Origin of the sequence: Streptomyces sp. NPDC006516 (genome assembly GCF_040611875.1) — a bacterium.
Taxonomy (GTDB): Bacteria; Actinomycetota; Actinomycetes; order Streptomycetales; family Streptomycetaceae; genus Streptomyces.
Map to the genome: position 1 here is coordinate 629,547 of NZ_JBEXPD010000001.1, position 112,009 is coordinate 741,555.

Consider the following 112,009-nt stretch of genomic DNA (forward strand, 5'->3'; position numbering starts at 1 on the left):
CCGTGCGGTGTGTTCGTCCAGTGACCGGTAGGACCAGGAGAAGACGGTGCGCACGTCTGTGGTGGTGTCGAAGCCGGTGAACGCCTCCAGGCCGCCGTGGGTGTGCCGCAGGTCGTCGACCACGGTGCGGAGGGGGAGCGAGGGATCGAGTTCCGCGCGGGCGGCGACCACCGCCATGGCCAGGGGGAGCCGTCCGCACAGGCGGATGATGTCGGTCGTGGCGGTGGGCTCGGCGGCGAGCCGTTCGGCTCCGAGACGTCGTTCGAGGGCCTCGTGTGCCTCGGCCGGGGAGGGCAGGGCGAGTCGCAGCGGCTTGGCACCGTCGGTGGTGATCAGGCCGGGAAGCTGGTTACGGCTGGTGATCAGGGTGAGGCAGCCCGCGCCCGCGGGAAGCAGCGGGCGCACCTGCTCCTCGTCGCGGGCGTTGTCCAGGACGAGGAGGGTCTGCCGGTCGGCGAGGAGGCTGCGGAAGAGTGTGCTTCGGTCGGCAGTGCCTTCGGGGATGCGCGGCGCGGGAACACCGAGGGCGGTGAGGAAGCCGTGCAAGGCGTTGCCGGGGTCGACGGCGGGTGCGTGCGGGTGGAACCCGCACAGGTTGACGAAGAGCTGTCCGTCGGGGAACGAGGAGGCGATGCGGTGCGCGTGGTGCACGGCGAAGGTGGTCTTGCCGACTCCGGGAGCACCGCTGATGACCACGGCGGGGGCAGTGGTCGGCCCGGGGCGGCCCGGTGCGCCGCTGACGGCGGACAGCCACGCCCCCTCAGCCTCCCGGCCCGCGAACACCGGCAGACTGCGCGGCAGTTGCGCAGGGCGTGCCAGGGGCGGGCGCACGGTTCTCCCACCGTCCGAAGCCGTCGCGCCACGCGTGTCGGACCCTGCTTCCGCGTCGTCGGGTGGGCCGGCGGCCGGCACGGTCGAAGGGGCGGTCTCACCCCCGGCCGGCGCCCCGGTGGTCCCGATCGACGTGGTGGTCCCGTTCGGGAGGCGACCGTGCTCGGCCACCGTGTCGTTCGGCTGGTCGGCCGGATGCAGGGGCGGCAGGTCGTGGTGGAGGATGCCCTGGTGCAGGGCGCGTAGGAGCGGGCCCGGTTCGAGACCGAGCTCGTCGGCGAGATGCCGGCGTACGTCGGTGTAGCGCTGAAGCGCCTCGGGGTGCCGACCGGCGAGGTACAGAGCCCGCAGCAGCAGGGCCCAGCCGGTCTCCCGCAAGGGATGCCGCGCCGTCATCTCCTGGGCCTCGTTGAGAGCTTCGGTGATCCGGCCTTGCAGGAGGAGACCGGTGGTGCGGATCTCATGCGTGGTCTGCCGCAGCTCTTCCAGGCGGGCTGTCTCCTGCGCGGCGAACAGGTGGTGTGCCGCGTCGGCGAACGCCGTGCCGCGCCACATGTCCAGGGCCTTCCGGGTCTCCTCCACGACGCGGTCGGGCCGGCCTCGGTCCATGAAACGCTGCGCCTGGGCAACGGCGCGCTCGAAGCGCACGGTGTCCCGGTTCTCGGGCGGCACCCGCAGGGCATAGCCCAGGGGCTCGGTGATCAGCATCTCGAAGGCGCCCTGCCGGCGGAGATGCCGGGGTTCCAGGATCGCGCGTACCTTGCTGATGTGGGCGTGCAGGGAGCCCAGCGCTGCGTCCGCTGCCCGCCCCGGCTGCTGGGGCCACAGTTCCTCGCACAGGGTCTGCGGAGAGACCGCCCGGCCGTCGGCGATCAGCAGGCGTATCAGCAGCAGCCGCTGTCTGCGCCGACCCGGGTCGAGGACCGTCCCCGCCCGCCGTACCTCCAGCGGACCCAGCAGTCCGAAGTCGAGGTCTTGCCCCACAGCTGTCACCGTACCCACCAGAACCTCACTCACCGGCGTCACCTCTGGGGCACATACCTGACCAGGGCCCGGATGATGGGCGCCCTGCTCGCGCGGTGACGGAAGACGGCCTCGACCCCACCGCACGCCTGCGGGACTGTTGTGGCGGTGGCACCGAGGACAGGAGCGACGAGGACCCCGTTGTCCGCTTCCCGCATATCGGACAGGACATTAGCAGGACGTCATGCGGCGGCAGGGTGCGTCACCTGCGCGATGCGCCCTCCCGCGACCTGTCATGCGGTGGAGGGCCGGCGGGCGGGGGTGGAGGTGGCGGCGCGGGGCAAGAGCACCGTGGTCGCCGCGGCCTCGCGAGGGACATGTGAACAGATGTCGTGACCTGCAACGATGCGTGAACCGGCGTGGCCTTCATTCCGTTGAGTGGTCGAACGGTCGTCATCCGGAGTGGAGAAGAACATGGGCATCGTCGAGGGATCGAGCACCGACCGGTTCGAGCCGGTTCGAGCGGCGCTGGCAGAGAATCTGGAGACCGGCGAGGAGCTGGGGGCGTCGATCGCCGTCGATGTGGACGGGGTCATGGAAGTCGATCTGTGGGGTGGTCACGCGGACGAAGCGCGGACCCAGCCGTGGCACCGGGACACGTTGGTCAGCATGTGGTCGACCACGAAGACCCTCACCAATCTCGCGGCCCTCGTCCTCGTCGACCGGGGCGCACTGGACCTCCACCGCCCGGTCGCGCACTACTGGCCCGAGTTCGCCGCCCAGGGCAAGGAGCACATCGAGGTGCGGCACGTCCTGGCCCACACCTCGGGACTTTCCGGCTGGCAGCAGCCCTTCACCGTGGACGACCTGTACGACGGGCCCACCGCGAGTGCCCGGCTGGCCGCGCAGGCGCCCTGGTGGGAGCCGGGCTCCGCTTCGGGCTACCACGTGCAGACCCAAGGACAGCTGGTCGGCGAGCTGGTCCGGCGGGTCAGCGGCCGGAGCCTGAGGGAGTTCGTCGACACCGAGATCGCCGAGCCGGCACAAGCCGATGTCCAGATCGGCGCGCGCCGGGCCGACTGGCCGCGTATCGCAGGCCTGGTGGCCCCCGCCCAGCTCTCCGGCATACCCGCCGGCCTCGATCCCGACGGGATCTTCACCAAGACGCTGATCGGGAGTCCCGCACGTGACGAGCACGTCGACACCCCGCAGTGGCGAGCCGCCGAACTCGGAGCCGTGAACGGACACGGAAACGCACGGGGCATGGCCCGTGCCCTGTCCGTCATCTCCCGGCGCGGCCAGGTGAACGGCGTCCGGCTTCTCTCCGCGGAGACGGTGGACAAGGTGTTCGACGTACAGGCCGACGGAGTCGACCTGTTCCTGGGCGTCCCCGTCCGCTGGGGCGTCGGCTACGCGCTCGCAGACCCGAGGACGATGCCGGACATGCCCACCGGAAGGATCTGCTTCTGGGTCGGCCGGGGCGGTTCCATCGTCATGATGGACCTCGACCGGCGGGTCACGTTCGCGTACATGATGAACCGGGTGGGCGACGGGATCCTGGGCTCGGAGCGCACCCACAGCTACGTCAGGCGTGTCTACGAAGTCCTCGCATCCACCGGCTGAGGCGCACTCGGCCCCCTGTGGACGGACAGCCCGTCATCGGGTGAACCGGTCCGGTCCTCCCCTCGTAGAACAGGACGAAAGACGCCCCGCTCCCGGTGGGCGGACGAGGGGCGATGCTTCAGGGCCCCATCGGTCCGCAGCCCGGCACCGGCTCTCCGCGCCGCTGTCGCCTTCCCACCGGCGGTCCGGGCCGCGCCGATCACCTGGCGCGGACGGACGCAGGTCAACTCAGTCACCGGCGGAGCGATTCGGTGCCTCCTTTCCCGAACGCACCGGTTCGCTTCGCCCGCACGGTCCGTTCGAGGGCCATCCATATCAACCGACCCAAGAGGGACTCCACGATGCGCATCACCCGCCTGGCCCGCCCGAGCCGCAGATCCACGCTGCTCGGTGTCACCGCGGCCGTAGGACTGTCCGTCGCCGCCGTCACCCTGCCCGGTACAGCCGGGGCGGCGCCCCACCACCCCGTACGTCCGACGATCGTGCTGGAGCACGGAGCGTTCGCCGACGCCGCGAGCTGGGACGGTGTCGTCCCCAGGCTGCAGCGTGCGGGCTACCCGGTGGTGTCCGCCGCCAACCCGTTGCGTGGTCCGGCGACCGACGCCGCGTACCTGCGCAGCGTCATCGACCACATCGACGGGCCCGTGGTCCTGGTCGGTCACTCCTACGGCGGTACCGTCATCAGCCAGGCCGCCGCAGGCCTCGAGGGCAAGGTGAAGGCGCTGGTCTACATCGCCGCGTTCCTGCCCGACACGGGCGAGAGCTCGCTCGGACTGACGGACAAGTTCCCCGGCAGCACCCTCGGCCAGGCCATCGAGTCCGTCAACTACACACTGCCCGACGGTAGTCAGGGCGCCGACATCTACATCGAGCAGGACAAGTTCCGCAACCAGTTCGCCGCGGACGTGCCGTCGGACAGGACCCGGCTCATGGCGGCCGGGCAGCGTCCGATCGCCGCCGCCGCACTGGAGGAGAAGTCCACACAGGCCGCCTGGAAGACGATCCCCTCCTGGTCGCTGATCACCACGGAGGACCGCAACATCCCCGTGGCCGCCCAGCGCTACATGTCGACCCGTGCCAAGGCCCGTACGACGACCGTCGACGCGTCGCACGCGGTGTCCGTGTCCCGCCCCGAGGCCGTCGCCCGCATCGTCGAGCAGGCGGCCCGCACGGTCCGATGACCGGCGGCTCCGCCCTGTCCCTCGTCACACCTCACCGCACAGCCGTGCCCGGCCGGGCACTACCCCATCAGTCGCACGCACACCGGAAGGCAGCAACCACCATGGCGTTCATCACCGTCGGTCAGGAAAACTCCACCCCGATCGAGCTGTACTACGAGGACCACGGCACCGGTCAGCCGGTCGTCCTGATCCATGGCTACCCCCTCGACGGTCACTCCTGGGAGAAGCAGTCCGCCGCGCTCCTGTCTGCCGGCTACCGCGTGATCACGTACGACCGGCGCGGATTCGGCCGGTCCAGCCGGCCCACCACCGGCTACGACTACGACACCTTCGCCGCCGACCTGAACACGGTCCTGGAGACCCTCGATCTCGACGACGCCGTCCTGGTCGGGTTCTCCATGGGCACCGGCGAGGTCGGCCGTTACCTGGGCACCTACGGCTCCGCCCGGATCGCCAAGGCCGCCTTCCTCGCCTCTCTGGAACCCTTCCTCCTCAAGACCGACGACAACCCCGGCGGCGTCGACGGAACCATCTTCGACGACATCGAAAGCGCGGTCACCGCCGACCGCTACGCCTACTTCAGCGCCTTCTACCAGGACTTCTACAACCTCGACGAGAACCTCGGCACCCGGATCAGCGAGGAAGCCGTCCGCAACAGCTGGAACGTCGCCGCCGGCGCCTCCTGGTACGCCTCGCTGGCCTGCGTGGCCACCTGGACCACCGACTTCCGCGCCGACCTGCCCAAGATCGACGTTCCGGCGCTGATCCTGCACGGGACCGCCGACCGCATCCTGCCCATCGAGGCCACCGGAGAACTCTTCCACCAGGCGCTCCCGCAGGCCGACTACGTCGTCATCGACGGCGCACCCCACGGCCTTCTGTGGACCCACGCCCAGGAAGTCACCGACGCCCTCCTCGCGTTCCTCGCCAAGTGACCGGCGGCCGACGCCTCACCTGCCGCGAGGCGGCACGCGGCCGGTCACGCAGGGGACGGGAAGCCGAGCCGTACCCCCACTGCGGCACGGCAGGGCCGTGAACCGCGCCCCACATGCCGCCGATCCGGCGACAGTGGTCGACGCGCACCGGAGCGGCAGCAGAACCGGCCTGCTCAGGAAAGGCGTTGCCCAGCAGGACGCTCCGATACGAGACGCCCGCCCACATGGTCGGCGGGCGTCTCGCCGGCGGGGCACCGGCCGCGTTCGGGGGGCCGACCTGGGGCACCCGGACACACCGGGTACTCGCCCGTGAGCGCGGCGGGCGCAGGTACCTGCCGGTGGATGCCTACCGCGCCCGACGCCGCAGGGGCCCGGTAGCACTTGACCTTGCAGTCGCTGCAAGGCCGAGGATGGCGGCATGTTGTCGATCAGCGATTTCAGCGAGATGTGCAACCTGCCGGCACAGACACTCCGGTACTACCACTCCGAAGGCCTGCTCGTCCCGGCCGGTGTCGACGAGCGGACCGGCTACCGCTCCTACACGTTCGAGCAGGTCGAACGGGCCATGCTGATCACTGTCCTGCGCGGCACTGGTATGGGCGTGACCCTCGTCCGTCGGGCTCTCGACCGACCGGACGAGACCCTGCCCCTTCTGCGGCAGCACGTGGAGGAGGTGCGACGGCAGCGTCAGGCCCAGGACGAGGCCATCAGCGACGCACACGGGTTCCTCGCCTCGCCTCCCGAGCCGGTCCTGCGCCACGTTGACGAGATGACCGTGGCGTCGAAGTTCGTGCCGGGCCCTCCCTCCGGGCGCGACCGGTACGACTGGAATGCGGCCGACACCGCGGTCGCTGCCGCTGTTCAGGACGTGGTGAGCACCGTGGAGTCGTGCGGAGCCGTGGGGGCGGGGACGCCTTGGCGAACCCTGGCCGCCGGGACACCGGAGCAGAAGAGCCGATACCTCGCCGGCGAGGGGCCGCACTGGCTGGTCAAGGTCCCCGTCACGGCGGACGAACAAGCGCTGGCGGCTCTGCCTGCCGGTATCGAGGTGGAGGTGATCGAGTCCACGGACGAACTGTCCGTCTTCACTCCGGGCAAGACCTCGATGGCCAAGCACAGTGCTGCGCTCTCGCGTCTCCTCATGCACCCCCTCGACGCCGCCTACCTCGACACCTCCCGCATGCGCCAGCTGCTGCACGGCAACGGGGTCGAAACCGCCCTGGCCATCTGTGAGTTCCGCGAGCCGGGTGCCGGCGAATGAAGACGGGGCGGGCCCCGGCCCCACTGCGGCGGCTGCCCGACCGGCTTCCGGGCGCGGTCGCTACCATCCCGTGTGACCGAAACAGCCGAACAACGTGTACCCCGCACGCGCATACTCGCCGACCTGACGCCGCTGCGTGCCTCGCCCGACTACCGGCGGCTCTGGTTCGGGAACACGGTGTCATGGGTCGGTCAGGGCATGACGGCGCTGGCCGTGTCGCTCCAGGTCTACGACATCACCCGGTCCGCCTTCTCCGTCGGGCTGATCGGCCTCTGTTCCCTCGTGCCGCTCGTGCTCCTCGGGCTGTACAGCGGAGCGGTCGCCGACACCGTCGACCGGCGCAGGCTGGGCCTCTTCAGCGCGACCGGCTCGTTCCTGCTCTCCGTGGTGCTGGCCGCCGTGGCCTTCGCCGGGGTCGAGAACGTGGCGCTGCTCTACGTCGTCGTCGCCCTCCAGGCCGTGTGCTTCGCGCTCAACTCGCCGGCCCGGAGTTCGATGATCGCCCGGCTGCTGCCTGCCGAACAGCTGCCCGCCGCGAACGCGCTCAACGCCATGACGTCCACCACGGGCGGCCTGGCCGGGCCCATGCTCGGAGGGCTGATCGTCGGGTGGTGGGGCTACAAGGCGGCGTACACCGTCGACGCCGTCACCTTCACCGCCTCGCTGTACGCGATGTGGCGGCTCCCTTCGATGCTGCCGGGCCGGGGAGAGGGGGAGAAGGCCGCCAAGAGGGCTTCCGTCCTGGACGGGCTGCGCTTCCTGGGCACCAGGCCCAATCTGCGGATGACGTTCATCAGCGACCTGAGCGCCATGGTGCTGGCCCACCCGCGCGCGCTGTTCCCCGTGGTCGCCGTGGTCTGGTTCGGCGGCGACGCCAGGACCACCGGCCTGCTGGTCGCCGCCCCGGCGCTGGGCGCGCTGCTCGGCAGCGTGTTCTCCGGGTGGCTCGGCCGGATCCACCGGCACGGGCTCGCGGTGCTGGTCGCCGTCGCCTGCTGGGGCGGCGCCATCGCCGTGTTCGGGCTCACCCGGCAGCTGTGGCTCGGCCTGGTCATGCTCGCGCTCGCCGGGTGCGCGGACTCCGTGTCGATGGTCTTCCGCAACACCATGCTCCAGGCGGCGGTGCCCGACGAGATGCGAGGCCGGCTCCAGGGGGTGTTCATCGTCGTCGTGGCGGGCGGCCCCCGGCTCGGCGATCTGGTGGCCGGATCCGTCGCCGACCTCACGTCCCCCACCGTGGCGGTCACCGGGGGCGGGCTCGCCTGCGTCCTGGTGGTGTGTCTGCTCGGACTGCGGGGGCGCGGCTTCACACGCTACGACGCGCGCGATCCGCAGCCGTAGGCGACGAGGGTCAGGGCTGCTCGGTGAACTCCGGCATCCCGCCGCCGGTCGTGTGGACGTCGATCAGCGAGAACACCGCGCCCTGCGGGTCCCGCAGATAGGCGAACCGTCCGAAGGGGATGGTCAAGGGGCCGAAACCGAGGGTCCCTCCGAGCGACTTGGCCACCGCCTCAACGGGGCCCGGGGTGGGCGAACCTGCCTCACCGGGGCCCGGCGTGTCCGACGACCGAGCGCGCCACGCCGAGGTCCACGAGGTCCTGGGGGCGCAGCCGCAGCTGGCCTGCGGTGGCCCGCACCTCCTCGGGGCCGCGCTTGAGGATCGCCGCCGCCAGTTCCGGTGCGATCACCGAGAAGTAACTGTCCGCCGTCACATGGGTGTTGCCCGGAGCCGCGAGGGCCAGTGCCCCGCCCGAGCCGCCCTCGCCGATCACCAGGGTGGTCACCGGGACCCCGGCCGCCGCGACCGCGGCGAACACCTCGGCGATGGCCGCGCCCGCCCCCTCCCGCTCCGCCTCCGCGTCGTTGGCCGCGCCGGGGGTGTCGACCAGTGTCAGTACGGGGATGCCGAGCCGGCCGGCGAGCCGGATGACGCGGGCCGCCGTGCGGTAGCCGGCCGGCCGGGTCGCGGTGCCGCACTGGGCGGCGTACGCCACCGGCCGGCCGTCCCGCATCCCCATCCCGCAGAGCATCCCGGGGTCCGTACCGCCGCAGCGGTCACCGTGCAGCGGCAGCCGGTACGCGAAGTAGGCGTCCAGATAGGCGCCGGCCCGGGGCCGTGCGGGGGAACGGGCCTGTTCCACCGCGTCCCAGCCGGTGGCGGGCAGCTCCGCGTCCGACAGGGCTTCGGGCACCGGCGCGGCGGCAGCGGGGCCGGTGACCGTCAGCACGCTCAGCCAGCGTCCCAGCGTCCGCGGCAGCTCGTCCGGCGGCACGACCGCGTCGACCTGCCCGGCCGCCCACTGCCCCTCGGCGGTGTAGGCGTACGGATCGGCGTCGGGCGGCCGCACGCGGGAGCCCGCGAACCCGATCTGCGCCCCGGGCAGGGCGAGCACCACATCGGCACCGGCACCGAGGGTGGCCCAGCCGCCCCCGGTCGTCGGGTCCCGCACCACCGCGATCTGCGGCAGCCCGGCCGCCCTCAGCAGCGCGGACGCGCGGGCCACCCGCTGGAGCTGTATCAGCGCGATCATGCCCTCCTGCATCCGGCTGCCCCCGGTGGCGATGAGCGAGACGAGCGGCAGCCGCCGCTCACGTGCCAGGGCGTAGGCGGCTTCCAGCCGGTCCCCGGTGTGTCCGCCCAGCGAACCGCCCAGGAAGCCGAACTCGAAGGAGACCAGCACGCACTCCCGGTCCCCGACGACGGCCGTCCCGTACAGGACGGACTCCTCCTCGCCGGTACGCGCCGAGGCGCGCGCCCTCGACTCCGCGTAACCGCTCCAGCCGAGCGGCCCGTCCGGGGGAGCCGGACGCGCGGCGGGGCGGTGTTCCGTGAAGCTCCCGGTGACGGCGGCGACGGCCTCCCGCGCCGACATGCGGCCGTCGCCGTGGACCTCAGCCACCGAGCGACCTCTTCATGATCTTGCCCAGCTCGTTGCGGGGCAGCGCGTCGAGGTGACGCACCACGCGTGGGCGCTTGTGCGGGGCCAGCTGCTCCGCCACATGGTCCGCCAGCTCCCGCTCGGAGGGCGGTGACGCGGGATCGGCGGGCACGACCCAGGCGACGATCCGTTCACCGAGGTCCGCGTCGGGTTCGCCCGTGACGGCGGCCTCACGCACGCCGGGATGCTCCAGCAGCGCGTTCTCGATCTCACCCGCGCCGATCTTGTAGCCACCGCTCTTGATCAGGTCGGTGGCCTTGCGCCCGACGATCCGGACGTAACCGTCGGGATCGATCGTGGCCATGTCGCCCGTACGGAAGAAGCCGTCCTCGGTGAAGGCGGCGGCCGTGGCGTCCGGCCGGTTCAGATAGCCGGTGAAGAGGTTCGGGCCGCGGACCTGGATCTCGCCGATCGACGCGGTGTCCTGGAGCACGCTGCCGTCCTCCTCCACGAGCCTCAGCTCCACGCCGGACAGCGGGGGCCCGACCGTCCCGGCGCGCGGGGCGCCGTCGGCCCGTACGCCCGTGTTCATCAGCGTCTCCGTCATCCCGTACCGCTCGATGACCCGGCGGCCGGTGGCCCTCGCGATCCGCTCGTGGTCGTGGACCGGCAGCGCCGCCGAGCCGGAGACCAGGAGCCGGGCACCGGCCAGCGCCTTCGTGAGGCTCCCGGAGGTGGCCGGATCGTCCAGCGCGCCCGCCAGCCGGTGGTACATCGTCGGCACACCGAACAGCATCGTCCCGCCGGACAGCAGCTCCCGGGCCACCCCTTCGACGGAGAACCTCCCGAGATGACGCACGGAGCCGCCCCTGCGCAGCGGGCCCAGGACGCCCAGGATCAGCCCGTGCACATGGAACAGCGGCAGGGCGTGGACGAGGACGTCGTCACCGGTCCACCCCCAGGCGTCCTCCAGCGCGTCCAGTGAAGCGGCGACCGCCCGGCGGGGGAGGACCGCGCCCTTCGGCGGTCCCGTGGTGCCGGAGGTGTAGACGACCAGGGCGGGGGACTCGCCGGAGGGCTCGGCGAAGTCGGATTGCGGGGCCCGGCCCGTGGTGGCCGTGGAGACGTCGAGCCGCTCCAGGCCGTCGAGCGCGGACGGCAGGGCGTCACCCGCCCCGGCCAGCACCACCGAGGGCGCGCTGTCGGCCACGATGTGCGCGAGTTCGCGCCCGCCGGTCCTCGGGTTGAGGGGTACGGCAGGCACCCCCGCCCGCAGCGCCGCCACGACGGCGACGACCGTCTCGGGGGTGGACGTCGCCCAGACGGCGACCCGTCCCGCTCCCGCGATCCGGGCCGCGACCGAGGCGGACGCCTCGTCCAGCTGGGCATAGGTCAGGACGTGTTCGCCGAACCGGACGGCCTCCGGGGAGTCCGTCCGGCGCGACGCTCCGCTCAGCGCGGGCAGAAGAGAGGTCACCCCGTGAACCCTAGGCCGTGACCCCGCGCCCGGTCAGCCGTCCTGCCGGACGTTCCGCATCCGGCCGTAGGCGTATACGCAGCCCGCCAGCGCCAGGTCGGAGAGCAGCATGAAGCCGATCGAGTACGAATTCTTCGCGCTGTAGATCGCGCCCATCACCAGAGGCGGTACGAAGCCGCCGAGCCCGCCCATCGCGCCGACGATGCCGGTCACACTGCCCACCTTGGCCTGCGGCGTCACCTGGGACACCAGCGCGAAGACACTGCCGCTCGCGGTGCCCAGTCCGGCCGCCATGCAGAGCAGCGCGACCGTGCCGAGCGGGTACAGCGGCGGGTCGAAGGCCTGGACGATGGCCATCAGCGCGGCCAGCAGCAGCGCCCCGGCCGTGACCAGGGCGGGGTGGATCCGGTCCGAGAGCCACCCGCCGATCGGCCGGAAGATGACCGTGACCAGTGCGAATCCCGCCGCCTTGGTGCCCGCCTCGGTCGGTGACATCTCGTACCAGGTCTTCAGATACGTCGGCAGGTACACCCCGAACGCCACGATGCCGCCGAAGCCGATCGCGTACAGCGCGGAGAGTTCCCAGGTGACCCGCAGCCGGCCCGCCTCGCCCAGCCGGCGGCCCAGCGATTGCGCGGGCACCTTGCGGTCCGGATGGTCGCTGATCAGGACCGCCGCGAGCAAGGAGTACACCAGGAGCGCCCCGGCGACGATCCAGAACGGCAGGTTCTCGCTGTGCTCGGCGATGCGCGGCGTGAAGTAGCCGGACAGCGCGACGCCGCCCATGCCCATCCCGAAGACCCCGAGCGCGAGACCGCGCTTCGCGGGCGGGAACCACGAATTGACCAGGGGGATGCCGATCGCGAACGTCGTACCGCCGAGGCCGAGCAGGAAGCCGACGGCGAGCATCGCCCCGTAGGAGTCCCTCGCCGGGATGAGCAGCAGCACCGGGACGATCGTGAGCGCCGAGACGACGGGGAACATCAGCTTCGCACCGTACTTGTCGGTCAGCGCGCCCGCCGGGATGCGGCCGAGGGACCCCACCAGCACGGGCACCGCGACCAGGAGGGACTGCTGGAAGGAGCTCAGGTCCAGCCGCTCCTTGAAGTCCCCCGAGAGCGGGCTGATGAGGTTCCAGGCCCAGAAGGTGAGCGTGAACCCGATCGTGGCCATGATCAGATTCCGGTAGGCGGCGGACTGGTTCCGGTGCGGGGCGGGTGTCTGCTCGGCGGTTGCTTCCACACCGCAAGTCAAGGCTCGACAGCTTCACGGGGCACGGCGGACTGGGCCATCCGGGGAAGTCCTCGCACGGCAGACGCCCCATGGCCGCAGCCCCTCTCCACGGCTCTCGCCGACGCCGCTCACCCGCCGTTTCCGGCCCCGGGCTGCGACAATCGCGGTATGGACCGGCTGGACAGAGAGATCCTCGGCATCCTCCAGGAGGACGCCCGGATCTCGTACCGCGATCTGGGTGTGCGCGTGGGACTCAGCGCCAACGCCGCGGGCGACCGCGTACGCCGCATGCGCCGTGACGGGGTGATCCGTGGCTTCACGGTCATCATCGACCCGGCAGCCGACACCCGCTCGGGTCTGGTCGTCTTCATCGACGTGTCCCTGCGCCTCGACACGACGAACGAGCAGTTCGAGCGCGCGGTGCTCACCCTGCCCGGCATCACCGAGGTGGTGCACGTGACCGGCGCCCACGACTACCTCGTACGGGCCACCGCCGCAGACCCCGCCTCGCTGGACGCGCTGCTGCGCCGGCTGAAGAAGGACGCGGGCGTCGCGCACTCCACCACCCGGATCGCGCTCAGAGCGGCGCCTGCCAGATGACCGTCGGCGACCGGACGCCGTCCTCGGCGCGCCCGTCGTCCGCCACCACCAGCCGCACCGCCGCGCGCCCGTCGGGCAGCCGCGCGGTCGCGTCCACCTCCACCTCGACCGCCGACACGCCGGTCCTGCGCTGCACGGTGGCCAGCGCCCCGCGCAGGGCGTCGAGCAGCTGCCCGTCGACCGGCTCGGTGACCAGGGCGTCCACCGCTCCCGCGAAGTGCACCGACGGCGGGAAACCGAGCGCCGCCGCCGCGCCTCCCGTCTCACGCAGCACCCTGCCGCGGAAGGTCGCGGGCACCTCGGCAGGCGGCTGCTGGAGCGCGAAGATCGCCGTCCTGACCTCCTGGATCGTGGAGTCCAGCTCGTCGACCGCCTTCGCCAGCAAGTCGGCGGTGCCGGTGTCCCCTGCGAGGTCCTTGCGGCGGGTCGACTCCAGCATCATCTCCGTCGCGAACAGCCGCTGGACCACCAGGTCGTGCAGATCGCGGGCGATGCGGTCGCGGTCCTCGTAGACGGCGAGCTGTTCCCGGTAGTGCCGCGCGTCGGCCATCACCAGCGCCAGTGAGGCCTGGGAGGCGAACTGCGAGGCCAGCTGCCGGTCCATCTCCGTGTACGGCTCACCGCCGCGCCCCCTGGGCAGGGCGAGCGTGCCGATGAGCCGCCCTCCGCTCTGAAGCGGCAGCATCATGCTGGGGCCGAAGCGGGAGCGCACCGGGGTCGTCATCCGGGGGTCGGTCGCGGAGTCCTCGATGAACACCTCCTCGCCGCCCAGCAACTGCACGAGGACGGGGGACCCCGGTTCGATGGCGGTGCCGATCAGGCCCGCGGGATCCTCGAGGGTGGAGGCGGCGACGATCTCCATCCCGCCGTCGGCGGTCGGCTGGAGGATCACCCCGGCCACGGCACCGGCCAGCACCCGCGCCCGCTCGGCGACGGTCATCAGGGCGTCCGTCGTGCCCGCCCCCGTCAGCAGCGCCCTGGTGACGGCCGCGGCACCCTCGATCCAGTGCTCCCGCTGCCGCGCCGCCTCGTACAGGTGCGCGCCGCCGATCGCGGCGGCGGCCTGGGACGCGAGGAGCCGCAGCAGCGCCAGATCCGTGTCGTCGAAGCTGCCGGCCTCCGGCGCGGTCAGGCAGAGACTGCCGAGCACCTCGGTGTGCACCCGTACGGGCGCTCCGATGAAGGAGCGCGGCCGGAGCGGCCCGGACGGCCGGGCGCCGGGATGCGGGCGGGCCGCCAGGTCGTCGACGCGCACCGCCTGCGCGTCGTCCACCAGGGCGCCCAGGATTCCCGTACGCCCGTGCAGGAGCGGGGCCGCGTCATGGTGTTCCGCCTCGCTCATGCCGGAGGTGAACAGGTCGGTGACGTGTCGGTCCCCGCTGTCCAGGAGGGCCAGGGCGCCGTGGTGCGCCCCGGCCAGCGCCGTCGCGGTGTCCACGATGTGCTGGAGGGTGGTCCGCAGGTCGGGCCCCGTTCCGGGCACCTGTGAGCCGTGGCCCTCAGCCGGCGAGCGGGGCGAGGACCAGCGGCTGGACCGTGCCGTCCAGCATCGCGCCGAGCCCCAGCACCGCGCACACGTCCGGACGCTCGGCGATGTGCACGGGCACGCCCGTCGCGTCCCGCAGCATCTGGTCGAGTCCGGGCAGCAGGGCGCTGCCGCCGACCATCATGATCCCGGAGTCCGCGATGTCGGCCACCAGGTCGGGCGGGCAGTCGCGCAGCACCTTGCCGAGCCCGTCGAGCACCGCCGTGAGCGGGGCGTGGATGGCCTGGCGTACGGCGGCGGTGTCGACCTGCACGGAACGGGCGAGACCGGTGGCCACGTCGCGGCCGTGGATCTCCGTCATCGCCGGGCCGTTGAGCGTCAGGCCGTTGCCGCGCAGGGCCAGCTGGAGCGGGCGCACCGACTGGCTGGGCAGCATCAGCTCGTGGTGCTGGCGCAGGTGCTGGATCACAGCGTGGTCGATGGCCTCGCCGCCGACCGGGATGCGTACGGCGGTCACGATCGAGCCGAGCGAGAGCACCGCGATCTGGGTGGTGGCGGCCCCGCACACCATGATCATGGAGGCGGTCGGCTGCTCGACCGGCAGCCCGCAGCCGACAGCAGCGGCGATCAGCGTGTCGACCAGCTCCACGCGCCGGGCGCCGAGCCCCACGAGGGTCTCCACGGCCGCCCGCTGGGCCAGCGGATCCGCCTCGTGCGGGACGCAGGCGGCGGCCCGCAGCCGGGGCTTGCGACGCAGCTGGCGCCTGAGCTTCTCGCCGAGCAGATGGCGCAGCATGCGCTGCGCCATGTCGATGTCGACGACGGTTCCGCCGGAGACCGGGCGGGCCACCCGGATGTACCCCGGTGTCCGGCCGGTCATCTGCTCGGCGAGCGCGCCGACGGCGATGAGCGAGCCGGTACGCGTGTTCACGGCGGCGACGCTGGGCTCGTCGACGACGAGCCCCACTCCCTTGATGTACACACGGGTCCTCGCGGCCCCGAGATCGACGGCGACATGGCAACGGCGCAACTGATCGAGACTGACGGTCACGGCAGGTTCTCCCGAGAGCGCTGACGGGGGGCACCGGCGGCAGCCGGCTCTCCTGGCATCGTCGCGCCGGGCCGGGAGCGGCGCGCGCTGGGTGAGCCGTAGGGGGGACCCGGAGCTGACGGCGCGACAGATCTCAGGCGCGGCCGGGCAGCAGCCGCTGGAACAGCCCCCAGGTGAACTCCGCTACGTGCGGCTCCCCGCTCGCCGGGTCGGTGAAGGCCAGCGCCCAGCGGGTCGGCGCGCTGCCCTCCATGGGCCGGGCCGGCTCGAAGGCCCTGGCCACCTCGTCCACGGTGCAGGACCAGGGCAGGAGGTCCGCGGCGGTGCGCAGCCCGGGGCCCGCCGCCCCCGGGGCGCGGACCAGCCACTCGTTCCACACGGCACCGCCGGGGCCGGCCATCACCTCGAACCGCAGATCCGGCCAGAGCGGCAGCCGCCACAGCAGCGCGTCGCACTCCAGGTCCCCGACCGAGCGGCGTACGGAGGTCTCGGGTTCGCCCAGCACCGAGCGGTAGCGGCGCAGTGCGCCCCGGCCGCGCGGGGCGCGCAGCATGGCCTGCCATCGCCGGTTCGCCTCGCGCATCTCGGCGAGGGACGCGCTCAGTTCGTGGCGGGCGTCCTCGACGAGGTCCGGCTGGTGGTCGGCCATCCGGCGCAGCAGGACGAGCTGGAACTGGAGCGGACCGAACGGGGCGGGAGAGGTCATGGGGCCCATCCTGCCGCCTATCGCACGTATCGGGCAGCCCGGTGCGGAGTCCCGGATTCCACACAGGATCCTCACCTGCGCGGCTTCCTGTGTTGTTCCGCGCGGGTCTACTCTTCGGGCGCCATGGATTATTGCCACCCGTGCCGACGGCACCTCAACGGGGCGCTGGCCTGCGCCGGTTGCGGGACTCCCGCCGACGCGCTGAGCCCCTTCGCAGGCCTCGCCGACCGCCCCGGCCGTGACGTGGAACCCGCCGCCGAGCCCTCGGACGCTTCCGGCGCCGCCGGTCACCGGCGCCGAGCCCGGGGCGCCACCCGGCGGCGAGGCCGCCCAACGCACCGCAGGCGCGGGCGGGCGCTGCTCCTGACAGCGGCGGGCGTGGTGCTGGCGCTGGGGGCGCTCAGCCTGGCCGAGCTGGCCATGGAGGCCGGGGGCGACAGCGGCGCATCGGAGTACGTGAGCGAGGCGTCGTCCTCCGCCACGGAGACCCTGCCCTCGGCCTCGTCGAGCGCGGAGACCGGCGAACCCGGCCCGGTGGACGCCCCCACCGTGGTGCCGGTCACCGATTCCCACTCCGCCACGGCGACGGCGACGGCGACGGACGGTCCGGCAGGCGGGAGGACGACCGGGGCGGCCCCGCCCGCCCCCACATCGACACAGGCCCCGGCGACGGCGACGGCGTCGGCGACGGCCCCGCCGGACCCGGACGCGACCGGGTCACCGGCCGAGCCTTCGGGCCCGGGCACGCCCTCGGCGGAGCCGACGACGCGGGAGCCCTCACAGGACCCCGAGCCCACACCGTCCCCCACCGAGACCTGCCGGTGGTGGATCTTCTGCTGACGCGGGACGCCGGCGACACCGCCCCGGCCGCCCGATCGCGCCGCGCCACGGACGGGCGCCGCGGACCGGTCACGCGGCCGTTCCGCTGCTGGGCGGCCTGCACCGCGGTGCCCCGGCACGCGTGCAGCAGCCACCTCCCGGCCGTGCGGCCGTCAGGACGGAGTCGGGCCGGCGTCCTCTCCGAGCATCCTGCGCAGCAGGTCGCGCAGCACCGTCCGCTCCGCATCCGACAGCTCGGCGAGCGGCTCCCGGGCGAAGTCCAGGGCGTCCCGCAACTGCCGGGCCGTCCGGATGCCCTCCTCGGTCGGCGCCGCCAGCTTCACCCGTCGGTCGGCCGGGTCCGGGCGCCGTTCCACCAGGCCGCGTAGCTCAAGCCGGTCGACTATGCCGGTGATGTTGGACGGCTCGCACTTCAGCTTCTGGGCGACCTTCCGCATGGGCATCGGCTCCAGGGACAGGAGACCGAGTACGCGGGCCTGCGCGCCGGTCAGCGCGTGCGTGGCGGCGGCCCGGTCGTACTCCTCGTGGTAGCGCGCCACGACGCCGCCGATGAGCTGGATGACGTCGAGGGTGAGCGGGTCCGTGCGCGAGGTGGCCATGACACCCAGGGTAGTGGATTACTTGACAAGGTGAAATATCTGCCCGCATGGTTGTTTCACGTCCTGAAGCTTTTCGCTTCCCTCCACGACATCGAGGAGAACCCGAGCCCATGTCTGCTGCACTTCCCACGACCAGCCGCGAATGGCACCTCGTCGCCCGCCCGCACGGCTGGCCCGAGGCCACGGACTTCGCGCTGCGTGAGACGCCGGTGACCGCTCCCGGTGAGGGCCGCGTCCTCGTCCGCAACCTCCACTTCTCGGTCGACCCCTACATGCGGGGGCGGATGAACGACGTGAAGTCGTACACCCCGCCCTTCAAGCTCGACCACCCCATGGACGGCGGAGCGGTCGGCGAGGTCGTCGCGTCGAACGCCGAGGGCTTCGCGGTGGGTGACCACGTCCTGCACGGGCTCGGCTGGCGCGAGTACGCCGACGTCCCGGCCAAGCACGCGGTCAAGGTCGACGCCTCCCTGGCCCCGCTCTCCGCCTACCTGGGCGTGCTCGGCATGACCGGGCTCACCGCCTACGCGGGCCTGTTCGAGGTCGCCTCCTTCAAGGAGGGCGACGCCGTCTTCGTCTCCGGTGCGGCCGGTGCGGTCGGCAGCCAGGTCGGCCAGCTGGCGAAGATCAAGGGCGCCTCGCGGGTCATCGGCTCCGCCGGCTCCGACGAGAAGGTCAAGCTCCTGGTCGAGGAGTACGGCTTCGACGCGGCCTTCAACTACAAGAACGGCTCCGTCAGGCAGCAGCTCGCCGAGGCCGCTCCGGACGGCATCGACGTCTACTTCGACAACGTCGGCGGTGAGCACCTGGAGGCGGCGATCTCCTCGCTCAACGTCCACGGGCGCGCCACCATCTGCGGCATGATCGCCCAGTACAACGCCACGGAGCCCACCCCGGCCCCGCGCAACCTGGCGCTCGTCATCGGTAAGCGCCTCCGCCTCCAGGGCATGCTCGTCGGCGACCACTCCGCCCTCCAGCCGAAGTTCGTCGAGGAGGTGGCCGGCTGGATCGCCTCCGGGCAGCTCAAGTACAACGAGACCACGGTCCGGGGCATCGAGAACGGCTTCGAGGCCTTCCTCGGTCTGCTGCGCGGCGAGAACACCGGCAAGATGATCGTTTCTCTGGACGCCTGAGCGACCAGGGCGCGGCGGCGGTCCCCCGGCAGCGGGCCCGCCGCCGGTTTCCTCCCCGGGGCTCGCCCTCACCGCCCGTCGCGGTCCGAGGACGGCCACACGTACGGCAGGTCGGCCGGTACGTCGGGGAAGAGCGGCCGGTAGTACGCCGGGTCCTTCTGCACGAGGGCGGAGCGGTGGCTCCGGTGGAACGCCTCGTCACCCAGCCACGGCGGCAGTTCCCCCGCGGCCGCGAGTTCGGAGCTCTGCCGCACGGTGGTGCGCCGGAGCGCCCCCGCGAGGTCCTTGCGCAGGGTCGCCGCGCAGGTGTCCGCCCTCCCCTCGGCGGTCCACGCCGCGCACATGTCCAGGCCGTAGCGCACGAGAGCCTCCTCGTAGCCGGTCCACATACGGACCGCGGGGTGGTGCCGCCAGCCGTAACCGGGGACGACGAGGCCGCGCAGGACCTGGATCGTCTCGACCCGCTGCTTGCCCAGTCGTCGCTGGTCCAGCGTGAGGGCACTTCGGGAGAAATCGGCGTACGGCAGGAAAGTCTGCATGAATCATGCATACCGCGTCCGCGCCGGAGTGCCCTCGGCCGTCACCCGCTAGGCTCGGCGCAGGCCGTCGCGGTCGTGGGCGCGAGTCGCGGCGCATCAGCAGGAGGAATCACCCGTATGACCATCCAGCACATAGACGTGGCCTACACCGCCGTCGCCACCGCCGAGAACGGCCGTGACGGGCGCGTCGCCACCGACGACGGCCGACTCGACGTCGTCGTCAACCCGCCGAAGGAGATGGGCGGCAGCGGTGCGGGCACCAACCCCGAGCAGCTCTTCGCGGCGGGCTACAGCGCCTGCTTCCAGGGGGCCCTCGGCGTGGTCGCCCGTCAGGAGAAGGCCGACATCAGCGGTTCGCTCGTGACCGCCTCGGTGTCCATCGGCAAGACCGAGGCCGGCGGCTTCGGCCTGGAGGTGGCGATCAGCGCCTCCATCCCGAACGTCGACAAGGCGACCGCCCAGGCGCTCGTCGAGAAGGCGCACCAGGTGTGCCCGTACTCGAACGCCACCCGGGGCAACATCAAGGTCGAGCTGTCGGCAGGCTGAGCCGCAGCTCTTCGCGTACGACCGAGGGCCGCATCCCGTCACACCGGGGTGCGGCCCTCGGCCGTGTGCCAGGAGCCCCGTCCGGAAGAGCGCGCGCAAAGGCATTGACTGCCAACGAGGTTGAACTTTACGGTCCGTTCGAGGTTACGAGCAGCATTCGAAATATCGAACGAGTAAGGAAGCCATGACCCGCACCGCGCGCTTCACCCTCGACCCGGCCTTCACCGTCGGCGACGTCGACCCCCGGCTCTTCGGCTCGTTCGTCGAGCACCTCGGCCGCTGTGTCTACGACGGCATATTCGAGCCCGGCCACCCGTCGGCGGACGAGGCCGGACTGCGTACCGACGTCCTTGATCTCGTCCGCGAGCTCGGTGTCACCGCCATCCGCTACCCCGGCGGCAACTTCGTCTCCGGCTACCGCTGGGAGGACAGCGTCGGCCCCGCCGACGAGCGCCCCCGCCGTCTCGACCTCGCCTGGCGCTCCACCGAGACGAATCGTTTCGGTCTCTCCGAGTACATCGACTTCCTCCGGAAGGTCGGCCCGCAGGCCGAACCCATGCTCGCGGTCAATCTCGGCACCCGCGGTGTCCAGGAGGCCATCCAGCTCCAGGAGTACGCGAACCACCCCTCGGGCACCGAACTCTCCGACCGCCGTGTCGGCCACGGTGACAAGGACCCCTTCGGCATCAAGCTGTGGTGTCTGGGCAACGAGATGGACGGGCCCTGGCAGACCGGCCACAAGACCGCCGAGGAGTACGGCCGGCTCGCCGCCGAGACCGCGCGCGCGATGCGCCAGATCGACCCGTCCGTCGAGCTCGTGGCCTGCGGCTCCTCCAGCCGCAGCATGCCGACGTTCGCCGAATGGGAGGCGACGGTGCTCGCCGAGACCTACGACCTCGTCGACTACGTCTCGCTGCACGCCTACTACGAGGATACCGACGGCGACCGGGACTCCTTCCTCGCCTCGGCCGTGGACATGGAGTCCTTCATCGAGAGCGTCGTCGCGACCTGCGACCACGTGGGCGCCCGCCTCAAGTCGACGAAGAAGATCAACCTCTCCTTCGACGAGTGGAACGTCTGGTACATGAGCCGCTACCAGAAGGACGCGGTGGAGAACCCGCTCGACTGGCCCGAGGCGCCCCGGCTGCTGGAGGACAACTACAGCGTCACCGACGCGGTCGTCTTCGGCAGCCTGCTCATCGCCCTGCTGCGCCACGCCGACCGCGTCACCGTCGCCTGCCTCGCCCAGCTGGTCAACGTGATCGCGCCCATCATGACCGAGCCCGGAGGCCCGGCCTGGCGGCAGACCACCTTCTTCCCCTTCGCACAGGCCGCGCGTCACGGACGGGGCCAGGTCCTCGACGTACGGGTGGACTCGCCCACGTACGGCACGGCGAAGTACGGCGAGACGGACCTGCTGCACGCCACCGCCGTGCGGGACCCGGAGACGGGGGCGGTCACGGTCTTCGCCGTCAACCGCAGTCAGGACTCCGCGCTGCCGCTCGAAGTCGTCCTGACCGGACTGGAGCTGACCGAGGTCGCCGAACACCAGGCCGTCGCGGACGCCGATCCGGAGGCCCGCAACACCCTGGCCGAGCCCGAGCGGGTCGTGCCGCACGCCGTCGAAGGCACCGAACTGGCCGGCGGAACACTCAAGGCCGTGCTGGAACCGCTGTCCTGGAACATGATCCGGCTGGTCTGATCGCCTTACCCACACGTACGGCGCCCTCCCCCGGCCGGGGGAGGGCGCCGTACGTCTGGTGGGAAGGAGTGTTCAGCGTGCCGAGAAGGCGTGCACCGTCGTCGAACGGTAGGTGTCGCCGGGGCGCAGCACCGTCGAGGGGAACGACGGCTGGTTGGGGGAGTCCGGGAAGTGCTGGGACTCCAGGCAGAACGCGTCGCCCTGGCGGTAGACCCGCCCGGACGTGCCCGTCAGCGTGCCGTCGAGGAAGTTCCCGGTGTAGACCTGCATGCCGGGCTCCGTCGTGTACATCTTCATCACCCGGCCGGAGCCGGGCTCCGTCACGGTCAGCGCGTACTCAGGACGGGCCGTGATCCCCTTGTCCAGCGCGTAGTTGTGGTCGATGCCCTGGCCGAAGCCGATCTGTTCGTGCGGGGTGCGCACCGCCTCGCCGATGGCCCGCGGGCGCCGGAAGTCGAAGGGCGTACGCGCGACCGGGGCGAGCTCACCCGTGGGGATGAGTGTCGCGCCGACCGGGGTGTAGCGCGCCGCGGCCAGCTCCAGCAGGTGCCCGTCGACGCTGCCACTGCCCTCGCCCGCCAGGTTGAAGTAGGCGTGGCTGGTCAGGTTGAGGACCGTGGCACGGTCGGTGGTCGCCGAGTAGTCGATGCGCCACTCACCCCGGGAGGTGAGGGTGTAGACGACACGGACGGCGAGCGTGCCCGGGTAGCCGGCCTCGCCGTCCGGGCTGGTCCGGGTGAGGACCAGCCCGACGTCACCCCGCGAGGTGAACGGCTCGACGTCCCAGACCCGCTTGTCGAAGCCCTGGTCGCCACCGTGCAGGCTGTTCGGGCCGTCGTTGAGGGGCAGTTGGTGCGTGACCCCGTCGAGGGTGAAGCGCCCCTCGGCTATGCGGTTGCCGTACCGCCCGATCAGCCCGCCGAAGTACGGGGACTTCGCCACGTAGTCGGCGAGGTTCCCGAAGCCGAGCGACACGTTCGCCGTCCGGCCCCTGCGGTCCGGGACCTCCAGGGACTGGACGACTCCGCCCCAGGACAGGACCTTCAGCCGGGTTCCGCCGTTGGCGAGGGTCCAGCGGTGCACCTTCGTCCCGTCGGCGAGCGTGCCGAAGAGCTCCTTGGAGGGGGTGCGCCCGTTCGCTGCGGCGTGCGCGGCGGGCGCGCCCGCCGCCACTGCCAGCCCGGCGGCGGCCGTGGCCGCCAGGACGGTGCGTCTGCTGGTTTCGGTGCTGAAGGTCATGAAACAACTCCTGTCGCGAGAGGGGGTGTTACGAACCGACCTTGCGCTTGTTCCAGACGTCGAAGCCGACGGCGGCCAGCAGCACCGCGCCCTTGATGACCTGCTGCCAGTCGGTGCCGATGCCGACGAGGTTCATACCGTTGTTCAGCACACCCAGGACCAGGCCGCCGATGATCGCGCCGAGGACCGTGCCGACGCCGCCGCTCATCGACGCGCCGCCGATGAACGAGGCGGCGATGGCCTCCAGTTCGAAGTTGAGGCCCGCCTTGGGTGAGGCCGCGTTGAAGCGGGCGGCGAAGACCAGACCCGCCAGGGCCGCGAGCATGCCCATGTTCAGGAAGACCAGGAAGGTGACCTTCTTGTCCTTCACGCCGGACAGCTTGGCCGCGGGCAGGTTGCCGCCGATGGCGTAGATGTGGCGGCCGATGATCGCGTTGCGCATCAGGTAGCCGAAGCCGACGACGAGCACGCCGAGGATGAGCAGCACGACCGGGGCGCCCTTGTAGCTGGCGAGCAGCAGCGTGACGACGAGGACGGCCGATACCAGCGCGACCAGCTTCAGCAGGAACAGCTTGACCGGCACCACGTCCAGGGCGAACTCCTGCTGCCGCTTGCGGTCGCGGACCTCCTGGAACACCACGAAGGCGATCAGGGCGAAGCCCAGCAGCAGGGTGAGGTTGTGGTAGTTGGTGTCCGGGCCGACCTCGGGCAGGAAGCCGTTGGCGATCTTCTGCAGGTCCTTCGGGAAGGGGCCGAGGGTCTGGCCCTTCAGGAAGATCTCCGTCAGACCGCGGAAGAGCAGCATCCCCGCGAGGGTCACGATGAAGGAGGGTATGCCGAGGTAGGCGATGAAGAAGCCCTGCACCGCGCCGGCGACGGCGCCGATGGCCAGGCAGAGCACCACGGCGAGCGGCCAGGCGAGAGAGTGCTCGACCATCAGTACGGCGGCCATCGCGCCGATGAAGGCGGTCAGCGAGCCGACCGAGAGGTCGATGTGGCCCGCGATGATGACGAGCATCATGCCGATCGCGAGGATCAGGATGTAGCTGTTCTGCAGTACCAGGTTGGAGACGTTGCGCGGCAGCAGCAGGTCGCCGTCCGACCACACCGCGAACAGCACCACGATCAGGCCGAGCGCCATCAGCATGCCGTACTGACGCATGTTGCGGCGCATGCCGCCGAGCATCAGCTGCAGCAGGCTCTCGCCGGAGGCGGACCCGCCCTTGCCGGGCGGCGCGGGGGCCGGAGTCTTGGCAGTCACGTCCGTGCTCATCGGGTTACCTCTTTGTCCTTCGTCATCTGACGCATCAGCGCTTCCTGCGAGGCCTCGGCCCGGGTGAACTCGCCCGTCAGCCGTCCCGCGGCCATCGTGTAGATGCGGTCGCACATGCCGAGCAGCTCCGGCAGTTCCGAGGAAATGAAGACGACCGCCTTGCCCTGGGCGGCCAGTTGGTCGATGACCGTGTAGATCTCGTACTTGGCACCCACGTCGATCCCGCGCGTGGGCTCGTCCAGGATCAGCACCTCGGGACCCGCGAAGATCCACTTGCTGAGGACGACCTTCTGCTGGTTGCCGCCGGACAGCTTGCCCACCGGCTCGAAGACGGTCGGCGCCTTGATGTTCATGGACTTGCGGAAGCCCTCGGCGACCTGCCGTTCCCCGTGCTCGTCGACCACACCCCGCCTGGAGACCTTGCCCAGCGCCGTCAGCGAGATGTTCCGGTTGATGGTGTCGATGAGGTTGAGTCCGTAGTGCTTGCGGTCCTCGGTGGCGTAGGCGATGCCGTGCCCGACCGCCTCCGGGACGGTCTTCGTACGGACCTCGGCTCCGTCCCGCAGGACGGTGCCGCCCGCGTACCGGCCGTACGAGCGGCCGAAGACACTCATCGCCAGCTCGGTGCGGCCCGCGCCCATCAGCCCGGCGATGCCGACGATCTCACCGCGCCGTACCTCGATCGAGACGTCGTCGACGACCTTGCGCTGCTGGTCGATGGGGTGGTGCACGGTCCAGTTGCGGATCTCGAGGGCGGGAGCGGTCCCCTCCTCCGGGTGGTGCGGGGTCCGCTCCGGGAAGCGGTGCTCCAGGTCGCGGCCGACCATTCCGCTGATGATCCGGTCCTCGGTCGTCCCGGCCGCCTTCACGTCGAGCGTCTCGATGGAGCGCCCGTCCCGGATGATCGTGACGGAGTCGGCGACCCGGCGGATCTCGTTCAGCTTGTGCGAGATGATGATCGAGGTCATGCCCTGTTCCTTCAGCGAAAGGATCAGGTCGAGGAGCTTGCCGCTGTCCTCGTCGTTGAGCGCCGCCGTCGGCTCGTCGAGGATGAGCAGCTTCACCTTCTTCGACAGGGCCTTGGCGATCTCCACCAGCTGCTGCTTGCCCACGCCGATGTCGGCCACCCGGGTCTCCGGGTGCTCGTCGAGGCCGACCCGGCGCAGCAGTTCACCCGCGTGCCTGAGGGTGTCGTTCCAGTTGATGAGCCCGCGCCTCGCGTGCTCGTTGCCGAGGAAGATGTTCTCCGCGATGGAGAGGTACGGCACCAGCGCCAGCTCCTGGTGGATGATCACGATGCCGTGCTGCTCGCTCGCCCGGATGTCCTTGAACCGGCAGGTCTCGCTCTCGAAGAGGACGTCCCCTTCGTAGCTGCCGTGCGGATGGACGCCGGAGAGCACTTTCATCAGGGTGGACTTGCCGGCGCCGTTCTCACCGCAGATGGCGTGGACCTCGCCCTGACGGACGGTCAGAGTGACGTCCGACAGCGCTTTGACACCGGGAAAGGTCTTGACGATCGAGCGCATTTCCAGGACGGGTCCCGCCATGGTCTTGCCTTCCAATCCTTGAGGGAGCCCGGTTACTTGAGGTCGTTCGCGGTGTAGTAGCCGCCGTCGACGAGGACCTTCTCGTAGTTGTCCTTGTCGACGCTGACCGGCTGCAGCAGGAACGCGGGGACGACCTTCGCGCCGTTGTCGTAGGACTTGGTGTCGTTGGTCTCGGGCTTCTTGTCGTTCAGGACCGCGTCGACCATGTTGGAGGCGACCTTGGCCAGCTGACGGAGGTCCTTGTAGACGGTCTGCGTCTGCTCGCCCGCGATGATCGACTTCACGGACGCCACCTCGGCGTCCTGACCCGTGACGACGGGCAGCGGCTTGGCCTTGGTGCCGTAGCCGTCCGACTTCAGGGCGGAGAGGATGCCGATGGAGATCCCGTCGTACGGGGAGAGCACGGCGTCGACCCGGGTGCTGCGGTAGCTGGAGGTCAGCAGGTCGTCCATGCGCTTCTGCGCGGTGCCGCCGTCCCAGCGCAGGGTGGTCACCTGGTTGAGGGCGGTCTGCTTGGACCTGACGACCAGGTCGCCCTTGTCCACGTAGGGCTGCAGGACGTTCATCGCGCCCTGGAAGAAGTACTTGGTGTTGTTGTCGTCGTTGGAGCCGGCGAACAGCTCGATGCTGAAGGGGCCCTTCTTGCCGTCCTCCAGACCGAGCTTGTCCACGATGTACGTGCCCTGGAGCTCGCCGACCTTCTCGTTGTCGAACGAGGCGTAGTAGTCGACGTTCTCCGTGCCGAGGATCAGCCGGTCGTAGGAGATCACCGGGATGTCGGCGTCCTTGGCCTGCTGGAGCACGTTGTCGAGGGACTTGTTGTCGATCGCGGCCACGATCAGGGCGTCCACACCCTGCGTGATCATGTTCTCGATCTGCGAGACCTGCTGGTCCGGGTCGTCCTCACCGTAGACGAGCTTGGTCTCGTAGCCCTTGGCCTTCAGTTCCTTCACGACGTTGGCGCCGTCGGAGATCCAGCGCTCCGAGGACTTGGTCGGCATCGCGACGCCGATGGTGGCGCTGTCGGAACCGCCCTTCTTCTCCTCGCTGCCACCCTCGCTGCTCTGGCCGCAGGCGGTCAGCGTCAGGGCGAGGGAGGCGGCGGTGGCTATGGCGGCACATGCGGCTCTGCGGTTGCGCATCGTCATCATCCTTGATGTGGGTCAGGGCTCGGTCCGGTGCTGCGAAACGCCGGTAACTGATCGACCGAGAAACAGGTGTGTGGGATTGTGCGCGGCTCTGTCTTCTTTTGGGGAGGGAAGTTTCCGGAACGTTATGACGAGATCGCGAACCGGTTGAGCGGGCCCGGCAGTCGGCTCCCCAGGGCCGCCATGTCCCCGTCCGCCCCGTGCCGGGCGAGCAGGTCCAGGGCGAGCCGGCCGCGCCGCACCCGCTCCTTGGCGGTGGCCAGCGCGAGCTCACGCAGGTGCTGGCCGTAGGGGTAGATACCGGGGGACTTGGAGAGGCCGAACTTCAGGTAGAGCGGAGCGCCCCGCCGGATCAGCTCGGCGACCTCGTACATCCGTACGTAGCCGCCGAGGTCGTCCGGAGCTTCGATGTAGAGGTCCATCGGGGCCCTCGACGCCCGCCGGATCTCGGTGAACTGGGCGAGCGTCAGGTCCGACGGGATGTTGATCGAGTCGGCGCCGAGCTGCTCGAACACGGCGAACGAGGCCGGGTTGACCGGTCCGATGAGCGCCGACACCTTGAAGGTGGTGTCCGCGGGCAGGACGCCCTGCTCGCGCAGCCGGTGCAGCGTCCACAGCACGCCCTCGTCGGCCACGAGCAGGCACTTCACGCCCAGCTCCGTGGCCCGCAGGGCGTCCTCGACACAGCCGGCCAGCGCGTCGTGGCCCCGGGAGCGCAAGCCCGCGCCACCGGAGTCCGTACGGACCGACGCGCCGGTGTCCCAGGTGCCGCGCGGTCCGGTGAACAGGCAGAGCTCGATGTCGCGTTCGGCGCAGCCCTCCACCATCTCGGTGATCTCCGCGTCCGTCAGCATCCAGATGCCGCTGCCCTGGCTGATGCGGTGGACGGGGACGTCGAGCCTGGCGGACTCCTTCAGTACGACGCCGAGGGCCTCCGGACCTTCCACGGACGGCACCTCGGTACGCCAGCTCCCGCCCCCCGGGAAGGAGTGCGGGGAGGCGTCGGCCGGGGACAGGGGTGCCGGGCCGAGGCCGAGCGCGGTGAGCGCGGCGTCGCCGGGGCGGCGGGGGCCGGGCGCACCGGGGGAAGAGACAGGGGCGTCTTTCACGACAGGTCCTTCACGTTCGGTATTTCGGACGACATTCGGATCTTTGGGTGTACGCCGGTACGGAGGCGGTCAGGACGCCCCCGTGCCGGCGTACGGATCAGGGCGGGCCCGTCACGGCCGCAGCAGCACCTTCCCGGTCTCCGGGTCCCCGGATCCCACCAGGGCGACGGCCTCGGCGAACCGCTCCAGCGGGAACTCGTGCGTGATCAGGGGCGCCGGGTCGAGCAGTCCGGCCGTGAACGCCCGCACCGCGTACGACCAGGCCGAGGAAGGGGCCCCGAACACACTGCGCACGGTGAGCTGGCTCAGCGACAGGTGGACCGGGTCGATCCCCACGGCGCCCGGGGTGAACATCCCGGTCAGCACGACGCGCCCGCCGCGCCGCGCCAGCAGGCACGCGTCGGCCGCGGTGGACGGCGCTCCGGCCGTCTCCACGACCAGGTCGTAACGGCCGCGCATCTCCTCGGCCTCCTTGGGCGCCAGGGCCTCGCTCGCCCCGAAGCCCAGTGCCAGGGAGGCCCGTTCCCGCCTCGGGTCGATCACGGTGAGTTCCGCGGGCGACACCGCCGCCAGCAGTTGCACCGCGAGCAGCCCGAGCGTGCCCGCTCCCAGTACGGCGATGCGCTCGCCCGGCTCGGGCGCCCCGGCCCGTACCGCTGCCGCGATCACCGCCGCCGGTTCGAGCAGGGCCGCGGCACGCAGGTCGGCGTCGTCGGCCAGCGGGTGCAGCAGCCGCGCGGGGACCACCACATGGTCGGCGAACGCGCCGGGCCGGGTGAAGCCCGTCTCGTCGTAGCCCGTCGTGCACAGGGAGGTCTCCCCGTCCCTGCACCGCTCGCAGCGCCCGCACGCCCGGAAGCCCTCCGCGACCGTGCGCCGCCCGACGAGGGCCGGATCGACCCCCTCGCCCACGGCGTCGACGGTCCCCGACCACTCGTGGCCCGGGATCACGGGGTAGCGCACATAGGCCGCGTCGCGGTGGCCGTCGTACACCTCGCGGTCGCTCATGCAGATCCCCGCGGCGGCGACGCGCACCCTGACCTCGCCGGGGCCCGGCTGGGGGAGCGGCCCTTCGGCCAGCACGTGGCTGCCGGGCCGCTCGACGATCAACGAGCGCGAGAGTGACGTCACTTGGGCTGCCTCTTCTCCCAGCCGTCCGCCCACAGGTCGAACCTGGCCTGCTGCTGCGGGAATTCGGCCGCCGCGTCGACGTCCAGTTCCACGCCGAGCCCGGGAGCGTCGGAGAGCTCGAAGCAGCCGGTCTCGGGGTCGACGGTCGGGGCGCCCTTGACGACCTTCTTGATGTCGGCGTCCGCGAAGTCGTTGAAGTGTTCCAGGATCTTGAAGTTGGGGGTGCAGCCGGCGACCTGGAGGCTGGCCGCGGTCAGCACCGAACCGCCCACGTTGTGCGGGGCGATCAGCATGTAGTGCGTCTCCGCGGTCGCCGCGAGCTTGCGGGTCTCCAGGATGCCGCCGATGTGGCCGACGTCCGGCTGGATGATGTCGACCGCCTGCGACTCGAAGAGCTCGCGGAACTCGATCCGGTCGTGGATGCGCTCACCCGTCGCGATCGGCATGTCGACCTTGTCCGCGACCTTGCTCAGCGCCTTGAGGTTCTCCGGCGGCACCGGCTCCTCCAGCCACGCGGGCCTGAACGGCGCCATCTCGTGGGCGATCCGTACAGCCGTCGACGGGCTGAAGCGGCCGTGCATCTCCAGCATCAGCTCGGTGTCGGGGCCGATGGCGTCCCGCACGGCCTCGATGAGGGAGACGGCGTAACGGGTCTCCTCCTGGCCCAGCTCGAAGTGGCCCGTGCCGAAGGGGTCGATCTTGAGTGCCCGGTAACCGCGCTCGACGACTCCCTGCGCCGCCTTGTGGTAGGCCTCAGGGGTGCGCTCGGTGGTGTACCAGCCGTTGGCGTACGCCTTGACCCGGTCGGTGACCTTTCCGCCGAGCAGCTGCCAGACGGGGACGCCGAGCGCCTTGCCCTTGATGTCCCAGCAGGCCATCTCGACGACCGCGATGCCGGACATCACGATCTCCCCGGCCCGCCCGTAGTCGCCGTACTTCATGCGCTTGACGAGGTCCTCGAGCGCGAACGGGTCGCTCCCGACGATGTGGTTGGCCGACGCCTCGCGCAGATAGCCGAGCAGCGCGTCCGTACGGCCCAGCATGCGGGTCTCGCCCACCCCGGTGAGGCCCTCGTCGGTGTGGACCTGGACGTAGGTGAGGTTGCGCCACGGCGTGCCGACGACATGCGTGCTGATTCCGGTGATGCGCACGTGTGTTGCCTCTCAACGTGTTCGGTATTTCGTCGCTCGTTCGAAATGCTGGCGTGACGGTAATGACGGGCCAGGGCAGGTGTCAATGGTTCGCGTAAGACCGGTCGGCACATGAGGGGTGGGAGAAGGAGCGGGACTGGGTGCGTGCACCTGCACGGCGGAGGATCGAGGCATGGCGGAGCCATGGTGATGGACGACAACGCCGCAGGTGTGCGTGCCCGGGCCCGCGACGCCGCCCCTCATGTGCCGACCGGTCTGGGTACGCTGACGTCATGAGCGATCTCGGGGCGGGTCTCGGTTACTTGATCAAGGGCCAGCGCTGGGCCTTCGGGCACGGCCGCTGGTTCGGATTCGGCCTGCTGCCGGCCCTGATCACCCTCGTCGTCTACGCGGGCGCGCTGACCGGACTCGGTTACGGCGCCGACGACTTCGTCGCCTGGGCCACCCCGTTCGCCGACGACTGGTCCTCGCCCTGGCTGGGGCTCCTGCGCAACACCCTCGTCGTCCTGGTCTTCATCATCGGGATATTCCTCGCGGTCATCACCTTCACCGCGGTCACCCTGCTGATCGGCCAGCCCTTCTACGAGTCGCTGTCCGAGGAGGTCGACCGCAGCGAGGGCGGCGAGGTCCCCGAGTCGGACCTGCCGCTCTGGCGTGAACTGTGGATCTCCGCCCGGGACTCCGTCCGCATCCTGCTGCGCGTCGCGGTGTACGGGGTGCTGCTCTTCGCCCTCGGGTTCATCCCCGTGGCCGGGCAGACCGTGGTCCCCGTCCTCGGTTTCTGCGTCTCGGGCTACTTCCTCGCGGAGGAGCTGACCTCCGTGGCCCTCCAGCGCCGGGGCGTGGTTCTCAAGGACCGGCTCGCGCTGCTGCGCGGACGGCGCGCGATGGTGCTCGGCTTCGGCGTACCGCTCACGCTCGCGTTCCTCGTGCCCTTCGTCGCCGTCCTGCTGATGCCGGGCGCCGTCGCCGGGGCCACGCTCCTGGTACGCGACCTCACGGATGCCCCGGAGGCCCCGGAGCCGACGCCTTCGTCGCCGTACATCCTCCACAAGGACTGAGAAGCCCCCCGGGCCCGGCCGGGTCCGGGGGCTCGGGCAGGGTCAGGCGCCGTGGACCTCCAGCGCCGTCCGGACCGCGGACTCCAGGGCGCCCTCGATCCAGGCCGGCTTGACGGAGGTGTGGCAGCCCGCGAAGTGCAGCGGGCCCTCGGGCGTCCGTACATCCGGGAACAGCTCGGTGTGCTGCCCGGGCAGCAGCACGGAAGCCTCGCCGTACGCGTACGGGTCACGCATCCAGGACTGGGTGCGGCCGACGCCCGTGTAGAACACCTCGATCCGCTGCCCGTACACGTCCTGGACGCCGCCCAGGGTGTGCGGATAGCGCTCGTCGTCGTCCAGCGAGTCCCACTTCAGGGCGTCGTCGGCCCAGCTGTACGACGCGAGCAGGACCCCGCCCTCGCTGCCCTCGACCCGGTGCGAGGGCTGGTACATGAACCGGTTGGCGTTGTCGGTCACCGAGCCGCCGCCGATGACGTGCGCCGCCTCGGGCTGGTCGCGGGCGGTGGACCGGCAGGCCGCGTAGTGCACCCGCTGGTTCGGCGGGATGTGGCCGCGCGGCACGGAGGGGTGCGCCCCGAGCAGCGAGCCGTCGGCCGGAGCCTTACCCGCCCGGTACTCCTCGTACAGCCCGGGCCGTACCGCTTCCAGCTCGCGCTTCCAGTCCGCCTCGTCGAACTCCCACCAGCGGCGGCTGAACTCGAGGAGCACCTTGGTCGCCGCGTCGTAGTGGACCTCGGTGATCGCGCGCCGCTTGCCGTACGACATCGCCGGGGTGACGGGGATGTGCCGCATCCCGGAGAAGGGCACCGTGACGATGGCCCGGTCGCCGGTGAAGGTCTCCCGCACGACGGGGCCGCCACGCCCCTCGGAGACCGTCTCCACGCTCACCCCGTCCTCCGAGTGGCTGATCCGGGTGACCCGGCGGTCCAGGTGCACCAGGTCCTTCACCTGCGCGTACATCGCGTCCGCCAGGGTGGCGGTGCCGTCGGGCAGCTCGAAGAAGGAGGTCGCGGGGCTGATCAGGGAAGCGCCGATGAAGCTGTGCAGGAAGGCGAGATGGAGGCGCGAGGTCATGTTCTCGACGGTGCCGACGAGGTCGATCGTGCGCTCGTCGAGCTTGGCCACCTCGGTCATGTACCGGTACATCGACCAGTGCCCGTAACGCTGAAGGACGGTCGCCCAGCCCTGGACCAGGGCGCTGCCCTCCTTGCCCTCGATCTCCGCGCGCACGGGAGCGAACGCCTCCCGCACGATCTGCGAGGCGGGGGTGTTCTCGTAGGCCGCAGGGACGCCGAAGGAACGGTTGACCGCCTGCGGCTTCGCGGCGTAGTCGGCGCGGCGGACGCGGACGCCGTTGACATGGATCCAGGTGCGGTTGGCGGGGCGCCCCTCGGCGTCCACGTCGGTCAGGTGGAAGCGCCGGGTCTTCAGCCCGAGATGGGCCATCAGCCCGGTGACCAGCGGGTGGCTGTCCGGGATGCGCATGGCGCCGGCTTCCGCGTACTGCTTCGGATCGGCGAAGGGCGGATCCGACTGCTCGTGGCCGCCGGCCCGGAAGGTCTTGATGCGGCCGCCGACACGGTTGCCGTTGGCCTCGATCACGGTGACGCCGTGACCCGCCTCGTGGAGCAGCCGCGCCGCCGTGAGCCCGGCCGGCCCGGCGCCGACGACCAGCACCTTCTTGCGGGCGGCCCGGGTGCGGGGCAGGCCCTTGCCCAGCAGGACCTCACGGTAACGGGGCACCAGGTCCCGGTCGTTCTCGTCGCGTACGAGGATGGCGCGGGCCACGAGGAGAGCGGCGTCCCGGTCGGATCCGGGCGCCGCTGCCGGTGCGGCTGTGGCCCGGGAGGCCGCGGCGGCGCCGGTCACGGCGAGTGCGGCGGCACCGGCCGTGGCGCCCGCGAGCACGGCACGGCGGGAAGGCAGGGCGGACGACGATGCGTCGGGGGGTGAGGTCATGATGATCACCCTGATGTGCGGGACCGGCCGAGACCGTCCGGACGCGCGCCCACGGCTCCGATTCACCCGGTGGTGATCTTGGTCGACCGGTGTTGACCCGTGCCGGACGGGCCGGAGTCGAAGCTCAGCGGAGGGAGAAGCCGTACACCGTCGTCGAGGTGAACTCCTCGCCCGGCCGCAGCGCCGTGCTCGGGAACTCCGGACGGTTCGGGGAGTCCGGGAAGTGCTGCGTCTCCAGCGCGATCCCCGCGCACGGCTCGAACGGCCCCCCGCCGAGATGGTCCGCGGTGTACAGCTGCAGACCCGGCTCCGTCGTACGGACCGTCAGTACGCGTCCCGATGCCGGGTCGTGGAGCTCGGCGACCGGCTCGCCGCCCGTCTCGTCCAGGACGTAGTTGGTGTCGTAGCCCGGGCCCACCGGCCTTGCTTCCCGGAAGTCGAACCGCGTCCCCTCCACGGGTGCGAACACGCCCGTCGGGATCGCCTCCTCGTCCGACGGGGTGATCCGCCCGGCCGCGAGCCGCAGTTCGTGCCCGAGCGCGCTCCCGCTGTCCGCCCCGGCCAGGTTCCAGTACGTGTGGTTCGTCAGGTTCACCACGGTCGGCGCGTCCGTGACCGCCCGGTAGCCGATGCGCAGCGCCCCGTCCTCGTCCAGGGTGTAGGCCACCGAGACCTCCAGCCGCCCCGGGAAGCCCTCCTCGCCGTCCTCGGCGACCAGGGAGAGCAGTACGCCGTCCGGCAGCTCCTCGGCGTCCCACACGCGCTTGTCGAAGCCGCGCTCCCCGCCGTGCAGCGTGTTGCGGCCCTCGTTGCGCGTCACCTCGTGCCTGCGGCCGTCCAGGACGAAGGAGCCGCCCCCGATCCGGTTGGCGTACCGGCCGACCACGGCGCCGAAGTAGGGGCCCGTGTGCGTCTCGTAGCCCTTCACGTCCGGCAGCCCCAGGGCCACCTCGGCGCGGGAACCGTCCCTGCCGGGCACCTCCACCGACTGCACCACGGCGCCGTACGTCAGCACCCGCACCCGCGTGCCCTCGCGCTCCAGGGTCCAGCGGCGGACCGGAGTGCCGTCCGTGAGGGTGGAGAAGTCTTCGCTGCGTACCGCTGTACCCGTCGTCACGATCAAGGACTTTACGCCGGTGGGCCGGCCGCGGTGACATTGCGGTAAGCGATCTCCGCCAGCCTGGCCTGGCCGTCGCGCCCCGGATGGAACCAGTCCCACTCGCTGAGCTGGGCCCCGGTGAACCGGTAGTCGAAGACCGCCCCGCCGTCGTAGCGGCAGCGCTCGTCCTTCGCGCAGACGTCCCGCAGCACCGCGTTGTACGCGACGACCCGCTCCCGCACCGCCTCGCGCCGGGCGACGGCCGCCGCTCCCATGTCGTCCGCGTCCCCCAGCATCGACCGGCAGATCCCCAGCTTCCAGATCTGCTTGCCCAGCGGGTTCTCGCGCCCCGTCGACCAGAGCCGCTTGAGGTCCGGCACGCTCGACACGTACACCTGCGCCTTCGGGGCACCGGCGCGCAGCTGCCGCATGGACGCCTCGAAGGAGGACCGGAAGCCGGACACGGGAGTCATCAGCTCCACCGAGTCCCGGCAGGCGTCGTTCGCGCCGATCATCACCGTGACCAGTTCCGGCTTCTCCTTCGCCGCCAGGGCCATCTGCTCGGGCAGCTGGGCCATCCTGGCGCCCGACACGGCGTGGTTCGAGCTGCGCGTGGCGGCCTTCGACGCCCCGAGGAGGCGCACGGCGAGGCTCCGCACGCTCGCGTCGGAGCCCGTCGCCCAGGACACCTCGGGACAGTCCGCCAGGATCGAGCAGGCGTCGAAGCCCCGGGTGATGGAGTCCCCGACGGCGGCCAGAGAGGCCGGGCTCGCGTCCCACGAGGGCGTCGGGGACGGGGAGGGGCTCCGGGGTGACGCGGTGCTCCGCGCGGTCCCGTCCTGGCCCGCGCCGCAGCCCGTGAGTGCGAGGGCGGCGACGGACACGACCGCCGTCAGAGTGGCTGCCGCGCCCCGCGTGCGACGACGTGACGAACTCTCAGGCATCCCTGATTTCCCTCCGGTCACACGGGTGATTGTGCCCCTGGCACAACCGGGCAGCCCCAGGTGGCGGGCCCTGGCGCCCTCGCGGGTGAATGGTGTGCGAATCATGGGCCCAGGACCGACCGTACGTCACACACCCGGCCCCGGCGCACGGTAGCTTTTCCCCGTCGAACCAGTGGCGCCCGGCCGGTCCGCGACGAGACAGCGGGTCCGGTAAGTTCTCTCACGTCACATACTGTCCCTTTTCAGGAGATTCACTCCCGATGCTGTTTACTGAAGACGACCTCGGGAGCCGTCCGGGAAGAGACGGTACGGGCGCGAGGCCGCTGGGGAAGGCGAACCTCGTCCCACACTGGAGGTCCCGGTGACGACACGTGGAGTTCTGTACGTTCACTCCGCACCGCGCGCGCTCTGCCCGCATGTCGAATGGGCGGTGGCGGGTGTACTCGGTGTGCGGGTCCAGCTCGACTGGATCAGACAGCCGGCCGCGCCCAGCACCTGGCGGTCCGAATTCTCCTGGAAGGGCCGGGCAGGCACGGCCTCGGAGCTGGCTTCGGCCCTCCGTGGCTGGGACCTGCTGCGCTTCGAGGTGACGGCCGAGCCGTGCCCCACGGCGGAGGGTGAGCGTTACAGCTCGACGCCCGGCCTGGGCATCTTCCACGCCGTGACCGGCATGCACGGCGACATCCTCGTGCCGGAGGACCGGCTGAGGGCGGCGCTGGCGCGGTCGATGCGCGGCGAGACGGACCTGGAGGCCGAGGTGGCCAAGCTCCTGGGCAAGCCGTGGGACGACGAGCTGGAGTCCTTCCGCCACGCGGGCGAGGGTGCGCCCGTGCGGTGGCTGCACCAGGTGGTCTGAGAGGCACGGTACGGCTCGACCGCTTGCGCTGCTTGGGCAGAAACGTTCCCCTTCCCGGGTGGCGGGATGTGCTGCCGAGTGACGGCCCTGGCGTCTCCGGCCGCCGCACGAAGCCCCGCCGCCCACCCGGAGCCGGGGTGAGCGCCGCACGAGCCCTGCCCCCGACCACGCGGCGGTGACTTCAGGCCTGGACCTCGGCCCAGAAGCCGAAGAGCCTCGCGAAGCCTGCCCGCACGGCTCCACGCCGTGTCAGCACGGACCGGTCGACCCCGGTGAAGAGGACCGCGAGGGTGATGTCGGCGGGCAGGACCCGGCCCGCCGCCCGCACGGTGACCCTCCGGCCGCTCCCGATGCCCGACCGCCGCACCGTGACGACGGCCCCGGGGTCCTCGGAATCCGCCCGCCGCGACAACTCGTACGCCCGGCGGTTGATCGCCTTCAGCCGGTAACGGTCACCCAGATACGTCATACGAAGGGACCGGCCCCGGTGGGTGAGCGCCCACCGGCTCCGGCTCATCCGCACGAGCCCGTCACCGACACGGAGCGTCGAACCGTTGATGGTCGGCATCGAGACGACCTCCGTGTGCAGCCCGCGCGTCTCGTACACGGCCGTGGGTATCAGGCCACCGCGCACCTCCGTGACCAACGCGTGCGTCTGCCTGTCGGCCGGGTGAACCACCCGGATCTCGCCGAACTCGGGGGAGGTCCCCTGCCAGCCCGACTGCTCGGGTGGGGCCTGGCGTCCCGCCTTCACACAGGTGAGCGTGAACGGGCTGATCGTCGTGTGCATCTCTCTCCCTCGTCGGACGAACGGGCCGAGGGCGCGGAGACGGCAGGACCGCCGGGCGCGCCCCGGGTGACCGCCCGTCAGCTTCCCCTACGCGGCGGTGCCGTCCTGCCGTCGCCCCCCGGGGAGCGGTGCGCCCGGCATGCGGAAGGCCCGCCTCCCGGTACGGGAAGCGGGCCTCTGCGACGGCGGTTCGGGTCAGACCGAACGGAACGCCAGCACGACGTTGTGACCGCCGAAGCCGAACGAGTTGTTGATCGCGGCGATCGAACCCTCCGGCAGCGCACGCGGTTCACCGCGCACGACGTCGGCCTCGATCGCCTCGTCGAGGTCGTCGACGTTGATGGTCGGCGGGGCCGTCCGGTGGTGCAGGGCCAGCACGGTCGCCACGGTCTCGATACCGCCCGCGCCACCGAGGAGATGACCCGTCATGGACTTCGTGGCGGAGATCGCGACGTGGTCCAGGTCGTCGCCGAGCACGGCACGCAGCGCCTTGATCTCGGCGATGTCACCCTGCGGGGTGGAGGTGGCGTGCGCGTTCAGGTGCACGACCTCCGACGGCTTGAGATCCGTGGAGTCCAGCAGGTTCTGCATCGCGGCGGCGATGCCGCGCCCCGTGGGCTCGGGCTGCGCGATGTGGTGGGCGTCGGCGGACAGGCCCTGGCCCAGCACCTCGCAGTAGACCTGGGCGCCCCGGGCGGCGGCGTGCTCGGCCGACTCCAGGATGACGACGCCGGCGCCCTCACCGAGGACGAAGCCGTCGCGGCCCGTGTCGTACGGGCGCGAGGCCTTCTCGGGCTCGTCGTTGCTCTTGGACATCGCCATCATGTTGGCGAAGGCGGCGATCGGCAGCGGGTGGATGGCCGCCTCGGTGCCACCGGCGACGACCACGTCGGCACGGCCGGTGCGGATCATCTCGACGGCGTAACCGATGGCCTCGGCACCCGACGCGCAGGCGGAGACCGGGGTGTGGACACCGGCCTGGGCGTTGACCTCCAGGCCGACGTTGGCCGCCGGGCCGTTGGGCATGAGCATGGGAACGGTGTGCGGGGAGACGCGGCGTACGCCCTTCTCCTTCAGCACGTCGTACTGGTCGAGCAGGGTGATCACGCCGCCGATGCCGGAGGCGATGACCGAACCCAGACGCTCGGGCTGGATCTTGTCGTCCTCACCGGCCTTGCCGGTGAAGCCCGCGTCGGCCCACGCCTCGCGAGCGGCGATCAGCGCGAACTGCGCCGAGCGGTCCAGCTTGCGGGCGAGCGGACGGGGGAGGACCTCGCCGGGGTCGACGGCCGCGAGGGCGGCGATCCGGACGGGCAGTTCGGCGAAACGTTCGCCCTCGAGAGGCTTGACGCCGGAACGGCCGGCCATCAGACCTTCCCAGGTCGATGCGGAGTCGCCACCCAGCGGAGTGGTTGCGCCGATACCGGTGACGACCACGGTGCGATTGGTCGGGCTCACTGGAAAATCTTCTCCACGTGTAGAGGGTCGTGAATCAGCGGCGCCACCGCCGGGTGGCGACACACGGGACGGGCCGGGATCAGCCCTGGTGCTTCAGGATGTAGTCGGCGGCGTCGCCGACCGTCTTGAGGTTCTTGACGTCCTCGTCGGGGATCTTGACGTCGAAGCGCTCCTCGGCGGCGACGACGACCTCGACCATGGACAGCGAGTCGACGTCCAGGTCGTCGGTGAAGGACTTGTCCAGCTGGACGTCCTCGACCGGGATACCGGCGATCTCGTTGACGATCTCGGCGAGACCGGTGACGATCTCTTCCTGAGTGGCGGCCATGTTGGCGCTCCTTCGATGTGTTTCTGCAGGGGTTCGGGCGTCCGGACCGAAAGGTCCGGTGTGCCTAGGGGAGGGTAACGACCGTCGCGGCGTAGACGAGACCCGCCCCGAAGCCGATGATGAGCGCCGTGTCGCCGCTCTTGGCCTGGCCGGTCGCCAGGAGCCGCTCCATCGCGAGCGGAATCGAGGCGGCCGACGTGTTGCCGGTGGTTTCCACGTCACGCGCGACCGTGACGTGCTCCGGCAGCTTGAGCGTCTTCACCATCGAGTCGATGATCCGCATGTTGGCCTGGTGCGGAATGAAGACATCCAGGTCTTCCGGGGCGATCCCGGCCGCTTCCAGCGCCTGCTGGGCGACCTTCGCCATCTCGAAGACGGCCCAGCGGAAGACCGCCTGGCCCTCCTGCGTGATGGCCGGGAACTTGACCTCGCCCCGCTCGTTGAGCGGCAGATTCGAGACGTCTCCGATGTGGAAGTCGTTCCACGCGACGGTCTGCTTGATCGTCTCGGACTTGTCGCCCTCGGAGCCCCAGACCGTGGGGCCGATGTTCGGCTCCTGCGACGGACCGACCACGACGGCGCCCGCGCCGTCGCCGAACAGGAAGGCCGTCGCGCGGTCCTCCAGGTCAGTGAGGTCGCTGAGCCGCTCGACACCGATGACGAGTACGTACTCCGCCGAGCCCTCGACGATCATGCCCTTGGCGAGCGTGAGGCCGTAGCCGAAGCCGGCGCAGCCGGCGGAGATGTCGAAGGCGGCGGGCTTGCCCGCGCCGATCCGGTGCGCGATGTCCGTCGCGACGGCGGGGGTCTGCTTGAAGTGCGAGACGGTGGAGACGATGACTCCGCCGATCTGCTCAGGGGTGATCCCGGCGTCCGCGATCGCCTTGCCGGAAGCCTCCACCGACATCATCGACACGGTCTCCTCGTCGGAGGCCCAGTGGCGCGTGGCGATACCGGAGCGGGAGCGGATCCACTCGTCGGACGAGTCGATCGTCTCGAGGATCACCTCGTTGGGCACGACACGGGTCGGGCGGTAGCCGCCGACACCGATGATCCGTGCGTACGGGGCGCCCTTGCTGGGCTTGATCTTCGACATGCTCTCGGGCTCCTCAGGCGCCTGCGTGCTCGGAGATGAGCGCGCGGGCCGCGTCTAGGTCGTCGGGGGTCTTGAGCGCGAGGGTCCGCACACCGGGCAGCGCGCGCTTGGCGAGCCCGACGAGGGTGCCACCGGGCGCGGCCTCGATGAGGGCCGTGACGCCGAGCTCCTTGAAGGTCTCCATGCACAGGTCCCAGCGGACCGGGTTGGCGACCTGGCCGACGAGCCGGGAGATGACCTCGCTGCCGTCGGAGACCGTCTTCCCGTCGGCGTTCGACACGTACGTCACCTTCGGGTCGGTGACGGTCAGCTCGGTGGCGGCGGCACGCAGCTTCTCCACGGCCGGGGCCATGTGGTGCGTGTGGAAGGCGCCTGCGACCTTGAGCGGCACCACGCGGCGCACACCCTCGGGCATGTCCTCGGTCAGCGCGGCGATCTGGGCCGCGGTGCCGGCGGCGACGATCTGGCCGCCCCCGTTGACGTTGGCCGGGGTGAGCCCCAGCTTCTCCAGGTGCGGGACGGTGACCTCGGGGTCCCCCCCGAGGAGCGCGGCCATGCCCGTCTCCGTGACCGCGGCGGCCTCGGCCATGCCGAGCCCCCGGGTACGGACGAAGCGCAGCGCGGCCTCGTGACCGATGACGCCGGCGAGCGCGGCGGCGGTGATCTCACCGACGCTGTGGCCCGCGACGACGGCGGGTGAGGCGTCCAGAGCGGTGGCCGAGAGGAGACCCGCGGCGACCAGCAGCGGCTGCGCCACCGCCGTGTCGCGGATCTCGTCCGCATCGGCCTTCGTGCCGTAGTGGGCAAGGTCGAGCCCGATGGCGTCGGACCATCCAGCGACGCGGTCTGCGGCACCGGGGAGTTCGAGCCAGGGAGTCAGGAAGCCGGGCGTCTGAGCGCCTTGGCCGGGAGCGACGAGTACGAGCACCCTCACACTCTCTCTTGTGGACGGCCCTGGACGCCCGTGGGGACAGGGACGAAGAACCGTCAGGGGAATTGTTGAAGTTCGACAAAAGTCTAGGACTGGGTGTCACCGGCGGCCAAGCGCCCCAGGATGAGGGCGATCCGCAGCGTGAACGCGGAACGGACGTCGGAAGGTGACCATCCGGTGACGTCGGTCACACGTCGCAGCCGGTAGCGCACGGTATTGGGGTGCACGAAAAGCATCCGGGCCGCGCCCTCGAGGCTGCTCGCTTGCTCCAGATACACACTCAGCGTCTCCAGAAGTGCCGAACCCGCTTCTTCGAGCGGTCTGTAGATCTCCTCCACCAGCTGATCGCGCGCGGCAGGGTCGCCGGCCATCGCGCGCTCAGGAAGGAGATCGTCCGACAGTACGGGGCGCGGAGCGTCCTGCCACGCCGAACAGGCTCTGAGACCGGCCGCCGCGGCCTGTGCGGACCGGGTGGCCGCCAGCAGGTCCGGGACCACGGGACCGGCGACGACGGGGCCGGCCGCATAGGGTCCGATCAGCGACTTCGCGACGCTCAGGGGGTTGTCGCTGCCCCCTGCGATCACCACCAGGCGGTGGCCGAGCACCCCGGTCAGCACCTGGAGCTTTGCGTGTCTGGCCGCCCGCCGGATGGCCTCCACGGTGAGCTCGCTGTCCCCGTCGGGAGCCGTGCCGAGCACGACGCACACATGTTCGGGGGAGTTCCAGCCGAGCGCGGCGGCCCGGGAGACGGCACCCTCGTCGGCCTCGCCCGAGAGCACGGCGTTCACCACGAGCGACTCCAGGCGGGCGTCCCACGCGCCCCGGGCCTCGGCGGCCTGCGCGTAGACCTGCGCGGTCGCGAAGGCGATCTCGCGCGCGTAGACGAGCAGCGCCTCGCGCAGCACCGACTCGTCGCCCGGCGCCGCGACCTCCTCGATCGCGGCCTCCATGACCTCGATCGTCGTACGCACCATCTCGACGGTCTGCCGCAGGGTGATCGCCCTCGTCAGCTCGCGCGGAGCCGTGCCGAACACGTCGGTGGAGATCGCCTGCGGTGTCTCCGGGTAGCGGAACCACTCGGTGAACGCGGCGATACCGGCCTGGGCGACCAGGCCGATCCAGGACCGGTTCTCCGGTGGCATGGCCCGGTACCACGGCAGCGTCTCGTCCATACGTGCGATGGCGTTGGCGGCCAGCCGGCCGGAGGACTGCTCCAGCCGTTTCAGGGTCGCGGCGTGGAGGTGGGCGGCATGCGTGGCGGGCTGCTCAGGATCGGGTCGGGGCACGGACACAAGACTGCCTTATCCGGGCAGGTGCCCGGAGGGGTGGGGCGGCAGGTCGCCCGACGGAGATACCGTGTGGGCGTGATGGACGTACGCCGCTCCGGCGACCGCTTCCGCGGCGGGGACCCGGCCACGGGTGAATCCGCGGGCATCGAGACGCTGCACGCGTTCTCCTTCGGGCGGTTCTACGACCCGGACAATCTGCGCTTCGGGCCGATCCTCGCCTGCAACGAGGAGCGCCTCGCCCCCGGTGCCGGCTTCGACGAGCATCCGCACAGCCACACGGAGATCGTCACCTGGGTCGTGGAGGGCGAGCTCACCCACCGCGACTCGGCCGGCCACGCCACCGTCGTGCGCGCAGGTGACGTCCAGCACCTCAGTTCGGCGGCCGGGGTGCGGCACGTCGAGCGCAACGACGGGGACCGGCCGCTCACCTTCGTCCAGATGTGGCTGGCTCCCCTGGAGCCCGGTGGGGAGCCCTCGTACACCCACGTCGCGGGGACAGCCGGCTCCACCCCATACGCCCTGCCCGAGGCCGCCGCGATGCTGCACGTGCGCCGCGGGTCCGAGGGCGAGCGCATCGCCGTGCCGGACGCTGCGGGCGTCTACGTCCACGTCGTGCGGGGAGAGGTGCGCCTCGACGGGGAAGTGCTGGGGCCGGGGGACTCGGCGCGGATCACGGAGGCCGGCGGCCTGGAGCTGATGGCGCTGCGGGACACCGAGGTGCTGATGTGGGAGCTCGGCGCGATGTGAGGCGGCGGGCCGGGGCAGGGTCCACCGGCGGGCGGCGCGGATCACCGGTGCCTCTCCAGCAGACCCAGTTCGAGCGCCTTGACCACGGCGTGCGTGCGGTCGCTGACGTCGAGCTTGGCGAACATGCGCAGCAGATGCGTCTTCACCGTGGCCTCCGTGATGACCAGCCGCCGGCCGATCTCCACGTTCGACAATCCGTCGGCGACCGCGCCCAGCACGTCCACCTCCCGCCTCGTCAGGGCCACCGGGGCGGGCCTCCGCATCCGGGCCACCAGGCGGGCCGCGACACGCGGGGCCAGGACGGTCTCGCCACGGGACGCGGAGTGGACGGCGTCCACCAGCTGCTCGCGGGTGGCGTCCTTGAGGAGGTAGCCGATGGCCCCGGCCTCGACGGCACGCTCGATCTCCGCGTCGGTCTCGTACGTGGTCAGGATCAGCACCCGGGTCCGTGTGGGCCCGCCGACGATCTCCGCGGTGGCACTCGTCCCGTCGAGGACGGGCATCCGCAGGTCCATCAGCACCACGTCGGGCTCCAGCCGTTCGACGAGACCGACCGCCGCCCGGCCGTCCTCCGCCTCGCCGACGATCCCGATGGTGGGTTCGTCGGCCAGCAGGGCGACGACCCCGGCGCGCATCACCGTGTGGTCGTCCGCCACGACGACGCGCAGTCTGTTCCGTGCCGTGGTGCCGTTCGTCATGTCAGACCTGCCCGCCGGTGGGAATCATGGCCAGGACGCGGGTGCCGTCGCCGACCGAACTGGTGACGTCGAGCTCGCCCCCGAGCTCGGCGAGGCGCTTGCGCATGCCGTTCAGCCCGAAGCCGTGGGAGTCCTCGGTCACGAAGCCGCGGCCGTCATCGGTGATCTCCAGCCCCACCGCGTACGGATGCTCGGTGAGGACCACCTCCACGGTGGAGGCCGCCGCGTGTTTGCGTACGTTGGCGAGCGACTCCTGGGTACAGCGCAGGAGGGCGATCCGGGTCTGCTGGTCGCAGGCGACGTCCGGCAGTTCGGCCGTGACGCGGATCCCGGTGTCCTCGGTGAACCGGTCCAGGGTCCGGCGCAGGGCCGCCGCCACCGAGCCGGGAGCGACGCCGCCGGCCGGGGCGGCACCGACGAGGACCCGTGCCTCCGCGAGGTTCTCGCGGGCGGTGTTCTCGATCGCCAGCAGGTGTTTCGCGCTCCTGACGGGATCGGTGGCCAGGCCGGACCGCGCCGCCTCCGCCAGCGCGACGATGGAGGCGAAGCCCTGGGCGAGCGTGTCGTGAATCTCGCGGGCGAGCCGTTCCCGCTCGTCCGCCACCCCCTGGCGGTGGTGCGCCTCGGCCAACCGGACCCGGGCCTCCTCCAGTTCGGCCCGCAGCCGGCGGGCGCGCTCGTCGCCGTCCCCGGCGATGCGGCGCATCACCAGACCGGCCAGCACCCCCACCGCGTAACCGACCAGGGTGAAGACGACGTTGCCGGTGAGGAACTGACCGCTCCAGCCCTGCCGTACGAGGTTCCCGGCCACCACCGCACCGGCGGCGAGGCCGCTGAGGGCGATCGCGGCACGCGCGCTGGGGGTGTAGATCCAGAAGTGCGGCAGCGTCACCACGAACAGGGCCGCGCTGCCGTCGAGCAGGTACGACATCGCGCCGAGGCCCGCGACCAGGACGTACAGGTACGGGCGGGGCCGCAGGACGGGATTGCCGGGGAACAGCCCCACCGAGCCGTAGGACAGGGCGAGCACGGCCAGCAGCGCCAGCACCGGGTACCGGGTCGCGTCCGGTGCGTCCGCGACCGCGATGGCCGGCGGTACGACGCCCAGCAGCACCCAGAAGACGGTGTTCCACCGGTGCAGCGACGGTACGGTCAACTCGATGTCGGGATGCGGCCGTTGATACACCGCGTCAGCCTACTTCCGCCAGGGGCCCCGTGGCAGGAGTCTCGCTCCGCCCCGGACCGCCCCGCGCGGGGCGGAGCGGCCACCACGCACGCTCGCCGAGGAGCAGCAGGGCCGACGGCAGGACCATGAGCCGGACGATCACGGCGTCGAGCAGGACGGCCGCCGCCAGGCAGAAGCCCATCTGCTTCATCTCGGTCAGGTGCAGTGCCACGAACCCGCCGAACACCGTCACCATCACGATCGCCGCGCTGGTCACCACCTTGGCCGACCGGTTGAGGCCCTCCAGCACCGCCTCCCGGGGGGACATCCCGTTCTGCCTGGCCTCCTGGATCCGGCTGACGACGAACACCTGGTAGTCCATCGACAGCCCGAACAGGATCACCACGAGGAACAGCGGCACCCGGGACGCGATCGCGCCCAGACTGTCGAAGGCCAGCAGGTCCTGGGCCCACGTCCCCTGGAAGACCAGGACGAGCAGGCCGAGCGAGGCGCCGGCGGACAGCAGGTTGAGTACGACGCCGATGACACCCAGGACCACCGAGCGGAACGCCCAGACGGTCATCAGGAAGGTCATCAGCAGCAGGAACCCGATCACCAGCGGCAGTTTGTCGCTCTCGTGGGCCACGTAGTCGCGGCCCCGCGCCACGTCTCCGCTCACCCCCGTCTCCACGCCGCTCAGAAGGCCGACCGTCGCGGGGATGTGGTCCTGGCGGAGGTGGGCCAGCGACTCGATCGCCTCGGCGGAGGGTGCGGGGTGCGGGACCGCGAGCTCCAGCACGCTGATCCGGCCGTCGGACGACGTGCGTACCGCCGGCTCCGGATCCTCGGCGAACAGCGGATCGGCCTGGGCACGATGTCCGAGGTCCTCCAGAGCCTGCCTCACCTGGGCGGCGTGCTTCGGGTCGGAGCGGGTGACGACCTCGTGCTTGACGAGCAGTTCGGGGAAGCTTTCGGTCAGCCGGTCGTAGACCTGCATGGCGGGGATGTCACGGGAGAAGGTGTCCTTGCCGGGGTCGATGAGCTTCAGGCCGAGGGCGGGCGCGGCCAGCCCGAGCATCACGAGGACCGACAGGCACAGGGTGAGGGCGGGCCGGGTCCGTGCGGGCTTCAGGAGGGCGGTGAACACGCGCCCGGTCTCCGGCTTCGGGGCCGGTGCCGGCTCACCGCGCTTCGCCCGGCGGGCGGCTCTGCGCGGCGCAAGCCGCTCGCTCTGGCGGCCGATCTTCACCAGCAGCGCGGGGAGCACGGTGAGCGAGCTGGCCACGGCGACGGCCACGACGAGTATGGTGCCGGTCGCCAGCGAGGAGAAGATGACGTCCGTGGCCAGGTACAGGGTGGCCGTGGACACGATGACGGCGAGACCGGAGACGACGATGGCCCGGCCCGCGGTCGCCGCGGCCAGCTCGACGAGGGCCTCCGAGCTGAGCCGGCCTCCCGCGCGGGCCCGCTCCTCGCGTTCACGCTTCAGGTAGAAGAGCGTGTAGTCGACGCCCACCGCCAGACCGATCAGCAGGATGAGGTTCATCCCGACCCCGGAGTCGGGCATCACGTGCGAGGCGACCATGGACAGCCCGATCGCCGCGGCGATCGAGGAGAGCGCCAGGAGCAGCGGAACACCCGCCATGATCACCGAACCGAAGACGACCAGCAGTGTGATCACGGTGACGGGCAGACTGATGCGCTCGGAGAGCGCCAGGTCCTCCCCGCGCTGGTCGTTGACGCCCTTGCTGATCGCCGGAGAGCCGGTCTCCTCCACGATCACGCCAGGGTGGCTCCTGCCCACCGCCGCGGTCTGCTCCAGGAGCGGTACGACGTTCTGCCTGCCCTTCAGCTCGGGGCCGTTCATCACCACCGACACCAGGAGGGCCTTGCCGTCCTTCGAGCGGACGGGAGCCGCGACGCTCTTCACCTCGGGCAGGGCGCGCATCCGTCCGGTCACGTCCTGGGCCGCCTTTTCGGCCTCGGGCATGTCCAGCTGTCCCGACCGGGCGCGTATCAGGATCCGTTCGGTGGGTTCGCGTTGCAGGCCTCCTTCGGTCGCCATCGCCTCGGCGCGTCCCGCCTCACCGACCCAGAAGTCCTCGGTGGTGGCTTCCCGGGTGCCGACCGTGATGCCGGCCACGAGGCACAGGACGACGAACGCGAACCATCCGGCTATCGCGCGCCCGGCGTGCCGGGCGCTCCATCGGGCCATCCGTACGTGGAGTTGTCTCATGCCCGAAAGCCTGGCCGGAGAGGGGACTTGGGCGGCACGCCCGGCCGGTTGAACCTCTTGTCCACCGGCCGGTGGACAAGAGGGGTGGGGCTACCTGCCGGGAAGGCCGCCTGACGACGGCCTTCCCGGCCGGGTCACTCGGCCTTCAGGTCGTTCGCGATCATGGACGTGGTGGAAGCCAGACGGCTGATGCCCTTCTGTACCTCGCGTATGCCGGCGGAGGCCCGGGGCTGGTCGCCCGGGTGCCTCGCCCGGATGCCTCAGGGCCGACGGTGCAGTGCCTCGGAACCCGCGTACCGGGCGCTGTCGCCCAGTTCCTCCTCGATGCGGATGAGCTGGTTGTACTTCGCCGTGCGGTCGGAGCGGGACAGCGATCCGGTCTTGATCTGGCCGCAGCCCGTCGCCACGGCCAGGTCCGCGATCGTCGTGTCCTCGGTCTCTCCCGAGCGGTGCGACATGACCACGGTCCAGCCCGCCCGGTGGGCGGTGTCGACGGTGGCCAGGGCCTCCGTCAGGGTGCCGATCTGATTGACCTTCACCAGGACCGAGTTGGCGACGTCCGAGCGGATGCCCTCGCGCAGGATGGTCTCGTTCGTGCAGAACACGTCGTCGCCGGTGAGCTGGCAGCGGGCACCGACCCGCGCGGTCAGGTCCCGCCACCCGTCGAGATCGTCCTCGGCCATCGGGTCCTCGATCGACACGATCGGGTAGGCGTCGATCAACTTGACCAGGTAGTCCGCCTGTTCGGCGGACGTGCGTCGGACGCCCTCACCGGTGTAGTCGTAGACGCCGTCGCGGAAGAACTCGGACGTGGCCGGGTCCATGACCAGGCCGATGTCCGTGCCAGGCCGGTACCCCGTGCGTTCGACGGCGGCCATGACGAAGTCGAGGGCCTCCTCGGCGGTGCGGAGGGCGGGTGCGAAGCCGCCCTCGTCACCCACGCCGGTGGAGTGCCCGGCGGCCAGCAGGTCGCGGCGCAGGGTGTGGAAGATCTCCGAGCCCATCCGCACGGCCTCGGCGAAGGTCTCCGCGCCGATCGGAGCGATCATGAACTCCTGGAAGTCCAGCGGGTTGTCGGCGTGCGCACCCCCGTTGACGATGTTCATCATCGGCACGGGCAGCAGCCGGGCGCCGGAGCCGCCGAGGTAGCGGTAGAGCGGCAGGCGGTGGGCGGCGGCCGCGGCCTTGGCGGAGGCCAGGGAGACCCCGAGGATCGCGTTGGCGCCGAGCCTGGACTTGGTGGGGGTGCCGTCCGTCGCGACGAGGGCGGCGTCGAGGCCGGCCTGGTCCTCGGCCTCGCGGCCGATGGCGGCTGCCGCGAGCTCCGTGTTGACGTGGCGTACCGCCTGGTCGACGCCCTTGCCGTGCCAGCGGGCCGGGTCGCCGTCGCGGAGTTCGACGGCCTCGCGGGCGCCGGTCGAAGCTCCGGAGGGGACTGCGGCCCTGCCGATGGATCCGTCCGCGAGCCGCACGTCCACTTCGACGGTGGGGTTGCCCCTGCTGTCGAGGACGCGGCGGCCGGTGACGGAAGTGATGGCGGTCATGGGAGACCTTCCCGTTCGCATGCGTGCCGGGGTCCGGCTGCGGCAACGGTGGCGCTGAACCCGGCATCGAAAACTCTACAGCAATGCTGTTCAGTTGCGCTGTTCAGTTGCGCTGTTCAGTTGGGCTGTTCAGTCATGCTGTGCAGTTCTGCCGGTTGAGTGCGCTGCGTTAAAGTTCGGTATGCCCCTTCCGGAATCCACCGCCGTCGCGGCCGAGCTGCGTACCGCGATGGGAAAGCTCACGCGGCGCGTGAAGCTCGAGGACCAGATGCCACTGGGGCAGGTGGCCGTCCTCGGTGCGCTGGACCGCAGTGGTGCGATGACGACCAGCGATCTGGCGGCCGACCAGCGGGTGCGCCCCCAGTCCATGGCCCGAGCCGTCGGGCTGCTCATGGATCAGGGGCTGATCACACGTCGTGCGCATCCGACCGACGGCCGTAAGAGCCTGGTCGAGCTCTCCTCCGCGGGGCATGCGCTCCTGGAGGAGGAGCGGGAGCGCAGGGCGGACTGGCTCGCGCGGGCGATCGACGCGGAACTGACCGAAGAGGAACGGGAGTTGCTGGCGCGGGCGATCGGCCTGGTGGAGCGGCTCGCGGCGCACTGAGCGGTGCCCCGTCATCGATCACAGGCGGATTTGTCTGGGCGGATCGGGCTCGGTGAGGTGCTGTCGGTGGCTGCTTCTACTGTTGCCTCATGGGGAACTACTTTCAGACCGTCGTCGACCTCGACGCCACGCAAGCGGACGCCCGCACACTGGCAGACAGCGGACTCGACTGGCTGGTCAGGGAGGGGATAGTCCGGGCCGAACTCACCGACTGTGTTCTCGGGGCGCCGTCGGGGTATCCGCCCGGTCTCTCCTGGGCCAAGGCGGTCGGTCAGGAGGACTGGGAGCCCAGCGACGGACTCAGGATCGAGACCAGCCGCACCGTGTTCAACTGCGGTCAGGGCGAACCCATGTTCGCGGTGTGCCCCCATTGTGCCGGGCGGGCGGATTTCTACACCGACCGGCTGGAGGAGATCGAGGGTGCGTGGGAACCCTTCGGTGAGGCCGTCGACGCCTGGAGCGACACAGGCAGCGCGGCAGTCGCCTGCCCGCATTGCCGGTGCTCCGGTGACCTGACCGCGTGGACCTGGTCGGATGGCTACTTCGCCTTCGGGTATCTCGGTTTCGAGTTCTGGGACTGGCCCGACTTCAGCCCCGGGTTCCTCGAAGGTCTCTCGCGCGCGCTCGGGGGGCATCGCACGGTTCTCGTGGCAGGCAAACTCTGAGGGAGCAGCAGGCCGGCGGGCACGGAGGCGTCGGAGGCTCGATCAAGCGGATCGACGTGGAGCTCACGGGCGTCCAGCTCTCCTGCCTCAGCCCTGCGCGGTGTCCGCGAGCTTGTCCAGCTCGCGCATCGCCTGGGCGTGCGCGCTCATCCGGCGGGTCACGGTGCCGATGGTGAACAGGGACCCGCCGGCGACCGAGACCGGTACGGACAGCCCGAGCACGCCCAGGACCTCCGGCCAGTCGCGCTCCTGCTGGCAGTAATCCCCGTGCCTCGTGCCGTCGTTGGCGGTGCTCCACTCGGTGAAGAGCCGGGACTCGCACTCGTCGGGATACTTGTCGTCCGGCTTCCGGTCCGCCGTGTACGGCGTCAGCAGCAGGACGCCCACCCAGACCCACAGAACCCCGGCCAGGGACAGCAGGACCAGTCCCCACGTGCGCATCCTTCCGGCCCGGTCGCGGAAGTCGAGGTCGAACTCACGTGATCGCATAGCGGCCGAATCTAGCGGAGCCCGTCCACGAGCGGCTCGTCGGGCAAGGCGGGGGAACGATCAGCTCGCGCGGCTCCGCAGCCAGTCGTCCAGGGTCGCGAAGTCCGCCTCGGTCAGGCCCTGCCATGCCTCGACCCGGTGCAGGAGCGCCGGGCCGGGGTGGTGCGCCTCCACCCAGGACCGGTCGATGTCCGTGATCTCGTCGTCGACCCAGGCGAAGGGGCGCCCGTCCGCCCATGCCACGAGCCCCGGAGTCTTCCAGTGCAGCCCGTCCGGCCCCTCGTCGAGCGGTGGATCCGGCCAGTTCACCACCGGCAGTTCCGGCAGCCCGAGCCACGGCGTGAGGTACGTGTTCGCGTCCGACATCCATGTCGTGGCCCACACCAGCTCGCAGGGCAGGGCCAGCAACCGGGAACCTTGGCCAGGGTTGACCCTGTTGACCAGCGGATTCGCGGCGGCTTCCCCGAGGCTGCGCCCCGCGTCGAAGACCGGATAGCCGTCCGGGAGCTGAGCCCGGGTCGCCCCGAAGGGGATGAGCGGGCCGTCGACGTCGAGGAAGAGAAGAGGGAGCCTGGTGCGGGTCACGCCTGCACGGTAGCTGCCCGTTTCTGTCCTCAAGGGCTCCGCCGACTCAGCGGAGCCCGTCCACGAACGCCTGCCAGGCAGCGGCACCCATGACGAGCACGGGCCCGGCCGGGTTCTTGCTGTCCCGCACGGGCACGGACGCGGGGCAGCCGTCGGCCACCTCGACGCAGTCGCCGCCGGTGCTTCCGCTGTACGAGGACTTCCGCCAGGCGGCGCCGCCGGTGACGGTGCACTCGACGCAGTCGCCGCCCGTGTTTCCGCTGTAGCTGGACTTACGCCACGGCGCGCTCTTCGAGTTCGGGCCGGTTGCCATAACGCTCCTCCATCACACGGGCGATCAGTGCCGCGGAGTCCTCGATAGAGAGGGCTGCGGCCTGCAAGTGAGCGTAACGGCGTGCAGCCTCCCTCACGGTCTCGGGGCTGGCCGTCATATGGCCGGAGATGAGGTCCTCCGTGTAGATCAGATCGGGGTCGTCGTCGAAACGAAGAGCATTGAACGATCCTGCCAAGCTTGAGTGTTCCCCCGCCGCGAACGGCAGCACCTGAATCCTCATCCACCGGTGCCGGGAGAAGTCCAACAAGCGGGCGAGTTGGTTCCGCATGACCTCGCGGCCACCGATCGGCCGGTGCAGCACGGCCTCGTCCAGAACCGCCCAGGCCAGGGGCGGCTGTTCACGCTCCAGGATGCGCTGGCGCTCCATCCTGGCCGCGACCTGACCGCTCAGGTCGTCGGGCATGCCGGTGGCCAGTACCGCCCGCGCGTACTCCTCCGTCTGCAACAGCCCGTAGACCAACTGCGCCTGGTACGTGGAGATGTATGTCGCCCGCGCCTCCATCTCCGCGTACGGCTGGAACCAGGTGGGGAGTTGGCTCCGCAGGACCAGGCCGACCAGGCGCGAGAACACCCCGTCCGTGCCGAGCGCGGCGTCCAGGCGCTCGGAGAAGTCGCGGGTCGGCACCTTCTTCGTCGTCTCGATCTGGCCGATCAGTGAGCCCGTACAGAAGATGATCTCGCCGAGCTGACCCTGCCGCAGCCCGTGGGCCTCGCGCTGGCGGCGTAGCTCCCAGCCGTAGTAGTCCAGAGGGGACGCGCTCGGGTCGAGTGACTGCACGTTGGCCACGGCGGGATGCCTCTCGCTCCAACGCCTGACGGCGTTCGTTTCAGGTCGTAGCCGAGAGTAATCAACGCACTGCACGCTGGTGACATGAATCACGTAACCGATACCCGGACCGGTGACCCCGAGGACGCGGTCTACCGTGCCGACCTCGCGATGGGCGAGCACTCCGCTCGTCATCTGCGCCGCATCCTGCGGCTGTACCTCACCGTCTGGCGCCTGGTCGAGGTGGCGGACGCGGCGGAGCTCGCGCTCACCGAGCTCATCGCCAATGTCGTACGGCACGTCCCGGGGCGTCGCTGCCAGACCCTGATCTATTACCTCCAGGAAGAAGGAGGCGTGCGGGTGGAGGTCGCGGACGCGTCGCCCCTGCTGCCCCACGCCGTCGCCGGGGCCCTGATGGACGAGGGCGGGCGGGGGCTGCTGCTGGTCGACGCCGTCACGGACGCCTGGGGCGTCGAGGAGCGGCGCGACGGGTGCGGGAAGACCGTGTGGTTCGAATGCTTCGGGCCGAGGGCGGCTCAGCGGGAGGCGCCGAGCTCCGAGAGGACGGCGTCGGTGAAGGGCGTCCAGACCTCGGCCGCCCACGGGCCGAACGCCCGGTCCGTCAGCGCGACGCAGGCCGCGCCCGCCACCGGGTCGATCCACAGGAACGTGCCGGACTGGCCGAAGTGGCCGAAGGTGGCCGGGGAGGAGGAGAGTCCGGTCCAGTGCGGTGACTTGGAGTCGCGGATCTCGAAGCCGAGGCCCCAGTCGTTGGGGTTCTGATGGCCGTAGCCGGGGAGCACGCCCTTGAGGCCGGGGTGCACGACGGTCTGCGCCTCCAGCACCGTACGCGGGTCGAGCAGGCGCGGGGCCTGCACCTCGGCGGCGAAGCGGACCAGGTCGTCCACGGTCGAGACGCCGTCCTTGGCCGGGGAGCCCTCCACCGTCGTCGAGGTCATGCCCAGGGGTTCCAGAACCGCCTGGCGCACGTACTCGGGGAAGGGGATCTCCGTGGCCTTCGCGATGTGGTCCCCGAGCACCTCGAAGCCCGCGTTCGAGTACAGCCTGCGGGTGCCGGGGGGTGCGGTCACCCGGTGCTCGTCGAAGGCCAGTCCGCTGGTGTGGGCGAGGAGATGGCGGACGGTCGAGCCCTCGGGACCCGCCGGTTCGTCCAGTTCGACCGCGCCCTCCTCGTAGGCCACCAGCGCCGCGTAGGCCGCGAGCGGCTTGGTGACCGAGGCCAGCGGGAAGCGGTGCGCGGTGGGACCATGGGTGGCCAGGAGCGTGCCGTCCGAGGTGACGACGGCGGCTGCCGCGGTGGGGACGGGCCAGTTCTCTATCATCGCCAGGCTCTGCATGCGTACGAGCCTAACGGGAACCCGAAAGCGAGATCGCCCTCGATATTGCTTGCTTGGAGTGCACTCCAACGTTCTAGCGTGGAGGACATGACGGTGATGGAGAGCATTTCCGCACGTACGGACACCTGCGCTTCGGCCCCGGAGGCGCACCCGCGCCCCGATGGCCAGGACCGCTACACCATCAGCGAGGTCGTCGCCTTCAGCGGGCTCACCGCCCACACACTGCGGTGGTACGAGCGGATCGGGCTCATGCCGCACATCGACCGCTCGCACACCGGGCAGCGCCGTTTCAGCAACCGGGACCTGGACTGGCTGGCCTTCATCGGCAAGCTCAGGCTGACCGGGATGCCGGTCGCCGACATGGTCCGCTACGCGGAGCTGGTCCGCGAGGGCGACCACACCTTCGCCGAACGGCAGGGGCTACTGGAGTCGACGCGGCGCGACGTGCAGACCCGGATCGCGGAACTCCAGGGGACCCTCGCCGTACTCGACTTCAAGATCGATTTCTATGGCGGCGCCCGCACGGCGCCGGAATCGGAAAGGGTCTGACCACATGAGCGACACAGCCAAGATCGCGACCGCACAGCTCGGCGGCGGAGGCCCGCAGGTCGGTGTGCAGGGCCTCGGCTGCATGGGCATCAGCGAGTTCTACGGCGACACCGACGAGGCAGCGGCCCGGGACACCCTGGAGGCGGCGCTCGAAGCGGGCGTCACGCTCTTCGACACGGCGGACATCTACGGGCGCGGGGCGAACGAGACGTTCCTCGCGCCGTTCGTCGGGGCGCACCGTGACGAGATCACGCTGGCCACGAAGTTCGCCATCGAGCGGACCGACGACCCGCACTACCGGGGCGTGCGCAACGACCCCGCGTACATCCGCGAGGCCGTCGAGGGCAGCCTGCGCCGGCTGAACACCGACGTCATCGACCTGTACTACATGCACCGCCGCGACCCGCTCGTGCCGTTCGCCGAGTCGGTGGGCGCCATGGCCGAGCTGGTGCGCGAGGGCAAGGTCAGGCAGTTGGGGCTGAGCGAGGTGACCGGGGCGGAGCTCCGCGAGGCGCACGCCGTGCACCCGATCGCCGCTCTCCAGTCCGAGTGGTCGCTCTTCAGCCGGGACGTGGAGCTCAGCGCCGTGCCAGCGGCCGTCGAGCTCGGGGTGACCGTCGTGCCGTACTCGCCGCTCGGCCGGGGTTTCCTGACCGGGGCGTTCGCGGACGCCGCCACGGACCTGGCGTCCGACGACTTCCGCAAGCACCAGCCGCGCTTCACCGGCGAGAACGCGAAGACGAACGCCGCCCTGCTCGAACCCGTGCACAAGATCGCGGCGGCCCACGGGGCGACGGCCGCGCAGGTCGCGCTGGCCTGGGTGCACCAGCGGGCGCAGGTGCACGGTCTGCCCGTGGTGCCGATCCCGGGCACCCGTAAGCGCAGCCGGCTCCTGGAGAACCTCGGGGCAACCCGGCTGGTCCTGTCCGAGCAGGAGCTGGAGCTGCTGGAGCCCATCGGGGGCCAGGTGGCGGGCGACCGCTACCCGGACATGAGCAGCACGGCCACCGTGCGCGAGTAGCGGTCGAGCGATCCGGCTGCCCGCGCGCTACTCCCAGGTCGCGGTGTCGGGATCGATGCCGTGGGCGCGCGCGGCGGCGTCGACGACGCGGCGGAACCACGTGGCGAGGCCGGTCCGGATGCCGTCGTAATGGGCGGCGAACGCCGGATCGGCCTCGTACTTGCGGGCGAGGCAGACCTGCATCGCCCGGGTGAGCGGAAAGAACGAGGAGAAGACCTCGCGGTGCCGCTCGACGAGCCGGTCCGCTTCCGGGTCACCGGGTGCCACGCCGGCGTCCATCGCGTCGGCGAGGGCGCGGTCGAGCTCGGTGACGGCGTCGGCGACGGTCTGCCAGTCCTCCACATCGCGGGAGGCCGAGCGTTCGGCGTACTGCTGCCACTGCGTCGTGTCCCCGTACGCCTCCCGTGCCCGCGCGGGCCAGTCCGGGTCCCAGGCGGGGCCGAAGACCGCGGCCTGCTGCTCGGTCGTCAGCAGCAGACCGCGCTCGTGCGCCTCGATCATCCGGTCCAGTCCGGCGCTGAGCCGCTGGAGGCGTTCGATCCGTTCGGCGATCTGGGCACGCTGCGCGCGGAGCGCGCCGGGCACGTCCACGGCCGAGTCGTCCAGGACCGCCCGAATCCTGTCCAGGCCGAGACCGGTCTCGCGGTAGACGACGATGCGGTGCAGCCGTTCCAGGTCATCGGCGGTGTAGAGCCGGTAACCGGCGACCGTGCGCAGCGACGGCCGCGCCAGACCGATCTCGTCCCAGTGGTGCAGCGCGCGGACCGTCACGCCCAGACGTGACGAGACCTGACCGACGGTCAGGCCATCGGTCAGGCCGTCGGCGTCAGAGGGGCCGGAGCTGCTGACCCTGGGTGTCGCCGCCGACGTCCGGTGCGGTGATCCCGATGGATTCAAGGTTCCGGGCCTCCTGGCTCGCGGGGTCGTACGGTTTCGCCGCGGTGAAGACGATCCGTGCGTTCTCAGGGGTGATGACCGTGACGTCGCGGGTGTTCCAGAAGGTATCCCGTGGGCCGTCGACCGAGTCCGGACGCAGTGCACGGCAGGCCTCGACCACGGAGTCGATCTCGCTCAGCACGCACGCGAAACTGAAGCTGATCGCCGGTGTCTGCTCCGGGGCGCCCGGTGCGGGGCTGCCCGGCTCCGGGGCGCCTGGCGCCTGAACGCCCGGCGCCGGGACGAGCAGGACGTCCTGGAAGGCCCACCGGCGCAGATGCACGATCGCGCCCGGGCTGCTGAACAGCTCGAAGAACCCGAGGCCGCGCACCCAGAAGTCCACCGAAGCCGCCAGATCGCTCGTGGGGATCGTCACGAACGCGGGCATGCCGTAGATGCCGTGGAACGGCTCGGGCGGAACCGCGTCGGGGCCGGGAGTGGGCACGGGGCTGATCTCGAACGCGTTGTAGTAGTCGCTCATGGGCACCACCCTCCGGCCTCACGCGACGTGAGGGTCAAGCGCAGGCCCGTAGATCACAGGAGCCGCTCGCGGCCCCAGAGAATGACGAAGGTGACCACGGCGGCTGTGACGGCGAACATGATCCCGGCTCCGAGCCACTGCATCGACTGCATCTGGGAGACGTGAAGGTAGCCCGGAGCCCCAGACACCGGCCAGGATGGGGATGTAGCCGAGGTAACTGCCGATGCTGAACAACGCCGGGTTCGCCGCCCGGAAGCCGCACACCGCGATCTCCGCACGGGAGGAGGACCTGGTGCGTCTGGTGACCAGAGGACTGACCAACGCCGAGATCGCGGCCGAACAGTCCATCTCGGTGGGCACGGTGAAGACCCACCTCGGCAATGTGCAGAGCAACTGTCCGCCCGTAACCGTGTGGAGATCGCCGCCTGGGCCTGGGAATCCGGCCTGGTCGACGGACGTCGCTGAGCCGGGTGCCCGCACGCACCGAAGGCCCGTGTCAGCGCTCCGCCGGATAGTCGTCAGCTCACCTCTGCTGGGCCGGGTAACCGTTACTGCCGAGCGTCATGTCGACGCGAGAGGAGAAAAATGCACTGCCGCCCTGGGCGTAAGGCGCGTACTGCGCGGTATCACCTTGCCCGGCGGCGTCGACCGGGGACGGCCATGAAGGGGCCTCGCTCGAGCTCGGATACAGGGAGCGGTCCGCGCCGTGGGCGGTCTCGACGTTCTGGGTGAATTCGTCTGTGCTGCGTCGGTGGCGGCCCCGGTCGCGGCGTGCCTGCGTGAGGTGGCCGTTCGTGTACAGCAACTGGGCCCGGGAGACCAGTTCCGTGAGCCCGATGCCGAGTTGGGCGGCGAGGGCTGCGGCATCCGTGCCCTTGTTCCAGCCGTCCACGAGCAAGGAGTCGTGAGCGTGTGACCACTCCTTCACTGCTGTGGACCTCGCAGGTGCTGCCTGTCGAGCGGGGAACTGCTCCGCGCGGGGCGACGGAATGGACGACTGCGTGGACTCCAGCGGTACTTTCACCCCGGGCCCGACGCCCTGCGGAGCGGGGAGGGGGTTGCTGTCGTCGGAAGCGGCCTCCTTCGCCGGGCCGACCTCCGGCCCAGCGGCCGGTGGATGGTTGAGCAGTGCCCCGGCGAGCGAGCGGGCATCGCTCTTTCCCACGGTACGGCGGGCAATGCGTACCTCGCGCTCGTTCAGTCCCAGCAACTCGGCAACTGCTGCATCGCTACCCACAGTGACGGCGAAAGCGGCAAGAGTTCTCGCACGTTCCGCCTGGGCCCCGTCGAATACCGACTGCGCCTCACGCACGCGGTCGTCCGCACCGCAGAAGGCGTCGGCCAAAACGGCGTGCCGCTCCCACATCTCCCTGGCTTCCACGGTCGATCAACGCCGCTGCGGTCGAATAGGCGTCAGTGGAATCCTGAAATAACCCGATTGGGCCTACCGGGTAATACTTGGCGAATATCAGTCCACACCGTCTTCCCGGTCGTTCGTGCTTTTTGTCTGTGCGCCGGGACCGATTCTCCGGTCTTCAGGTCATCCGATCGGTGTGGCTCTGCGCAGGTGAAGTATCCGCAGTGTCCGATCTGTCTCCTCCTGGTGGTGTCGGTAGGAGGCAAGTCGGTGCCATTCCGGATCAGGGACGCCGGGGAGCGTGCTCCCGCGAGCGGCCCACAGCCTGATCAATTCCCCATACATCGGCGTTTCGGTTCCGCTTGCGGTCGGGGGTACCCCATGCGGTTGCACCTCGGGGCGGGGCTCCGCAGCCCTGGGGCCGGGCACGCTTCTCGCTCTTCCCGGTGAATGCCCCGAGACGAAAGAGACGTAACCGGTTCCTGTCGCTGTCGGGGCATCAGATGTACTCACGCCTGAGAAACGAACCCCCGCCCCACTTGTCACTACTCGTACAGCGTCCCGTGACACCGGCCCCCTGCGACCTCAGGCCAGCCGGAGCGCGAAGACCGCGAAGCCCGCCGCGAGCAGCCCCGCCGCGGCCCGCCGGACTCTCGCGCCGTGCGTACCCGCCTCCCAGGGCTCCTCGAACCGGCGGGCGTAGCGGGCGATCAGGACGAGGAGGGCGGCGAAGAGCGGCATCCAGGCCGGCCGGGCGAGGAGCCAGCCGGCCGAGTCCGGGCTCGTCGTCAGCCCCGGCACCGCGCCGGCGAACGACGCGGGGACGGCCGCGGCCAGCATCGCCGTCTGGTGCCAGCACAGGATCGTCATCGCGGACAGATTGATCACCACGACCGGTGCCCACAGCGCGGGGCGGCGCAGCGCCCTGCCGATGCGGCCGTGCAGCAGGAGGGCCGCCCCGCTCTGCGCCGAGGCCAGCGCGAGGACCAGCAGCGACGGCGGATGCGAATTGGTCCGTGCCTCGCCCGGTACGCCGACCATCGACGCCGGGTAGTGGAAGACGACGAGCAGCACGGCGAACAGCACCGCGCCGCCCAGGAGCAGCACGCGGGCCCCGCGCCGGGTGAGGCGGCCCAGCCCCCACGAGACGCCGAGCTGATAGGCGAAGAGCCACCCCGGCAGGATGTTCAGCACGCTCAGCCAGGACGGCACGGCGTCCGCGTACGGCCCGTAGCGCAGGAGGTCGACCACCGCGACCGAGCCGATCAGCGGAGCCGCCGCCCAGCCGCCGAGTTTTCCGGCCAGGCGCACGCAGTACGGCGTGAGCGCCGTGACGACGGCGTAGACCCCGACGAACCACAGCGGCTGGATGACCAGTTTCGCGCCCGTACGCAGCGTGGCCTCGGGCACTCCGGCCGCGTACAGCACCGGGATCATCAGCGCCCAGACGGCGGTCACCCCGAGCACCGGCCGGCCCAGCCTGACCATCCGGCCGCGCAGCCAGGCGCGGGTGGTGGACGGCCTGCGCCCGTAGGAGAGCACCGAGGCGTAGCCGCCGACCAGGAAGAAGACACCCAGCATCTGGAGCACCCAGCTCACCGGGGCGAACACCGCGAAGGTGGAGAGCGGGCTGGCGTTGTGCAGCGCGCCCTCGCCGTCCAGGGTGAAGCCGCCCAGCAGCCAGTGACCGGTGGGCACGGCCAGCAGGGCGAGGGCGCGCAGCCCGTCGACCGCGCGGTCGCGACGGTCCGGAGTCCGTTCGTCGATCCGGGAGATCAGCTGCCGCACGCTCATCGTGAGACCCCCTTGGCGATCGCGGCGAAGGCACGCAGCGAATCCGTGCCGGGAGCGAAGTAGCCGGTGTGGCCCTCCGCGTCCTCGGCGGGCACCCGCCTCGCCCCGAACTCCGCGCCGGCCGGATCGGCACCGTGCCCCAGCCCGGCCACCTCCACATGCGGCACGTCGTCGATCCAGTCGGTGTCGTCCTTGGCCGCCCAGACCCGGGCACCGGTGCGCAGACCTGCCACGTCGTCGGCGCGCATCCCGGGGGAGCCGAGCACCACCAGATCCGTGGCACCGAGCCGGGACGCCGCGAGCCCGCACACCACCGAGCCGTAGCTGTGGCAGAACACGACGGGCGCGGGCAGGCCGTCGGCCGCGAGCCCCGCCGTGAAACGGGTCAGCCGTTCCGCGCCGGCCTCGGCCAGCGTTCCCGTCGCCGCGTCCAGACCCAGACCGACGGGTGTGGTGTAACCGGCCCAGGCGATGACCGCGCCGCCCCCGCCCGTCTCGGCGTACAGCGACTTCGCCATGCCCGAGGGGGTGCCGTACACATCGCCTCGCCGGTCGAAGGTCCCGGCGTCGATGTCCGACCCGGGCACGACGACGGACACATGGCGGGCGGAGCGCAGATCCCCGAACACCTCGGCGACCTGTCCGCGCCCCCGGGGGTCGAACGCGAGGATCTGCCGCCCGGGCGCGGCCAGCCGGACGTACCGGGGGTCGGACGAGGAGCGCAGCGCACGGGCGTTGGCCCGGTAGCGGAGCTCCAGTGGCACCCCGTCCAGATTGCCGACGACCGATGGGTGGCGCTCCAGCAGCTCCTGCCGCTCCTGCGCGCTCGACCTCGCGAAGAACGCGGCCACTTGCTGTGGGGTCGCACGGTCCGGGTCGGGCAGCTCCCGCCCCAGGACGCCGTCGGCGCGCCAGGCGGCGCTGCCGGGCGGCGGCCCCGTCACGGCCCGCTGCGTGTTTCCCGACGCCCAGCCGGCGGTTCCCGTCACCACTGCGGTCGCCAGTGCGACCGCGGCCAGCGTCCTCGCGTATCGGCGCATCGTGTCCTCCCCGTACGGCGTGCGCACACCGGGCGGTGTGCCGGGGAGGAAGGTAGGAGGACGGCCGGTGACCGGGCGTCACCCTGCGGAGCCAACTGCCGGGTGGTACCGGGGTAGGGGGTGTACGGGGGGACAGCCCTACGCCGCGCCGGGGGCCTCCGGGACGTTCACGGGCCCGCGCCGAGGCGGGCCCCGAACGTGAGGTGTGCCGCCCCCGCGTCCCGGGTACGGGCCTACGTCTCGCCGGGTGCCACCAGGCCCGACTCGTACGCGAAGATCACCGCCTGGGCCCGGTCCCGCAGGCCGAGCTTGGCGAGTACCCGGCCGATGTGCGTCTTCACGGTCTGCTCCGCCAGGACCAGCCGTGCCGCGATCTCCTGGTTCGACAGGCCCCGGGCGATGAGCTCCAGCACCTCCGTCTCACGGGGCGTCAGCGCGTTCAGGCGCAGCGCCGGGCCGCCGGTGGGCGCGGCCGGCCGCTGACGCGCGAAATCCGCGATGAGCCGCCGGGTCACGGACGGCGCGAGCAACGCGTCGCCCGCCGCGACGACCCGCACCGCGGAGATCAGATCCGCCGGAGGGGCGTCCTTCAGCAGGAATCCGGACGCCCCCGCGCGCAGGGCCTCGTAGACGTAGTCGTCGACGTCGAAGGTCGTGAGCATCAGGACCTTCGGCCGGTGCACCACCCCCGCCGGCGGGCTCAACAGCGCGCGGGCGGCGGCCAGTCCGTCCATCTCCGGCATCCGGACGTCCATCAGGACCACGTCCGGATGGACCGTCCTGCTGACCTCGACACCCCGGCGCCCGTCCGGTGCCTCTCCCACCACGTCGATGTCGCTCTGCGCGGCGAGCAGCGCGGCGAACCCGGCACGCACCATGGCCTGGTCGTCGACGATGATCACGCGGATGGTCACGGTTCCTCCGGGGTCAGGGGTGCCGGGGGCGGCTCGGACGGCGGCAACGGCAGCCGGGCGGCCACCCGGAAGCCCCCGTCCGGCAGCGGGCCGGTGTCGAGCGTGCCGCCGGTCAACCGTACGCGCTCACGCATGCCCACCAGCCCGTGTCCCGTCCCCGAGACCTCCAGGGGCGAACCGGGCTCCCGGGGCGGGTCGTTGACGACCAGCACCGTCAGATGACCGTCGCGCGCCGTGACCGACACCCGGGTGCGCGCGCCCGGCGCGTGCCGGACCACGTTGGCCAGCGCCTCCTGCACGATGCGGTACGCCGACAGATCCACCGCCTGCGGTACGGCGCCCCGCTTCACCGCCTCCCGCACCTCCGACGCCAGCGAGAGCTCGGCCGGGAGCCCCGCCCGGACCGTCGCCTCCACCAACTGCTGCACCCGGTCGAGTCCGGGCTGCGGGGCGAGCTCACCCCGGCTGCCGTCACTGCGCAGCACCGACAGCAGCCGCCGCATCTCGGTCAGCGACTCCCGGGCCCCCGCCGCGATCGACGCGAACTCCGCCCGCGCCTCGTCGGACAGCCCGCCGATCCGGTACGGAGCCGAGTCGGCCTGCACCGTGATCACCGACATGTGGTGCGCGACCACGTCGTGGAGTTCACGCGCGATCCGGGTGCGTTCCTCCAGCAGTGTCCGCTGCGCCCGCTCTGCCTCGCTGATCGTCTCCTGCTCGACGAGCCGGCGCTGGGCCTCGCTCCGTTCCCGTACGGCGGCCCCGATCACCAGCACCACCCCGCCGAGGACGAACAGCAGCAGCGCGCTGTCGTCGCTCCGCGCGGGTGCGGCCAGGTGGAAGGCGAGACCGGCCGCGCCCGTCGCCAGCCAGACGCCGGCCACGGTCCGCCGGCTCTCCCGCAGCCCGAGAGCCAGCAGCACGAAGAGGTAGCCGATGACGGCCGGCGGGGACCACGGCCAGAGGGCGTCCGGGGGCACCCCCCGCCCCAGCAGCACCAGCGCGCCCACGACATCGGCGGTGAAGACGATCCACCAGGCCTGTAGCGGCCGGTGCGCCAGCATCAGCAGCGGAGCGGCCTGTCCGACGGCCAGGGCCCCGGCGATCCCGCCGGGCACGCCGTAGTCGCCGGTGAGCACCTGGATCGTCACGGGGACGAAGACGGCGACGAGGGCGAGCACGACCGCGTAGGGCAGCAGCCGCAGCCAGAGCCTCGGGGACCCGGCGAGCAGCGGGGTCGGCGGATGGGACGGGTGGGACAACCCCTGGGCGAGCTCGCGCAGATTACGGCGGGCGGCGCTCAGCAGGCCGTCGGCGGGCGGCGGAGGCCCGGAGGAGGATGTGGTCATGGTCGGGTCAGGGTAGGCAGGGAGCGTGCCGGACGGCGTCATACCGGGGGGTGGAACGCGGGGCGCCCTGCCCCGTACCTGGGTAGGGGACGGCCTCGCCGGCCGGCGCCCGCGGAGTCCAGTAGCCCCCCTACAGCTCGGCCAGGAGTTCCGCCTTCTTCGCGCTGTACTCCTCGTCGGTGACCAGCCCGGCCTGATGCAGATCCCCGAGGTGCCGTATGCGTTCCGCGATGTCCGCGGGATCGCGCCGCGCTCCGCCCACCGGGCCGGGAACGGTCGCGACGGGTACGGACTGGGTCCGGCGGACGGACTCCAGGACGGCCGCGGCGAACGGCAGCGACTCGTGCACCGGCCCGTAGCCCAGGCCGAACGTCACGGCCGCCGGGTCCTGGTCCGGCTGGACCCGGGGAGTGACGCCCTGCGGGTCGGGTTCCGGGCCGTCCTCGCCGGACTCCGCCCCGGCGCCGCGGGGCAGCAGCCGGAGATACCCCTCGAAGGCTTCTGGCGAACGCCACTCGATTCCGGCCAGTTCCGCGACGGGAAAGGACTGGTCGCCCGCCTTCCACTTGGCGCTGGAGGCACCCGTCCAGAACCACCGGAAGGAGACCAGCTTCCCGTCGAAGGAGGCCCGGCCGTCGTACGCCTTGAAGTGCATCGGAGGCTCGGGAGCCGTGACCATGAAGTGGTCGGCCGGCAGCGAGGCCTCGTCCCCGAGGAGGGCGCGCATCTCGTCGGCGTAATACTCGGCGAGCGTCTCGCTCTCGGCGGGCAGCACCAGGCGGTAGGGGTCGCCGCTCTCCTTCAGCTGCCCGGCCGCGGCCTCCAGCAGCGGATCGGCCCCCGGTCTCGGCACCGCGTGCAGGACCACCGTGCCCCGCTTGCCCGGGGTCAACGTCACCGACGACAACGCCGCATACGGAATGCGGCGTTCACGCAGGCTCTGGAAGAGTCTCGGCGCGCGGATCCCCCGTTCGAAGCGGATGAGCACGGAGTCGGTGTCGAACTCCCAGGTGGCATGAATTCCGGCCAGCACATCACCCATGTGCCTCATCGTATGCGGCACAGGCCCGCACGTCCCCCTTCGGTACAGGCAGAATCGCGACCAGGCGGACAGGCCGTTCGCCCTTCTCTACGCGCGTCAGGCATCCTTCTACGCGCGTCAGGACTCCGGCTCGCCGGAGATCTCACGCTGGCACGCACGGTCACTGCTCGCGCATGTGACCGAGTCATAGGCGCCCACCCCGATGGCGGCGAAGTTGTCGAGGCTCTCGGTGCCCGGCTCGAAATAACCGCTGTGCCCGATCGCGCCGCCGGCCGACACGATCCGGGCCCCGAACGACGGATCGACCGGATCGGCGCCGTGGCCGAGCCCTCCCACCGCCATGTTCGGCACCTCCGCGATCCAGTCGTCGCCGTCCCGCATGGCCCACACCCGGGCCCTGGTGTGCAGGGCGCCCGCGCTGTCCGCGCGCATCCCGGGACTGCCCGCCACCGCGATGTCGGACACCCGGGAGGGCAGGCCGTGCGCGGCCACCCCGCACAGGACGGAGCCGTAGCTGTGGCAGAACAGGGAGACGTCCGAGGTGCCTGGCAGCGCCTTGACCAGCGCGTTCAGCCGTACCGCACCCTCCGAGGCCAGACCGCCCAGCGCGGCGTCCATGCCGATGCCCACGGGCGCGGTGTAGTCGGCCCACGCGATGACCGCCGTGTGCGAACCGGGGCGCGCCGAGCGCTCCGCGGCGTACAGCGACCGGGCCATCCCGACCGGCGCCGTGTTCTCCTTGACGCCGGTGCGCTCCAGGGTCAGCAGATTCGTGTCGACCCCCGGCACGACCACCGAGATCCGGTCCGCCCGGTCGAGATCGCCGAAGACCTCGGCCGCCCGGCCGCGGCCCGACGGATCGAACGTGAGGATCTGCCGGTCACCGGCGAGCAGGGAGCGGAAGCGTGCGAGACGGAGGGCCGCCTGATGGCGCCCGTCCGGTGACAGACGGGTGTCCAGGGTCCGCTGCTCCTCGGACTCCTCGGCCTGCGCGAGGGCGTGCCGGTTCGCCCGGTACCGCAGGCTGACCGGCGCCCCGTTCAGATTCCCCACCACCAGCGGGTACTTGTCGGCGAGCGCGACCTGCTGGCCCGCCGTGAGCGTCGCGAAGAAGTGGGCCAGCCGGAAGGCGGGCGAACTCACGTCCGGGAGTGCGTGACCGGCTATCCGGTCCTTCGCCCAGGAAGCCAGCGCGATCTCGCGCGGCGCGTCGGAGTGCTGGTTGCGCACGGCGGTCCACCCGGTGGTCGCCAGCATCACGAACACGACCGCCACGGCGAGCAGCGCGCGCCATGCGGTGAACGTGGGGGAGGAGTCGAAGGAAGTCACTGCGCCCCACCCTAGGAGACGCGCACTTGCCGTCATCGTAGGGGTGACACGGATCACCCGACCGCGGGGAATTGGCCGCCTTTCCCTCACGCTCCGTGTGCGTGGGATTCACGCTCCGGCGCACGGAGGGTCCGGTGCGGGCCCGAAATGCCCGTACGGGCGCGCGCCTTGTGACTTCGGCCATGGGGGAGGCGTGAGGAGTGCGGCACACCTGTGCGGCTCGCGTAAGGGTGCGCCTACGCGGCGCGCCAGCTCGCGGAGAGTGCAGGTCCGAGGTGGTCCAGGTGGCGTTCGGTCATCTCCCGCAGGGCTTCCACCCCCGCGTCCTGGCGTCGGCCCCACAGTTGCCCGCTCAGCCGCATCACCCCGGAGAAGGCGGCCACGGCCACCCGGGGGCGCGGATCCGCCTCGACGTCGATCCCCTCACGCTCCGCGATCAGCGCGGCGGCCTGCTGCTCCAGTCCGATGCTGCGGCGGATGTGTGCGGCGAGCAGTGCCGGGGTGGATTCGATCATCCGGTAGGTGCGGATCTGGAGTTCGAGCATGGCGTCGTTCTCCGTGTCCTGCGCGACGCCGTCCCAGGCGTTGCCGACCGCCCTGCGCATTGCCTCGAAAGGGGCCTCCGTGGCGGGACGTTGACGCAACTCCGTGAGGAAGCGCGCGTCCACCGCGTCCTGGACGGCGAACGCGGTGGCCTCCTTGTTCGCGAAGTAGCGGAAGAAGGTGCGCTGGGAGACGTCGACGGCCTCGACGATCTCGTCGACGGTGGTCCCCTCGTAGCCCTGTGTGGTGAAGAGTTCCAGGGCGGCGTGCAGCAGGGCCTCGCGGGTGCGCTGCTTCTTGCGCTCACGCAATCCGGCCGGAGCTCCGGCGACGGGAGCACCCGATGTCTGCCTGCGTGTCACGTGCCGGACCTCTTTCCGCCGTTTTTGCCTGCTCAGCCTACCTGCGGGCTACGTGTCAGTTACTGTCTCGTGAAATGGTTTGTCAACTGTCAGCCGCTGACATAATGTCCTGCGCATGACTAGTCAGACCACTGTCGAAAAGGCGCCGCGGGAGCCTGAAAACACCCTCGCTCCCGCACCGGCGAAGGGACTGCGCGGCCACCCCTGGCTGACGCTCTTCGCCGTGGCCATCGGCGTGATGATGGTGGCGCTCGACGGCACGATCGTCGCGATAGCCAACCCCGCCATCCAGCAGGACCTCGGCGCCTCGCTCGCCGACGTCCAGTGGATCACCAACGGCTACATGCTCGCCCTCGCGGTCTCCCTGATCACGGCGGGCAAGCTCGGTGACCGCTTCGGCCACCGCCAGACCTTCCTGATAGGCATCGCGGGCTTCGCCGCCGCCTCGGCGGCCATCGGCCTCTCCGACAGCGTGACCCTGGTGATCGTCTTCCGCGTGCTGCAGGGCCTCTTCGGCGCCCTGCTGATGCCGGCGGCGCTCGGGCTGCTGCGCGCCACCTTCCCCGCCGAGAAGCTGAACATGGCGATCGGCATCTGGGGCATGGTGATCGGCGCCTCGACCGCGGGCGGACCCATCCTCGGCGGTGTGCTCGTGGAGCACGTCAGCTGGCAGTCGGTCTTCTTCATCAACGTGCCCGTGGGCGTGCTCGCGCTCCTGTTCGGCCTGGTGATCCTCCGGGACCACCGCGCCGAGAACGCGCCGAAGTCCTTCGACATCGGCGGCATCGTGCTGCTCTCGCAGGCGATGTTCTGTCTGATCTGGGCGCTGATCAAGGGCTCGGAGTGGGGCTGGGGCGACTGGAAGACGCTCGGGTTCCTGGGGGCCGCCCTCGTCCTGTTCTTCGTGTTCGCGCTCTCCCAGAAGAACGTCCGCGAGCCGCTGATCCCGCTCGCCATGTTCCGCTCCGTGCCGCTGTCGGCCGGTGTGGTCCTCATGGTGCTGATGGCGTTCGCCTTCATGGGCGGCCTGTTCTTCGTCACCTTCTACCTGCAGAACGTGCACGGCATGAGCCCGGTGGACAGCGGCCTGCACCTGCTGCCGCTGACCGGCATGATGATCGTCGGCTCGCCGCTCGCCGGCGCCGCGATCACCAGGTTCGGCCCGCGTGTGCCGCTGGTCGGCGGCATGGTGTCCGTCGCGATCGCCATGTTCGGCATGTCGCAGCTGAGCATCGGCACCGGCACGCTGACCATGTCGCTCTGGTTCGCCCTGCTCGGGTTCGGCCTCGCGCCGGTCATGGTCGGCGCCACCGAGGTCATCGTCGGCAACGCCCCGATGGAGCTCTCCGGTGTCGCGGGCGGGCTCCAGCAGGCCGCCATGCAGGTCGGCGGAAGCCTCGGTACGGCTGTACTGGGCGCCGTCATGGCCGCGCGGGTCGACGCGAAGCTCGAAGGCAACTGGAAGGCCGCGGAGCTGCCGCCGGTCGACCCGGCACAGTTCGAGCAGGCGTCGGCCGCCGTCAAGGTCGGCATGCCGCCGGTCGCCCCCGGCACCCCGCCGGAACTCGCGGTCAAGATCGCGGACGTCGCCCATGACACGTTCGTGTCGGGGATGAGCGCGGCCTTCATGGTCGCGGGCATCGTCGCCGTGGCTGCCGCCCTGGTCGCCACGCTGACCAAGCGGGGGGCGAACGCCGAGGCGGGGATGGGCGCAGGCCACATCTGACCCCTCGCTGGCCCCCCTGGCGTCCCGGCACCCCGCCGGGCACGGGGCGTCAACCCCGCACACCCGACAGCCCCGCCGGAAGCTACCGGCGGGGCTGTCGCCTATCAGGGTGGTCCACCACCCGGCCCCTTCCCGAGCCGCTCCGGCGCAGGTCAGAGTGCGGACATGCGAGTCGTCCGGCTCGCTCGACCACGGGGGTTGATCCACCATGCGTACGACCGTTCTCGCCGCCGCCCTGGCGGCCACCGCACTCGTCCCGGCCGCGGCCCTGGCCTCCGGCGCCGAACCCGCCGCCCACCAGACGTCCGTCACCGAGCGCTCCCGCAGCGCCCCGCAGGCCGCACCCGCGGGGATGGCCCCGTGCGGGGCGGGGCAGCTATGCCTCTGGGCGAAACCCGACTTCACCGGGGCGACCCAGGTCCACGAGCTGTCCACCGTCGACATCGAGAGCTGCGTCCCGCTGCCCGCGGGGCGGCACGCGCAGGCGCTCGTGAACCGCACAGGTCGGCCCGTCACCACCTTCCAGTCGGCCGAATGCGCGGAGACCGGAGAGTTCGAGACCTACCCGGGAGGCGGCACCTGGGTGCCCCGCTCGCCGTACACGGTGCGGGCCTTCAAGATCTGGGAGAGCTGAGCCGGGGCACCCGCCTGCGCTCGCCGCGCGGGCGTGCTCCTGCCCTGCCCTGCGTTCGCCGCGCCGGGGGTGCCTCCGTCCCACCGGGACGTTGCACGCCGAAGGGCGGCGGGGCCAGATGCCCCGCCGCCCTTCTTCCGGGACCGTGCGTCCCTTACGCGTCACCGCCGGCCGGGCCGGGGCCCGCGGCGGCCACGTCCAGGAGCTCGTAGCGGTCGAGCGCAGTCTTCAGGGCCGACCGGTCGATCTTGCCCTCCTTGGCCAGCTCGGTCAGCACCGCCAGCACGATCGACTGCGCGTCGATGTGGAAGTACCGGCGTGCCGCGCCCCGGGTGTCGGCGAAACCGAAGCCGTCCGCGCCCAGCGACTGATAGGCGCCGGGCACCCAGCGCGCGATCTGGTCCGGCACGGAACGCATCCAGTCCGATACCGCCACGAACGGGCCCTCGGAACCGGAGAGCTTCTGCGTCACGTACGGGACGCGCTGCTCCTCCTCCGGGTGGAGCAGGTTGTGCCGCTCCACCTCCACGGCCTCACGGCGCAGCTCGTTCCAGGAGGTCGCCGACCAGACGTCCGCCTTCACGTTCCACTCGTCGGCGAGGATCTGCTGGGCCTCGACCGCCCACGGGACCGCCACGCCGGAGGCGAGGATCTGGGCCGGGATCTGGCCCTTCTCGCCCGCGCGGTAGCGGTGCACACCCTTGAGGATGCCCTCGACGTCCACATCTGCCGGCTCGGCCGGGTGCTGGATCGGCTCGTTGTAGACGGTGAGGTAGTAGAAGACGTCCTCGTTCTCCTCGGGGGCCCCGCCGTACATCCGGCGCAGACCGTCCTTGACGATGTGCGCGATCTCGTACCCGAACGCCGGGTCGTAGGAGACGCACGCCGGGTTCGTCGACGCGAGCAGCTGCGAGTGCCCGTCCGCGTGCTGGAGACCCTCACCGGTCAGAGTCGTGCGACCGGCGGTCGCACCCAGCACGAAACCGCGCGAGAGCTGGTCGGCCATCTGCCAGAACTGGTCACCGGTGCGCTGGAAACCGAACATCGAGTAGAAGACATAGACCGGGATCAGCGGCTCGCCGTGCGTGGCGTACGCCGAGCCCGCCGCGATCAGCGAAGCCGTGCACCCGGCCTCGGAGATGCCGTCGTGCAGCATCTGACCGGTCGGCGACTCCTTGTAGGCGAGCAGGAGCTCGCGGTCCACCGACTCGTACTGCTGGCCGAGGGGGTTGTAGATCTTCGCACTCGGGAAGAAGGCGTCCATGCCGAAGGTGCGGTACTCGTCGGGGGCGATCAGCACGAAACGCTTGCCGATCTCCTTGTCCCGCATGAGGTCCTTCAGGATGCGGACGAACGCCATGGTCGTGGCGATCGACTGCTGACCCGAACCCTTCTTCGCGGTCGCGTACGCCTTGTCATCAGGAAGGGGCAGCGCCTTGGCCCGCACCACACGCGTCGGGACGTAACCGCCCAGCCCCTTGCGGCGGTCGTGCATGTACTGGATCTCTTCCGAGTCGCGGCCCGGGTGGTAGTACGGCGGGTTGCCGTCCTCCAGCTCCTTGTCCGCGATCGGGATGTGCAGCCGGTCCCGGAAACGCTTCAGATCGTCAGCCGTGAGCTTCTTCATCTGGTGGGTCGCGTTGCGGCCCTCGAAGTTCGGCCCGAGCGTCCAGCCCTTGACCGTCTGCGCCAGGATCACCGTCGGCTGGCCCTTGTGGGCCTTGGCCGCCGCGTACGCCGCGTAGACCTTGCGGTGGTCGTGGCCGCCGCGCCCCAGGTGCAGGATCTGGTCGTCGGACATGTCCTTGACCATGTCGCGCAGCCGCGGGTCGTCGCCGAAGAAGTGCTCACGGATGTACGCACCGGTCTCGGTGGCGTACGTCTGGAACTGGCCGTCCGGGGTGGTGTTCAGCTTGTTCACCAGGATGCCCGTGCGGTCCTGCGCGAGCAGCGGGTCCCAGGTGCGGTCCCAGACCAGCTTGATGACATTCCAGCCGGCACCCCTGAACTGGGACTCCAGCTCCTGGATGATCTTGCCGTTGCCGCGGACCGGGCCGTCCAGGCGCTGGAGGTTGCAGTTGACCACGAAGGTGAGGTTGTCCAGCCCCTCACGGGCGGCGATGGAGAGCTGGCCGAGCGACTCGGGCTCGTCCATCTCGCCGTCGCCGAGATAGGCCCAGACGTGTGAGCCGGAGGTGTCCGCGATGCCGCGCGCCTCCATGTAGCGGTTCATCCGCGCCTGGTAGATCGCGCCGAGCGGGCCGAGGCCCATCGAGACCGTCGGGAACTCCCAGAAGTCCGGCATCGACCGCGGGTGCGGGTAGCTGGACAGCGCGTGCCCCGCCTTCGACTTCTCCTGGCGGAAGCCGTCCAGCTGGGCCTCGCTCAGCCGGTCGAGCAGGAAGGCGCGGGCGTAGATGCCCGGGGAGGCGTGACCCTGGAAGAAGATCTGGTCGCCGCCCCGGCCGTCGTCCTTGCCCCGGAAGAAGTGGTTGAAGCCCACGTCGTACAGGGAGGCGGAGGAGGCGAAGGTGGCGATGTGGCCGCCGACCCCGATCCCGGGGCGCTGGGCGCGGGAGACCATCACCGCGGCGTTCCACCGGGTCGCGTTGAGGACCTTGCGCTCGATCTCCTCGTCGCCGGGGAAGAACGGCTCGTCCTTCGTGGCGATCGTGTTCACGTAGTCGGTGCTGCGCATCTCCGGCACGGCGACGCGCTTCTCGCGCGCACGCTCGATGAGCCGGAGCATCAGGTAGCGGGCCCGCTCACGGCCGCGCTCGTCGACGGCGGCGTCGAGGGAGTCGAGCCATTCCTGGGTCTCTTCAGGATCGAAGTCCGGGACCTGGCTCGGAAGGCCGCCAATGATGATCGGGTTGCGATCGGATCCGGAAGCCACGCTGTTCCTTCGCTGTTCGGTGGTGCTCTTCGGGGCCTGGTTGCGGGGAACGTACCCCCGCGTGGCCGCATGTACGCCGCCACCATCGTGTACCGCGAGGACCTAAACGTCATCTCTACTGTGGGGTAACACAAGCTTCCCGGACGACGTGTCCGGGCGCGAGTATCGACGGTGCGAGGGCGGTCCTGCCCAAACCGCAACCATACGCCCAACCCGGCCAAGCGTTCCCAAAGGCCGTTCGAATCCGAATGGCGGAGCGAAACGGCATAAGCTGAGGAAGGACGTAAAGGGTCCGGACACCATTCCCGGCCCCGCAGGAGACATGCCGGAAGTTGCGGCGACGTGGCAGGGAACGTCACCGTTTAGGCGGTCTCGGACGCCGGGTACTTGCGCGATTCGCCGAGCCCGTGTGGACTACGGCCAATGCCCCGCGCACGCGCGTGGCTGAAGCATTTTCCGAAACATGATCAGGAGGCAACCCGTGAGCGCGACCGCGGACCACGCGGAGGAACGGACCAACACGGCCGCGAGGCTTGGGTTCGAACCCGGACAGGTGGTCCAGGAGATCGGCTACGACGACGACGTCGAGCAGGAGCTCCGTGAGGGCATTGAGGCCACAATCGGCCAGGATCTCGTCGACGAGGACTACGACGACGTCGCTGACGTCGTCCTGCTCTGGTTCCGGGACGAGGACGGCGACCTTACGGACGCGCTGGTGGATGCCATTGGTCTGATCGAGGACGGTGGCGCCGTCTGGCTGCTGACGCCCAAGACCGGCCGGGACGGATACGTCGAGCCGAGCGACATCAACGAGGCCGCCCAGACAGCGGGTCTTGCCCAGACCAAGAGCATCAGCGCGGGCAAGGACTGGACGGGCAGCCGTCTGGTCACTCCCAAGGGAGCCAAGTCCAAGCGCTGAGCACTTCCGACACCACCGGGGCCCCCGGACGGCATCGCACCGTCCGGGGGCCTTCGTATGCGCCGGGACGGGCCTGCCCGGGCTTTCCGCGGGCTGCTGCGTAGGGTGGGTGTCACCCGGACGGCCCAGGCCGGGAAGTGATGAAGTCTGCGAAGGGACGCGTTCCACATGGCGATCGAGGTCGGCACGAAGGCTCCGGATTTCGAGCTGAAGGACAACCACGGACGGACCGTGAAGCTGTCCGACTTCCGCGGCGAGAAGAACGTCGTCCTGCTCTTCTACCCCTTCGCCTTCACCGGCGTCTGCACGGGGGAGCTCTGCGCGCTCCGTGACGAGCTGCCGCAGTTCGAGAACGACGACACGCAGCTGCTCGCGGTGTCCAACGACTCGATCCACACCCTGCGCGTCTTCGCCGAGCAGGAGGGCCTCGAATACCCGCTGCTCTCGGACTTCTGGCCGCACGGCGCGACCTCGCGGGCGTACGGCGTCTTCGACGAGGACAAGGGCTGCGCGGTTCGCGGCACCTTCATCATCGACAAGGAGGGCGTCGTCCGCTGGACCGTCGTCAACGGTCTGCCGGACGCGCGTGACCTGAACGACTACGTCAAGGCGCTCAGCTCGATCTGAGCCGGACACCGCCCGCCCACGGGCCCCGGACCGGTCCGGGGCCCGTGGGCGGTGGACCCGTAGGACCGGTCCGGAGTCCCGCAGGCCGGTGAACCGGTGATTCCGGGGTTTGTGGGCCACCGGATGCGGGGATCCCCCCGGCGGTTGCCTGCCAAAAGCCTGTTTTGGCAGGGAACCGGTCACTAGGATCCAATCGTTGATCCGATGCCATCGCACGACGGGGGCGCTGGTGTCTGCCGGCCCTCGCAAAACTTTTGGAGGACTCGTGGGAGTCAGCCTCAGCAAGGGCGGCAACGTCTCGCTGACCAAGGCCGCGCCGAACCTGACGGCGGTCATCGTCGGTCTGGGCTGGGATGCCCGTACGACCACCGGCGGTGACTTCGACCTCGACGCCAGCGCGCTGCTGACGAACGCCGAGGGCAAGGTCGGAAGCGACGGGAATTTCGTCTTCTTCAACAACCTCAAGAGCCCCGACGGCTCGGTCGAGCACACCGGTGACAACCTCACCGGTGAGGGCGAGGGCGACGACGAGGTCATCAAGGTGAACCTCGCCGGTGTCCCGGCCGACGTCGACAAGATCGTCTTCCCGGTCTCGATCTACGAGGCCGAGAGCCGTCAGCAGAGCTTCGGCCAGGTGCGCAACGCGTACATCCGCGTGGTCAACCAGGCGGACAACAGCGAGCTCGCGCGCTACGACCTGAGCGAGGACGCCTCGACGGAGACCGCCATGGTCTTCGGCGAGCTGTACCGCAACGGCGCGGAGTGGAAGTTCCGGGCCATCGGCCAGGGGTATGCCTCGGGTCTGCGCGGCATCGCGCAGGACTTCGGCGTCAACGTCTGAGCCGGTTCGGGGGGATTCTCCGGACACCCGCAGTTCCACCGCGTCCGGCGCCGCACCCTGTGCGGCGCCGGACGCGCTCGGCAGGGCGTCCCACGTCCGGAAGGCGCCGTGCCGGCAGGAAAGACCGTCCACAGACTCGGGGAGGACACACCATGGGCGTCACGCTCGCCAAGGGAGGCAATGTCTCCCTCTCCAAGGCCGCACCCAATCTCACGCAGGTGCTGGTCGGGCTCGGCTGGGACGCACGATCCACGACGGGAGCCGATTTCGACCTCGACGCCAGCGCGCTGCTGTGCCAGTCGGGCCGGGTGCTCGGCGACGAGTGGTTCGTGTTCTACAACAACCTCACCAGCCCCGACGGTTCCGTCGAGCACACCGGCGACAACCTCACGGGTGAGGGTGACGGCGACGACGAGTCCGTCATCGTGAACCTCACGCAGGTGCCCGCGCACTGCGACAAGATTCTTTTCCCCGTCTCGATCCATGAAGCCGACAATCGTGGGCAGACATTCGGTCAGGTCAGCAATGCCTTCATCCGCGTGGTCAACCAGGCGGACGGCCAGGAGCTGGCGCGCTACGACCTCAGCGAGGACGCGTCGACGGAGACGGCGATGATCTTCGGTGAGCTGTACCGCTACGGCGGGGAGTGGAAATTCCGTGCGGTGGGGCAGGGGTACGCGTCAGGGCTCCGGGGCATCGCTCTAGACTTCGGGGTCAACGTTTCGTAAAGCCGCGCACGGCGCGGGGGAGCCCCGTACTCGACGGGGGAGACCCGTTACTTACATGATGGGGTAGCCAGTGGTTCTGAAAACCTTCGGCTGGTCGTTCGCGGTCACCGCGATCGGTCTGGTCGCAGCGGTGTTCTACGGGGGGTGGCAGGCATTCGGCGTCGTCGCGATCCTGTCGGTCCTGGAGATCTCGCTGTCCTTCGACAACGCGGTGATCAACGCCGGGATCCTGAAGAAGATGAGTGCCTTCTGGCAGAAGATCTTCCTCACCATCGGCGTGCTCATCGCGGTCTTCGGTATGCGACTGGTCTTCCCCGTCGTGATCGTGGCCATCAGCGCCCAACTGGGGCCGATCGAGGCGATCGACCTCTCCTTCAACGACCCTGACCGGTACAAGGAACTGGTGACGGACGCCCACCCGTCCATCGCCGCCTTCGGTGGCATGTTCCTGCTCATGATCTTCCTCGACTTCATCTTCGAGGACCGGGACATCCAGTGGCTGCGCTGGATCGAGCGCCCGCTCGCCAAGCTCGGCAAGGTCGACATGCTGTCGGTCTGTGTCGCCCTGATCGTCCTGCTGGTCGCCGCCATGACCGTCGCGACCCACGCCCACCAGCACGGTGGCGGGCACGCCGACAAGTCTTCGACCGTGATGCTCTCCGGCATCGCCGGTCTGATCACCTACCTCGTGGTCGGCGGTCTCTCCGGTTTCTTCGAGAACAAGCTCGAGGAGGAGGAAGAGCGCGAGCACGAGGCCGAGGAGCAGGCCAGGAAGAGCGGCAAGCAGGCCTCCCCCGTGCTCCTCGCGGGCAAGGCCGCGTTCTTCATGTTCCTCTACCTCGAGGTCCTGGACGCCTCCTTCTCGTTCGACGGCGTCATCGGTGCCTTCGCCATCACCAACGAGATCGTGCTGATGGCCCTCGGCCTCGGTATCGGCGCCATGTACGTCCGTTCGCTCACGGTGTACCTGGTCCGCCAGGGCACCCTGGACGACTACGTCTACCTGGAGCACGGCGCGCACTACGCGATCGGCGCCCTGGCGGTCATCCTCATCGTCACCATCCAGTACGAGATCAACGAGCTCATCACCGGTTCCGTCGGGGTCATCCTCATCGGCTGGTCCTTCTGGTCCTCGGTGCGCCGCAACAAGGCGATCGCGGCGGCCGGCGGCTCCGATTCCAAGGCGGAAGTCTCCTCCGGGGTGTGACCCGGTAGGGATTGAGGGAACGCTCTCTCTGCGGGGCGGCCCACGGCGGCGGTTCTCCGGGAACACCCGGACCCGGCCCGGTGGCCGCCCCGCAGTGACGTGCGTGGCATGTGAGCCGCAGGTGGGGTCGGGCGGTACTACCGGATACATGTGGGGGTTGGGATGGCCTTCTGGGACGGCCTGTTCGCGGGGCGGGCGGCACAGTTCGAGTCGGGTAACTCCGCGACGAGCTCCATCGTGCTCTCCCGGCGCAACGCGACGGTCTCGCTGAGCAAGCAGGGCGCGCTGTCGGGCAATCTGCGCGTCAACCTGTCGTGGCGGATGCGCACGTCGGACATCGGGGGCAGGTCGCGGCAGAGCGGCAGGCTGCTGCGTCCGCTGAAGCTCTTCCAGCCCGACGTCGTGCAGGCGCACACCCAGGGCATGGTCAACGTCGACCTCGACCTGGGCTGCATGTACGAACTGAAGGACGGCACCAAGGGTGTCGTGCAGCCGCTGGGCAACCTGATCGGCGACCTTCAGGGGCCGCCGTACATCCGGCTGAGCGGTGACGACCGGTTCGGGGCACCATCCGGCGAGACGGTCTACGTGAACCTCGACCACCGGGACGAGATCAAGCGCCTGCTCTTCTTCGTGTACATCTACGACCAGACCCCTGCCTTCGACCGTACGCACGCCAAGGTGACGCTCTATCCGGGCAACGGCCCGCGCATCGAGATCGAGCTGGACGAGCGGGCCCCGCAGGCCCGCTCCTGCGCGGTGTTCACGGTGGACAACACCAAGGGCGAGCTGGTCGTGCGGCGCGAGGTGAAGTTCGTGTACGGCTTCCAGTCGGAACTGGACCGGATGTACGGCTTCGGCATGCAGTGGGGACGCGGCTACAAGACGCGGGCCTGAGTGCGTGCCGTGAAGGCCCGCCGCGCCTCCGGTTCAGGACCGGAGGAACTGCGGGCCCTGCGGGGGGAGCACGAAATTCGGGTCGGCGGCCGGCGCCGCCGAGGCGGCGGGCTGCGGGTAACCGTAGGCGGGCCGGTCCGCGGCGGGCTGAGGGTAGCCGTAGGCGGGCTGGGCGACCCCGGCGGGCTGTGGGTAGCCGTAGGCGGGGGCGGGAGCCGCAGACGGCTGCGGGTAGCCGTACGAGGGCTGCTGGTGCTGGACCGTGGCCTGACTGTCGGGCGCGGGAGCCGCAGGCGGGAAGGACGGCTGGGCGTCCGGCGCGGGCACGGCCGGCGGGCCGGGCTCGGAGGCCGCCTCCGCCTCGTCCACCGAGATACCGAAGGCGGTGGCCAGGCCGACGAGGCCCGTCGGGTAGCCCTGGCCGACCGCGCGGAACTTCCAGCCGTCGCCGCGCCGGTACAGCTCGCCGCAGATGATCGCCGTCTCCTCGCCGGTCTCCGCCCGCACGTCGAAGACCGCGAGCGGCTCGCCGTCCGCCGACGCGGCGTCGTACAGCGATATCCGCAGGTCCCGCACCCGCTCGAACGCCTCTTCGTCGCAGGACGCGGCGATGACCACCTGGTCCACGGACGGGTCGAGCGCGGCGAGATCCGCCTCGATCGTGTCCGTGAGGCCCTCCGGGGCGCTGCGCTTGGGAAGCCGGCGCACGAGACCCGAGGGATGGCGGGGCTGGTTGTAGAAGACGAAGTCCTCGTCCGAACGCACCCGTCCGGAGGCGCCGATCAGCAGGGCGGAGGCGTCCACATCCGGGACCCCGGCGCCCGGGGTCCAGCGCAGCACGGCCCGTACGGCCATGGCGTCGAGAGGGACGTTCGAGCCCTTCAGCATCGCGTGCGTCATGGCGGTCATCCTGCCTGCTGGTGGGGCACCCGGACAACGCGGGGGTACGAACCAGTAGGCCAGGACGTGTTCCCGCGGGGTACGCAGGCGCGCCGCGCGGTATGTGAGATACGCCGGGGTTACCCGAAGTTCATGCGGCTGGGGAACTCACGACACCTGTCCGAACGTACTATTACCGGCCATACGTTGTCCGGTCCACCAGGCAGTACGGGGGAATCACATGCGTCATTTCGGGCACATCTCGCCCGCTGTCCGGGAGGGCTTGTTCTTCAGGGAGCCGTGCGAATTCAGCGCGGGTTCCTCCTCCCAGACCCTTTCGGCGGCGCTCGGCGCCACCCTCTACAGCCCCGCGACCCGGCCCAGGCTGGCGGACGACGTGATCAAGCAGGCCGGGCGGGGAGTCGTCTCCATGGTGCTCTGCCTGGAGGATTCGATCGACGACGCGGAAGTGGTCGGAGCCGAGGCCAACCTGGTCCGGCAGTTCGCCGAACTGGAGGCGCGGGTCACCGACGTGCCGCTGCTTTTCATCAGGGTCCGTGAGCCGGAGCAGATTTCCGACCTCGTCCGGCGTCTCGGAAGCTCCGTCCGATTGTTGTCCGGATTCGTACTTCCCAAATTCACCGAAGAGCGTGGAGAGCTGTTCCTGGAAGCCCTCACCGCCGCCGAATCGGACAGCGGACACCGGCTGTTCGCGATGCCCGTCCTGGAATCCCCCGAGCTGCTGCACCTGGAGACCCGGGGCGAGACGCTCAGGGGGATCGCCCGGACCGTCGACAAGTACCGCGAGCGGGTCCTCGCGCTCCGCCTCGGTGTCACGGACTTCTGCTCCGCCTACGGTCTGCGCCGGGCACCCGACATGACGGCGTACGACGTCCAGATCGTCGGTGCCGTCATCGGGGACGTCGTCAACGTGCTGGGCCGGGCGGACGGCACCGGCTTCACCATCACCGGACCCGTCTGGGAGTACTTCCGCCTCCAGGAGCGGATGTTCAAGCCCCAGCTGCGCCGCAGCCCCTTCATGGGCCAGGCCGAGGCACTGCGCACCACCCTCATCGAGCACGACCTCGACGGACTGCTGCGCGAGATCGAGCTCGACCGGGCCAACGGCCTCCTCGGCAAGACGTGCATCCACCCGTCCCACGTCCTTCCCGTGCACGCCCTTTCGGTTGTCAGCCGAGAGGAGTACAGCGACGCCCAGGACATCCTGCGACCGGAACGGGGCGGCGGCGGGGTGCTCCGCTCCGCGTACACGAACAAGATGAACGAGGTGAAGCCGCACCGCGCCTGGGCCGAACGGACCCTCCAGCGTGCCGAGGTCTTCGGCGTGGCACGGGAGGACGTCGGCTTCGTGGAGCTGCTGGCCGCGGGCGGGACCGACTGAGCGCGAACACGGCCGGGCAGCCGGCCGGGCACATACCGGAAGCCGAGCGGGAAGAAGAAGCAGTGGACGTGGAGTGGTCGGGTAACTGGGTCGCGGAGCGGCTCGGGGTCGAGCTCACCGGTGACGGGGAGATCCGGGAGCTGCTGGGCCTCGCCCTGCGCCGCAACCCGAAGCGGGCTCATCTGCTCGTGTCGAACGTCCTGGGCAAGCACGTGCCCCAGAGGCCCTCCGTCGTCCACGCGGCGGGCCGCGAGCTCGGCGAGCGGGTGCGGCACCTGCTGGGCGAGGCGGACGCCGCCCGCGCCGTCGTCCTCGGATACGCGGAAACGGCCACGGGGCTCGGCCACGCCGTCGCGGACGGGCTCGGAGTGGCCCCGTACCTCCACTCGACCCGCCGGCCCGTCGAGGGCGTGGCCCAGGCGGGCGGTTTCGAGGAGTCGCACTCGCACGCCACCTCCCATCTGCTGCTGCCCGAGGACCCGGACCTGCTGAGGACCACCGAGGAGGGCGGGCCGCTGGTTCTGGTCGACGACGAGTTCTCCACCGGCAACACCGTGCTCAACACCGTCCGGGCCCTCCACGCGCGCTATCCCAGGGACCGGTACGTCATCGTGGCCCTCGTGGACATGCGGTCCGCGGACGACCGGCGGCGGCTCGCCGCGTTCGCCGAGGAGATCGGCGCCCGGGTCGACCTGGTGGCCCGCGCCCGGGGCGCCGTGCTCCTGCCGGACGGGGTCCTGGAGAAGGGCCGGAGCCTGGTGGCCGCGCACGAGGCGGCTGCCACCGAGACCGAGCCCCCGGCACCGAGGTGCGCCCCCGCCCGTGTCGCCCTCGACTGGCCGGCCGGCGTGCCCGACGGCGGACGCCACGGCTTCACGCCCGTCCACCGCGCGGCCCTCGAAGCCGCACTGCCCGGCATGGCGGCCCGTGTCGCCGACGCCCTGGGCGACGCCCGCAGGGTGCTCGTCCTCGGCTTCGAGGAGCTGATGTACGCACCGCTGCGGCTCGGCACCGCGCTGGAGGACGCCACCACCGCCGAGGTGCGTTACTCCACCACCACCCGCTCTCCCGTGCTCGCCGTCGACGACCCCGGCTACGCGATACGCAGCCGCCTCGTCTTCCCCGCCCACGACGACCCCGCCGACGGCCCGGGCGACCGGTACGCCTACAACGTCGCCGGCGGCGGCTTCGACGCGGTGGTCGCCGTGGTCGACTCCGCGGCGGACACCCCAGCGCTGCACGCCCCCGACGGCCTGCTGGCCCGGCTCGCCGGGCACACCGACCGGGTCCTGCTCGCGGTCGTCCCCTCGTACGTGCCCTCGGCCGCCGTGGGCACGGCCCGGACGCCGAGCCCCGGCGCGGCCACCCGCACGGCCCCGTCGCCGGCCACCCGCACGGCCCCGTCGCCGACCTCCGACAGGCAGGAAGCCGCCATGCTGCCCGAACCCCTCCGGGGCCCCGCCTTCTCCTCCTACGCCGCGGACGACGTCGGCTGGCTGCTCCAGGACCTCTCGGACACACCCCTGGAGGCGCCCACCGAGGAGCGCGAGGAAGCCATCCAGAGCGGCGGCGCGCACTACGCCGAGTCGCTGCCCGTCGAGTACCAGCCCACTCCGCAGTACCAGGAGCTCTTCCGGGCGGCCCTGGAGACCTCCGCCGCCCGGATCGCCCGCGCCGTCGGCACGGTCACCGAGACGATCATCGCGGAGCGGGGACCCCGGCCCGTCCTGGTCTCCCTGGCCCGGGCCGGCACCCCCGTGGGCGTCCTGATGCGCCGCTGGGCGCAGCACCGGAACGGACTCGACCTGCCGCACTACGCCGTCTCCATCGTCCGCGGCCGGGGCATCGACGCCAACGCCCTGCGCTGGCTGGCCGCCCACCACGACCCGGCGGACGTCGTCTTCGTCGACGGCTGGACCGGCAAGGGCGCCATCACCCGCGAACTCGCCGCCGCACTGGAGGAGTTCGAAGGGTTCAGCCCGGAGATCGCCGTGCTGGCCGACCCGGGCGGCTGCGTACGGACCTACGGGACGCGCGAGGACTTCCTCATCCCGTCCGCCTGCCTCAACTCCACGGTGTCCGGGCTGATCTCCCGTACGGTCCTGCGCTCCGACCTGGTCGGCCCGCAGGACTTCCACGGGGCCAAGTTCTACCGCGAACTGGCCGGCTCGGACGTCTCGGGTCTGTTCATCGACTCCGTCGCCGCGCACTTCGACGAGGTGGCCGACGCCGTGGACGCCGAGGCCAAGGAACTCCTCGCGGCGGACCGCGCCCCCACCTGGGAGGGCTGGGCCGCCGTCGAGCGGATCAGCGAGGAGTACGGCATCCACGACGTCAACCTGGTCAAGCCCGGCGTCGGCGAGACGACCCGTGTGCTGCTGCGCCGCGTCCCCTGGAAGATCCTGGCGAAGCGGGGAGCGGGAGCGGACCTCGACCACGTACGGCTGCTCGCCGAGCAGCGCGGTGTACCGGTCGAGGAGGTCGAGGAACTCCCTTACACCTGCGTCGGGTTGATCCACCCCAAGTACACCCGCGGCGCCACGGGCGCCGACGGCACGGCGGTGACGGCGAAGTGAGCGACGCAGCGAGCCCCACAGCCGCGGACGCCCCCCTGACGCTGGTCGCCAGCGACCTGGACCGCACCCTGATCTACTCGGCCGCGTCCATGCAGCTGACCATGCCGGACGAGCAGGCCCCACGGCTGCTCTGCGTCGAGGTCTACGGCCGGGCACCCCTCTGCTACATGACGGAGACGGCCGCCGCCCTGCTCGACGAGCTGGCCCGCACGACGGTGTTCGTACCGACCACCACCCGGACGCGGGAGCAGTACGGCCGCATCCACCTGCCGGGCCCGGCCTCGCGGTACGCCATCTGCGCCAACGGCGGGCACATCCTCGTCGACGGTGTCTCCGACCCGGACTGGCAGGCGCGGGTGGTCCGCCGGATCGCCGACGAATGCGTCTCCCTCGACCAGGTCCGTTCCCACGTCCTGGCCACAGGAGACCCCGCCTGGCTGCTGAAGGAACGGGTCGCCGAGGACCTCTTCACCTATCTCGTCGTCGACCGTGCCGCCCTGCCCGAGGGCTGGGTGAAGGAACTGGCGGCCTGGGCCGACCCCAGGGGCTGGACGGTGTCACTCCAGGGCCGGAAGATCTACGCCGTGCCCAAGCCGCTCACCAAGAGCGCGGCGATGGCCGAGGTGGCCCGCCGCACGGGCGCCACCAGAACGCTCGCCGCCGGGGACTCGCTCCTGGACGCCGACCTGCTGGTGGCCGCCGACCGCGCCTGGCGCCCGGGGCACGGAGAACTCGCCGACAGCGGCTGGGGGGCGCCCAACACCGAGGTGCTGAGGGAGCGGGGCGTCGCCGCCGGCGAGGAGATCCTGCGCCGCTTCCTGCGCGCCGCCGACGCGCGTCCGGCGGGTCACTGAGCGTCGGCGGGCGAACTCCGAGAGGCTGGGCGGGCCGCCGCGACCCGAGGAGACGCAGTGACCAAGGGCAACACCACCAAGATCACCGAAGAGCTGTACGCGTACGTACTCGCCCACAACCCGCCGCTGGACCCCGTGCAGCGCGAGCTCGTCGAGACGACGTACGCGCGGCTCCCCGACCGCGCGGGCATGCAGTCCGCGGAGGAACAGGGGCCGCTGCTGGCCTTCCTCGCCCGGCTGACGGGGGCCCGGCACATCGTGGAGGTCGGCACCTTCACCGGCTTCTCCGCACTCTCCATGGCCCAGGCGCTGCCCTCGGACGGGGTGCTGATCGCCTGCGACATCTCGGAGGAGTGGACGGCGTACGGCCGCGAGGCCTGGGAGAAGGCGGGGGTCGCCGACCGGATCGACCTGCGGATCGCACCCGCGCTGGACACCCTGCGCGCGATGCCGGCCGAACCGCACATCGACATGGCCTACCTGGACGCGGACAAGGAGAACTACATCCCGTACTGGGAAGAACTGGTTCCGCGCATGCGCCCCGGCGGGCTCGTCGTCACCGACAACGTCCTCTTCCACGGGAGCGTCGTCGACCCGTCGGCCACCGGGGCGTCGGCGGCCGTCAAGGCGTTCAACGAACACGTGGCCGCCGACCCCCGGATGGAGAGCGTCCTGCTGACCGTGGCGGACGGACTGACGCTCTCCCGCCGGACGACCTGACCCGTCGCGCGGAGGTGGGTGCGGGTGCGGCCCGGGTGCTTGTGTCGGGCCGGGTGCTTGCGCCGTTCCGCTGCGTCCTGGGCCTGAGCTGATGCCTGAGCCCATGCCTGGGCGGTCAGCCGCAGCAGCCGCCTCCGCAACACCCGCCGCCTCCGCCGCCTGACGACGGTGCGGGAGCGCCGGAGGCGGCCGAGCCGCCCACAGCCACGGCGGAAAGCAGCTTCACGGTGTCCTCGTGCCCGGCGGGGCAGGATGCGGGCGCGGAGGACTCGGCCATGGGGCGGCTGACTTCGAACGTCTCGCCGCAGGAGCGGCAGCGGTACTCGTAACGAGGCATGTCCCCAGATTAGAGCCTCTTCTCGGCCGGATAGGGCGTCTTGCCTCTCGCCACCTCGGGCATGGGGGTGTGCGGGCGGCGCTCCTCCCTCGCCACCTGCTCGGGGTGGCGGGCACGCCAGTACGGATTGTCGTGCGGCAGCCCGCCGCTGACCCTCCCGTACATGCCGAACATCATCAGCAGCAGCCCGACCACGAAGCTGAACAGCACGTTCTGCATGTGGAAGGCCAGGAAGTTCATGTCGCTGTCCAGCAGAGCCAGATTCACGAACCCGCTGACGATGAAGGCGATCCCCAGGACCATGTTCAGGGTGGAGGCGAAATTCCCGCCGACGACCATGCCGACGAAGAGCAGCAACCCGACACAGATGGACAGGATGCTCAGGGCGCCGTTGGTGTTGAGGCCCGCGACGGTGTCGCCGCCGGTGTCGAAGAAGCCGATACGGTCGACGAGCCCGAGGATGCCGAAGGCGAGGAGCAGCAGGCCCATCAGGCCGGCCCCCACGCGGTAGACCTTGCTGAGCCGGTGGTCGACGGGCAGGTGCTCGTCGAGCCGGGGAACCTTGGCCTCGCCCGTCTTGCGGCGGCGGCCGGTGGGATGCAGGACATGTAGGGCCATGACGGCCTCCTTCGGCCGCGTACGGCCAGGACGGGCCGCTGGTGCGGCCCGGGGGCGGGACGCTGATACGGCCCCGGGGTCGGGTCTGCTCGTGCGGCCCGGGGTCGGGTCTGCTTGTGCGGCCCGGGGTCGGGACTGCTCGTGCGGCCCGGGGTCGGGACTGCTTGTGCGGCCCGGGGCGCCTCGGCGCGAAGCCGCTGCGTACTTCCAGGATCGGCCCGGGGGAGGCCGGGGACAAATCAGCCCGCACGGGGCGTGGCCATGTACCAGGCGAGGGGGCGGCCGTACGCGGCGGTCAGGCGCCGGAGCCGAGTTCCTCCCGGATGGCGGAGACGACTCGCGTCACCGTCTGCCGCACAGCCTCGGTCTCGGTCAGGAAGTGCCAGTAGTCGGGATGGCGCCCTTCCAGCCCGGCGATCGCCCGGTCCAGCCGCGCCACCGACTCGTCCAGCGGGCGGGCGTGGCGCGGATCGGGCGTGTTCCGCCCGGCCATGGCGAGGCGCTGGGCATCGCGGATCGCGAAACGGGTGCGGTCGATCTCCGCCTGTGGATTCCTGGCGACCGCGTCCAGCTGCCGCAGCCGGTCACCGGCGGCGGACACCGCCTCGTCCGTGGCGTTGAGCAGTGCCCGGACCGTACTCAGCCGGGATGTCGCGTCGGCCCAGCGCTGCTCGGTCCGCGCCTCGGCGGCCTCCGCCAGCTTCGCCTCGGCCTGCCGGATGTTGACGGCCGCCTGTTCGGGCACCGGCTGGAGATCCTGCCAGCAGGCGGCCGAGAAACGCCTCCGCAGCTCACTCAGGACCGGCTCGACCTGCCCCGCGCGTGTCGTCAGCGCCTGGGCCCGGGTGCGCAGCGAGACCAGCCTGCGGTCGATCTCGGAAGCCCGCTCGGGCAGCCGGTCCGCTTCCGTCCGCACGGCCTCGGCGTCCCGTAGCACCCGGTCGGCGCGCTGCAGCGTCTCGGCGACGCCGTGCCGTCCGGCGCCCTGGTTGAGCTTGGTCAGCTCCGGGGCGAGCGCCGCCAGCCGGGCCGCGAGGTCGTCCGCCCGCAGCCCTGAGGCGCGTACGGCGTCCAGGGCATTGCTCGCCGCCAGCAACGCCTGACGGGCCCGCTCCACGGCGGGCGCGAGCCGCGCGAGCTGGGTCTCCGCGCTGTTGAGCAGCGTCCCGAGCCCCTGGGCGAACCGGTCCAGCTCGCCCTTCACCCGTACGAGATCGTCCTTGGCCCGCGTCAGCTGGGTTCGCGCTCCGGCCGCGGCCGACGGCTCCAGATCATCCCGGTCGAGGTCGTGCGCGTCGACAGCGGTGATGTAGGCGTGGCTGACCTCGTCGATACGCCGTCCCAGCGCCGCGAAGTCCTCCGCCGCCTTGCGGGCACGGGGAGAACTGTCCACAGCCGTGATCGTCTCGATCGAGATCTGCAGATCGCGCTGCGCCGTGTCCAGCTCGTAGAACGCCTCGGCGGCGGCATCCTTCGCGGCCTGCGCGTCGGCTCGCTGACCCTCCCCACGGCCCCCGAACCAACGGCGCGTACCACCGCCGGCGAAGGCGACCGGAAGCACGGCGGCCACCAGCGGCACCGGCAGCAGCATCAGCACCAGGGCGTCCCTGACGGCACAACGGACACTCGCTTTCGCCTGCGGCCGCGTGTGTGTCGCCGTCACATCCCTCTCCCGTGCCGATCCGCCCTGCCCGGTTCATTCTCCCACCAGTTAGGACGAACACACGGGCCCGTTAGTTCGCACTTCGGACGGTGACTTCCCCGTTGTCGCTGCGCGCCTTCACCACGTGCCCGCTCCCGGCGCTGCGGGGCACGTCGACACGCACGTCACCGTTGTCGGCCTCGGCCGACACCGCGTACGTACTCTTGCCGGCCGGCAGCGTGACGGAGATGCGCCCGTTGTCACTGACCGTGTCCACGAGATCCGGCACGGTGGTGAATCCGAGCGAGATCGACCCGTTGTCCGCACGCGCGATCACGGAGGTCCCCGAGACGCGCTGCGCCTCGATCGTCCCGTTGTCGCTCTCGAGCTCCAGCGGCCCGGAGACGTCGCGGACCTCGACCCCGCCGTTGTCGGCGGAGATCTTGAGCGGAGCGGCGAAGCCGGCGGCGGTCACCTTCCCGTTGTCCCCCCGCACGGTCAGCGGAAGCCCTCGGGGCACCTTCACCTCGTGGTGAGCCTCGCAGTTGCTGATCATGGCCCGGCACTGCACGTGGAGCGTCAGCTTGTCCCCTTCGAGCTTCCACACGGGGTCGGGCCCACTGCCCAGCACGACCCATCCGTCGACCTGACGGGTGACCTCGATGTGGTCGACATCGGCGGGCACGAGATCGAGGGACGAGTTGTCGGCGTCGATGGTGAGCGCCTTCCCGTCGAAGGCGAACGACTTGCGCTCGACGGGCGCACCCTCCGCGTTCGCACCGCCACAGCCACTGAGCGCCGCGACGAGAAGAACGGTCCCGCCGACGGCGAGGAGCCCGTCGGTGCGTCGAGTACGGATGGTCATGATGTCGAGTCCCCCTGAGAGCGCCGCTGATGTGGCTCCACCGTATGTACGGCCCCGCCCCCGGAACGATCCGGACGGCTACCGTCTCCGGGGTGGGGATATCCCCCGTACCCCCACTCCGGCACACGCTCCGGTCCGGGGACGCGGTGGGCGGGCAACCGGATTGCGGCGGGGGGCCGTGGGCCATGTAACCTGTTGCCTCATCCACGGGTGCGTAGCTCAGGGGTAGAGCGCTGCTCTTACAAAGCAGATGTCGGCGGTTCGAAACCGTCCGCGCCCACCAGTCAGAACGCCCCCGCAGCGAGCCGCTGCGGGGGCGTTGACGGTAGTTGGTGACGGCAGTCTCTTGAGCCAAGAGTGGCGCGCGCCGGGTTGCATGAGTGGAAACTTTCCCTACTGGTCCAAGGCACCCGCCGCGCGCCGCGCGCAGCCCGTCGCCCGGACCGGCGCTCAGGCTCCGGGATGGAGGGGCCCTGTACGAGGGTGCCGGCCGGTGGGTCGACGCGGTGGAGAACTCCCAGCCCGTCTGCCGTCGACCCTGGCAGGCACGGCACCAGGCGTCCAGGTTGTCCGCTGACGGCGTTCCCAGGGGTGCTCTTGCGGTCGTGTCACCGATCGCCGCTCGCCGATCCGGAGTTTCTGCGTGCGGTGGCGTGGGCGGGAGGCCGCTGGTGGCTGCATCTGCCGACAGGCCTGTCCGGGGTCGAACGCAAAGCAGTGGTGTGGGAGCTACTCGCGCAGACTTCTCGACGCCCGGGCACCTGGGGTTACCAGCCCTCTGATGTGCGGCTATGTCTGTATCCGGCCCTTCGGCGACGCTGAGTGATTACTGGTCTGATTTGTGTCCCGTTTCCAGTGGACGGTTGCATACTTCTGAACTACTTTAGAAGTCATGACCACCATGCCAGCTGAAGCGAACTTCTCGGAGCTCGTCAAGAGCCCCGTAGCCACGGTCGCGCGGCTGCAGGACAACCCCCGCAAGGGTCTGCTGCTGCACCGTCGCGGGGACGAGGAAGACCTGTACCTGACGACAGCCGTACGCGCAGAGCAGGTCACGGAGGTCGTCGACTCGACCACGCGGCTCTTTGTCGCGCTCATGAAGAGCAGCCCCGAGGCGGTGACGATGCTGACCGCAGTGTTCCCTGAGGCGTTCCCGTGGGTCCGCTTCCTGCCGCAGAAGGCGGTTCAGGAGTTCCTCGTCGAGTTCATGGAGACCGCACGCGCTGCCTCCGATCTCGGTACCGTTGGGCCGATCGTGCCGCTGATCGCGGCATGGAAGTCGACCGCCGAGGTGTATGCGGACCAGGAGCTCTACAGCAAGCTGACCAGTCCGGAGGCGGGCGACTTCGGGGAAGTCGAGCCTCCGGAGGTACCTGCAGATTGAGCAATAAGAGGGGGGACCTCGCCGTCCCGCCGCCCAAGCCGGGCGAGTACAAGATCCGCTTTGGGGCCAGGGACGTGGGAGTGGGGTGGCAAGCCCTCTGTGCCGAAGCCCCCACCAATACCGCCGATGCCTGGTTCACGCTGCGGACCGGGCCGGCACCTGCGGTACAGACCGCCCGCCACCATCAGTTGAAGTACGACCTTGCGACAGCGTTCTTCAATGGCAAGGACCGCGATCAGTGGCAGATCGAGGTCACGAGCGGAGGTCGTGTCTGGTACGTGGTCGAGGAGGAGCGCAAGACTGTGTGGCTCCTGCATGCCGCGGCCAAGCACCCCAAGCGGACTGAGTAACCGGCGAGCGAGCCCGCCACCCTCCCGGGTGGCGAGCTTCGTCGTGTGCGAGGAAGGTTCAAGGGTTCTCTTCTGGAGCGGCTGCCAACTCGTGTGACACCTCGTCAGTCACCCGGCACCCCGTTGTCGCTGTTCAGCGAGCCGGCAGTGTCCAGAGTCCTGTGATTTCCAAGCTCAGGGCTTCGTCCCGCTTTGCGAAGCAACAGAGGCTGTTTCGCAGTGATGCGGCGCGTTCTCCAGTGCGGAAAGGGCTCGCTGAGAGGGCTGTTGGAGCGCCAGCCGGCAAAGGCCCCATCCCGTGAGCGGACGCCTGTGAGATCGCCGTGGAACAGCACCGCTGCCTCTGGTCTGCGGGCAGGGGGATCGGTCAAGTAGGCGTTGACGTGTTCCCAGGTCTGCAAGTCTGCGGTGAGGCTCTCGTACCAAGCCAGGCCCCGAGTGTTGCAGCTCTTGCACAGCAGCCCTCGCACGCACTGTCCGCAAGATGTCGGGCCGGAACAGCAGCGATGGTCGTGATCAATGTGCCACCATGACGGCCCTTCCATTGAGGGGTCACCTCCCAGGCTGCCGCAGAGGGGGCAGGTGTCATCCTGAACTCTGAGGATTGCATTGACACGGGCCCGCGTCAGATTGTGTCGCCGTGCCTGCCGTTCGGCATTGCGGCACTGCGGACATACGCTTCCCTTGGGTCCCGCATCGACCCGCCAGAGCTGGTCGAAGCACACCTTGCACGGCTCCAACGTATCGACCCATTCATCGAACTCGTCACGCGTCAGGGCGACGATCTCGCCGTCTGTCAGCCACTCCACGAACAGCAAGTTAGTCCGCTGCACTGACAGTCACATCGGGACGAAGAGATCCGAGACTCAAGGATCGCGAGCCACAGGCGTGCTGCCGGCGGCGCCGCTCCGGCACTGCTGATGTCAAGCCAGCGTCGGCATGAAGCCGCCGCGGACCGTGCCCGATGACAACAGGGCAGACCAGTCAAATACGTCGGGCAGTTGGTCCACGGACAGGACGATTGCTCCGCCGGCCTGCTCGGCGTCCACGCACCAGTCGGCCGTGTCGCTGGATGCCCCACCGTCGTCGGCCCCGCCGACCACCGGCGCAGCGAAAGAGGGGACCACGAGCCCTTGGTCCCCAGGTCCGTCTACGACACACATGGTGTGTCGGGGAGCGATGCTCCAGCCCTCACACCGGGGGACCACCCCGTCGGGTGCTGCCAGGAGCGGCAGGGCATCGTGTACCTGCGCCTCGGCCAGCAGAAGCACGGGCGTGACACCACGGACGAACAGAGTGTTCTCAGGATCCAGCAGCATGGGAACACTCTCGCAGGCAGGGGAGTGTGCGTTGCAGGCAGGTACCTGGAGTGGCAGCGAGCGAGCGTGAGGCACGGCCATCGAAGCAACGCCTGACATCTTCGGCCACTGCGTGTGCCAAGGCGGCCAGCGTCTCCGCTGACACGGTGACATCTACCTCGACGAAGACTGGATGGGAGACGAGTCGCACGAGCGGAACTCCTTCCTGGTCGAACTCCCCTGGTGCAGTGGACTGGCCTGGCCCTGGATGACTCAGGTGAGGGCATGGTCCTGACCCGGGGCGGAGCACGCAACGCTCCTCCAACGCGCACGCAGGGCACGGAGGGCAGGTCACCACCGGGCGCGCAGCACGCCGTCGCTGTCGGGGAGAGCGGCGTGCAAGAGCGGGGAGCGTTCGTCGGTGAAGAGGGGGAGTGCGCAGGCTGCTCGCGCGCCTGAGGCCAGGGTGGCGAGTTGCCGGTGGTCGGTCTCGTCGACGATGGCATGGCGGATCGTTCCGTCCGGTGCTTCCCAGACGAACTCCACGGGTTCGTCCTGAGGCAGCGCGGCGAAGACCGCGTCGACATCAGGGGTGAGGTCGGGCCATACAGTCAGAAGCGCGCGTGGGCCGAGAGCGACGCGGACGGTGTCGAGGTTGCCTTCGGTGAGGCGGTGCCAGCGGGCGGCGTTGCGGACGTACGTCTCTTCCAGAAGCAGCGACTGCGATGAGGCCAGTGCCGCACGTACTCGTTTCCAGAAGTCCTCGTCCGCGGCCTGCGTCACCTCTGGTTCCTCGCGGTCTGCGGCGTAGGGCGAGGCCGTGATCGGTTCTGCGAACAAGCCGGCTTCGTGGGTCCGGGCGATGGCTGCTTCGCAGGGCTGGTCGCTGCCGACGTACACGTACTGGTCCCACCCGACATGCACGGTGAACGTGTCCCCGCGCTCCAGCCTGCACCAGGCGCCGTTGTCCCGGAGCATCGCGCGGACCAGTTCCAGCGCGATCGGCACGGAGACCTCGGCCCCGTCGTGGTAGCCGGCGAGGTCGGGCGGGAACAGACCGGCGAGGCCGTGGCCCTCGACGGGCACCTCCAGGCCGAAGTTGACCAGGCCGGTGACCTCGGGCTCGCGGATCTCCAGCCGGTCGACACCCGAGTCCCGGGCGAAGGCGGCGATCGCCTCCAGGTAAGCCGCCTCGACCGGCCCGTGATCGCTCACCGTGTCTTCGGTGCCGCTGTAGCGGCCGTGCTCGTCGCGGTCGGCGGGGTCGTACTTGGTTATCCGGTAGGCGAAGGGCGGCGGCACGCTGCTCCCAGGGTGGCGGGAAGGAGGTGCCAGCGTAGTGCGTGACGACCGAGACCGTGCAGGCTCACGCCCGGCTGCGGGCGTAGGCGCCGTCCTCATGGCGTGCTGCTTGCGGATGCTCGCCGCTCACCAGTAGGCGCCTCAGAAGGACCGGAAGATCCCTTCGGGGTCGTCGTGGGCCCATGCCGCGTACTCCTCGAAACCCAAGTTGCCGATACTCAGGTTCGCATAAACCTCGTGGACCGCTGAGGGGATGACGCGGAACTCCCTGCCGAACTCCGTCAGCTGCCCGTAGTCCTCAGCGTCCACGCAGTCCTCCAGCGTCAGCGTGGTGACGGCCAGCAGCGCGTGGCTCTCGAGCCGCATAGTTGTCCGGTCGGCGAGGAAGACGACGGACAGGTCCTCGTCGGCCCGGACCGTAGCCAGTAGCTCGTCAACGGTCGCCCCGGCCCAGACCGGATCGCTGACGCAATGGACGTGCGACTCGTGCTCGGTCAGTGCCGTCGCCACTTCATGCCACGCCTGGGCGTCGTCGTAGTCGGTCCTGACCACCAGGACATCGAATTCACCACGGTCGGCGATGGTGGGCAGAGGCCGCATGGATCTCCTTTTGCGATCACGCTCGGTGTGTCGGGCCCGACTGTCTCACGGGCCAGTTGGCACGCCCTGTAGGTCCGGTCCCTGTGAAGGCTGTGCGTCCTCCGGTGGGCGGCGGTGGCTTCCTGTCACCGGCTCACCGGTACGGCGCATGATTCGTGGTCAGTCGTCCGAGGCCGTGGCGGGCAGACCGTGCACGCTGACGGCGTAGCCGCAGCCGTCGTAGTAAGGCTCGCCGCTCCAGGTGGCGTAGCGCTCCCGCAAGGTCAGTCCGGCCTCGGCGCACCACTGGTCGAACTCGGGCAGGGTCACCGTCGGTTCCGGCAGCGGAAGGTGTGCCGCGTCCAGGCCCATGCCCGTGACCAGCAGGCCACCCGGGCGCAGGGCGGTGGCCAGTTGGCGTACGACCGCTGGTTCCGTGCCGGAGGCCAGCAGCGGGATGACGTTTCCCGCCGCGAGCACCAGGTCGAAGCTCGGATCCAGGCCGAGGGCGTCCAGATGCACCAGGTCACCGAGCAGCCACTCCTGGGCGGGGGCATCGCGTCGGGCGACGGCGAGCATCGAGGGGTCGACGTCCACGCCGGTGCAGTGGTGGCCCAGCTCGGTCAGCCGGATCGCGATCCGGCCGGTTCCGCAGCCCGCGTCGAGGACTCTGGAGGACAGCGTCAGCAGTGCGGTGCAGAAGGCGGCCTCGCCGTGGACGTCGTGGCCGGATTCGGCGAGCCGGGCGAAGCGCCGGGCGTAGTCCTCGCCGGCCTGTCCGCCGGTCAGTTCTGCCCAGCGGTCGCGTTGCCCGGTCATGTTCGTCGTGCCTTCCGGTCGGCCTCGTCCAGGAGAGACGGGGCGGTGTCGTAGCCGTACTCCTGCGCCCGGCGCTTCCGCGCCGCCCCCCCGGTGCACAGCGCAACCGCGACGGGGAGACGGAGCGGGTGGGCGTGAAGTCCGACGTGTGGCCATTGAACACCAAATCGAGGGACCGGCTGGTCCGGGGAGGGGGTGGGGGCGCGGGCCCGCCGCGCGGCCCTCGGAACAGGGGCGGCCGTCTCGACCGGCCCTCTGGCTCGCCCCCGTACCCGGCTCGCCCCCGTACCGCTCAAGTTCGAGGCCCTGCACCCCGAACCGGTCAGTATCCGATGGCCTCCCGGAGCAGCAGCACCGTGCCGCGTCCGGGGTGGGGTTCCGCGTTGAGGATGAGTACGCGGTTGACGGCGCTGGGCCGGCCGTACGCCGCCTGGGCGCGGATGTTCTCCAGAGGGAGGGCGTGCTCCTCGATGCGGCGCAGTGCCGTGCTCAGGTCGGGTACCACTTTCTGCGCGCCGACGACCCAGACCGCGTGGGCCGCGCCACCCGCGTTGGCCGGGAGCTGGCTGCCGCTGCCCGAGGCGAGGACGAGCGAGCCGGTCTCGGTGACCGCGGCGACGCTGTTGACGACGTAGTCGGGGTTCGCGGTCAGCCGCCGGATCTCGTCGGCGCCCGTGGCACGGTCGATGGCCAGGACGCGCGGCCTGACGGCGTCGTACCGCTCACCCGTGTTGATGTCCGCTTCGATGCCCGACAGCCGGAGGGTCTCGCCGGCCCCGGTGAAGACGCGGGCGCCCGCGGGGAGCAGGTCCTCGACGCGGGCGCGGGCGGCTGCGGCGTCGTCGAGGACCTCGACCGTGAAGCCGTTGGCGCGCAGGGCGGCGGCCGTCCGCTCCAGCCGTTCGGCCGGGGCCGGGGCGGTGAACGGCGTGGCCTGGCCCGTGAAGGGTGCGGCCGGGCCTGCGAAGGGTGCGGCCGGAGCCCGGGTCGCGATCTCCGCGCTGTGGTCCGGGGAGGGCGCCGAGCCCGTCAGCGGGGTGGTGTCGAGGTATCTGACCTCGTACACCCGCTCGGCGAACTTCCAGCCCTCCTCCGTGCGCCGGTAACGGTCGTGGTACACCGCGTAGTTCAGACCCTGCCGCCCGTCCAGGGTGCGCGCGAGTTCCTGGATGTAGGCGCGGCCGGTCGCGGTGTCGCCGTCGAGCAGGATCGTGCCGGGGTGCGTGGTCTGTACGAAGAAGTCCCACTGTGCCTGGAGCCGTTCGCCTCCGGCACGTATCTCCTCGCGGCCGGTCAGCTCGACCGGGATGTTGGGCATGCGCAGGACACCGTCCGGCGTGAACAGTGATGCCAGGCGGGGCCGGTCGCGCATCATCGCCGAGTCGGTGAACTCGCCGCGCAGCGCCTCGATCTCGACGCGGTCCGCGACGGCCTGGAAGTCGGTCATCGGAGTTCCCTCTCCTTCGTCTCGTCGTTCTCACCCGTTACGACAAAGCGGCCCTGTGGAATGTGAGGCGGCGCGCCGGCCTCACATTTCGGTGGGCTGTCCTGTCGTAAGCGCGGAGGCGCAGAAGCGAGACGGAAAGAGGGCCACACCATGACCACCGGAGCCGAGCCCGTCGACGAACAGAGCGATCCGGGCCTCAGCGCGATCATGGGCGAGCGGCGTCGGCTGATCAATCTCGGCTATCGGCTTCTCGGGTCCCTCTCGGACGCCGAGGACGTCGTGCAGGAGACCTACGCCCGCTGGTACGCCATGTCCCCGCAGGAGCAGCGTGCCATCGAGGTGCCAGGGGCCTGGCTCATGACGGTCGCCGGCCGCATCTGCCTGAACCTGCTGGGCTCGGCGCGGGCCAGGAGGGAGACGTACGTGGGCGAGTGGATCCCCGAACCGCTGCCCGAGCCCACGGAGTGGATCACCGGGCGCCCCGGCGCCGACGGGATCGACCCGGCCGACCGGGTCACCCTCGACGAGTCGGTGACGATGGCCTTTCTGGTCGTCCTCGACGCGATGACCCCGGCCGAGCGCGTCGCGTTCGTCCTGCACGACGTCTTCCGCTACCCCTTCGGTGAGGTCGCCGAGATCGTCGGCCGCACTCCGGCCGCGTGCCGCCAGCTGGCCTCGTCCGCCCGTCGTCGTGTCCGTACCGCGCGGACGCCGGCGGGCCCGGAGGCCGGGCAGGCCGCCATCGTCAGACGGTTCAGGACGGCGTGGGAGGCCCAGGACGTCGACGCCCTGATCGGCCTGCTCGACCCGGCCGCCACCGCCACCGCCGACGGGGGCGGGCTGGCCGTCACCCACCTGCACCCGATCGTGGGCGGCGAGCGGATCGCCCGTGCCTACGTCAGGATCGCGCGACTGGCGGGCCACCGCACGACGTACGCGGAGTGCACGGTCAACGGCCGGCCCGGACTGGTGGCGCGGCAGGGCGGCGACGTCGCGACCGTGTTCGCGTTCGGTGTCGTGGGGGAGCGGATCGAGCGGATCTGGGCCGTACGCAACCCCGAGAAGCTCCGCCCCTGGCAGACCACCTGAGGGCCGAGCCGGCGCCACGTGGCCGGAAGGTCCCGAACCTCATCGGCCGACTTCGCCGGACGGCGAAAGCCCTGCTGGTGCGAGGCCTGCTTCCGGTCGGCGGTGACGTCCCGGCCTTGCTCAGGCCTGCTCGAAGTGGAACGACTTGATGAAGCAGTCGCGAGGCTGGGCGACAGCGAAGAGGACGCACTCCACGAGCGAATGCGCTGTGAGCGTGCTCCCCGGCCCGCGCGGGGTGCTCTCCCAGTCCCCGGAGAGCGGGTCGGGGTTGTCGAAGTCGGGCGGGTAGAGCGAGATCACGCGGACTCCCTGCGGCCGCAGGCGCTTGGAGAGGATCTCGGCGAATCCCGCCTGGGCGCTCTTGGCGGCGTAGAACGAGTCGTGGGCGTCCGACCGTTGGTGGCCCGCCGTTCCGCAGGCGGAGACCATGGTGACGATGTCCGGCTGCGCCGATGTGAGCAGCAGCGGCAGGAAGTTCTTCACCGTCAGGACCGTGCCGGTGGCTCCGGACGCGATCGTGTCCGCGATGTCCTCGTCCGTCGCGGACAGCAGGTCCGGGCCGTCCAGATAGCGCGAGCCGTTGTTGACGAGGAGGTCGACGCGGTCGGTGTGCCGCGCGACCGCGGACGCGAACGCGCGGATGGAGGCGGCGTCCGTGAGGTCGCAGGCGAAGGCGTGCACCCGCTCATGACCGCGCCCGAGGATCTCGTCGCGTACGCGCTCCGCCGCGTCGAGCCGGCGAGCTGAGAGGAAGACCTCGGCGCCGAGGTCCGCGAGCCGGAGGGCCAGGGTCCGCCCGAAGTCGCGGCCCGCGGCCGTGATGACCACGCGGCGGTCGTCGAGCCTCATGGTGTCACTCCTGTTCCGTAAGCCGGAGTGCCGGCAGGCGCGTTACGTCCGTCCGCCTCGGCCGTCGCCCTCATACGCGCTCCAACGGGCGGTGCGGCGGGGCAGGGAGCTCGATCTCGACCGGGTCCTGCGGGCGGACCGTGCCGCCGAGGCGGACCACGGCCATGATGCCGGACTTGAACGTGAAGTCACCCGAGTCGGGGTCGAGGGCGAAAACCTCTCCGAGCAGGCCCTGCTGGAAGTCGTTGATCTTCGCGCACGGGTTGCGCAGGCCCGTCACCTCCACCACCGCCTGCTCGCCGAGGTGGAGCAGGGTGCCCGTGGGCAGGCCGAGCAGGTCGACACCCCGGGTGGTGATGTTCTCGCCGAGCCGGCCCGCGGTGACGGAGTAACCCTTGAGGGCGAGTTCGTCGAAGAGTTCCTCGTGCATCAGGTGCACCTGGCGCAGGTTGGGCAGGTCGGGTTCGTACGTCATGCGGAACTGGTGGCGGATCGTCTCGCCCGCATGGACGTCGCCCTCGACGCCCAGGCCGGCGAGCAGTGTGACGGACTTGCGATTGGGTTTGCTGAACGAGTACGTCGCGTTGCTGCTCACCGCTGTGATCCGGCCCGCCATGCCCCACCCCGCCCAGTCGGTTCCGTGTACGCCGGGTCATCCTAGGCGGGCGTCGCGGCGGCCAGTTCCGCCAGGACCGCAGGCCATGGGAGTTCACGGTCCGGCGGTCCCTCACGCGGTTCGAGCAGGGGCCACACGCCGGGTCCGTACACCAGTCGCACGCCTGCCGCGCGCAGGGCTCCGATGTGCCCCTCCCACGCCGGGTGGCGCGCGTGTGCCGCGTTGATCCCGGGGAACAGCACCACCGGCACGCCGACCGTCCCCAGCGCCTCGCTCACCTGCGTCAGCGCCTGGTTGTCGGCGATGCCCGTCGCGAGCTTGGCGACGTAGTTCGCGCTGGCCGGGGCCACCACCCAGCAGTCGGCGACGGGGTGCGGGCGGGGCTCGGAGGGCAGGCGGGAGGTGTCCCGTACGGGGAGGCCGGTCAGCGACTCCAGACGGTCGCACTCGCCTACGGCCCTGAGCCACCGGCCGGCGGCAGGTGTGAGTGTCACGGCCACCTGCCAGCCCAGCGCGACGGCCGGTTCGACCAGTCCGGTGCGCAGCCTCTCGACGCCGTCGGCCGCCGTACCCACGACTCCCAGCACTCCGCGGCTGCCCGCATCCATGGTTCCTCCACCCCTCGCCGCCGTCCGCGTTCCTCGCGTCGCCCATTCTGCTGCCACGGGCACGCGCGCGGGGCCCGGCCCGGAGATGCTCCCCCGGGCCGGGCCGGGCCGTGGTGCGGACGCCGGTCAGTTCGACAGGGCCGTGAGCATGCTGGGGTTGTAGGAACCTCCCTTCGTGTGCGTGATCACGGCCATCCGGTTGGAGGCGTTGATCATGGCGACCAGGGTGACCAGGCCGGCGATCTGGTCGTCGTCGAAGTGCTTGCGCACCTGGTCCCAGGTCTCGTCGGACACCCCCTGGTGGGCGTCGGCGAGCCGGGTGCCCTCCTCGGTCAGTGCCAGGGCGGCCCGCTCGGCCTCGGTGAAGACCGTGGACTCGCGCCAGGCGGCGACCAGGTTCACCCGGAGCGGGGTCTCACCGGCGGCCGAAGCCTCCTTGGAATGCACATCGAGGCACCAGCCGCAGCCGTTGATCTGGCTGGCGCGGAGTTGCACCAGTTCCTGCAGGGCCCGGGGCAGCGACGACTCCCTGATCGGCAGCCCGGCGCTGTAGAACCGCTTGGCGACCTGGGCGCCGATCCGGTTGGTCATCAGATCGAAACGGGGTTCCATGTCTTCGTCCTCACGTGTGCGGTGTGCCCCGCGGATCGTTCGCGCGGCGTCCTGACGAACACGAGATGCCGGACCATCGGCCCGTGTGACAGGCGAGAGGGTGTGACGTGCGCCACGGGGGAGAGGCGTCACGGAGAGAGGGTGACCGGCGTCGTCACCGTGGCGTCGCGTCGGCGGATCACGCTCCCTGCCCGGCCGCGGCGGGTTCCGGGATGCGAGGCGGCGGAGCACGGGGGACCGTGGAGGCATGTCCGGACATCCGCCTGTGATCGTGTATCCGCCCTCACCGACCGGTGGGCGGCGGGTGACCGTCCGTGGGCAGATCGTCGGGCTCGCGCACGGGCGCGGGGAAGTGGCCTCCCTCCTGCGGCGGGCAGGGCTCGCCGAGGGGGCCGACGAGATCGATCTGGACCAGCCGGAGCTGATCGAATGGCGGGGCGGAGACCTCGACACGTGGAGTGAGCCCTCGTGAGGCGTCGCCCCGCACACCGGCGCGAGGCGTCGCTCGAACCTCCTCCCGGCTACTACGGGGCGAGCGGGGTGGTGCCCGACGCCACGCAGCGGGGCCTGATCCTCGACTGGGTGGTGAGCCAGCGGGTGGCGGCCGGATGGCGCGTGGAGTCCCGGTCGGGGAGCCAGGCCGTCCTGGTGCGCGGGCAGCCGGTTGACCATGTGCTGCACGCCTTCCTCACGGTCTTCTCGTGCTGCGTGTGGGGGGTCGTGTGGGCGGTCCTGGCCCTGACGAACAAGGTCGAACGGGTCGTCCTGACCGTCGACGCGAAGGGGCAGGTCGTCACCGTGGGAGCGCACTGAGGAGGACACGGCGGACACCCGAACGGCCGCGTCCGGGTCGTGGCCGGTGAGGTCGTCGCACAGGGTCGGATCTGCCCGCAGAGGTGCGGGCGGTCCGTCGAGCGGAGGATTCCCATGGCTCAGTCAGCACCCGCACCCGGCTCTCCCCGGTCCTCCGCCCCCGGCGGCGACCCCTGGGCGGCGGGCGGGGTGATGTTCGCGGGGGTCGTGCTCCTCGTCGACGGCATCCTCGCCATCGTCAAGGGCATCGCGGGCATCGCGTCCGACGACGTGTACACGCGCATCAACAACTACACGTTCAAATTCGACATCACCTCCTGGGGATGGATCCACCTGATCCTCGGAGTGATCCTGGTGCTCGTCGGGTGGAGCATCCTCAAGGGCGCCGCATGGGCCTGGGGTGTGGGCATCGGGCTCGCCGCGCTGAACCTGATCGCCAACTTCGTCTGGCTGCCGTACCAGCCGGTGTGGGCGATCATCTCCATCGCGCTCGACGCCTTCGTGATCTGGGCCCTCTGCGCCCACCGGGCGAAGCCGGTCATCTGACATGCCGGCGGGGCGAGGCGGCCTGGAACGCGACGTCCTGACGGCGCTGGCCGCCGACGCGTACGTCTACGGGTCGCCGCTCGTCCGCCGGCTGTCGGGCGTGCAGGCCTGCCTCCAGGAGGGCTGCGGAACCCTGGCTCCCGCGCCCTTCAACGACTTCGCCCACGCGGACGGGCCCGCCGCACCAGGCACGCACGTCCCGTACGCCCCGGCAGACCTCGTCGACGCGCTCGCACAGCTCGACCTGTCCGGAGGGCCGGTCAGACTGCACGTGCCGGACACCGGCGGGGCCTACTACGTGCTCCAGTTCGTGGACGCCTGGAGCAACCCCTTCGCCTACCTCGGTGTGCGGGGCGCGGGAACCGGCGGCGGTGACCTGGGCGTGCGGGGACCGGGAACATGCGCCGGCGACTGGATGATCGTGCCGCCCGGCTGGGCCGGTACCGTGCCCGACGTGGTGTCGGGAGTGATCGACGCCCCCACGTCCATCGTCTCCGTCCTCGGCCGCCTCGCCTGCGACGGGCCGGAGGACATGCCCCGGGTCAGGGCGCTCCAGCAGGAACTGACGCTGACGCACCTGGGTGACCGGGCCCACCGGACCGGGTTGCCCGCGACCGAACCGGGGGTCCCCGGCGAGCTGCGGTTCTTCGAGGAGCTGCGGGTGTGGATGGCTGACTTCCCGCCCGCCGCGGCGGATCGCGCCTACCAGGACCGCTTCCAGCCCCTGGGGCTCCTGGAGGAAGGGGTCTCGCCGTACGTGCAGGCCGCCCCGGGGCTCGTGCGCGCGCTGAGGCGAGGGCTCGCGCTGGGCCGGCTGCGGGTGGAGGAGGCGGCCCGCCACCAGGCCGACGGCGGTGTGCCGGGCGCCTGGCAGACCGAACCGCACCTGCGCGACTACAACCTGGACCACGCCGGAGTGGGCACGATCGACTCGCCGGAGTGGCGGGCCCCGGACCGGGAGGCGTCCTACCTGCTCAGGGCGGTGGCGGCCCGGCGGGAGCGCTGGATCCCGCACGGGTACGAGGCGGTGTACGCGCACACGGCGCGCGACTCCCGTGGACGGCCGCTCGACGGAGCCCACCGCTACGTCCTGCACCTCCCGCAGCCGCCCCCGGTCGCGGCCTTCTGGTCCGTGACCGTGTACGACCTTCCCGGGGGGCACCTCGTCGCGCACGCGGGCGAGCGTTGCGCGGTCGGTGACCGTACGCCGGGGCTCGTGTACGGCGCGGACGGCTCGCTGACGCTCCATCTGGCCCAGGAGCGGCCCCGGGACCCCGACGCCGCGGCGAACTGGGTGCCTGTGCCGGCCGGGCGCTTCCGGCCCGTGATGCGGCTCCACCTTCCTGGCCAGGCCGTTCTTGACGGGAACTTCGTCATCCCGCCGGTGGAGCGGCTGGAGGCGTAGAGCTCGGCGCTTTGAGTCCCGGGCCGGGAGCGTCGCTCCGCGGGCGTGCCGTCAGTGGCCGGGGGCGTCGTTCTCCGGGCGCGTTGTCAGTGGCGCGGCGCACACTGGAGACATGTGCCGCAGCATCAAGACCCTTCGCCCGCCAGCCATCCCCGAAGAGGCCACCGAGGAGGAGATGCGAGCCGCCGCCCTGCAGTACGTGCGCAAGGTGTCTGGCTTCCGCGCGCCCGCCGCGCACAACCAGGAGGTCTTCGACCGAGCCGTGGCCGAGATCGCCGAGGCGACCCAGCGGCTGCTCGACGGCCTGGAGGTCAAGGGCGCCGCATCCCGGGTGTGAGTGGACCGCCGACCGCTCAGTTCCCGGCGGGGGCCGCGACCGCCGGGCGGGCGGGGCGGCGGACGACGAGCGCCGCGAGGGCGCCCGCCAGGAAGAGGGCGAGGACCGAGACGGCCGTGCCCAGCCAGCTCGCGCCCAGCCACTGCCCGCCGAAGTAGCCGAGGCCCACGCTGTACGCCGCCCAGGCCACGCCGGCCACGGCGGACCAGGGCAGGAACTCCTTCACCTTGCGGTGGGCGGCTCCCGCGCCCAGCGAGACGACGGAACGTCCGGCCGGTGCGAAGCGCGCGATGACGACGAGGGCGCCTCCGCCACGGCTCAGTGCCGCACCGAGGCGTTCCTGGGCCGAGGTGAGGCGGCGGGAACGGGCGATGGCCCGGTCGAGACGTTCGCCGCCGCGCCACGCGAGGCGGTAGGCCACCAGGTCGCCGAGGACCGAGGCGGTGGCGGCGCAGAGCGTCAGGACGAGGAGCGAGGGCACGTGCCGGGTGGCCTCTCCGGCCGCCGCGGTGACGGTCGTCGTGCTCGCCGCCGCGGCGGTGGCGGCGGTGATCACCAGCACGCCGCTGGGGAGGACGGGCAGGAAGACGTCCAGGAGTACGGAGAGGGCGACCACCGCGTAGATCCATGGGCTGCCTGTCAGCGCACCCACACTCTCCAGCACTTCTACTCCCCGTTCCCGTGTTCCGTGTCAACGCCGCGACGTCGCAGGGGAGCGGCAGGAGCGGCAGGGCCAGCTGTACAGCGTACGCCTGCGGTTGACCAGGTGTTCGCCGCCATGGCAGTGATGTCGTGGAGGTCACGTACGCCCCGGCCCCCCTTGTAGGGAGGGGGACCGGGGCGTACGAGGAGCGGACGGTCAGACCGAGACGGCCGGGGACTGTTCGCGGGCGGGCTCGTCCTTCTTGTCCACGGAGCCTCCGCGCGAGGAGAACAGCCGGTCCACGGCCACGGCGCCGGGGCCGGTGAAGACCAGGAGCAGGAAGGCCCAGCAGAAGACCGCCGAGGCCTCGCCGCCGTTCTGCAGGGGGAACAGCGACTCCGGCTGGTGCACCTTGAAGTACGCGTAGGCCATGGAGCCGGAGGAGACGAACGCGGCGGCGCGGGTGCCGAGCCCGAGGGCGACGAGCGTGCCGCCGACGAGCTGGATCACCGCCGCGTACCAGCCGGGCCAGGTGCCGGTGGGGACGGTGCCGCCGCCCATGGAGCCGCCGAGGACTCCGAAGAGCGAGGCGGCGCCGTGGCAGGCGAACAGGAAGCCGATGACGACTCGGAAGAGGCCGAGTGCGTAGGGCTGGGCCCGGTTCAGACGTATGGACATGGGGGGTGGGGCTCCTTCGGTCTGGGGACGTGAAACCGATCGGGGCCCTCCAGGTTAGGGAAACCTCACTAATGCTTGCAAGTTCAACATCTTGCAATTGGCTGAAACTCGATCATTCGTTCGAGGTCAGTGAGCGTTCCATGACGGTCTCCAGCTGCGCCCCTGCCGGCCTGGCTCTGGCCTGAACCAATGTCAGCGAAGCTTTTCGGCCTTCCAGTGTGAGCGTCATCAACTGGTTGCCGAACCAGGGCCCGCCCGTCCTGCGCCAGCGCATCGGCGGCGTCTGCGTCCGCCCGTGGAGCGCCAGCGCGCGCCCCACCCACCGGCCTGCCCGGCTCCAGCCGAACCGGAAGCCCGCACGCATGTATCCGGGGACGGAGTTGTGGACGGGAGAGCAGGTCAGTTGCAGGACGCGTGAGGCGGGAGCGTCCTGTGGGGTGCCGTCGGGCCACCGGGGCTCGGCGATGTACGCATGGTGCACATCGCCCGAGAGCACGCATACCGTCGCCGGTGCGTCCGGACCGCTTCCCGCCTCCCTCACGAGCTCCGTCAGCCGGCGGAAGGAATCCGGGAAGGCGGCCCAATGCTCCAGGTCACCGGCCCGCCGGATCTTCTCCCCGAGGCGGGCCCAGCGCTCGCCCCGCTCCCCTCGGCACAGCGAGGCGTTCCACGACTCCCCGTCGTGTATGAGGGGCGGCAGGAGCCATGGCAGCGAGGTGCCGATCAGCAGGTGGTCGTACGCGCCGGGGTCGTCGAGCGCCTCGTCGCGCAGCCACCGTGCCTCGCTCTCGCGGAGCATCGACCGCTCCTGCTCGCCGAGGACACGGGCCGCGCGGGTGTCGACCATCATCACCCGTACTCGGCCGAAAACACGCCGGTAGCTCCACCGGGTGAGCGTGGGATCGGCGTCGGCCGCCGCGGCGTGGGCGCGCAGGGTCTCGGTGCCGTCCGGGACGGCCCGGACGGCCGCGTAGAGCGGGTCCGCCTCCAGGGCGTCGGGGGAGAGGTTCCCGATGTGCTGGTAGACCCAGTACGACATGAGTCCGCTGACGATCCGCTCGTGCCACCAGGGGGTCCGGCGCATGTCCCGGACCCACGACTCGCTGGTGTTCCAGTCGTCCACCACGTCGTGGTCGTCGAAGATCATGCAGCTGGGGACCGTGGAGAGCAGCCAGCGCACGTCCGGGTCGCGCCAGGACTCGTCGTAGAGGTGGGTGTACTCCTCGTAGTCCGCGACCTCGGCGCCCGGCGCCTCCTTCAGGTCCCGGCGGGCGGCCAGCCGTCGCTGGGTGGCCTGGGAGGTCTCGTCCGCGTACACCTGGTCCCCCAGGAGCAGGAGGACGTCCGGGCGGGCGGCTTCCGGGTCGGCGGCGAGGCGGGTGGCCAGCGCGTCGAGCGCGTCGGGGCCGATCGCATCGTGACCGTGGGCCGGCGGAGCCGCCCAGCGGCAGGAGCCGAAGGCGATCCGGACCGGGCCCGCCTCCTCCGGCTGCGGGAGGGCGGGCGTCGTGATCGTGCTCGGCGGGAAGCGCGATTCCTCGGGCGGCCAGACCCGGCGGCCGTCGAGCAGGACCTCGTAGGGCGTGGTCGAGCCGGGGGTCAGGCCGGTCACCACCACCAGGGCGTAGTGGTGCCCCTGGACCGCGAACGTGGGTGAGCTGCCCGCCGCCCCGTCCTCGCAGCGGACCTCCGCGGTACAGGGCCTGCTCGTCTCCACCCAGACCGTCGCCCGGGAGCCGGTCTCCCAGTCGACGTACCTCAGCAGCGGTCCCAGGCGTAGCCCGGCCATGTGTGCCCTCCTCGCGTCGCAGATGGCTCCGTAGGGTACGGAACGACGGAGGAGGGCGGGTCGGTTCCGCCCCGGGCCCGCGGGCTCAGGCGCGGGTGCGGAGGCGGGTCAGCAGCCGTTCAGGACGGACTGCAGGGCGCTCTTCTCGGTGGAGTCGACGCTGAGGCCGTAGTAGTGCTTCACGTGCACCCAGGCGCGCGCGTAGGTGCAGCGGTAGGCCGTGCGGGAGGGCAGCCACTCGCCCGGATCCTGGTCGCTCTTGGACTGGTTGACGTTGTCCGTGACCGCGATGAGCTGAGGGCGGGTCAGGTCGTTGGCGAAGGACTGACGCTGGGCGGTGGTCCAGCCGCTGGCCCCCGAACGCCAGGCCTCGGCGAGCGGGACCATGTGGTCGATGTCCAGGTCGGACGCCGCGGTCCAGGTCGCGCCGTCGTACTGGGAGTACCAACTCCCACTGGTCGCGGCGCAGGCGGAGTCCTGGACGACGCCGGTGCCGTCGCGCTTCAGCACCACCTCGCGGGTGTTGCAGGCGCCCGACTGCGTGATCCAGTGCGGGAACTTGTCGCGGCTGTAGCCGGTCGACGAACCTTCGGTGGAGACGGTGAGCTGGCCCAGGTAGGTGCGGGCGGTCGACGCGGAGACCGGGGTGGGCATCGCGGCCTGGGCGGTCGGGGCCGTGAGCAGCCCGGTGGTGGCGGCGAGCGCGGCCGAGGCAGCGACGACGGCTATGCGACGCGCGTAGATACCGGACATTCGAACTCCCTTGAGGTGGGGGGACGTCGGGCTGGCGACCTGTGAAGCCAGGCCATCGTGACGGCGCCGGGTTTCGGTGGGGTGGTCACCAGGTAACAGCGTGACGACATGCGCACGTCACATCAAGAGGCAGGACAGTAGATCTGACGTTCCGTCCGAAGGGTGTTCGACAGGGCGAACTGACGGGCTCACGGATCGGCCGGGGCTCCGTGCGTAGGCCCGTAGGGTGGCCGCGTGCTGCTTCCGGTCACTCCGACGCTCGGCGTCGTGCTCGCCGTACTGCTGGTGTCCGCCGCCGCCGTAGCGGCGTGGGCCTCGCTCGGCAGGTCCCGTGAGATCGCCGTCGCAGGGCTGCGGGCCGCGGTCCAGCTGGCGGCCGTCTCGCTGCTCATCGGCTGGGTGGTGCGCTCCCTGGGGCCCCTGCTCGGCTTCCTGGCGCTCATGTTCGCCGTCGCGGTGCGCACGGCGGGGCGGCGGATCACGGACAACCGGACCTGGTGGTGGGCGGCGCTGCCGATCGCCGCCGGGGTCGTCCCGGTGGTCGTCGCGCTGCTCCTCACCGGGCTCCTTCCGGCGCGGGGCATCGCGCTGATCCCGGTGACGGGCATCCTCATCGGGGGCGCGCTCACCGCGACCGTGCTGGGCGGGCGGCGCGCGCTGGACGAACTCACCACCCGGCGGGGTGAGGTGGAGGCGGGAATGGCGCTCGGCCTGCTCGACCGGGACGCCCGGCTGGAGATCGCCCGCCCCGCGGCGTCCGACGCGCTGCTGCCGGGGCTGGACCAGACCAGAACCGTGGGGCTCGTCACCCTGCCGGGGGCCTTCGTGGGCATGCTGCTGGGCGGCGCCTCACCGGTGGAGGCGGGAGCGGTGCAGCTGTTCGTCCTGGTGGCGTTGCTGGCCGTGCAGGCCGTGGCCGTCGCGCTGGTGCTCGAACTGATCGCGCGGGGACTGCTGCACCGGGCGTGAGCGGGCGCGGGTGCGGGGCGGCGCTAGGGGGATGGCCGGGGCCGGCGCGCGGCCGGGTGCCGGGCTGTCACCATACGGGCGCCGATCGGCCCGGTGCCGGGCGTGGCCGTACGCATGCGGGTCGGCCGGGGGTCAGGCGGTCAGCGGGCGTCGACGTGCAGGCGGATCGAGCCGCCCGCGGTCGCCTCGACCCGGAGCCGCGTCAGGTCCTCGACGTGGGCGTCGGGGGAGAGGGCCGCCGCGCGCGGTCCGACGCCGACGACGCGCATGCCTGCCGCCCGGCCGGCCGCGATGCCCGCCTCGGAGTCCTCGAACACGACGCAGTCCGCGGGGTCGAAGCCCAGCTCGGCCGCGCCCTTGAGGAAGCCCTCGGGGTCCGGCTTGCTCGCGCCGACCATCTCCGCGGTCACCCGGGTCTCCGGCATCGGCAGGGCCGCGGCCGTCATCCGGGCCTGCGCGAGTGCCTCGTCGGCCGAGGTCACGAGAGCGTGCGGGAGGCCGGCGAGCGAGGCCATGAAGGCGGGGGCGCCGCCGATGGGGACGACGCCCTCGGTGTCGGCGGTCTCCTCGGCGAGCATGATCCTGTTCTCCGCGTAGTTCTGCTCCATGGGCCGGTCCGGCAGCAGGGCGGCCATCGTGGCGTAGCCCTGGCGGCCGTGGACCACCTTGAGCGCCGCCACGGGGTCCAGGCCCTGCGCGATCGCCCAGCGGCGCCAGCAGCGCTCGACCACCGCGTCGGAGTTGACGAGGGTGCCGTCCATGTCCAGCAGGAGGGCGCGGGCTTCGAGGACGGTGGCCTGCATCGGCGTGCTCCAGAGCGCGGGGGGACAGCTCGCGGCTGCGGTGAAGAAGACAAGCAGCCCCGCCCGCCGGTCAGGGAGAACGGGCGGAGGCTACTTTGTTCCCTCACGGTACAAAAAGCTGCGCCGAAACGCCAATCCGATGGCCGGCGAGCCCTTGGCGGGCCTTCGTGTGTCCCGGTAGGCCGTGTGCCCCGGCAGGCCTTCGCTGGGCCCTCGGGAGGCCTTCGCCGAGTCCTCGGGCGCGCGTCGGAAGACGGGGCGCGTCCAGGAAGCCGGCGCGCGTCGGGAAACCCTCGCGAAAGCGGTCAGGAGCGCCGTCCCGAGCCGCTCGTCCGCGCCTCCAGGGCCTCGCGGGTCTCCGGCCCGTACACGCCCGAGGGGTCGCCCTGGACCGACACCCACCGCTGGAACTCGGCGACCGCCTGCTCCACGTGTGACGAGTAGTCGCCGTCGTCCGGCCCCCGGTAGACCCAGATCTCCTGGAGCCTGCGCTGGAGCTCGACGACCTCCGAGCCCTCGTCCCCGCGGCGCAGGGTGGGCCCGGACGCCTCCGCCGGGGGCGCCGCCGCCGTCGTGGCGGGGGCGGTCGTCGCGGACGCCGTCGGCGAAGGCGTCGCCGAGGCGGTGGCGGAGCGGGACGCCGACGGGCTCCTCGACGCCGACGGGGACGCCGTCGGCGACGCGGACGCGGACCGGGACGGCGTCGCGGACGCGGACTCCGACGGGGAGGCCGACACCGACTCGGCGGGACCTCCCGTGGCATCCGGCACGCTCGTCCTCGTCACCTCGGGAAGTGCCGCGTCCCGCTTGTCCTCGCTGTCGAACAGGCCTCCGGCGAAGGCCGCGGTGCCCACCACCGCGACCACGGCCGCGCCCACGGCCGCCACGGCGAAAGGCCGTCGGCGGCGAGGCTGCACGGGATCGGGCCCGTCGCCCGCGTAGGCGGCGGGTGTACGCAGGTGGGGCGCGCCCCCCGCGACGACGGCCTCGGGCGGCGGGCCCGGCAGATCACCCGGTAGGGGGCCGGGCGCACCGCCCAGGAACAGCGGCATCGTCGTGGCGGCGGCAGGAGCGCCCCGGTCCTGCGTGCCGTCGCCGTCGTAGGTGTCGCCGGCGTCGTCACTGTTCAGCGTCACGTACGGCCGGATGCGCAGCGGGTCGAAGTCCTCGGCCGCCGCGATCTCGGCCGCGCGCGCGTCCCGCGCCGCCTGCCCGGGCTCACGGGCGGGGCCGGACGAGCGGCCCAGCCCGTCCCGTGTTCCCGGCGTGGCGGCCCCGCAGGCACACCCCGCCCCGGGTCTCGCGCTCTGCTCGCCACCGCACTCCGGGCACATATGTCCGGTCATCGTGGGTTCCCCTCCCCTTTGAACTGCTGCGATTATGCAGGCCGCCACGGGGAAGCCCAACGCCCGTGGAGCTGCTCGGCAGGCCATAACGGCGCATACCGGCCAGGATGGGGGTGAAGCGGACCGAGGAGATGCCCATGGCCCAGCAGTTGAGCCCGCCACCCCTTGAAGCGGGGGAGGGGCGCTCCAGGCGGAGTGTCCTCGTGTCCATCGGCGCACTGCTCCTCGGCATGCTGCTCGCCGCACTCGATCAGACCATCGTCTCCACCGCGCTGCCCACGATCGTCAGCGAACTCGGAGGCCTGGACCATCTGTCATGGGTGGTCACCGCCTACATGCTGGCGGCGACCGCGGCCACCCCGCTCTGGGGCAAGCTCGGTGACCAGTACGGGCGCAAGAGGCTCTTCCAGACGGCCATCGTCATCTTCCTCATCGGCTCCGCGCTCTGCGGCATGGCCCAGGACATGCCGCAGCTGATCGGCTTCCGCGCCCTCCAGGGGCTCGGCGGCGGCGGGCTGATGGTGCTGTCGATGGCGATCGTCGGCGACATCGTCAGTCCACGCGAACGAGGGAAGTACCAGGGTCTGTTCGGTGCGGTATTCGGTGTGACCAGCGTCCTGGGTCCCCTGCTCGGCGGCTTCTTCACCGAGCACCTCAGCTGGCGCTGGGTCTTCTACATCAACCTGCCCGTCGGTGTCGTCGCGCTGCTCGTCATCGCCGCGGCCCTGCACATCCCCGTGCGCCGCACCAAGCACACCATCGACTACCTGGGCACCTTCCTCATCGCCTCCGTCGCCACCTGCCTGGTCCTCGTCGCCTCACTCGGCGGCACCACCTGGGCCTGGGGCTCCGCGCAGATCATCATGCTCGCGGTCCTCGCCATGGTGCTGCTCGTCGCCTTCGTCGCGGCCGAACACCGGGCGGCCGAACCCGTGCTGCCGCTGAAGCTGTTCCGGATGCGGACCTTCAGCCTCGTGGCCGTGATCAGCTTCGTCATCGGTTTCGCGATGTTCGGCGCGATGACCTACCTGCCCACCTTCCTCCAGGTCGTGCACGGCATCACCCCGACCATGTCCGGCGTGCACATGCTGCCGATGGTCTTCGGCCTGCTCATCACCTCGACCGGCTCAGGCCAGATCGTCAGCCGCACGGGCCGCTGGAAGGTCTTCCCGATCGCCGGCACCGCCCTCACCGTCGTCGGTCTGCTGCTCCTCCACCTCCTCTCGGAGGACAGCTCCACCTGGACGATGAGCCTCTGCTTCTTCGTCTTCGGCGCCGGACTCGGCCTCGTGATGCAGGTCCTCGTGCTGATCGTGCAGAACTCCGTCGGATACGAGGACCTCGGCGTCGCCACTTCCGGAGCGACCTTCTTCCGGTCCATCGGCGCCTCGTTCGGTGTGGCCGTCTTCGGCACGATCTTCACCAACCGGCTGACCGGCAAACTCGAGGACGCGCTCAGCGGCCGGTCACTTCCGGCCGGCGTCGACGCCGGTGCCCTGGCGGCCGACCCCCGGGCCATCGGCCGGCTGCCGGCCGACCTGCGCCCTTCGGTCCTCGGCGCCTACTCGACCGCGATCACCGACGTCTTCCTCTACGCGGCCCCCGTCGTCCTGATCGCGTTCGTCCTCGCCTGGTTCCTCAAGGAGGAGCCCCTGCGGGGCTCGGTCATGGCCCCCGACCCCAGTGAGACCCTGGCCTCCAACCCGGTCCAGCGGTCCTCGTACGACGAGTGCGCCCGCGCGCTCTCGGTGCTCGCCACCCGCGAGGGGCGCCGCGAGATCTACGAGAAGATCACCGCCAGGGCGGGCTACGACCTGCTGCCCGCCGCCAGCTGGCTGCTGCTGCGCATCAAGCGGCACGGCACCGTCGAGCCGGGCCGGCTCGCCGACGTCGCCCCCGTGCCGCTGCGGGTGATCACCTCGGCCGCCCGTCAGGTGGAGGAGCGCGGCCTCGCCCGGCGCGAGGGCATGCAGCTGGTCCTCACCGACCGGGGCGCGGAGGCCGTGGTGCGGCTGTCGCAGGCCCGCGAGGAGTCCCTCGCCGAGCTGCTGGGCGACTGGTGGAGCCCCGACCGGCCCACCGACCTGGTCCGCCTCGTGACGGAGCTGTCGGCCGAGGTGAGCGGGTCGAGCAAGGAACGGCCGCACATGCCGGACCCGCGCCGCGACCACTCGGCGGGCTGACGGCGGGGCCGGGGCTCACAGCTCCTTGGCGAGCCAGTGCTCGGCGTACGGCCCCCGGTTGAACGCGGGGACCGCCCGGTACCCGTGCTTGGCGTACAGCCCGCGCGCCTCGACCAGGTCGTCGCGGGTGTCGAGCCGGATCCGGCGCACCCCGTACGCCCGCGCCGACTCCTCGATGCCCGCGAGCAGCAGGCCGCCGCCGCCCGTGCCGCGGAAGCCGGGGCGCACGAACACCCGCGTCAGCTCCGCGGTCGCCCCGCCGACCAGCAGCAGGCCCGCGCAGCTCGCCGGCTCGCCGTCGTACCGTCCCACCAGGAACTGCCCGGTGGGCGGGGCGAGACGGTCCGCGCCGTCGTCGCTCAGGCCTTCGTCGATCTCGGCCGTGGTCGCCGGGCGGCCCCAATAGCGGCTCGCCACCTCGTCGTAGTAGTCCCGGCGCAGCAGGGCGGCGTCAGGGGTCGCGAAGTGTTCGGGCGTCACGGTCCAGATCATCGGGTCATTCTGTCCGGGGTGTGATCGTGTGACGAACCCTTTCCGGCCTGGCGCGGGCGGACACGAGGGCTGAGCCGGCCCTGCTGCCGGTCGGTATTCGGTCATTCTTTCTGCAAATGAGTGGTGACAGTCAGGCGAAGTAGGGGTTGATTGTGTCTACCTCATAGGGCAATGCGAGGCTACATCCGCACAAACCCGGGCCGAGGGGACAAGTGCGTGAAACGGGAGGGTCGGCACAGCGTGGCAGATGCGGAGCGCAGTGTGCGGGGGAACGTGGCGTCGGATTCGGGGGCGAGGGCCGCGGTGGCGAGGGCCGCCCTCTGGTTGCTCGTCGCCGTCCTGGCGGCGCGGCAGATGGCGGTGGTGCTGGGCAGGCCGGCCGGTGAGCGCCTCGCGGACCTGGAGACCTGGACCGGTGCGACCGGGGTCCTGCACATGGCGGGCTCCCTGTACGAACCCGGCCGGTTCACCGGCACGCCGTTCGCGGGGCTGGTGCTGAAACCGCTGACGGCCTCGGCCGAACAGGCCCTCGGTGTCGTGTGGACCTTCGGCACCCTTCTGCTGGTCGCGGCGCTCGGCTACGTCGCCGTACGCGCACTGCCCGCACCGGTGAGCCGGCGTACAGCGTTCCTGGCGGCCCCGTTCGCGATCGCCCTGCTGATGGTGTCGCTGCCCGTGCGCAACACCCTGTTCCTGGGACAGACCAGCGTCCTGCCGGTCCTGCTGGTGCTCCTCGCCTGGTTCGTGGCACGCGGTGAGCGGCTCCCGGGGGTACTGACCGGGATCGCCGCCGCCCTCCAGCCGGTCGTGCTGCTCTTCGCCGTTCTGTTCTGGCTCACCGGCAGGCGCCGGGCAGCCGCGACCGGGGGCGCGGCCTTCGCCGCCTGCACCGCGCTGGCCTGGGCGGCCATGCCGCGCGACTCGTGGGCGTACTGGGTGCACCACCTGGCCGGCGCGGGGCTCGGCGACCGGCCGGACAGCCTGGCCAACCAGTCGCTGCACGGCGCGCTGCTGCGGTTCGGGCTCCAGGGACCGCTGGAGATCGCGCTGTTCCTCGTCCTGGCGGCGGCAGTGGTCCTCGTCGCCCTGCGACGCGCGGTCCGCTACGCGCGTGACGGGCAGCCGCTCCTGGCCGTCGCCGTCACCGGCTGTGCGGCCGTCGCCGTCTCGCCCACCGCCTGGCAGCACCAGCTGCTCTGGGTGCTGCTCGCCGTCGTCGGCAAGGTCGGCACCCGGGCCTCCGACCGGCTGGTCTGGCCGGCGGTCGTGGTGCTGGTCCTCACGCTGCCCGGGAAGATGCTGCTGCCGAACGTCGGGCCGATCATCCCCGTACGCGACAACATCCTGCTCGTCACGGCGCTCGGCGCGGCCTGCGTGGCGCCCTTCCTGTCCCGGACCTCACCGCACTGGCAGCGGCCGGTCCCCACCGGCCATGCCCGGCCGGTGCCGTCCCGCTTCTCGTGGGTGCCGCTGCTGCCCTTCTGGCGGCGGGTGCTCAGCCGCCCCAACCTGCTGCTGGAACTCCTGCTCATCCGGGTCGTCTACTCCGCCTACGCGAAGGTCAGGCTGGCGGCGACCGCGGGGCGTTCCGCGGCCGAGGAGCACGGCAGGCAGATCCACTCGGCGGAGCAGTGGCTGCACATCGACATCGAGCACTGGGCGAACCACACGGTCGTCGGCATCCCCTGGCTGCGGGACTTCTTCGACTACTACTACTCGACGTTCCACTTCATCGTGCCGCTCGCGATCCTCGGCGTGCTGTACGTACGCAGACCCTCGGACTACCGCTGGGCCCGCACCACCATCGGGTTCGCCACCGTCCTCGCCCTGCTCGGCTTCTGGCTCTACCCGCTGGCGCCCCCGCGTCTCATGCCGGGGCTCGGCTTCATCGACACGGTCCACGGTGTGCAGGACCTGGACAGCCCTGACTTCGGGGCGCTGACGGCGGTGACCAACCAGTACGCGGCGATGCCGTCGCTGCACTTCGGGTGGTCGCTGTGGTGCGGTGTGGTGATCGTGCTGCTCGCAC

General features: G+C 71.0%; 107 protein-coding genes, 1 tRNA gene and 3 pseudogenes (2 of these 111 only partly in view). 43 read left to right on the top strand and 68 right to left on the bottom strand.

The window, feature by feature from the left end; genetic code table 11:
• On the bottom strand, positions 1–1,848 hold the 5' portion of the coding sequence (locus ABZY45_RS02700) for a BTAD domain-containing putative transcriptional regulator (RefSeq protein ID WP_356735354.1). The gene continues 1,293 nt to the left of window position 1, outside the view; 1,848 of the gene's 3,141 nt are visible here — the first part of the coding sequence; it begins with the start codon at positions 1,846–1,848; its stop codon lies off the left edge, out of view.
• 420 nt (positions 1,849–2,268) lie between these two features.
• On the opposite strand from ABZY45_RS02700, the gene ABZY45_RS02705 reads away from it, so the two are divergent.
• From ABZY45_RS02705 to ABZY45_RS02725, 5 genes are all read left to right on the top strand, one after another.
• Positions 2,269–3,417, top strand: coding sequence for a serine hydrolase domain-containing protein (locus ABZY45_RS02705; RefSeq protein WP_356735356.1), 1,149 nt, complete (start codon positions 2,269–2,271; stop codon positions 3,415–3,417).
• Between the two features lie 341 nt (positions 3,418–3,758).
• A complete protein-coding gene (locus tag ABZY45_RS02710) occupies positions 3,759–4,598 on the top strand; it encodes an alpha/beta hydrolase (protein ID WP_356735358.1) in 840 nt (279 codons plus the stop codon).
• A gap of 101 nt (positions 4,599–4,699) precedes the next feature.
• Positions 4,700–5,533: an alpha/beta hydrolase gene (locus tag ABZY45_RS02715; protein WP_356735360.1), complete on the top strand. Its 834-nt coding sequence runs from the start codon at positions 4,700–4,702 to the stop codon at positions 5,531–5,533.
• Positions 5,534–5,951: 418 nt separating this feature from the next.
• Entirely contained in the window at positions 5,952–6,794 is an 843-nt protein-coding gene (locus ABZY45_RS02720; RefSeq protein ID WP_356735362.1) for a MerR family transcriptional regulator, read from the top strand.
• A gap of 72 nt (positions 6,795–6,866) precedes the next feature.
• Positions 6,867–8,135 carry an MFS transporter gene (locus ABZY45_RS02725; protein ID WP_356735364.1) on the top strand — a complete coding sequence of 423 codons (1,269 nt, stop codon included), beginning with the start codon at positions 6,867–6,869 and terminating at the stop codon, positions 8,133–8,135.
• Positions 8,136–8,145: 10 nt separating this feature from the next.
• Here ABZY45_RS02725 and ABZY45_RS02730 read toward each other — a convergent pair.
• The 4 genes and pseudogenes from ABZY45_RS02730 to ABZY45_RS02745 form a co-directional block, all read right to left on the bottom strand.
• Positions 8,146–8,307, bottom strand: a pseudogene (locus ABZY45_RS02730) (VOC family protein); the annotation flags it as partial.
• 28 nt (positions 8,308–8,335) lie between these two features.
• A complete protein-coding gene (locus ABZY45_RS02735; protein ID WP_356736556.1) occupies positions 8,336–9,667 on the bottom strand; it encodes a carboxyl transferase domain-containing protein in 1,332 nt (443 codons plus the stop codon).
• Positions 9,668–9,686: 19 nt separating this feature from the next.
• Positions 9,687–11,150, bottom strand: coding sequence for an acyl-CoA synthetase (locus ABZY45_RS02740; protein ID WP_356735366.1), 1,464 nt, complete (start codon positions 11,148–11,150; stop codon positions 9,687–9,689).
• Positions 11,151–11,183: 33 nt separating this feature from the next.
• Positions 11,184–12,323, bottom strand: a complete 1,140-nt coding sequence (locus ABZY45_RS02745; protein ID WP_356736558.1) for a NarK/NasA family nitrate transporter — start codon at positions 12,321–12,323, stop codon at positions 11,184–11,186.
• A gap of 228 nt (positions 12,324–12,551) precedes the next feature.
• On the opposite strand from ABZY45_RS02745, the gene ABZY45_RS02750 reads away from it, so the two are divergent.
• On the top strand, positions 12,552–12,983 hold the full coding sequence (locus ABZY45_RS02750) for an Lrp/AsnC family transcriptional regulator (protein ID WP_356735368.1): 432 nt from the start codon (positions 12,552–12,554) through the stop codon (positions 12,981–12,983).
• Here ABZY45_RS02750 and ABZY45_RS02755 read toward each other — a convergent pair.
• From ABZY45_RS02755 to ABZY45_RS02765, 3 genes are all read right to left on the bottom strand, one after another.
• The gene (locus tag ABZY45_RS02755) at positions 12,961–14,466 is read right to left on the bottom strand and encodes a GAF domain-containing protein (protein ID WP_356735370.1); all 1,506 of its coding nucleotides are present in this window, start codon (positions 14,464–14,466) and stop codon (positions 12,961–12,963) included. The two genes, ABZY45_RS02750 and ABZY45_RS02755, sit on opposite strands and share 23 nt — an antisense overlap.
• 16 nt (positions 14,467–14,482) lie before the next feature.
• Positions 14,483–15,520 carry a rod shape-determining protein gene (locus tag ABZY45_RS02760; RefSeq protein WP_356735372.1) on the bottom strand — a complete coding sequence of 346 codons (1,038 nt, stop codon included), beginning with the start codon at positions 15,518–15,520 and terminating at the stop codon, positions 14,483–14,485.
• A 133-nt stretch (positions 15,521–15,653) separates the two neighbouring features.
• Complete coding sequence (locus ABZY45_RS02765) at positions 15,654–16,226, bottom strand: hypothetical protein (RefSeq protein WP_356735374.1); 573 nt, start codon at positions 16,224–16,226, stop codon at positions 15,654–15,656.
• Between the two features lie 123 nt (positions 16,227–16,349).
• On the opposite strand from ABZY45_RS02765, the gene ABZY45_RS02770 reads away from it, so the two are divergent.
• Positions 16,350–17,066, top strand: a complete 717-nt coding sequence (locus ABZY45_RS02770) for a hypothetical protein (RefSeq protein WP_356735376.1) — start codon at positions 16,350–16,352, stop codon at positions 17,064–17,066.
• A 152-nt stretch (positions 17,067–17,218) separates the two neighbouring features.
• On the opposite strand, the gene ABZY45_RS02775 is transcribed toward ABZY45_RS02770, so the two are convergent.
• Positions 17,219–17,665, bottom strand: a complete 447-nt coding sequence (locus ABZY45_RS02775) for a MarR family transcriptional regulator (RefSeq protein WP_356735378.1) — start codon at positions 17,663–17,665, stop codon at positions 17,219–17,221.
• Positions 17,666–17,775: 110 nt separating this feature from the next.
• Here ABZY45_RS02775 and ABZY45_RS02780 point away from each other — a divergent pair, with 110 nt between their 5' ends.
• Positions 17,776–18,798 carry an NADP-dependent oxidoreductase gene (locus ABZY45_RS02780; RefSeq protein WP_356735380.1) on the top strand — a complete coding sequence of 341 codons (1,023 nt, stop codon included), beginning with the start codon at positions 17,776–17,778 and terminating at the stop codon, positions 18,796–18,798.
• Between the two features lie 68 nt (positions 18,799–18,866).
• On the opposite strand, the gene ABZY45_RS02785 is transcribed toward ABZY45_RS02780, so the two are convergent.
• Positions 18,867–19,337 carry an MSMEG_6728 family protein gene (locus ABZY45_RS02785; RefSeq protein WP_356735382.1) on the bottom strand — a complete coding sequence of 157 codons (471 nt, stop codon included), beginning with the start codon at positions 19,335–19,337 and terminating at the stop codon, positions 18,867–18,869.
• A 117-nt stretch (positions 19,338–19,454) separates the two neighbouring features.
• Here ABZY45_RS02785 and ABZY45_RS02790 point away from each other — a divergent pair, with 117 nt between their 5' ends.
• Positions 19,455–19,883, top strand: a complete 429-nt coding sequence (locus ABZY45_RS02790; RefSeq protein ID WP_356735384.1) for an organic hydroperoxide resistance protein — start codon at positions 19,455–19,457, stop codon at positions 19,881–19,883.
• Between the two features lie 184 nt (positions 19,884–20,067).
• Positions 20,068–21,585 (top strand): alpha-N-arabinofuranosidase, encoded by a 1,518-nt coding sequence (locus tag ABZY45_RS02795; protein WP_356735386.1) that lies wholly within the window; start codon positions 20,068–20,070, stop codon positions 21,583–21,585.
• Positions 21,586–21,657: 72 nt separating this feature from the next.
• On the opposite strand, the gene ABZY45_RS02800 is transcribed toward ABZY45_RS02795, so the two are convergent.
• From ABZY45_RS02800 to ABZY45_RS02830, 7 genes are all read right to left on the bottom strand, one after another.
• Positions 21,658–22,824: an aldose epimerase family protein gene (locus ABZY45_RS02800; protein ID WP_356735388.1), complete on the bottom strand. Its 1,167-nt coding sequence runs from the start codon at positions 22,822–22,824 to the stop codon at positions 21,658–21,660.
• 28 nt (positions 22,825–22,852) lie between these two features.
• The gene (mmsB, locus tag ABZY45_RS02805) at positions 22,853–24,097 is read right to left on the bottom strand and encodes a multiple monosaccharide ABC transporter permease (protein WP_356735390.1); all 1,245 of its coding nucleotides are present in this window, start codon (positions 24,095–24,097) and stop codon (positions 22,853–22,855) included.
• Complete coding sequence (gene mmsA / locus ABZY45_RS02810) at positions 24,094–25,644, bottom strand: multiple monosaccharide ABC transporter ATP-binding protein (RefSeq protein ID WP_356735392.1); 1,551 nt, start codon at positions 25,642–25,644, stop codon at positions 24,094–24,096. Before mmsA ends, mmsB begins: the two co-directional genes overlap by 4 nt.
• 32 nt (positions 25,645–25,676) lie before the next feature.
• The gene (gene chvE / locus ABZY45_RS02815) at positions 25,677–26,786 is read right to left on the bottom strand and encodes a multiple monosaccharide ABC transporter substrate-binding protein (RefSeq protein WP_356735394.1); all 1,110 of its coding nucleotides are present in this window, start codon (positions 26,784–26,786) and stop codon (positions 25,677–25,679) included.
• A 131-nt stretch (positions 26,787–26,917) separates the two neighbouring features.
• Positions 26,918–27,901 (bottom strand): hypothetical protein, encoded by a 984-nt coding sequence (locus tag ABZY45_RS02820; RefSeq protein ID WP_356735396.1) that lies wholly within the window; start codon positions 27,899–27,901, stop codon positions 26,918–26,920.
• Between the two features lie 111 nt (positions 27,902–28,012).
• The gene (locus ABZY45_RS02825; protein WP_356735398.1) at positions 28,013–29,032 is read right to left on the bottom strand and encodes an alcohol dehydrogenase catalytic domain-containing protein; all 1,020 of its coding nucleotides are present in this window, start codon (positions 29,030–29,032) and stop codon (positions 28,013–28,015) included.
• Positions 29,029–30,183, bottom strand: coding sequence for a mandelate racemase/muconate lactonizing enzyme family protein (locus tag ABZY45_RS02830; protein ID WP_356735400.1), 1,155 nt, complete (start codon positions 30,181–30,183; stop codon positions 29,029–29,031). Before ABZY45_RS02830 ends, ABZY45_RS02825 begins: the two co-directional genes overlap by 4 nt.
• Before the next feature lie 272 nt (positions 30,184–30,455).
• Between ABZY45_RS02830 and ABZY45_RS02835 the strand changes: the two genes are divergently transcribed.
• Positions 30,456–31,244 (top strand): EI24 domain-containing protein, encoded by a 789-nt coding sequence (locus ABZY45_RS02835; RefSeq protein ID WP_356735402.1) that lies wholly within the window; start codon positions 30,456–30,458, stop codon positions 31,242–31,244.
• 42 nt (positions 31,245–31,286) lie between these two features.
• Here ABZY45_RS02835 and ABZY45_RS02840 read toward each other — a convergent pair whose 3' ends face one another.
• The 3 genes from ABZY45_RS02840 to ABZY45_RS02850 form a co-directional block, all read right to left on the bottom strand.
• A complete protein-coding gene (locus tag ABZY45_RS02840; protein WP_356735404.1) occupies positions 31,287–33,203 on the bottom strand; it encodes an NAD(P)/FAD-dependent oxidoreductase in 1,917 nt (638 codons plus the stop codon).
• Between the two features lie 124 nt (positions 33,204–33,327).
• Positions 33,328–34,326 carry an aldose epimerase family protein gene (locus ABZY45_RS02845; RefSeq protein ID WP_356735406.1) on the bottom strand — a complete coding sequence of 333 codons (999 nt, stop codon included), beginning with the start codon at positions 34,324–34,326 and terminating at the stop codon, positions 33,328–33,330.
• A gap of 5 nt (positions 34,327–34,331) precedes the next feature.
• Entirely contained in the window at positions 34,332–35,246 is a 915-nt protein-coding gene (locus ABZY45_RS02850; protein WP_356735408.1) for a GDSL-type esterase/lipase family protein, read from the bottom strand.
• A gap of 361 nt (positions 35,247–35,607) precedes the next feature.
• Here ABZY45_RS02850 and ABZY45_RS02855 point away from each other — a divergent pair, with 361 nt between their 5' ends.
• Positions 35,608–36,102: a DUF3145 domain-containing protein gene (locus ABZY45_RS02855; RefSeq protein WP_356735410.1), complete on the top strand. Its 495-nt coding sequence runs from the start codon at positions 35,608–35,610 to the stop codon at positions 36,100–36,102.
• Positions 36,103–36,283: 181 nt separating this feature from the next.
• Here ABZY45_RS02855 and ABZY45_RS02860 read toward each other — a convergent pair whose 3' ends face one another.
• The 6 genes from ABZY45_RS02860 to ABZY45_RS02885 form a co-directional block, all read right to left on the bottom strand.
• Positions 36,284–36,892, bottom strand: a complete 609-nt coding sequence (locus tag ABZY45_RS02860; RefSeq protein ID WP_356735412.1) for a hypothetical protein — start codon at positions 36,890–36,892, stop codon at positions 36,284–36,286.
• 195 nt (positions 36,893–37,087) lie between these two features.
• The gene (gene fabF / locus ABZY45_RS02865; RefSeq protein WP_356735414.1) at positions 37,088–38,350 is read right to left on the bottom strand and encodes a beta-ketoacyl-ACP synthase II; all 1,263 of its coding nucleotides are present in this window, start codon (positions 38,348–38,350) and stop codon (positions 37,088–37,090) included.
• Between the two features lie 79 nt (positions 38,351–38,429).
• Positions 38,430–38,678, bottom strand: coding sequence for an acyl carrier protein (locus tag ABZY45_RS02870; RefSeq protein ID WP_014045780.1), 249 nt, complete (start codon positions 38,676–38,678; stop codon positions 38,430–38,432).
• A 64-nt stretch (positions 38,679–38,742) separates the two neighbouring features.
• The gene (locus ABZY45_RS02875; protein WP_356735416.1) at positions 38,743–39,774 is read right to left on the bottom strand and encodes a ketoacyl-ACP synthase III; all 1,032 of its coding nucleotides are present in this window, start codon (positions 39,772–39,774) and stop codon (positions 38,743–38,745) included.
• Positions 39,775–39,787: 13 nt separating this feature from the next.
• A complete protein-coding gene (locus ABZY45_RS02880) occupies positions 39,788–40,702 on the bottom strand; it encodes an ACP S-malonyltransferase (RefSeq protein ID WP_356736560.1) in 915 nt (304 codons plus the stop codon).
• Positions 40,703–40,791: 89 nt separating this feature from the next.
• A complete protein-coding gene (locus ABZY45_RS02885; RefSeq protein ID WP_356735418.1) occupies positions 40,792–41,991 on the bottom strand; it encodes a helix-turn-helix domain-containing protein in 1,200 nt (399 codons plus the stop codon).
• A 78-nt stretch (positions 41,992–42,069) separates the two neighbouring features.
• Here ABZY45_RS02885 and ABZY45_RS02890 point away from each other — a divergent pair, with 78 nt between their 5' ends.
• Positions 42,070–42,741 (top strand): pirin family protein, encoded by a 672-nt coding sequence (locus tag ABZY45_RS02890; protein WP_356735420.1) that lies wholly within the window; start codon positions 42,070–42,072, stop codon positions 42,739–42,741.
• A 41-nt stretch (positions 42,742–42,782) separates the two neighbouring features.
• Here ABZY45_RS02890 and ABZY45_RS02895 read toward each other — a convergent pair whose 3' ends face one another.
• The 4 genes from ABZY45_RS02895 to eno form a co-directional block, all read right to left on the bottom strand.
• Positions 42,783–43,439, bottom strand: coding sequence for a response regulator transcription factor (locus ABZY45_RS02895; protein ID WP_356735422.1), 657 nt, complete (start codon positions 43,437–43,439; stop codon positions 42,783–42,785).
• A 1-nt stretch (position 43,440) separates the two neighbouring features.
• On the bottom strand, positions 43,441–44,625 hold the full coding sequence (locus ABZY45_RS02900; RefSeq protein ID WP_356735424.1) for a sensor histidine kinase: 1,185 nt from the start codon (positions 44,623–44,625) through the stop codon (positions 43,441–43,443).
• A 4-nt stretch (positions 44,626–44,629) separates the two neighbouring features.
• On the bottom strand, positions 44,630–46,840 hold the full coding sequence (locus tag ABZY45_RS02905; protein ID WP_356735426.1) for an MMPL family transporter: 2,211 nt from the start codon (positions 46,838–46,840) through the stop codon (positions 44,630–44,632).
• A gap of 260 nt (positions 46,841–47,100) precedes the next feature.
• Positions 47,101–48,384, bottom strand: coding sequence for a phosphopyruvate hydratase (gene eno / locus ABZY45_RS02910; protein WP_356735428.1), 1,284 nt, complete (start codon positions 48,382–48,384; stop codon positions 47,101–47,103).
• Between the two features lie 181 nt (positions 48,385–48,565).
• Here eno and ABZY45_RS02915 point away from each other — a divergent pair, with 181 nt between their 5' ends.
• Together ABZY45_RS02915 and ABZY45_RS02920 are read left to right on the top strand one after the other, a co-directional pair.
• Positions 48,566–48,988 (top strand): MarR family transcriptional regulator, encoded by a 423-nt coding sequence (locus ABZY45_RS02915; protein WP_356735430.1) that lies wholly within the window; start codon positions 48,566–48,568, stop codon positions 48,986–48,988.
• 89 nt (positions 48,989–49,077) lie between these two features.
• Positions 49,078–49,653 (top strand): hypothetical protein, encoded by a 576-nt coding sequence (locus ABZY45_RS02920; protein ID WP_356735432.1) that lies wholly within the window; start codon positions 49,078–49,080, stop codon positions 49,651–49,653.
• An 87-nt stretch (positions 49,654–49,740) separates the two neighbouring features.
• On the opposite strand, the gene ABZY45_RS02925 is transcribed toward ABZY45_RS02920, so the two are convergent.
• The 4 genes from ABZY45_RS02925 to ABZY45_RS02940 are packed head-to-tail and all read right to left on the bottom strand — an operon-like array spanning position 49,741 to position 51,848.
• Positions 49,741–50,142: a hypothetical protein gene (locus ABZY45_RS02925; RefSeq protein WP_356735434.1), complete on the bottom strand. Its 402-nt coding sequence runs from the start codon at positions 50,140–50,142 to the stop codon at positions 49,741–49,743.
• A 60-nt stretch (positions 50,143–50,202) separates the two neighbouring features.
• A complete protein-coding gene (locus tag ABZY45_RS02930) occupies positions 50,203–50,727 on the bottom strand; it encodes a hypothetical protein (protein WP_356735436.1) in 525 nt (174 codons plus the stop codon).
• Between the two features lie 46 nt (positions 50,728–50,773).
• Positions 50,774–51,040, bottom strand: coding sequence for a DUF397 domain-containing protein (locus ABZY45_RS02935; protein ID WP_356735438.1), 267 nt, complete (start codon positions 51,038–51,040; stop codon positions 50,774–50,776).
• Positions 51,000–51,848, bottom strand: coding sequence for a helix-turn-helix transcriptional regulator (locus tag ABZY45_RS02940; RefSeq protein ID WP_356735440.1), 849 nt, complete (start codon positions 51,846–51,848; stop codon positions 51,000–51,002). Before ABZY45_RS02940 ends, ABZY45_RS02935 begins: the two co-directional genes overlap by 41 nt.
• Positions 51,849–51,932: 84 nt before the next feature.
• On the opposite strand from ABZY45_RS02940, the pseudogene ABZY45_RS02945 reads away from it, so the two are divergent.
• Positions 51,933–52,346 (top strand): annotated as a pseudogene (locus ABZY45_RS02945) (ATP-binding protein); the annotation flags it as partial.
• A gap of 17 nt (positions 52,347–52,363) precedes the next feature.
• On the opposite strand, the gene ABZY45_RS02950 reads toward ABZY45_RS02945, so the two are convergent.
• Positions 52,364–53,185: a serine hydrolase domain-containing protein gene (locus ABZY45_RS02950; RefSeq protein WP_356735442.1), complete on the bottom strand. Its 822-nt coding sequence runs from the start codon at positions 53,183–53,185 to the stop codon at positions 52,364–52,366.
• 87 nt (positions 53,186–53,272) lie between these two features.
• Here ABZY45_RS02950 and ABZY45_RS02955 point away from each other — a divergent pair, with 87 nt between their 5' ends.
• Together ABZY45_RS02955 and ABZY45_RS02960 are read left to right on the top strand one after the other, a co-directional pair.
• Positions 53,273–53,734 carry a MerR family transcriptional regulator gene (locus ABZY45_RS02955; RefSeq protein ID WP_356735444.1) on the top strand — a complete coding sequence of 154 codons (462 nt, stop codon included), beginning with the start codon at positions 53,273–53,275 and terminating at the stop codon, positions 53,732–53,734.
• A gap of 4 nt (positions 53,735–53,738) precedes the next feature.
• Positions 53,739–54,755 carry an aldo/keto reductase gene (locus ABZY45_RS02960; RefSeq protein ID WP_356735446.1) on the top strand — a complete coding sequence of 339 codons (1,017 nt, stop codon included), beginning with the start codon at positions 53,739–53,741 and terminating at the stop codon, positions 54,753–54,755.
• A gap of 27 nt (positions 54,756–54,782) precedes the next feature.
• Here the strand turns inward: ABZY45_RS02960 and ABZY45_RS02965 are convergent, their stop codons facing one another.
• Positions 54,783–55,571 carry a MerR family transcriptional regulator gene (locus ABZY45_RS02965; RefSeq protein ID WP_356736562.1) on the bottom strand — a complete coding sequence of 263 codons (789 nt, stop codon included), beginning with the start codon at positions 55,569–55,571 and terminating at the stop codon, positions 54,783–54,785.
• Positions 55,572–55,581: 10 nt separating this feature from the next.
• A complete protein-coding gene (locus tag ABZY45_RS02970; protein WP_356735448.1) occupies positions 55,582–56,172 on the bottom strand; it encodes a VOC family protein in 591 nt (196 codons plus the stop codon).
• A 268-nt stretch (positions 56,173–56,440) separates the two neighbouring features.
• Here ABZY45_RS02970 and ABZY45_RS02975 point away from each other — a divergent pair.
• A pseudogene (locus ABZY45_RS02975) lies at positions 56,441–56,637 on the top strand (LuxR C-terminal-related transcriptional regulator); the annotation flags it as partial.
• Between the two features lie 58 nt (positions 56,638–56,695).
• Here ABZY45_RS02975 and ABZY45_RS02980 read toward each other — a convergent pair.
• The 8 genes from ABZY45_RS02980 to ABZY45_RS03015 all read right to left on the bottom strand — a co-directional run bounded on the left by ABZY45_RS02980 (position 56,696) and on the right by ABZY45_RS03015 (position 65,902).
• Positions 56,696–57,517: a hypothetical protein gene (locus ABZY45_RS02980; protein WP_356735450.1), complete on the bottom strand. Its 822-nt coding sequence runs from the start codon at positions 57,515–57,517 to the stop codon at positions 56,696–56,698.
• Between the two features lie 597 nt (positions 57,518–58,114).
• On the bottom strand, positions 58,115–59,323 hold the full coding sequence (locus ABZY45_RS02985; protein ID WP_356735452.1) for an acyltransferase: 1,209 nt from the start codon (positions 59,321–59,323) through the stop codon (positions 58,115–58,117).
• Positions 59,320–60,363 carry an alpha/beta hydrolase gene (locus tag ABZY45_RS02990; protein WP_356736564.1) on the bottom strand — a complete coding sequence of 348 codons (1,044 nt, stop codon included), beginning with the start codon at positions 60,361–60,363 and terminating at the stop codon, positions 59,320–59,322. Before ABZY45_RS02990 ends, ABZY45_RS02985 begins: the two co-directional genes overlap by 4 nt.
• A gap of 233 nt (positions 60,364–60,596) precedes the next feature.
• Entirely contained in the window at positions 60,597–61,277 is a 681-nt protein-coding gene (locus ABZY45_RS02995) for a response regulator transcription factor (RefSeq protein WP_356735454.1), read from the bottom strand.
• Positions 61,274–62,626 (bottom strand): sensor histidine kinase, encoded by a 1,353-nt coding sequence (locus tag ABZY45_RS03000; protein ID WP_356735456.1) that lies wholly within the window; start codon positions 62,624–62,626, stop codon positions 61,274–61,276. The genes ABZY45_RS02995 and ABZY45_RS03000 overlap by 4 nt, the downstream gene beginning before the upstream one ends.
• A 130-nt stretch (positions 62,627–62,756) precedes the next feature.
• Positions 62,757–63,668 (bottom strand): DUF4429 domain-containing protein, encoded by a 912-nt coding sequence (locus tag ABZY45_RS03005; RefSeq protein ID WP_356735458.1) that lies wholly within the window; start codon positions 63,666–63,668, stop codon positions 62,757–62,759.
• Positions 63,669–63,785: 117 nt separating this feature from the next.
• On the bottom strand, positions 63,786–64,997 hold the full coding sequence (locus ABZY45_RS03010; RefSeq protein WP_356735460.1) for an alpha/beta hydrolase: 1,212 nt from the start codon (positions 64,995–64,997) through the stop codon (positions 63,786–63,788).
• 236 nt (positions 64,998–65,233) lie between these two features.
• A complete protein-coding gene (locus ABZY45_RS03015; RefSeq protein WP_356735462.1) occupies positions 65,234–65,902 on the bottom strand; it encodes a TetR family transcriptional regulator in 669 nt (222 codons plus the stop codon).
• Positions 65,903–66,017: 115 nt separating this feature from the next.
• Here ABZY45_RS03015 and ABZY45_RS03020 point away from each other — a divergent pair, with 115 nt between their 5' ends.
• Together ABZY45_RS03020 and ABZY45_RS03025 are read left to right on the top strand one after the other, a co-directional pair.
• A complete protein-coding gene (locus tag ABZY45_RS03020; protein ID WP_356735464.1) occupies positions 66,018–67,628 on the top strand; it encodes an MFS transporter in 1,611 nt (536 codons plus the stop codon).
• Between the two features lie 208 nt (positions 67,629–67,836).
• Positions 67,837–68,262: a peptidase inhibitor family I36 protein gene (locus ABZY45_RS03025; protein WP_356735466.1), complete on the top strand. Its 426-nt coding sequence runs from the start codon at positions 67,837–67,839 to the stop codon at positions 68,260–68,262.
• 154 nt (positions 68,263–68,416) lie between these two features.
• Here the strand turns inward: ABZY45_RS03025 and aceE are convergent, their stop codons facing one another.
• A complete protein-coding gene (aceE, locus tag ABZY45_RS03030) occupies positions 68,417–71,158 on the bottom strand; it encodes a pyruvate dehydrogenase (acetyl-transferring), homodimeric type (RefSeq protein ID WP_356735468.1) in 2,742 nt (913 codons plus the stop codon).
• A gap of 481 nt (positions 71,159–71,639) precedes the next feature.
• Here aceE and ABZY45_RS03035 point away from each other — a divergent pair, with 481 nt between their 5' ends.
• From ABZY45_RS03035 to ABZY45_RS03060, 6 genes are all read left to right on the top strand, one after another.
• Positions 71,640–72,077, top strand: coding sequence for a DUF3052 domain-containing protein (locus tag ABZY45_RS03035; RefSeq protein ID WP_145801731.1), 438 nt, complete (start codon positions 71,640–71,642; stop codon positions 72,075–72,077).
• A 168-nt stretch (positions 72,078–72,245) separates the two neighbouring features.
• Positions 72,246–72,704, top strand: a complete 459-nt coding sequence (locus ABZY45_RS03040) for a peroxiredoxin (protein WP_356735470.1) — start codon at positions 72,246–72,248, stop codon at positions 72,702–72,704.
• 265 nt (positions 72,705–72,969) lie between these two features.
• Positions 72,970–73,545: a TerD family protein gene (locus ABZY45_RS03045; protein ID WP_124276684.1), complete on the top strand. Its 576-nt coding sequence runs from the start codon at positions 72,970–72,972 to the stop codon at positions 73,543–73,545.
• A gap of 152 nt (positions 73,546–73,697) precedes the next feature.
• Positions 73,698–74,273 (top strand): TerD family protein, encoded by a 576-nt coding sequence (locus ABZY45_RS03050; RefSeq protein WP_073747245.1) that lies wholly within the window; start codon positions 73,698–73,700, stop codon positions 74,271–74,273.
• 70 nt (positions 74,274–74,343) lie between these two features.
• Entirely contained in the window at positions 74,344–75,480 is a 1,137-nt protein-coding gene (locus ABZY45_RS03055) for a DUF475 domain-containing protein (protein ID WP_356735473.1), read from the top strand.
• A gap of 162 nt (positions 75,481–75,642) precedes the next feature.
• Positions 75,643–76,377: a Tellurium resistance gene (locus ABZY45_RS03060; protein WP_356735475.1), complete on the top strand. Its 735-nt coding sequence runs from the start codon at positions 75,643–75,645 to the stop codon at positions 76,375–76,377.
• Between the two features lie 33 nt (positions 76,378–76,410).
• Here the strand turns inward: ABZY45_RS03060 and ABZY45_RS03065 are convergent, their stop codons facing one another.
• On the bottom strand, positions 76,411–77,286 hold the full coding sequence (locus ABZY45_RS03065) for a TerD family protein (protein WP_356735477.1): 876 nt from the start codon (positions 77,284–77,286) through the stop codon (positions 76,411–76,413).
• 211 nt (positions 77,287–77,497) lie between these two features.
• On the opposite strand from ABZY45_RS03065, the gene ABZY45_RS03070 reads away from it, so the two are divergent.
• The 4 genes from ABZY45_RS03070 (at position 77,498) to ABZY45_RS03085 (ending at position 82,808) form a co-directional block, all read left to right on the top strand.
• Positions 77,498–78,658: an HpcH/HpaI aldolase/citrate lyase family protein gene (locus ABZY45_RS03070; protein ID WP_356735479.1), complete on the top strand. Its 1,161-nt coding sequence runs from the start codon at positions 77,498–77,500 to the stop codon at positions 78,656–78,658.
• A 62-nt stretch (positions 78,659–78,720) separates the two neighbouring features.
• Positions 78,721–81,234, top strand: a complete 2,514-nt coding sequence (locus ABZY45_RS03075) for a phosphoribosyltransferase domain-containing protein (protein ID WP_356735481.1) — start codon at positions 78,721–78,723, stop codon at positions 81,232–81,234.
• An 89-nt stretch (positions 81,235–81,323) separates the two neighbouring features.
• A complete protein-coding gene (locus ABZY45_RS03080) occupies positions 81,324–82,088 on the top strand; it encodes an HAD family hydrolase (RefSeq protein WP_356736566.1) in 765 nt (254 codons plus the stop codon).
• Between the two features lie 57 nt (positions 82,089–82,145).
• On the top strand, positions 82,146–82,808 hold the full coding sequence (locus ABZY45_RS03085; RefSeq protein ID WP_356735483.1) for an O-methyltransferase: 663 nt from the start codon (positions 82,146–82,148) through the stop codon (positions 82,806–82,808).
• Between the two features lie 115 nt (positions 82,809–82,923).
• Here ABZY45_RS03085 and ABZY45_RS03090 read toward each other — a convergent pair whose 3' ends face one another.
• The 4 genes from ABZY45_RS03090 to ABZY45_RS03105 form a co-directional block, all read right to left on the bottom strand.
• Positions 82,924–83,145, bottom strand: a complete 222-nt coding sequence (locus ABZY45_RS03090; RefSeq protein ID WP_356735485.1) for a zinc ribbon domain-containing protein — start codon at positions 83,143–83,145, stop codon at positions 82,924–82,926.
• Positions 83,146–83,154: 9 nt separating this feature from the next.
• Positions 83,155–83,763 (bottom strand): DUF4383 domain-containing protein, encoded by a 609-nt coding sequence (locus tag ABZY45_RS03095; protein ID WP_356735487.1) that lies wholly within the window; start codon positions 83,761–83,763, stop codon positions 83,155–83,157.
• A gap of 295 nt (positions 83,764–84,058) precedes the next feature.
• Positions 84,059–85,426 carry a hypothetical protein gene (locus tag ABZY45_RS03100; protein WP_356735489.1) on the bottom strand — a complete coding sequence of 456 codons (1,368 nt, stop codon included), beginning with the start codon at positions 85,424–85,426 and terminating at the stop codon, positions 84,059–84,061.
• A 70-nt stretch (positions 85,427–85,496) separates the two neighbouring features.
• Positions 85,497–86,270 (bottom strand): DUF4097 family beta strand repeat-containing protein, encoded by a 774-nt coding sequence (locus ABZY45_RS03105; protein WP_356735491.1) that lies wholly within the window; start codon positions 86,268–86,270, stop codon positions 85,497–85,499.
• A 208-nt stretch (positions 86,271–86,478) separates the two neighbouring features.
• Between ABZY45_RS03105 and ABZY45_RS03110 the strand changes: the two genes are divergently transcribed.
• From ABZY45_RS03110 to ABZY45_RS03120, 3 genes are all read left to right on the top strand, one after another.
• A tRNA-Val gene (locus ABZY45_RS03110) sits at positions 86,479–86,553 on the top strand.
• A gap of 609 nt (positions 86,554–87,162) precedes the next feature.
• Positions 87,163–87,654 (top strand): hypothetical protein, encoded by a 492-nt coding sequence (locus ABZY45_RS03115; RefSeq protein ID WP_356735493.1) that lies wholly within the window; start codon positions 87,163–87,165, stop codon positions 87,652–87,654.
• Entirely contained in the window at positions 87,651–88,004 is a 354-nt protein-coding gene (locus ABZY45_RS03120) for a hypothetical protein (RefSeq protein WP_356735495.1), read from the top strand. The genes ABZY45_RS03115 and ABZY45_RS03120 overlap by 4 nt, the downstream gene beginning before the upstream one ends.
• Before the next feature lie 104 nt (positions 88,005–88,108).
• Here ABZY45_RS03120 and ABZY45_RS03125 read toward each other — a convergent pair whose 3' ends face one another.
• From ABZY45_RS03125 to ABZY45_RS03150, 6 genes are all read right to left on the bottom strand, one after another.
• Positions 88,109–88,837: an endonuclease domain-containing protein gene (locus ABZY45_RS03125; RefSeq protein ID WP_356735497.1), complete on the bottom strand. Its 729-nt coding sequence runs from the start codon at positions 88,835–88,837 to the stop codon at positions 88,109–88,111.
• 90 nt (positions 88,838–88,927) lie between these two features.
• On the bottom strand, positions 88,928–89,323 hold the full coding sequence (locus ABZY45_RS03130; protein ID WP_356735499.1) for a hypothetical protein: 396 nt from the start codon (positions 89,321–89,323) through the stop codon (positions 88,928–88,930).
• Positions 89,324–89,653: 330 nt separating this feature from the next.
• Entirely contained in the window at positions 89,654–90,604 is a 951-nt protein-coding gene (locus tag ABZY45_RS03135) for an RNA-binding protein (protein WP_356735501.1), read from the bottom strand.
• Positions 90,605–90,745: 141 nt separating this feature from the next.
• Positions 90,746–91,204: a hypothetical protein gene (locus ABZY45_RS03140; RefSeq protein WP_356735503.1), complete on the bottom strand. Its 459-nt coding sequence runs from the start codon at positions 91,202–91,204 to the stop codon at positions 90,746–90,748.
• A 159-nt stretch (positions 91,205–91,363) separates the two neighbouring features.
• Positions 91,364–92,002 (bottom strand): class I SAM-dependent methyltransferase, encoded by a 639-nt coding sequence (locus ABZY45_RS03145; RefSeq protein ID WP_356735505.1) that lies wholly within the window; start codon positions 92,000–92,002, stop codon positions 91,364–91,366.
• Between the two features lie 322 nt (positions 92,003–92,324).
• On the bottom strand, positions 92,325–93,449 hold the full coding sequence (locus ABZY45_RS03150) for a nuclear transport factor 2 family protein (protein ID WP_356735507.1): 1,125 nt from the start codon (positions 93,447–93,449) through the stop codon (positions 92,325–92,327).
• A gap of 150 nt (positions 93,450–93,599) precedes the next feature.
• Between ABZY45_RS03150 and sigJ the strand changes: the two genes are divergently transcribed.
• Positions 93,600–94,538 (top strand): RNA polymerase sigma factor SigJ, encoded by a 939-nt coding sequence (gene sigJ / locus ABZY45_RS03155; protein ID WP_356735509.1) that lies wholly within the window; start codon positions 93,600–93,602, stop codon positions 94,536–94,538.
• A gap of 120 nt (positions 94,539–94,658) precedes the next feature.
• On the opposite strand, the gene ABZY45_RS03160 is transcribed toward sigJ, so the two are convergent.
• From ABZY45_RS03160 to ABZY45_RS03175, 4 genes are all read right to left on the bottom strand, one after another.
• The gene (locus ABZY45_RS03160) at positions 94,659–95,387 is read right to left on the bottom strand and encodes an SDR family oxidoreductase (protein ID WP_356735511.1); all 729 of its coding nucleotides are present in this window, start codon (positions 95,385–95,387) and stop codon (positions 94,659–94,661) included.
• 70 nt (positions 95,388–95,457) lie between these two features.
• Positions 95,458–96,003, bottom strand: a complete 546-nt coding sequence (locus ABZY45_RS03165) for an MOSC domain-containing protein (protein ID WP_356735513.1) — start codon at positions 96,001–96,003, stop codon at positions 95,458–95,460.
• A 41-nt stretch (positions 96,004–96,044) separates the two neighbouring features.
• Positions 96,045–96,611 (bottom strand): flavoprotein, encoded by a 567-nt coding sequence (locus ABZY45_RS03170; protein ID WP_356735515.1) that lies wholly within the window; start codon positions 96,609–96,611, stop codon positions 96,045–96,047.
• Between the two features lie 126 nt (positions 96,612–96,737).
• A complete protein-coding gene (locus tag ABZY45_RS03175; protein ID WP_356735517.1) occupies positions 96,738–97,223 on the bottom strand; it encodes a carboxymuconolactone decarboxylase family protein in 486 nt (161 codons plus the stop codon).
• Between the two features lie 247 nt (positions 97,224–97,470).
• Here ABZY45_RS03175 and ABZY45_RS03180 point away from each other — a divergent pair, with 247 nt between their 5' ends.
• The 5 genes from ABZY45_RS03180 to ABZY45_RS03200 all read left to right on the top strand — a co-directional run bounded on the left by ABZY45_RS03180 (position 97,471) and on the right by ABZY45_RS03200 (position 100,324).
• Entirely contained in the window at positions 97,471–97,695 is a 225-nt protein-coding gene (locus ABZY45_RS03180; protein WP_356735519.1) for a hypothetical protein, read from the top strand.
• Positions 97,692–98,036, top strand: a complete 345-nt coding sequence (locus ABZY45_RS03185; RefSeq protein WP_356735521.1) for a hypothetical protein — start codon at positions 97,692–97,694, stop codon at positions 98,034–98,036. Before ABZY45_RS03180 ends, ABZY45_RS03185 begins: the two co-directional genes overlap by 4 nt.
• A 114-nt stretch (positions 98,037–98,150) precedes the next feature.
• Entirely contained in the window at positions 98,151–98,582 is a 432-nt protein-coding gene (locus ABZY45_RS03190; RefSeq protein WP_356735523.1) for a hypothetical protein, read from the top strand.
• A gap of 1 nt (position 98,583) precedes the next feature.
• The gene (locus ABZY45_RS03195; protein WP_356735525.1) at positions 98,584–99,987 is read left to right on the top strand and encodes a DUF1254 domain-containing protein; all 1,404 of its coding nucleotides are present in this window, start codon (positions 98,584–98,586) and stop codon (positions 99,985–99,987) included.
• A 112-nt stretch (positions 99,988–100,099) separates the two neighbouring features.
• Positions 100,100–100,324, top strand: coding sequence for a DUF2277 domain-containing protein (locus ABZY45_RS03200; protein ID WP_356735527.1), 225 nt, complete (start codon positions 100,100–100,102; stop codon positions 100,322–100,324).
• A gap of 16 nt (positions 100,325–100,340) precedes the next feature.
• Here the strand turns inward: ABZY45_RS03200 and ABZY45_RS03205 are convergent, their stop codons facing one another.
• From ABZY45_RS03205 to ABZY45_RS03220, 4 genes are all read right to left on the bottom strand, one after another.
• Positions 100,341–100,988: a VTT domain-containing protein gene (locus ABZY45_RS03205; RefSeq protein WP_356735529.1), complete on the bottom strand. Its 648-nt coding sequence runs from the start codon at positions 100,986–100,988 to the stop codon at positions 100,341–100,343.
• A 195-nt stretch (positions 100,989–101,183) separates the two neighbouring features.
• The gene (locus ABZY45_RS03210) at positions 101,184–101,645 is read right to left on the bottom strand and encodes a DoxX family protein (protein WP_356735531.1); all 462 of its coding nucleotides are present in this window, start codon (positions 101,643–101,645) and stop codon (positions 101,184–101,186) included.
• A gap of 112 nt (positions 101,646–101,757) precedes the next feature.
• On the bottom strand, positions 101,758–103,434 hold the full coding sequence (locus tag ABZY45_RS03215) for an alkaline phosphatase D family protein (protein WP_356735533.1): 1,677 nt from the start codon (positions 103,432–103,434) through the stop codon (positions 101,758–101,760).
• A gap of 108 nt (positions 103,435–103,542) precedes the next feature.
• Positions 103,543–104,187: an HNH endonuclease family protein gene (locus ABZY45_RS03220; protein WP_356735535.1), complete on the bottom strand. Its 645-nt coding sequence runs from the start codon at positions 104,185–104,187 to the stop codon at positions 103,543–103,545.
• Positions 104,188–104,421: 234 nt separating this feature from the next.
• Between ABZY45_RS03220 and ABZY45_RS03225 the strand changes: the two genes are divergently transcribed.
• On the top strand, positions 104,422–105,156 hold the full coding sequence (locus ABZY45_RS03225) for an ABC transporter permease (RefSeq protein ID WP_356735537.1): 735 nt from the start codon (positions 104,422–104,424) through the stop codon (positions 105,154–105,156).
• A gap of 140 nt (positions 105,157–105,296) precedes the next feature.
• Here the strand turns inward: ABZY45_RS03225 and ABZY45_RS03230 are convergent, their stop codons facing one another.
• On the bottom strand, positions 105,297–105,959 hold the full coding sequence (locus ABZY45_RS03230) for an HAD-IA family hydrolase (RefSeq protein ID WP_356735539.1): 663 nt from the start codon (positions 105,957–105,959) through the stop codon (positions 105,297–105,299).
• 305 nt (positions 105,960–106,264) lie between these two features.
• Positions 106,265–107,305: a peptidoglycan-binding domain-containing protein gene (locus ABZY45_RS03235; protein WP_356735541.1), complete on the bottom strand. Its 1,041-nt coding sequence runs from the start codon at positions 107,303–107,305 to the stop codon at positions 106,265–106,267.
• A 137-nt stretch (positions 107,306–107,442) separates the two neighbouring features.
• Between ABZY45_RS03235 and ABZY45_RS03240 the strand changes: the two genes are divergently transcribed.
• A complete protein-coding gene (locus ABZY45_RS03240) occupies positions 107,443–109,488 on the top strand; it encodes an MDR family MFS transporter (protein WP_356735543.1) in 2,046 nt (681 codons plus the stop codon).
• Between the two features lie 15 nt (positions 109,489–109,503).
• On the opposite strand, the gene ABZY45_RS03245 is transcribed toward ABZY45_RS03240, so the two are convergent.
• Positions 109,504–109,980, bottom strand: coding sequence for a GNAT family N-acetyltransferase (locus tag ABZY45_RS03245; protein ID WP_356735545.1), 477 nt, complete (start codon positions 109,978–109,980; stop codon positions 109,504–109,506).
• Positions 109,981–110,220: 240 nt separating this feature from the next.
• Here ABZY45_RS03245 and ABZY45_RS03250 point away from each other — a divergent pair, with 240 nt between their 5' ends.
• On the top strand, positions 110,221–112,009 hold the 5' portion of the coding sequence (locus ABZY45_RS03250; protein ID WP_356735547.1) for a bifunctional glycosyltransferase 87/phosphatase PAP2 family protein. 290 nt of this gene lie beyond the right edge of the window; the window shows 1,789 of its 2,079 coding nt (coding positions 1–1,789); it begins with the start codon at positions 110,221–110,223; its stop codon lies beyond the right edge, outside the window.

Excerpts from the sequence above, each read along its gene's own strand:
- ABZY45_RS02705 (WP_356735356.1), top strand. The coding sequence starts at position 2,269 with ATGGGCATCGTCGAGGGATCGAGCACCGACCGGTTCGAGCCGGTTCGA.
- ABZY45_RS02710 (WP_356735358.1), top strand. The coding sequence starts at position 3,759 with ATGCGCATCACCCGCCTGGCCCGCCCGAGCCGCAGATCCACGCTGCTC.
- ABZY45_RS02715 (WP_356735360.1), top strand. The coding sequence starts at position 4,700 with ATGGCGTTCATCACCGTCGGTCAGGAAAACTCCACCCCGATCGAGCTG.
- ABZY45_RS02720 (WP_356735362.1), top strand. The coding sequence starts at position 5,952 with ATGTTGTCGATCAGCGATTTCAGCGAGATGTGCAACCTGCCGGCACAG.
- ABZY45_RS02735 (WP_356736556.1), bottom strand. The coding sequence starts at position 9,667 with ATGTCGGCGCGGGAGGCCGTCGCCGCCGTCACCGGGAGCTTCACGGAA.
- ABZY45_RS02745 (WP_356736558.1), bottom strand. The coding sequence starts at position 12,323 with ATGGCCACGATCGGGTTCACGCTCACCTTCTGGGCCTGGAACCTCATC.
- ABZY45_RS02750 (WP_356735368.1), top strand. The coding sequence starts at position 12,552 with ATGGACCGGCTGGACAGAGAGATCCTCGGCATCCTCCAGGAGGACGCC.
- ABZY45_RS02765 (WP_356735374.1), bottom strand. The coding sequence starts at position 16,226 with ATGACCTCTCCCGCCCCGTTCGGTCCGCTCCAGTTCCAGCTCGTCCTG.
- ABZY45_RS02770 (WP_356735376.1), top strand. The coding sequence starts at position 16,350 with ATGGATTATTGCCACCCGTGCCGACGGCACCTCAACGGGGCGCTGGCC.
- ABZY45_RS02775 (WP_356735378.1), bottom strand. The coding sequence starts at position 17,665 with ATGGCCACCTCGCGCACGGACCCGCTCACCCTCGACGTCATCCAGCTC.
- ABZY45_RS02780 (WP_356735380.1), top strand. The coding sequence starts at position 17,776 with ATGTCTGCTGCACTTCCCACGACCAGCCGCGAATGGCACCTCGTCGCC.
- ABZY45_RS02785 (WP_356735382.1), bottom strand. The coding sequence starts at position 19,337 with ATGCAGACTTTCCTGCCGTACGCCGATTTCTCCCGAAGTGCCCTCACG.
- ABZY45_RS02790 (WP_356735384.1), top strand. The coding sequence starts at position 19,455 with ATGACCATCCAGCACATAGACGTGGCCTACACCGCCGTCGCCACCGCC.
- ABZY45_RS02795 (WP_356735386.1), top strand. The coding sequence starts at position 20,068 with ATGACCCGCACCGCGCGCTTCACCCTCGACCCGGCCTTCACCGTCGGC.
- ABZY45_RS02800 (WP_356735388.1), bottom strand. The coding sequence starts at position 22,824 with ATGACCTTCAGCACCGAAACCAGCAGACGCACCGTCCTGGCGGCCACG.
- mmsB (WP_356735390.1), bottom strand. The coding sequence starts at position 24,097 with ATGAGCACGGACGTGACTGCCAAGACTCCGGCCCCCGCGCCGCCCGGC.
- mmsA (WP_356735392.1), bottom strand. The coding sequence starts at position 25,644 with ATGGCGGGACCCGTCCTGGAAATGCGCTCGATCGTCAAGACCTTTCCC.
- chvE (WP_356735394.1), bottom strand. The coding sequence starts at position 26,786 with ATGCGCAACCGCAGAGCCGCATGTGCCGCCATAGCCACCGCCGCCTCC.
- ABZY45_RS02835 (WP_356735402.1), top strand. The coding sequence starts at position 30,456 with ATGAGCGATCTCGGGGCGGGTCTCGGTTACTTGATCAAGGGCCAGCGC.
- ABZY45_RS02840 (WP_356735404.1), bottom strand. The coding sequence starts at position 33,203 with ATGACCTCACCCCCCGACGCATCGTCGTCCGCCCTGCCTTCCCGCCGT.
- ABZY45_RS02850 (WP_356735408.1), bottom strand. The coding sequence starts at position 35,246 with ATGCCTGAGAGTTCGTCACGTCGTCGCACGCGGGGCGCGGCAGCCACT.
- ABZY45_RS02860 (WP_356735412.1), bottom strand. The coding sequence starts at position 36,892 with ATGCACACGACGATCAGCCCGTTCACGCTCACCTGTGTGAAGGCGGGA.
- ABZY45_RS02870 (WP_014045780.1), bottom strand. The coding sequence starts at position 38,678 with ATGGCCGCCACTCAGGAAGAGATCGTCACCGGTCTCGCCGAGATCGTC.
- ABZY45_RS02875 (WP_356735416.1), bottom strand. The coding sequence starts at position 39,774 with ATGTCGAAGATCAAGCCCAGCAAGGGCGCCCCGTACGCACGGATCATC.
- ABZY45_RS02895 (WP_356735422.1), bottom strand. The coding sequence starts at position 43,439 with ATGACGAACGGCACCACGGCACGGAACAGACTGCGCGTCGTCGTGGCG.
- ABZY45_RS02905 (WP_356735426.1), bottom strand. The coding sequence starts at position 46,840 with ATGAGACAACTCCACGTACGGATGGCCCGATGGAGCGCCCGGCACGCC.
- eno (WP_356735428.1), bottom strand. The coding sequence starts at position 48,384 with ATGACCGCCATCACTTCCGTCACCGGCCGCCGCGTCCTCGACAGCAGG.
- ABZY45_RS02915 (WP_356735430.1), top strand. The coding sequence starts at position 48,566 with ATGCCCCTTCCGGAATCCACCGCCGTCGCGGCCGAGCTGCGTACCGCG.
- ABZY45_RS02920 (WP_356735432.1), top strand. The coding sequence starts at position 49,078 with ATGGGGAACTACTTTCAGACCGTCGTCGACCTCGACGCCACGCAAGCG.
- ABZY45_RS02925 (WP_356735434.1), bottom strand. The coding sequence starts at position 50,142 with ATGCGATCACGTGAGTTCGACCTCGACTTCCGCGACCGGGCCGGAAGG.
- ABZY45_RS02935 (WP_356735438.1), bottom strand. The coding sequence starts at position 51,040 with ATGGCAACCGGCCCGAACTCGAAGAGCGCGCCGTGGCGTAAGTCCAGC.
- ABZY45_RS02950 (WP_356735442.1), bottom strand. The coding sequence starts at position 53,185 with ATGCAGAGCCTGGCGATGATAGAGAACTGGCCCGTCCCCACCGCGGCA.
- ABZY45_RS02955 (WP_356735444.1), top strand. The coding sequence starts at position 53,273 with ATGACGGTGATGGAGAGCATTTCCGCACGTACGGACACCTGCGCTTCG.
- ABZY45_RS02960 (WP_356735446.1), top strand. The coding sequence starts at position 53,739 with ATGAGCGACACAGCCAAGATCGCGACCGCACAGCTCGGCGGCGGAGGC.
- ABZY45_RS02970 (WP_356735448.1), bottom strand. The coding sequence starts at position 56,172 with ATGAGCGACTACTACAACGCGTTCGAGATCAGCCCCGTGCCCACTCCC.
- ABZY45_RS02985 (WP_356735452.1), bottom strand. The coding sequence starts at position 59,323 with ATGAGCGTGCGGCAGCTGATCTCCCGGATCGACGAACGGACTCCGGAC.
- ABZY45_RS02990 (WP_356736564.1), bottom strand. The coding sequence starts at position 60,363 with ATGCGCCGATACGCGAGGACGCTGGCCGCGGTCGCACTGGCGACCGCA.
- ABZY45_RS03000 (WP_356735456.1), bottom strand. The coding sequence starts at position 62,626 with ATGACCACATCCTCCTCCGGGCCTCCGCCGCCCGCCGACGGCCTGCTG.
- ABZY45_RS03005 (WP_356735458.1), bottom strand. The coding sequence starts at position 63,668 with ATGGGTGATGTGCTGGCCGGAATTCATGCCACCTGGGAGTTCGACACC.
- ABZY45_RS03020 (WP_356735464.1), top strand. The coding sequence starts at position 66,018 with ATGACTAGTCAGACCACTGTCGAAAAGGCGCCGCGGGAGCCTGAAAAC.
- ABZY45_RS03025 (WP_356735466.1), top strand. The coding sequence starts at position 67,837 with ATGCGTACGACCGTTCTCGCCGCCGCCCTGGCGGCCACCGCACTCGTC.
- ABZY45_RS03040 (WP_356735470.1), top strand. The coding sequence starts at position 72,246 with ATGGCGATCGAGGTCGGCACGAAGGCTCCGGATTTCGAGCTGAAGGAC.
- ABZY45_RS03050 (WP_073747245.1), top strand. The coding sequence starts at position 73,698 with ATGGGCGTCACGCTCGCCAAGGGAGGCAATGTCTCCCTCTCCAAGGCC.
- ABZY45_RS03060 (WP_356735475.1), top strand. The coding sequence starts at position 75,643 with ATGGCCTTCTGGGACGGCCTGTTCGCGGGGCGGGCGGCACAGTTCGAG.
- ABZY45_RS03065 (WP_356735477.1), bottom strand. The coding sequence starts at position 77,286 with ATGACCGCCATGACGCACGCGATGCTGAAGGGCTCGAACGTCCCTCTC.
- ABZY45_RS03070 (WP_356735479.1), top strand. The coding sequence starts at position 77,498 with ATGCGTCATTTCGGGCACATCTCGCCCGCTGTCCGGGAGGGCTTGTTC.
- ABZY45_RS03080 (WP_356736566.1), top strand. The coding sequence starts at position 81,324 with ATGCAGCTGACCATGCCGGACGAGCAGGCCCCACGGCTGCTCTGCGTC.
- ABZY45_RS03090 (WP_356735485.1), bottom strand. The coding sequence starts at position 83,145 with ATGCCTCGTTACGAGTACCGCTGCCGCTCCTGCGGCGAGACGTTCGAA.
- ABZY45_RS03095 (WP_356735487.1), bottom strand. The coding sequence starts at position 83,763 with ATGGCCCTACATGTCCTGCATCCCACCGGCCGCCGCCGCAAGACGGGC.
- ABZY45_RS03105 (WP_356735491.1), bottom strand. The coding sequence starts at position 86,270 with ATGACCATCCGTACTCGACGCACCGACGGGCTCCTCGCCGTCGGCGGG.
- ABZY45_RS03115 (WP_356735493.1), top strand. The coding sequence starts at position 87,163 with ATGACCACCATGCCAGCTGAAGCGAACTTCTCGGAGCTCGTCAAGAGC.
- ABZY45_RS03130 (WP_356735499.1), bottom strand. The coding sequence starts at position 89,323 with ATGCTGCTGGATCCTGAGAACACTCTGTTCGTCCGTGGTGTCACGCCC.
- ABZY45_RS03140 (WP_356735503.1), bottom strand. The coding sequence starts at position 91,204 with ATGCGGCCTCTGCCCACCATCGCCGACCGTGGTGAATTCGATGTCCTG.
- ABZY45_RS03145 (WP_356735505.1), bottom strand. The coding sequence starts at position 92,002 with ATGACCGGGCAACGCGACCGCTGGGCAGAACTGACCGGCGGACAGGCC.
- ABZY45_RS03150 (WP_356735507.1), bottom strand. The coding sequence starts at position 93,449 with ATGACCGACTTCCAGGCCGTCGCGGACCGCGTCGAGATCGAGGCGCTG.
- sigJ (WP_356735509.1), top strand. The coding sequence starts at position 93,600 with ATGACCACCGGAGCCGAGCCCGTCGACGAACAGAGCGATCCGGGCCTC.
- ABZY45_RS03160 (WP_356735511.1), bottom strand. The coding sequence starts at position 95,387 with ATGAGGCTCGACGACCGCCGCGTGGTCATCACGGCCGCGGGCCGCGAC.
- ABZY45_RS03165 (WP_356735513.1), bottom strand. The coding sequence starts at position 96,003 with ATGGCGGGCCGGATCACAGCGGTGAGCAGCAACGCGACGTACTCGTTC.
- ABZY45_RS03170 (WP_356735515.1), bottom strand. The coding sequence starts at position 96,611 with ATGGATGCGGGCAGCCGCGGAGTGCTGGGAGTCGTGGGTACGGCGGCC.
- ABZY45_RS03175 (WP_356735517.1), bottom strand. The coding sequence starts at position 97,223 with ATGGAACCCCGTTTCGATCTGATGACCAACCGGATCGGCGCCCAGGTC.
- ABZY45_RS03180 (WP_356735519.1), top strand. The coding sequence starts at position 97,471 with ATGTCCGGACATCCGCCTGTGATCGTGTATCCGCCCTCACCGACCGGT.
- ABZY45_RS03190 (WP_356735523.1), top strand. The coding sequence starts at position 98,151 with ATGGCTCAGTCAGCACCCGCACCCGGCTCTCCCCGGTCCTCCGCCCCC.
- ABZY45_RS03195 (WP_356735525.1), top strand. The coding sequence starts at position 98,584 with ATGCCGGCGGGGCGAGGCGGCCTGGAACGCGACGTCCTGACGGCGCTG.
- ABZY45_RS03200 (WP_356735527.1), top strand. The coding sequence starts at position 100,100 with ATGTGCCGCAGCATCAAGACCCTTCGCCCGCCAGCCATCCCCGAAGAG.
- ABZY45_RS03210 (WP_356735531.1), bottom strand. The coding sequence starts at position 101,645 with ATGTCCATACGTCTGAACCGGGCCCAGCCCTACGCACTCGGCCTCTTC.
- ABZY45_RS03215 (WP_356735533.1), bottom strand. The coding sequence starts at position 103,434 with ATGGCCGGGCTACGCCTGGGACCGCTGCTGAGGTACGTCGACTGGGAG.
- ABZY45_RS03220 (WP_356735535.1), bottom strand. The coding sequence starts at position 104,187 with ATGTCCGGTATCTACGCGCGTCGCATAGCCGTCGTCGCTGCCTCGGCC.
- ABZY45_RS03230 (WP_356735539.1), bottom strand. The coding sequence starts at position 105,959 with ATGCAGGCCACCGTCCTCGAAGCCCGCGCCCTCCTGCTGGACATGGAC.
- ABZY45_RS03235 (WP_356735541.1), bottom strand. The coding sequence starts at position 107,305 with ATGACCGGACATATGTGCCCGGAGTGCGGTGGCGAGCAGAGCGCGAGA.
- ABZY45_RS03240 (WP_356735543.1), top strand. The coding sequence starts at position 107,443 with ATGGCCCAGCAGTTGAGCCCGCCACCCCTTGAAGCGGGGGAGGGGCGC.
- ABZY45_RS03245 (WP_356735545.1), bottom strand. The coding sequence starts at position 109,980 with ATGATCTGGACCGTGACGCCCGAACACTTCGCGACCCCTGACGCCGCC.